At 64.1% G+C, this 110,917-nt stretch carries 108 protein-coding genes and 1 riboswitch (1 of these 109 cut by a window edge); of the genes, 43 read left to right on the top strand and 65 right to left on the bottom strand.

Annotation, left to right across the window (positions count from 1 at the left end):
- The first annotated feature begins 100 nt into the window (after positions 1-100).
- From aspA to GBJ34_RS03100, 3 genes are all read left to right on the top strand, one after another.
- Complete coding sequence (gene aspA, locus GBJ34_RS03105; protein WP_151717792.1) at positions 101-1,507, top strand: aspartate ammonia-lyase; 1,407 nt, start codon at positions 101-103, stop codon at positions 1,505-1,507.
- Positions 1,508-1,718: 211 nt separating this feature from the next.
- Entirely contained in the window at positions 1,719-1,874 is a 156-nt protein-coding gene (locus GBJ34_RS20450; protein ID WP_192931090.1) for a hypothetical protein, read from the top strand.
- Positions 1,875-2,317: 443 nt separating this feature from the next.
- On the top strand, positions 2,318-3,775 hold the full coding sequence (locus GBJ34_RS03100) for a hypothetical protein (protein WP_151717791.1): 1,458 nt from the start codon (positions 2,318-2,320) through the stop codon (positions 3,773-3,775).
- A 437-nt stretch (positions 3,776-4,212) separates the two neighbouring features.
- Here GBJ34_RS03100 and GBJ34_RS03095 read toward each other — a convergent pair whose 3' ends face one another.
- The 5 genes from GBJ34_RS03095 to GBJ34_RS03075 form a co-directional block, all read right to left on the bottom strand.
- Positions 4,213-4,488, bottom strand: coding sequence for a type II toxin-antitoxin system prevent-host-death family antitoxin (locus GBJ34_RS03095; protein WP_151717790.1), 276 nt, complete (start codon positions 4,486-4,488; stop codon positions 4,213-4,215).
- Positions 4,489-4,701: 213 nt separating this feature from the next.
- Positions 4,702-5,790 carry a hybrid-cluster NAD(P)-dependent oxidoreductase gene (locus GBJ34_RS03090; RefSeq protein WP_151717789.1) on the bottom strand — a complete coding sequence of 363 codons (1,089 nt, stop codon included), beginning with the start codon at positions 5,788-5,790 and terminating at the stop codon, positions 4,702-4,704.
- 3 nt (positions 5,791-5,793) lie between these two features.
- Complete coding sequence (locus GBJ34_RS03085; protein WP_151717788.1) at positions 5,794-7,032, bottom strand: aromatic ring-hydroxylating oxygenase subunit alpha; 1,239 nt, start codon at positions 7,030-7,032, stop codon at positions 5,794-5,796.
- Between the two features lie 99 nt (positions 7,033-7,131).
- Positions 7,132-7,347, bottom strand: a riboswitch (cobalamin riboswitch).
- A 64-nt stretch (positions 7,348-7,411) separates the two neighbouring features.
- A complete protein-coding gene (locus GBJ34_RS03080) occupies positions 7,412-8,002 on the bottom strand; it encodes a DNA-3-methyladenine glycosylase (protein WP_151717787.1) in 591 nt (196 codons plus the stop codon).
- Positions 8,003-8,360: 358 nt separating this feature from the next.
- Complete coding sequence (locus tag GBJ34_RS03075; RefSeq protein WP_151717786.1) at positions 8,361-9,623, bottom strand: AGE family epimerase/isomerase; 1,263 nt, start codon at positions 9,621-9,623, stop codon at positions 8,361-8,363.
- A 119-nt stretch (positions 9,624-9,742) separates the two neighbouring features.
- Here GBJ34_RS03075 and GBJ34_RS03070 point away from each other — a divergent pair, with 119 nt between their 5' ends.
- Positions 9,743-10,345 carry a LolA family protein gene (locus GBJ34_RS03070; protein ID WP_151717785.1) on the top strand — a complete coding sequence of 201 codons (603 nt, stop codon included), beginning with the start codon at positions 9,743-9,745 and terminating at the stop codon, positions 10,343-10,345.
- An 81-nt stretch (positions 10,346-10,426) separates the two neighbouring features.
- Here GBJ34_RS03070 and GBJ34_RS03065 read toward each other — a convergent pair whose 3' ends face one another.
- Positions 10,427-11,011 carry a transglycosylase SLT domain-containing protein gene (locus tag GBJ34_RS03065; RefSeq protein ID WP_151717784.1) on the bottom strand — a complete coding sequence of 195 codons (585 nt, stop codon included), beginning with the start codon at positions 11,009-11,011 and terminating at the stop codon, positions 10,427-10,429.
- 257 nt (positions 11,012-11,268) lie between these two features.
- Between GBJ34_RS03065 and hspQ the strand changes: the two genes are divergently transcribed.
- Positions 11,269-11,595, top strand: coding sequence for a heat shock protein HspQ (gene hspQ, locus GBJ34_RS03060; protein ID WP_151717783.1), 327 nt, complete (start codon positions 11,269-11,271; stop codon positions 11,593-11,595).
- Positions 11,596-11,601: 6 nt separating this feature from the next.
- Here hspQ and GBJ34_RS03055 read toward each other — a convergent pair whose 3' ends face one another.
- The 3 genes from GBJ34_RS03055 to GBJ34_RS03045 form a co-directional block, all read right to left on the bottom strand.
- Positions 11,602-13,173: a gamma-glutamyltransferase family protein gene (locus GBJ34_RS03055; RefSeq protein ID WP_151717782.1), complete on the bottom strand. Its 1,572-nt coding sequence runs from the start codon at positions 13,171-13,173 to the stop codon at positions 11,602-11,604.
- A gap of 213 nt (positions 13,174-13,386) precedes the next feature.
- Positions 13,387-13,809, bottom strand: a complete 423-nt coding sequence (locus GBJ34_RS03050) for an ATP-binding protein (RefSeq protein ID WP_151717781.1) — start codon at positions 13,807-13,809, stop codon at positions 13,387-13,389.
- Between the two features lie 27 nt (positions 13,810-13,836).
- Positions 13,837-14,193 (bottom strand): STAS domain-containing protein, encoded by a 357-nt coding sequence (locus GBJ34_RS03045; protein WP_151717780.1) that lies wholly within the window; start codon positions 14,191-14,193, stop codon positions 13,837-13,839.
- 98 nt (positions 14,194-14,291) lie between these two features.
- On the opposite strand from GBJ34_RS03045, the gene GBJ34_RS03040 reads away from it, so the two are divergent.
- From GBJ34_RS03040 to GBJ34_RS03025, 4 genes are all read left to right on the top strand, one after another.
- The gene (locus tag GBJ34_RS03040) at positions 14,292-14,744 is read left to right on the top strand and encodes a GAF domain-containing protein (protein ID WP_151717779.1); all 453 of its coding nucleotides are present in this window, start codon (positions 14,292-14,294) and stop codon (positions 14,742-14,744) included.
- Positions 14,734-15,357: a GFA family protein gene (locus GBJ34_RS03035; RefSeq protein WP_151717778.1), complete on the top strand. Its 624-nt coding sequence runs from the start codon at positions 14,734-14,736 to the stop codon at positions 15,355-15,357. Before GBJ34_RS03040 ends, GBJ34_RS03035 begins: the two co-directional genes overlap by 11 nt.
- 315 nt (positions 15,358-15,672) lie before the next feature.
- Positions 15,673-16,293, top strand: coding sequence for a LysE family translocator (locus tag GBJ34_RS03030; RefSeq protein WP_151717777.1), 621 nt, complete (start codon positions 15,673-15,675; stop codon positions 16,291-16,293).
- A gap of 16 nt (positions 16,294-16,309) precedes the next feature.
- Positions 16,310-16,960, top strand: a complete 651-nt coding sequence (locus tag GBJ34_RS03025; RefSeq protein WP_151717776.1) for an RluA family pseudouridine synthase — start codon at positions 16,310-16,312, stop codon at positions 16,958-16,960.
- Between the two features lie 192 nt (positions 16,961-17,152).
- On the opposite strand, the gene GBJ34_RS03020 is transcribed toward GBJ34_RS03025, so the two are convergent.
- From GBJ34_RS03020 to GBJ34_RS02995, 6 genes are all read right to left on the bottom strand, one after another.
- A complete protein-coding gene (locus tag GBJ34_RS03020; protein ID WP_151717775.1) occupies positions 17,153-17,563 on the bottom strand; it encodes a hypothetical protein in 411 nt (136 codons plus the stop codon).
- Positions 17,563-17,898: a DUF883 family protein gene (locus GBJ34_RS03015; protein ID WP_192931089.1), complete on the bottom strand. Its 336-nt coding sequence runs from the start codon at positions 17,896-17,898 to the stop codon at positions 17,563-17,565. The genes GBJ34_RS03020 and GBJ34_RS03015 overlap by 1 nt, the downstream gene beginning before the upstream one ends.
- A gap of 15 nt (positions 17,899-17,913) precedes the next feature.
- Positions 17,914-19,881, bottom strand: coding sequence for an AI-2E family transporter (locus tag GBJ34_RS03010; RefSeq protein WP_151717773.1), 1,968 nt, complete (start codon positions 19,879-19,881; stop codon positions 17,914-17,916).
- A gap of 454 nt (positions 19,882-20,335) precedes the next feature.
- The gene (locus GBJ34_RS03005; RefSeq protein ID WP_151717772.1) at positions 20,336-22,708 is read right to left on the bottom strand and encodes an aldehyde dehydrogenase family protein; all 2,373 of its coding nucleotides are present in this window, start codon (positions 22,706-22,708) and stop codon (positions 20,336-20,338) included.
- Between the two features lie 10 nt (positions 22,709-22,718).
- A complete protein-coding gene (deoC, locus tag GBJ34_RS03000; protein ID WP_226341022.1) occupies positions 22,719-23,678 on the bottom strand; it encodes a deoxyribose-phosphate aldolase in 960 nt (319 codons plus the stop codon).
- Complete coding sequence (locus tag GBJ34_RS02995) at positions 23,626-24,690, bottom strand: sugar-binding transcriptional regulator (RefSeq protein WP_226341021.1); 1,065 nt, start codon at positions 24,688-24,690, stop codon at positions 23,626-23,628. The genes deoC and GBJ34_RS02995 overlap by 53 nt, the downstream gene beginning before the upstream one ends.
- A gap of 102 nt (positions 24,691-24,792) precedes the next feature.
- On the opposite strand from GBJ34_RS02995, the gene GBJ34_RS02990 reads away from it, so the two are divergent.
- Entirely contained in the window at positions 24,793-27,375 is a 2,583-nt protein-coding gene (locus tag GBJ34_RS02990) for a cation:proton antiporter (RefSeq protein WP_151717771.1), read from the top strand.
- A 97-nt stretch (positions 27,376-27,472) separates the two neighbouring features.
- Here the strand turns inward: GBJ34_RS02990 and dnaE are convergent, their stop codons facing one another.
- Positions 27,473-30,964 carry a DNA polymerase III subunit alpha gene (gene dnaE, locus GBJ34_RS02985; RefSeq protein WP_151717770.1) on the bottom strand — a complete coding sequence of 1,164 codons (3,492 nt, stop codon included), beginning with the start codon at positions 30,962-30,964 and terminating at the stop codon, positions 27,473-27,475.
- Positions 30,965-31,189: 225 nt separating this feature from the next.
- Complete coding sequence (locus GBJ34_RS02980; RefSeq protein WP_151717769.1) at positions 31,190-31,732, bottom strand: hypothetical protein; 543 nt, start codon at positions 31,730-31,732, stop codon at positions 31,190-31,192.
- Positions 31,733-32,070: 338 nt separating this feature from the next.
- On the opposite strand from GBJ34_RS02980, the gene xdhA reads away from it, so the two are divergent.
- From xdhA to GBJ34_RS02920, 12 genes are all read left to right on the top strand, one after another.
- Entirely contained in the window at positions 32,071-33,558 is a 1,488-nt protein-coding gene (gene xdhA / locus GBJ34_RS02975; protein WP_151717768.1) for a xanthine dehydrogenase small subunit, read from the top strand.
- Positions 33,555-36,011, top strand: a complete 2,457-nt coding sequence (gene xdhB, locus GBJ34_RS02970) for a xanthine dehydrogenase molybdopterin binding subunit (RefSeq protein WP_151717767.1) — start codon at positions 33,555-33,557, stop codon at positions 36,009-36,011. The genes xdhA and xdhB overlap by 4 nt, the downstream gene beginning before the upstream one ends.
- Positions 36,004-36,957, top strand: a complete 954-nt coding sequence (gene xdhC, locus GBJ34_RS02965; protein ID WP_151717766.1) for a xanthine dehydrogenase accessory protein XdhC — start codon at positions 36,004-36,006, stop codon at positions 36,955-36,957. The genes xdhB and xdhC overlap by 8 nt, the downstream gene beginning before the upstream one ends.
- A gap of 4 nt (positions 36,958-36,961) precedes the next feature.
- The gene (locus GBJ34_RS02960) at positions 36,962-38,488 is read left to right on the top strand and encodes an ABC transporter ATP-binding protein (protein ID WP_151717765.1); all 1,527 of its coding nucleotides are present in this window, start codon (positions 36,962-36,964) and stop codon (positions 38,486-38,488) included.
- A 177-nt stretch (positions 38,489-38,665) separates the two neighbouring features.
- Complete coding sequence (locus GBJ34_RS02955) at positions 38,666-39,748, top strand: ABC transporter permease (protein ID WP_151717764.1); 1,083 nt, start codon at positions 38,666-38,668, stop codon at positions 39,746-39,748.
- Complete coding sequence (locus GBJ34_RS02950) at positions 39,748-40,677, top strand: ABC transporter permease (RefSeq protein ID WP_151717763.1); 930 nt, start codon at positions 39,748-39,750, stop codon at positions 40,675-40,677. Before GBJ34_RS02955 ends, GBJ34_RS02950 begins: the two co-directional genes overlap by 1 nt.
- Before the next feature lie 80 nt (positions 40,678-40,757).
- Positions 40,758-41,843 (top strand): BMP family ABC transporter substrate-binding protein, encoded by a 1,086-nt coding sequence (locus tag GBJ34_RS02945; RefSeq protein WP_151717762.1) that lies wholly within the window; start codon positions 40,758-40,760, stop codon positions 41,841-41,843.
- A 125-nt stretch (positions 41,844-41,968) separates the two neighbouring features.
- Positions 41,969-43,045 (top strand): NAD(P)/FAD-dependent oxidoreductase, encoded by a 1,077-nt coding sequence (locus GBJ34_RS02940; RefSeq protein WP_151717761.1) that lies wholly within the window; start codon positions 41,969-41,971, stop codon positions 43,043-43,045.
- A gap of 135 nt (positions 43,046-43,180) precedes the next feature.
- Positions 43,181-43,984, top strand: coding sequence for a glycoside hydrolase family 25 protein (locus tag GBJ34_RS02935; RefSeq protein WP_151717760.1), 804 nt, complete (start codon positions 43,181-43,183; stop codon positions 43,982-43,984).
- Between the two features lie 422 nt (positions 43,985-44,406).
- Positions 44,407-47,337, top strand: coding sequence for an isoleucine--tRNA ligase (gene ileS, locus GBJ34_RS02930; protein WP_151717759.1), 2,931 nt, complete (start codon positions 44,407-44,409; stop codon positions 47,335-47,337).
- A gap of 145 nt (positions 47,338-47,482) precedes the next feature.
- On the top strand, positions 47,483-47,938 hold the full coding sequence (locus GBJ34_RS02925) for a methylated-DNA--[protein]-cysteine S-methyltransferase (RefSeq protein ID WP_151717758.1): 456 nt from the start codon (positions 47,483-47,485) through the stop codon (positions 47,936-47,938).
- Positions 47,939-48,059: 121 nt separating this feature from the next.
- Complete coding sequence (locus GBJ34_RS02920; RefSeq protein ID WP_151717757.1) at positions 48,060-48,896, top strand: DMT family transporter; 837 nt, start codon at positions 48,060-48,062, stop codon at positions 48,894-48,896.
- 6 nt (positions 48,897-48,902) lie between these two features.
- On the opposite strand, the gene ruvB is transcribed toward GBJ34_RS02920, so the two are convergent.
- The 4 genes from ruvB to ruvC are packed head-to-tail and all read right to left on the bottom strand — an operon-like array spanning position 48,903 to position 52,148.
- Entirely contained in the window at positions 48,903-49,928 is a 1,026-nt protein-coding gene (gene ruvB, locus GBJ34_RS02915; protein WP_151717756.1) for a Holliday junction branch migration DNA helicase RuvB, read from the bottom strand.
- A 51-nt stretch (positions 49,929-49,979) separates the two neighbouring features.
- Complete coding sequence (gene htpX, locus GBJ34_RS02910; RefSeq protein ID WP_151717755.1) at positions 49,980-50,894, bottom strand: zinc metalloprotease HtpX; 915 nt, start codon at positions 50,892-50,894, stop codon at positions 49,980-49,982.
- A 58-nt stretch (positions 50,895-50,952) separates the two neighbouring features.
- Complete coding sequence (gene ruvA / locus GBJ34_RS02905) at positions 50,953-51,633, bottom strand: Holliday junction branch migration protein RuvA (protein ID WP_151717754.1); 681 nt, start codon at positions 51,631-51,633, stop codon at positions 50,953-50,955.
- Positions 51,630-52,148 carry a crossover junction endodeoxyribonuclease RuvC gene (gene ruvC / locus GBJ34_RS02900; protein ID WP_151717753.1) on the bottom strand — a complete coding sequence of 173 codons (519 nt, stop codon included), beginning with the start codon at positions 52,146-52,148 and terminating at the stop codon, positions 51,630-51,632. Before ruvC ends, ruvA begins: the two co-directional genes overlap by 4 nt.
- A 355-nt stretch (positions 52,149-52,503) precedes the next feature.
- On the opposite strand from ruvC, the gene GBJ34_RS02895 reads away from it, so the two are divergent.
- A complete protein-coding gene (locus GBJ34_RS02895) occupies positions 52,504-52,719 on the top strand; it encodes a DUF1127 domain-containing protein (RefSeq protein ID WP_151717752.1) in 216 nt (71 codons plus the stop codon).
- A gap of 200 nt (positions 52,720-52,919) precedes the next feature.
- Here GBJ34_RS02895 and GBJ34_RS02890 read toward each other — a convergent pair whose 3' ends face one another.
- The 5 genes from GBJ34_RS02890 to GBJ34_RS02870 all read right to left on the bottom strand — a co-directional run bounded on the left by GBJ34_RS02890 (position 52,920) and on the right by GBJ34_RS02870 (position 59,033).
- Complete coding sequence (locus GBJ34_RS02890; RefSeq protein ID WP_151717751.1) at positions 52,920-53,267, bottom strand: hypothetical protein; 348 nt, start codon at positions 53,265-53,267, stop codon at positions 52,920-52,922.
- Between the two features lie 81 nt (positions 53,268-53,348).
- Positions 53,349-54,221, bottom strand: coding sequence for a 50S ribosomal protein L11 methyltransferase (locus GBJ34_RS02885; RefSeq protein WP_151717750.1), 873 nt, complete (start codon positions 54,219-54,221; stop codon positions 53,349-53,351).
- A 335-nt stretch (positions 54,222-54,556) separates the two neighbouring features.
- Complete coding sequence (msrA, locus tag GBJ34_RS02880; protein ID WP_151717749.1) at positions 54,557-55,216, bottom strand: peptide-methionine (S)-S-oxide reductase MsrA; 660 nt, start codon at positions 55,214-55,216, stop codon at positions 54,557-54,559.
- Positions 55,217-55,281: 65 nt separating this feature from the next.
- Positions 55,282-56,529: an MFS transporter gene (locus GBJ34_RS02875; RefSeq protein WP_151717748.1), complete on the bottom strand. Its 1,248-nt coding sequence runs from the start codon at positions 56,527-56,529 to the stop codon at positions 55,282-55,284.
- Positions 56,530-56,831: 302 nt separating this feature from the next.
- The gene (locus tag GBJ34_RS02870; RefSeq protein ID WP_151717747.1) at positions 56,832-59,033 is read right to left on the bottom strand and encodes a primosomal protein N'; all 2,202 of its coding nucleotides are present in this window, start codon (positions 59,031-59,033) and stop codon (positions 56,832-56,834) included.
- Positions 59,034-59,116: 83 nt separating this feature from the next.
- Between GBJ34_RS02870 and fsa the strand changes: the two genes are divergently transcribed.
- The 4 genes from fsa to GBJ34_RS02850 all read left to right on the top strand — a co-directional run bounded on the left by fsa (position 59,117) and on the right by GBJ34_RS02850 (position 62,405).
- A complete protein-coding gene (gene fsa, locus GBJ34_RS02865; protein ID WP_151717746.1) occupies positions 59,117-59,770 on the top strand; it encodes a fructose-6-phosphate aldolase in 654 nt (217 codons plus the stop codon).
- Positions 59,771-59,944: 174 nt separating this feature from the next.
- Entirely contained in the window at positions 59,945-60,637 is a 693-nt protein-coding gene (locus GBJ34_RS02860; RefSeq protein WP_151717745.1) for a DUF484 family protein, read from the top strand.
- The gene (locus tag GBJ34_RS02855; RefSeq protein ID WP_151717744.1) at positions 60,634-61,617 is read left to right on the top strand and encodes a tyrosine recombinase XerC; all 984 of its coding nucleotides are present in this window, start codon (positions 60,634-60,636) and stop codon (positions 61,615-61,617) included. The genes GBJ34_RS02860 and GBJ34_RS02855 overlap by 4 nt, the downstream gene beginning before the upstream one ends.
- Positions 61,618-61,703: 86 nt before the next feature.
- Positions 61,704-62,405: a CDP-alcohol phosphatidyltransferase family protein gene (locus GBJ34_RS02850; RefSeq protein ID WP_151717743.1), complete on the top strand. Its 702-nt coding sequence runs from the start codon at positions 61,704-61,706 to the stop codon at positions 62,403-62,405.
- 100 nt (positions 62,406-62,505) lie between these two features.
- Here GBJ34_RS02850 and GBJ34_RS02845 read toward each other — a convergent pair whose 3' ends face one another.
- The 4 genes from GBJ34_RS02845 to GBJ34_RS02830 form a co-directional block, all read right to left on the bottom strand.
- Positions 62,506-62,718, bottom strand: coding sequence for a hypothetical protein (locus GBJ34_RS02845; protein ID WP_151717742.1), 213 nt, complete (start codon positions 62,716-62,718; stop codon positions 62,506-62,508).
- A gap of 63 nt (positions 62,719-62,781) precedes the next feature.
- The gene (locus GBJ34_RS02840; RefSeq protein ID WP_151717741.1) at positions 62,782-64,557 is read right to left on the bottom strand and encodes an acyl-CoA dehydrogenase C-terminal domain-containing protein; all 1,776 of its coding nucleotides are present in this window, start codon (positions 64,555-64,557) and stop codon (positions 62,782-62,784) included.
- 64 nt (positions 64,558-64,621) lie between these two features.
- A complete protein-coding gene (locus GBJ34_RS02835) occupies positions 64,622-65,026 on the bottom strand; it encodes a MerR family transcriptional regulator (RefSeq protein WP_151717970.1) in 405 nt (134 codons plus the stop codon).
- A 272-nt stretch (positions 65,027-65,298) separates the two neighbouring features.
- Positions 65,299-65,670: a MerR family transcriptional regulator gene (locus tag GBJ34_RS02830; RefSeq protein WP_151717740.1), complete on the bottom strand. Its 372-nt coding sequence runs from the start codon at positions 65,668-65,670 to the stop codon at positions 65,299-65,301.
- A 171-nt stretch (positions 65,671-65,841) separates the two neighbouring features.
- Between GBJ34_RS02830 and GBJ34_RS02825 the strand changes: the two genes are divergently transcribed.
- Genes GBJ34_RS02825 through GBJ34_RS02815 form a run of 3 tightly spaced genes read left to right on the top strand, consistent with a single transcriptional unit; the run spans position 65,842 to position 68,093 of the window.
- Positions 65,842-66,273: a PaaI family thioesterase gene (locus tag GBJ34_RS02825; protein WP_151717739.1), complete on the top strand. Its 432-nt coding sequence runs from the start codon at positions 65,842-65,844 to the stop codon at positions 66,271-66,273.
- On the top strand, positions 66,270-66,779 hold the full coding sequence (locus GBJ34_RS02820) for a PaaI family thioesterase (protein ID WP_151717738.1): 510 nt from the start codon (positions 66,270-66,272) through the stop codon (positions 66,777-66,779). The genes GBJ34_RS02825 and GBJ34_RS02820 overlap by 4 nt, the downstream gene beginning before the upstream one ends.
- A 3-nt stretch (positions 66,780-66,782) precedes the next feature.
- Positions 66,783-68,093: an MATE family efflux transporter gene (locus GBJ34_RS02815; protein ID WP_151717737.1), complete on the top strand. Its 1,311-nt coding sequence runs from the start codon at positions 66,783-66,785 to the stop codon at positions 68,091-68,093.
- Positions 68,094-68,096: 3 nt separating this feature from the next.
- Here the strand turns inward: GBJ34_RS02815 and GBJ34_RS02810 are convergent, their stop codons facing one another.
- The 14 genes from GBJ34_RS02810 to GBJ34_RS02750 all read right to left on the bottom strand — a co-directional run bounded on the left by GBJ34_RS02810 (position 68,097) and on the right by GBJ34_RS02750 (position 79,434).
- Positions 68,097-68,873, bottom strand: coding sequence for a TIGR02186 family protein (locus GBJ34_RS02810; RefSeq protein WP_404811392.1), 777 nt, complete (start codon positions 68,871-68,873; stop codon positions 68,097-68,099).
- Positions 68,870-69,793, bottom strand: a complete 924-nt coding sequence (locus tag GBJ34_RS02805) for a sulfite exporter TauE/SafE family protein (protein ID WP_151717736.1) — start codon at positions 69,791-69,793, stop codon at positions 68,870-68,872. Before GBJ34_RS02805 ends, GBJ34_RS02810 begins: the two co-directional genes overlap by 4 nt.
- A 351-nt stretch (positions 69,794-70,144) precedes the next feature.
- A complete protein-coding gene (locus tag GBJ34_RS02800) occupies positions 70,145-70,936 on the bottom strand; it encodes a purine-nucleoside phosphorylase (protein WP_151717735.1) in 792 nt (263 codons plus the stop codon).
- Between the two features lies 1 nt (position 70,937).
- Entirely contained in the window at positions 70,938-71,903 is a 966-nt protein-coding gene (locus tag GBJ34_RS02795) for an ABC transporter permease (RefSeq protein ID WP_151717734.1), read from the bottom strand.
- A 10-nt stretch (positions 71,904-71,913) separates the two neighbouring features.
- Positions 71,914-73,050 carry an ABC transporter permease gene (locus tag GBJ34_RS02790; protein WP_151717733.1) on the bottom strand — a complete coding sequence of 379 codons (1,137 nt, stop codon included), beginning with the start codon at positions 73,048-73,050 and terminating at the stop codon, positions 71,914-71,916.
- Positions 73,047-74,618, bottom strand: coding sequence for an ABC transporter ATP-binding protein (locus GBJ34_RS02785; protein ID WP_151717732.1), 1,572 nt, complete (start codon positions 74,616-74,618; stop codon positions 73,047-73,049). The genes GBJ34_RS02790 and GBJ34_RS02785 overlap by 4 nt, the downstream gene beginning before the upstream one ends.
- A 5-nt stretch (positions 74,619-74,623) precedes the next feature.
- On the bottom strand, positions 74,624-75,628 hold the full coding sequence (locus tag GBJ34_RS02780) for a BMP family lipoprotein (RefSeq protein WP_151717731.1): 1,005 nt from the start codon (positions 75,626-75,628) through the stop codon (positions 74,624-74,626).
- Positions 75,629-75,803: 175 nt separating this feature from the next.
- A complete protein-coding gene (gene rimI, locus GBJ34_RS02775) occupies positions 75,804-76,250 on the bottom strand; it encodes a ribosomal protein S18-alanine N-acetyltransferase (protein WP_151717730.1) in 447 nt (148 codons plus the stop codon).
- Positions 76,247-76,858: a tRNA (adenosine(37)-N6)-threonylcarbamoyltransferase complex dimerization subunit type 1 TsaB gene (gene tsaB, locus GBJ34_RS02770; RefSeq protein WP_404811396.1), complete on the bottom strand. Its 612-nt coding sequence runs from the start codon at positions 76,856-76,858 to the stop codon at positions 76,247-76,249. Before tsaB ends, rimI begins: the two co-directional genes overlap by 4 nt.
- Positions 76,845-77,405: a NifU family protein gene (locus tag GBJ34_RS02765; protein ID WP_151717728.1), complete on the bottom strand. Its 561-nt coding sequence runs from the start codon at positions 77,403-77,405 to the stop codon at positions 76,845-76,847. The genes tsaB and GBJ34_RS02765 overlap by 14 nt, the downstream gene beginning before the upstream one ends.
- 103 nt (positions 77,406-77,508) lie before the next feature.
- Positions 77,509-77,670 (bottom strand): hypothetical protein, encoded by a 162-nt coding sequence (locus GBJ34_RS20445; protein ID WP_192931105.1) that lies wholly within the window; start codon positions 77,668-77,670, stop codon positions 77,509-77,511.
- Positions 77,671-77,760: 90 nt separating this feature from the next.
- Positions 77,761-78,261 carry a DUF2867 domain-containing protein gene (locus GBJ34_RS02760; protein ID WP_151717727.1) on the bottom strand — a complete coding sequence of 167 codons (501 nt, stop codon included), beginning with the start codon at positions 78,259-78,261 and terminating at the stop codon, positions 77,761-77,763.
- On the bottom strand, positions 78,258-78,956 hold the full coding sequence (locus GBJ34_RS02755; protein WP_151717726.1) for an aspartate/glutamate racemase family protein: 699 nt from the start codon (positions 78,954-78,956) through the stop codon (positions 78,258-78,260). The genes GBJ34_RS02760 and GBJ34_RS02755 overlap by 4 nt, the downstream gene beginning before the upstream one ends.
- Before the next feature lie 22 nt (positions 78,957-78,978).
- The gene (locus tag GBJ34_RS02750; RefSeq protein ID WP_151717725.1) at positions 78,979-79,434 is read right to left on the bottom strand and encodes a universal stress protein; all 456 of its coding nucleotides are present in this window, start codon (positions 79,432-79,434) and stop codon (positions 78,979-78,981) included.
- Positions 79,435-79,612: 178 nt separating this feature from the next.
- Between GBJ34_RS02750 and GBJ34_RS02745 the strand changes: the two genes are divergently transcribed.
- Positions 79,613-80,113, top strand: coding sequence for a hypothetical protein (locus GBJ34_RS02745; protein WP_151717724.1), 501 nt, complete (start codon positions 79,613-79,615; stop codon positions 80,111-80,113).
- A 96-nt stretch (positions 80,114-80,209) separates the two neighbouring features.
- Here the strand turns inward: GBJ34_RS02745 and GBJ34_RS02740 are convergent, their stop codons facing one another.
- From GBJ34_RS02740 to GBJ34_RS02730, 3 genes are all read right to left on the bottom strand, one after another.
- The gene (locus GBJ34_RS02740) at positions 80,210-80,896 is read right to left on the bottom strand and encodes a site-2 protease family protein (RefSeq protein ID WP_151717723.1); all 687 of its coding nucleotides are present in this window, start codon (positions 80,894-80,896) and stop codon (positions 80,210-80,212) included.
- A gap of 17 nt (positions 80,897-80,913) precedes the next feature.
- Entirely contained in the window at positions 80,914-81,789 is an 876-nt protein-coding gene (locus GBJ34_RS02735; protein ID WP_151717722.1) for a branched-chain amino acid aminotransferase, read from the bottom strand.
- Between the two features lie 116 nt (positions 81,790-81,905).
- Entirely contained in the window at positions 81,906-82,757 is an 852-nt protein-coding gene (locus GBJ34_RS02730; RefSeq protein WP_151717721.1) for a helix-turn-helix transcriptional regulator, read from the bottom strand.
- A gap of 290 nt (positions 82,758-83,047) precedes the next feature.
- Here GBJ34_RS02730 and GBJ34_RS02725 point away from each other — a divergent pair, with 290 nt between their 5' ends.
- A complete protein-coding gene (locus tag GBJ34_RS02725) occupies positions 83,048-83,938 on the top strand; it encodes a DMT family transporter (RefSeq protein ID WP_151717720.1) in 891 nt (296 codons plus the stop codon).
- An 88-nt stretch (positions 83,939-84,026) separates the two neighbouring features.
- On the opposite strand, the gene GBJ34_RS02720 is transcribed toward GBJ34_RS02725, so the two are convergent.
- Together GBJ34_RS02720 and GBJ34_RS02715 are read right to left on the bottom strand one after the other, a co-directional pair.
- The gene (locus GBJ34_RS02720; protein WP_151717719.1) at positions 84,027-84,515 is read right to left on the bottom strand and encodes a VOC family protein; all 489 of its coding nucleotides are present in this window, start codon (positions 84,513-84,515) and stop codon (positions 84,027-84,029) included.
- Positions 84,516-84,621: 106 nt separating this feature from the next.
- Positions 84,622-85,308 carry a rhomboid family intramembrane serine protease gene (locus GBJ34_RS02715; protein ID WP_151717718.1) on the bottom strand — a complete coding sequence of 229 codons (687 nt, stop codon included), beginning with the start codon at positions 85,306-85,308 and terminating at the stop codon, positions 84,622-84,624.
- Positions 85,309-85,384: 76 nt separating this feature from the next.
- Between GBJ34_RS02715 and trpS the strand changes: the two genes are divergently transcribed.
- Positions 85,385-86,422 carry a tryptophan--tRNA ligase gene (gene trpS, locus GBJ34_RS02710; RefSeq protein ID WP_151717717.1) on the top strand — a complete coding sequence of 346 codons (1,038 nt, stop codon included), beginning with the start codon at positions 85,385-85,387 and terminating at the stop codon, positions 86,420-86,422.
- 210 nt (positions 86,423-86,632) lie between these two features.
- Here trpS and murJ read toward each other — a convergent pair whose 3' ends face one another.
- Genes murJ through GBJ34_RS02695 form a run of 3 tightly spaced genes read right to left on the bottom strand, consistent with a single transcriptional unit; the run spans position 86,633 to position 92,171 of the window.
- Positions 86,633-88,183: a murein biosynthesis integral membrane protein MurJ gene (gene murJ / locus GBJ34_RS02705; protein ID WP_151717716.1), complete on the bottom strand. Its 1,551-nt coding sequence runs from the start codon at positions 88,181-88,183 to the stop codon at positions 86,633-86,635.
- Positions 88,184-88,190: 7 nt separating this feature from the next.
- Positions 88,191-90,926 carry a [protein-PII] uridylyltransferase gene (locus GBJ34_RS02700; protein ID WP_151717968.1) on the bottom strand — a complete coding sequence of 912 codons (2,736 nt, stop codon included), beginning with the start codon at positions 90,924-90,926 and terminating at the stop codon, positions 88,191-88,193.
- A gap of 54 nt (positions 90,927-90,980) precedes the next feature.
- Positions 90,981-92,171 carry a penicillin-binding protein activator gene (locus tag GBJ34_RS02695; protein ID WP_151717715.1) on the bottom strand — a complete coding sequence of 397 codons (1,191 nt, stop codon included), beginning with the start codon at positions 92,169-92,171 and terminating at the stop codon, positions 90,981-90,983.
- 93 nt (positions 92,172-92,264) lie between these two features.
- Between GBJ34_RS02695 and rsmI the strand changes: the two genes are divergently transcribed.
- From rsmI to gshB, 3 genes are read left to right on the top strand one after another with little or no spacing between them, the layout of a single operon-like run.
- Positions 92,265-93,176 (top strand): 16S rRNA (cytidine(1402)-2'-O)-methyltransferase, encoded by a 912-nt coding sequence (rsmI, locus tag GBJ34_RS02690; protein WP_151717714.1) that lies wholly within the window; start codon positions 92,265-92,267, stop codon positions 93,174-93,176.
- Positions 93,145-93,507: a YraN family protein gene (locus GBJ34_RS02685; RefSeq protein ID WP_151717713.1), complete on the top strand. Its 363-nt coding sequence runs from the start codon at positions 93,145-93,147 to the stop codon at positions 93,505-93,507. The genes rsmI and GBJ34_RS02685 overlap by 32 nt, the downstream gene beginning before the upstream one ends.
- 54 nt (positions 93,508-93,561) lie before the next feature.
- Complete coding sequence (gene gshB, locus GBJ34_RS02680; protein WP_151717712.1) at positions 93,562-94,506, top strand: glutathione synthase; 945 nt, start codon at positions 93,562-93,564, stop codon at positions 94,504-94,506.
- Here gshB and GBJ34_RS02675 read toward each other — a convergent pair.
- The 4 genes from GBJ34_RS02675 to cobU form a co-directional block, all read right to left on the bottom strand.
- Positions 94,481-96,004 (bottom strand): YifB family Mg chelatase-like AAA ATPase, encoded by a 1,524-nt coding sequence (locus GBJ34_RS02675; RefSeq protein ID WP_151717711.1) that lies wholly within the window; start codon positions 96,002-96,004, stop codon positions 94,481-94,483. The two genes, gshB and GBJ34_RS02675, sit on opposite strands and share 26 nt — an antisense overlap.
- A 68-nt stretch (positions 96,005-96,072) precedes the next feature.
- Positions 96,073-96,945 (bottom strand): glutathione S-transferase, encoded by an 873-nt coding sequence (locus GBJ34_RS02670; RefSeq protein WP_151717710.1) that lies wholly within the window; start codon positions 96,943-96,945, stop codon positions 96,073-96,075.
- Between the two features lie 75 nt (positions 96,946-97,020).
- On the bottom strand, positions 97,021-97,593 hold the full coding sequence (locus GBJ34_RS02665) for a histidine phosphatase family protein (protein ID WP_404811391.1): 573 nt from the start codon (positions 97,591-97,593) through the stop codon (positions 97,021-97,023).
- Positions 97,587-98,162, bottom strand: a complete 576-nt coding sequence (gene cobU / locus GBJ34_RS02660; protein ID WP_151717709.1) for a bifunctional adenosylcobinamide kinase/adenosylcobinamide-phosphate guanylyltransferase — start codon at positions 98,160-98,162, stop codon at positions 97,587-97,589. Before cobU ends, GBJ34_RS02665 begins: the two co-directional genes overlap by 7 nt.
- Positions 98,163-98,296: 134 nt before the next feature.
- Here cobU and coaBC point away from each other — a divergent pair, with 134 nt between their 5' ends.
- Complete coding sequence (gene coaBC / locus GBJ34_RS02655; RefSeq protein WP_151717708.1) at positions 98,297-99,493, top strand: bifunctional phosphopantothenoylcysteine decarboxylase/phosphopantothenate--cysteine ligase CoaBC; 1,197 nt, start codon at positions 98,297-98,299, stop codon at positions 99,491-99,493.
- A gap of 24 nt (positions 99,494-99,517) precedes the next feature.
- On the opposite strand, the gene GBJ34_RS02650 is transcribed toward coaBC, so the two are convergent.
- Entirely contained in the window at positions 99,518-100,327 is an 810-nt protein-coding gene (locus GBJ34_RS02650) for a protein-disulfide reductase DsbD domain-containing protein (RefSeq protein WP_151717707.1), read from the bottom strand.
- A 189-nt stretch (positions 100,328-100,516) separates the two neighbouring features.
- On the opposite strand from GBJ34_RS02650, the gene GBJ34_RS02645 reads away from it, so the two are divergent.
- A complete protein-coding gene (locus GBJ34_RS02645; protein WP_151717706.1) occupies positions 100,517-101,071 on the top strand; it encodes a YqgE/AlgH family protein in 555 nt (184 codons plus the stop codon).
- 47 nt (positions 101,072-101,118) lie between these two features.
- Here the strand turns inward: GBJ34_RS02645 and GBJ34_RS02640 are convergent, their stop codons facing one another.
- Complete coding sequence (locus GBJ34_RS02640; RefSeq protein ID WP_151717705.1) at positions 101,119-102,180, bottom strand: quinone-dependent dihydroorotate dehydrogenase; 1,062 nt, start codon at positions 102,178-102,180, stop codon at positions 101,119-101,121.
- Positions 102,177-102,515, bottom strand: a complete 339-nt coding sequence (locus GBJ34_RS02635; protein ID WP_151717704.1) for a DUF952 domain-containing protein — start codon at positions 102,513-102,515, stop codon at positions 102,177-102,179. The genes GBJ34_RS02640 and GBJ34_RS02635 overlap by 4 nt, the downstream gene beginning before the upstream one ends.
- A gap of 172 nt (positions 102,516-102,687) precedes the next feature.
- Between GBJ34_RS02635 and GBJ34_RS02630 the strand changes: the two genes are divergently transcribed.
- A complete protein-coding gene (locus tag GBJ34_RS02630; RefSeq protein WP_151717703.1) occupies positions 102,688-104,271 on the top strand; it encodes a bifunctional metallophosphatase/5'-nucleotidase in 1,584 nt (527 codons plus the stop codon).
- A gap of 114 nt (positions 104,272-104,385) precedes the next feature.
- Here GBJ34_RS02630 and GBJ34_RS20440 read toward each other — a convergent pair whose 3' ends face one another.
- Complete coding sequence (locus tag GBJ34_RS20440; protein ID WP_192931088.1) at positions 104,386-104,553, bottom strand: hypothetical protein; 168 nt, start codon at positions 104,551-104,553, stop codon at positions 104,386-104,388.
- Positions 104,554-104,555: 2 nt separating this feature from the next.
- Positions 104,556-105,269 (bottom strand): DUF3108 domain-containing protein, encoded by a 714-nt coding sequence (locus tag GBJ34_RS02625; RefSeq protein WP_226341020.1) that lies wholly within the window; start codon positions 105,267-105,269, stop codon positions 104,556-104,558.
- Between the two features lie 154 nt (positions 105,270-105,423).
- Here GBJ34_RS02625 and meaB point away from each other — a divergent pair, with 154 nt between their 5' ends.
- From meaB to rpmB, 3 genes are all read left to right on the top strand, one after another.
- Complete coding sequence (meaB, locus tag GBJ34_RS02620) at positions 105,424-106,428, top strand: methylmalonyl Co-A mutase-associated GTPase MeaB (RefSeq protein ID WP_151717702.1); 1,005 nt, start codon at positions 105,424-105,426, stop codon at positions 106,426-106,428.
- A complete protein-coding gene (locus tag GBJ34_RS02615) occupies positions 106,428-107,054 on the top strand; it encodes a methylated-DNA--[protein]-cysteine S-methyltransferase (protein ID WP_151717701.1) in 627 nt (208 codons plus the stop codon). Before meaB ends, GBJ34_RS02615 begins: the two co-directional genes overlap by 1 nt.
- A 101-nt stretch (positions 107,055-107,155) precedes the next feature.
- Positions 107,156-107,443: a 50S ribosomal protein L28 gene (gene rpmB / locus GBJ34_RS02610; protein WP_151717700.1), complete on the top strand. Its 288-nt coding sequence runs from the start codon at positions 107,156-107,158 to the stop codon at positions 107,441-107,443.
- Positions 107,444-107,504: 61 nt separating this feature from the next.
- Here the strand turns inward: rpmB and GBJ34_RS02605 are convergent, their stop codons facing one another.
- Positions 107,505-108,203 (bottom strand): NAD-dependent deacylase, encoded by a 699-nt coding sequence (locus GBJ34_RS02605; protein ID WP_151717699.1) that lies wholly within the window; start codon positions 108,201-108,203, stop codon positions 107,505-107,507.
- A gap of 28 nt (positions 108,204-108,231) precedes the next feature.
- Here GBJ34_RS02605 and GBJ34_RS02600 point away from each other — a divergent pair, with 28 nt between their 5' ends.
- On the top strand, positions 108,232-108,690 hold the full coding sequence (locus GBJ34_RS02600; RefSeq protein WP_151717698.1) for a low molecular weight protein-tyrosine-phosphatase: 459 nt from the start codon (positions 108,232-108,234) through the stop codon (positions 108,688-108,690).
- 88 nt (positions 108,691-108,778) lie between these two features.
- Here the strand turns inward: GBJ34_RS02600 and GBJ34_RS02595 are convergent, their stop codons facing one another.
- The 3 genes from GBJ34_RS02595 to GBJ34_RS02585 all read right to left on the bottom strand — a co-directional run.
- Positions 108,779-109,087 (bottom strand): hypothetical protein, encoded by a 309-nt coding sequence (locus GBJ34_RS02595; protein ID WP_151717697.1) that lies wholly within the window; start codon positions 109,085-109,087, stop codon positions 108,779-108,781.
- A 190-nt stretch (positions 109,088-109,277) separates the two neighbouring features.
- A complete protein-coding gene (locus tag GBJ34_RS02590) occupies positions 109,278-110,258 on the bottom strand; it encodes a threonine ammonia-lyase (protein WP_151717696.1) in 981 nt (326 codons plus the stop codon).
- Positions 110,255-110,917 carry the 3' portion of an alpha/beta fold hydrolase gene (locus GBJ34_RS02585; protein WP_151717695.1) on the bottom strand. Its footprint extends 165 nt past the window's final position, so 663 of the gene's 828 nt are visible here — the last part of the coding sequence; its start codon lies beyond the right edge, outside the window; its stop codon occupies positions 110,255-110,257. The genes GBJ34_RS02590 and GBJ34_RS02585 overlap by 4 nt, the downstream gene beginning before the upstream one ends.

Here is a 110,917-nt window from a genome sequence, read left to right as displayed (position 1 = left end):
AGGGCCGTAATAGCCAAATTTCTGAAAATCCAAGTCCAATCCTGCATGACTGCCGGGCGGCCTCGCCTGCGGTCTGTGCCCTCATATGCGAAAAAGACCCATGAAAAGAACCCGCAGCGAGCATGATCTTCTTGGCGACCGCGATGTGCCGATGACCGCCTATTGGGGCGTGCATACGCTGCGCGCTGTCGAGAATTTCCCGATCTCGGGGCAAAGCATCGGGCAGGTGTCGGATCTGGTCAATGCCTTGGCCGCGATCAAACAGGCTGCCGCCATGGCGAATGCCGATCTGGGTCTGTTGGCCGCAGATCGCCGCGACGCCATTGTCACCGCCTGCGAGGAAATCCGCGCGGGCAAGCTGCATGACCAGTTCATCGTCGACCAGATCCAGGGCGGCGCGGGCACTTCGACCAATATGAATGCCAATGAGGTCATCGCCAATCGCGCGCTGGAAATCATGGGCCGCAAGAAGGGCGACTATCGCTATCTGCACCCCAATGAACATGTCAACCTCAGCCAATCCACCAATGATGTCTACCCGACCGCGCTGCGCCTTGCGGCCTGGGGCGGGATGCATCGGTTGATTGCGGCAATGGCGTCCTTGCGCGGGGCTTTTGCCTCCAAGGCGACCGAATTTGCCGATGTGCTGAAGATGGGCCGCACCCAATTGCAGGAAGCGGTGCCGATGACCTTGGGGCAGGAATTCAACACCTATGCCATCATGCTGGGCGAGGATGAGGCCCGTCTGGCCGAGGCTGCGCAGCTGATCCTTGAGATCAACCTTGGGGCCACCGCCATCGGCACCGGCATCACCGCCCATCCCGATTATGCCGAGCGCGTCCGCGCCCGTCTGGCCGAGGTGACCGGCATTCCGGTCATCACCGCCGCCGATCTGGTCGAGGCGACGCAGGATTGTGGCGCCTTCGTGCAGGTCTCGGGCGTGCTGAAGCGGGTCGCGGTGAAACTGTCGAAGACCTGCAATGACCTGCGCCTGCTGTCGTCCGGCCCGCGCGCGGGCTTCAACGAGATCAACCTGCCGGCGAAGCAGGCCGGATCTTCGATCATGCCGGGCAAGGTCAATCCGGTGATCCCCGAGGTGGTCAATCAGGTCGCCTTCGAGGTGATCGGCAATGACATGACCATCACCATGGCAGCCGAGGGCGGGCAATTGCAGCTCAATGCCTTTGAGCCGGTGATCGCCTATTCGCTGTTCCGCTCGGTCAGCCATCTGATCGCGGCCTGCACGACGCTTGAGGTCAATTGTGTGCGCGGCATCACCGCCAATCGCGAATTGCTGCGCGAGACGGTGGAACGCTCCATCGGGCTTGTGACCGCGCTGAACCCCTATATCGGCTATGCTGCCGCGACCGAAGTGGCGATGGAGGCGCATCGCAGCGGCAAGGGCGTCTATGAACTGGTGCTGGAAAAGGGCCTGATGAGCCAGTCGCGTCTTGACCGCATCCTGCGCCCTGAAGAACTGACCCGCCCGCAAAAGATTGTGGCCTGAGGGCAGGGGGCAACGGGGGCCAAGACCCGGGGCACCTGAAACCGGCCGAGAAGCCGTGGCCTAGATCTGGGGCCTGGATCTGGGGCCGGAACCCAAGGTCTGGGCCGAAGGTCTGCGCCCTGTCGCCGACCCCCGCCGATCGGGGCGGGGGATGGTTGCAAAATCACCCGGGCTGGCCCATCAAAAGGGCAGAATATCAGAGGCGGATTGAATGGAAGATATGATCTATGTGCTGGCCGGTCTGGTTCCGATGGTGACCGGAATCTCTATTGGCAAGAGGCACGGGGTTCTGCCGGGGATTGGTGCGGGCATTGCGGCATTTGTGGTCGTGGTGCTGATCATGGTGGGCTTGGGTTTCGGCTACTGATCGCAAAGTCCATTTCGGCATAAAAAAGGGGCCCTCGCGGCCCAGCCCCTACGATAAATGTTGACGGACCAAGGAGCCGCCATTAAATTGGCGGCTCTTTTCCTTTATTCACATGAATTTTCGGAGACGGGCCAGGCAATACGCTCTCGAAGAAATCTTCGACACAGAAGCGTCGGCTTCCTGTGTTGGTCGGCGGATTTTCCGTCAACTTCTGTCGAAACCCCCACTGCATCAGCTACGGAATACCGCCCAACCCACATGCCGCTGCCGGTCGATCCAGTGGTGATCCTCATCATGGGCATGTGACGGGTTCCGGTTCGGAACGAACTTTCACCTGCCCGACGTGCGGCTCGCACAACATCCTTAAATCCAACCGGGCAGTTGCGCAAGAATATGCAAGAACGATGCGGGTCAATCGTCGGCCGCGCCGCGGTGATGGGTGCATGAACCCGGGTTGCCAGAATTTCGGCATCAGCATGATCCTTATGCCATCCGCTTACCGGGCCTTCGGCCGGACGGCGAAGGGGGATCCGAGGCACCAGTGCAAGTGTTGCGGCGGGACCTTCTCGATCGGGGCAAAGACCCGGCGCCACAAGCGCACGGATCGGACCGGGGATATCCTGCTCAACCTGGTGAACAAGGTGCCGTTGAGCCGGATCTGCGAGATCAACGGCGTCACTTTTCCTCAGGTCTATGCGAAGATCGATTTCATCTACCAGCAATGCCTCGCCATGGCCGCACCGCGCGAAAAGGCTCTGCCCGAATGCCTGTCGGGCGGCCAGCCCGTCTTCGCGACTGATACCCAGACCATTCTTCTGAACTGGCCGGTCCGCGGGCGGCGTGGCACGGTTCCGCTCCTGCACATGTCCACGGTTCATAAGGGGTCGCAGTTCGTGGAGGCATCGACCGTCGACTATGATCCTGACCTATCCGTTGAGGGGAGCGACATGGCCATGGAGAGCTGTGGCGACTTTCTTCGGCCAAGATCCATGCGCCAACATGCCAGGCTGTGGTCTGAGCGCGAGTATCGCGATGCGGTCATGCGCGGGCTGCCCGGATTCTTTGGTCAGGAAGATATGGCGGCCGGCGGCCGCCTGAAGCTGCCCGGAAAGGGCGCTCGTGTGCGGGGCGATGCCTTCATGTATGCTCACATCATGCTGGTCCGAAAAATGATCGGGTCGGAATTCCGGAGCGCGCATTTTTGCGTCGATGCGGATAGCGGACTTGCCGCCGCTTTCTGTGCGCTGTCGGTCGGCATGGTAAATTCGGGCCGGGCGCATATCACCGAGGTGACCTTCGAGAAGGGCATGACCAATGACGAGCGCAGCACCATGGCCACCAGACTGGGCGGCGAGGCATTCCACGCCCTGAACCGGGAGAACCGCGCATCCGTCGATCAGATCCAGGAGCGCCATCCGGAGCTGAACCGACGCCAGGCGCTGGTTGCGCATCTGCTGGAAACCCGGTTCGCGGAGGCCAGCCTGAAGGATCGGGGTCGCATGCTCGCGACGGCAGGGATTGAATGGCCCTTTCACACCAAGGCGGAACCAAGGAAGTCGCTGCGGCTGAAAACGGATCTGGGCCACCTCGGATTCGAGGGTTTGGCAAAGTTGACCTGTGAGGCCACGATCCATCCGGTGGATGCCTGGTTCAACCTGGCCCGGCGCCGCGTGACCGGCTTCGAGCGGGGCCTTCCCACCGCATCGAACCAGCACAGGATCTGGCATGCCTACGGGCTCTACGATCCGGACATGGTCCCGAAACTGGTCACAATCCTGCGGTTCTACCACAACTGGATGCTGCGCGGTCGTGACGGCGCAACCCCGGCGATGCGGATCGGGCTGGCCAAGGGGCTCATCTACCCGAGGGATTTGTTTGCTTTTGCCGTGCCATTTACTTGAGGGTCAGGATGACCCATCATCCCGCTCAATAGTTACGACAAGACGTTTCCTCGCCAGACCTGCGAGTGTGGATTGAATTTGCAGAAGATACCCGCTCGGGAGGCGCCCGTATGAGTATGTTGGTGGGCTCTTCCCGGGGACAGCTCTTATGTCAAATCCCGGCCAAGTGAACTTGTTTAGATTGGACGCAATAACCCAGCTCTTCCGCTCATCGAGGCCGAGATGGCGTTTGATCTCCAAAGGAAGATCGATACTGGTCGATTTTTCTGGCGGTCGCCTCGTGATCGGCGCGAGGAGAAACCTTCCGTCACTAGATGACATGACAACTACACATGCACGGTCCTTCGTCCCCTCCCGAAGCCCGGCCTTGCGTTCGTGAGGCCACAGAAAACTGTAGCGGACCACCGTGCCGTCTACTGGCTTGATACGCAGATCCATCAGAACTGGGTGATCTTGTAATTTGTCTCAATGATCCCGGAAGCTCTGCTTTCCTCAATCTTGACTTCCAATTCCTGGAGCAAGTCATCGGGGAGATCTTCCGCCATAAACGCCTCGCGATCATCGAGCATCTTGAGGCGGTTGTAATCTTCGATGGAGAGCAGGGCGAGACGGTCACGCCCATGAGCGGTGATGATCAATGGCTCCTGCATGGCTTTGTCAGTATATAGCCCAACATTGCGCTGGAATTCGGTAGAGCTGATAGTCACGGTCATAGTAGGCCTCCAGCAAAGTATAGATTACATAATATACGTATTTTGCGCACTTGTCAATGAAACCATTGGGGCCGCCGTTGGCGACCCCAATCTCAACATTTACCGTAGGGGCTGGCCCTCGCGGCCCCTTTTTTCGCCCTGAAGCCGAGGCGGGTTGAGACCTCTGACCTGTAGGAGTCGCGGCCTTTCGGCCCGAGTCTTGAAGCCCGGGCCTCAGACCTCGACCGTGACTGCCCCCATCGGATGCGAGCAGCAGGCCAGGATATAGCCTTCGGCGATGTCATCATCCGAGATGCCGCCATTATGCACCATATGCACCTCGCCGCCGGTCTTGCGGATCTTGCAGGTGCCGCACAGCCCGAAGGTGCAGCCCGACGGGATATTGAGACCGGACCGTTTTGCCACCGCCAGCACCGTATCGGTTTCCGCGCAGGGCGTCGTCACACCAGATGTGGCAAAGGTGATCGAGGCCCCGGCGGTGGCATCGGGCACCACATCGTCCAGAACCGGCGCCTCGGCCTCTGTTGTGACCGGCGCGCCGAAGCTCTCCTGATGATAGCGGTTCATATCGAAGCCAAGCGCGTTCAGCATGTCGCGCACGGCCTGCATGAAGGGCTCTGGCCCGCAGCAGAACACCTCGCGATCCAGATAATCGGGTGCCATCAGCCCCAGCATGATCTGGTTCAACCGTCCCGAAAACCCGTGCCAGGCGTGATAGGGCTCGTGCTCTTCCACGGTGAAGCGCAATTGCAGGCCCGGGACGCGGGACGCCAGCTGCACCAGCCGATCGCGGAAGATGATCTCCGACGGTTTGCGCGCGGCATGGACAAAAACGATGTCGGGCATCTCGCCCGAATCCCAGGCCCAGGTCGTCATCGACATCATCGGCGTGATGCCGGACCCGGCCGAAATGAACAGGTATTTCGACGCGGGGTGCCGGTGCGAGCTGAAGATGCCGCTTGGCCCATAGGCCTTGATCCGCACCCCCGGCTTCAGATGATCCAGCATCCAGCGCGTGCCGATGCTGGTCTTCTGGGCCTTCACCGTGACCGAGATCGACAGGGGCCGCGACGGGCTGGACGAAATCGTATAGGTGCGCTGGACATTGCCGCCCGGCACATTCTTTGGGTCGACCGGCAGATCAAGCGTGATGAACTGCCCCGGCTGATAGTCGAACCACGCGCCCGAAGGCGCGCGGAAAGTGAAGGTTGCGGTATCGGGGGATTCCGGCACCACCATGGTGCATTCCAGCTGTTCGCTGTCAGCCCAGGGTTTTGCCGTCCAGTTCACCTGCTTGGCCATGGATTATTCCGCAGCCATGGCCGGGCGGGGGGCCAGGCGGTCCTGCATGGTTTCGCAATACCAGTCGACGAACTGGATCACGCCCTCTTCCTGAATGGTGGAATAGGGGCCCGGCTCATAGGCCGGCGACAGGATACCCTTCTGGTTTTCCTCCACCACCTGACGGTCCTCGTCATTGGTGTTGTACCAGACTTCGGTCAGGTTCTGCAGATCGTAATCCACCCCTTCGACCGCGTCTTCCGGCACCAGCCACTTGGTCGTCACCTCGGTTTCGGTCGGGCTGAGCGGCAGCACGCGGAAGACGATGGCGTGATCGGCAAGGAAGTGGTTCCAGGTATTGGGATAGTGGAAGAACAGCAGGCTTCCGGCATCGTTAAACGGCATGTCGCCCATGCGTTTCGACACCGCCGCCTTGGTGTTCATCGTATAGCTTTCGGCATTGTTCAGCAGCGGGATCCGCGCCAGACGCCATTGCATTTTCGGGTGATTGATGAAGCGTGAAGGCAGGCCCGCCGCCTCGCAACGCTTCCAATGTTCCAAAATGTCGGGGCTGGCGCTGTCGGGGCCTTCCATCGCGGTCATGCGCGGATTGTCGGAATAGGTCCGGCACAGCGAGGGGTGCGAGCCGCCGCAGTGATAGCATTCGCGGTTGTTCTCGATCACCAGCTTCCAGTTGCCGTTTTCGACAATGGTGGAGCTATGCGCGACCTTGGCCTTTTTCAGACCTGACGGGGCCAGATAGTTCGACATCACCTTGGCCAGATCGGCGATCGGCGGCGGCACTTCGGCCAGACAGATGAAGACCATGCCGCCCAGATCGACGCAATGCACCTTCTTCAGCCCGTGCTGCGAGGGGTCGAACCCTTCCTGCATGTCACGCGCATAAAGCAGCTTGCCGTCCAGGTCATAGGTCCATTGGTGATAGGGGCAGACCAGCTTGGGCGTGCTGCCGGTCGGCTTGGCGCATAGGCGCTGGCCCCGATGGCGGCAGACATTGTGGAAGGCGCGGATCATGCCATCGGCCCCGCGCGTGATCACCAGCGGATAGGCCCCGACCTGAAGCGTGGCGAAATTGCCGGTCTTCGGGATCTCGCAGGCCGGAATGGCAAACAGCCATTCCTTGTAAAAGATATTGTCCAGATCGTGCTGCAACACACCGGGATCGCAATACAGATCGTGGTCGAGCGAATAATTCGGGCGGCGCGCATTCAGGCGCGCCAACATGTCCTGCTGGCTGAGCATCGCATCCTCGCTTCCCGCGCCTCCCCGCGCGGGTGTTCCTGTTGAGGCGGTGGCTTTGGTCGGTGCCGCCTCCTTTCGGATCGTCCCCGGCCACGGCTTCCCGCGGGGCTTGGCAAGGCTGGCGCCCGGGCTATCGGATCGGCTTTTGCAGCCGGATCGTTTCGTCCTGTCAGCCGGATCGGTTCTCGACCCGTTTCACAGAACAACCCGATCCTCCGTCACCGGTGCGGGGGGCAGCGCCGGGGTTGCACCGGCTTGCCAGTTTTCCGGTGTCGCTTTTGATCGCGGCCTCGGACCTCACATCAATGAAGTTATGGCAGAATCGCGTCTTCGCATATGCGGTTTGCGACATTGTGCCGCGCAAATGCGGTGTGGCCCATTATTGCGGAAACGGGCGTGACAGAAAGGCCGATCCCGCCCAGCCAAAGCGCCATGGCAGATCGATGGCCCGGCGGATGCCGATGCGCGGGCCGGTGATGATTTCGGGGCTGAAAGCCGGGGAAAGCGACATATGGGCGGTGCCGAAGGGCTGGCCGTCATGGCTGCGATCCACCGCCAATGCCTGCGCCAGCCGCCCCGGCCCGGTGGCCAGCAGTCCAGGGCTTGTCAGTCCGCGTCGCGCGGCCATCAGATCCATCCCGTCCACGGGTTCCATGGCGCGCAGCAGGACCGCCTCACCGGGCAGGCAGACCACGTTCAGGCACCAATGTATGCCGTAGCAGAGATAGACATAGGCCCGCCCGGCCGGGCCGAACATCGCGCCATTGCGCGGGGTCGGGCCACGAAAGCTGTGGGAGGCGGGATCGTCGCGGCGATAGGCTTCGGTCTCGGTGATCAGGCCAGCGCTTTGCCGCCCGTCAGCCTTGGCAATCGCCAGTCGCGCCCCAACCAGATCGCGGGCCACATCGGGGGCAGGGCGGGCGAAGAAATCGACCGGGAAATCAGGTTGGATCGGGAAACTGTCGGCCATGATCGGGGAAGGCCCATGTTGCTGTCTGGCGCATATCGCCACTGGCCCATATCGCCACTGGCCTGTGACGCTTTCTGGCAGGAGTTCAGATCAGGGCGATGCCGATCAGGGCCCAGATACCGGAACCGAGCGAGACCGAGGGCAACAGCCACCAGCCCGAGGCCATCTGTCGCTTGTGTGCCACCTGCTTTGACTGGATCACGATGAACTGCCCCACTATCTGCCCGCCGGGTGTTGCCACCAATCACGGGCATTGTTTCCAGAATGTGAACGCAACTCGGGCGTTGCGTCAACATCGACTCTGGTCGCAAACCGTTGCGAAAGGGTTAAACAAAGCAGTTTTTCGGATTTCTGCCGCCTATCCGGCCAGATTGGGCACAAGATCGCTTGCCAGCCCATCTGCCGCGCGCGACAGGCCCGGTGCCAGCGGGAACAGCACGGCCTGCACGGAATGGTAGATATCGGGCTTGCCGTGGAATTGCCGCGCGGTCGGGCGATCCTCGGCATCGAGTTCGGGGAACCACCCGCCGCGCGCATGGTCGATCAGATGCGCATCGGCAAAGGCCCAAAAACGGCGATACCAGACTTCATCCTCGGGGCGGCGATCCAGCTTGATCAGCGCAGCCAACGCGCCAATCGCCTCGGTCACCGGCCACCAATAGCGGTCGGGCACATCGACCGTGCCGTCAAAATGCAGCGTATAGGCCAGACCGCCGCGCGGCTGCCAGGCCGCCAGCGCGGTCTCGATCAGGGCGCGGGCCCGCGCGGGCGTGCCATCTGCCGGGCGCCCGGCCAGATCCCACCATTGCAGGGCCAGCCTGCCGAACTCAAACGAATGGCCCGGCGTGGTGCCGCGCGGGCGGAACATCGGATCGCCCGCATAGGCGCGGTCGGGCTGCCAGTCGGCATGGTAATGTTCGGGGATGCGCCAGCCTTCGGCTGCGGCCATCCGGGTCAGGAAGAAATCAAGAATGCGCCCTGCGCGGTCGAGATACACCCGATCGCCCGTCGCCTCATAGGCGGTCAACAGCGCTTCGGTCGCGTGCATATTTGCATTCATGCCGCGATAGTCGGAAAACGGGGTCCAGTCGCGGTTGAACTCATCGGCGAACAGGCCGGGGCCGTCCTCCCAGAAATGCCGGTCCAATTGCTGCCAGACATCGGCAATCAGACGGTCGGCATCCGGGTGCCCGGCGATTTTGGCCGAGGCCCCGGCCAGAAGCACGAAGACGTGGCCATAAGCCAGCTTGCGGCCATCGGCCACCTGATCGCCCGCCATGCCCCAGACATAGCCGCCATGATCGGGGTCGCGGTGATGCGACCACAGGTAGTCCATGCCCTGATCGACGATCTCGCCCGCGCCGGGCAGGCCTGCGGCGATGCCAAGCGCGTAAGAATGCACCAGCCGCGTGGTGGTGTGCAGCTCTTGCAGGTCGGATGCCAGTGGCGCGCCCGTATAATCCAGCACATGAAAACCGGGGGCTGCATCGGGATAGCGCCTGGGGCTTGCCGCAAAGAACGCGAACTGCCGCGCCGCATCTGCCCGTAGAAAGGCGCGATGCGCGGGGTGGTCAATCCAGAATCCGTCGGCATCCATCGGGCCAGGGTAAAGTCGGGTCATATGCGGCACCTCCGGCGCGGAGAATGGCGCAGCTTCAAGGCGCTCACAAGCGGCAAGCCGCCGCTCACATTTTGCGGAACGGGGCTGCACAAAGCCTTGTGTGCGATTATATTGCGGGCATGAACCGTCGCACCGCGCTCCTTGCCCCGTTCGCCCTTCTGGCCTTCGCCCTTCCCGCGCAGGCCGAGAAGATCTCGCTTGCCGCGATTTCCAAATATCTCAACGGGCTGAAGACAGCCGAGGCGGATTTCACCCAGATCAATGCCGATGGCACCATTGGCACCGGGCGCATCTTCATCAAGCGCCCGAACCGGGTCCGCTTTGAATATGCGCCGCCCGACCGCAATCTGGTTCTGGCCTCGGGCGGACAGGTCGCGGTATTCGATGGCAAATCGAACCAGCCGCCCGAACAGTATCCGCTGAAACGCACACCGCTGAACCTGATCCTGGGGGCCAATATCGACCTTGGCCGCGCCAAGATGGTGGTGTCGCACAAGGAAGACGGCAACAAGACGCTGGTGCGGGCGCAAGATCCCGAACATCCCGAATATGGCTCCATCGATCTGGTCTTCACCGCCAATCCGGTGGCGCTTCGGCAATGGGTCATCAATGACAATGGCGGATCGCAGACCACGGTGATCCTGGGTGATATGCAGATGGGCAAGGATTACCCGCCCTCGACCTTCACCTTTGAGGCCGAGATGCGCCGCCGCGAGAAATAGGCCAGCCCTCCGCGCGCCAAAAACGCCGCCCCCTGGGGCGGCGTTTTGATTGATGGGCAGGTCTGACAGGCGGGGGAGGGCTTACCGCCCGCAGGCCGCCAGTTGCACGGCATAGCGCTCGGACCGCTGTTGCACGCGGTTTGACACATCCACCAGCCAGGACTTCGCATTGTAGCTGCCCTTGGCAAAGCCGGTGCGGCCCTCGTGATAGGCCAGATACTGGCTGCGGGCATCGAGCTTGGAAATGCCGAGGCGTTGTTCGGAGCCGTGCATATACCAACCCATGAAATCCGTCGCATCCTGGATGCTGTCGCGCTTGGCGCGGCGATTGCCGGTTTCCTGCTGATATTCATCCCAGGTGCCATCCAGCGCCTGACTATAGCCATAGGCCGTGCTTTGCCGCCCCATCGGGATGATGCCCAGCACGAAACGGTGCGGGGTCTTGGCATTGCCCACGAATTTGCTTTCCTGGTGGATGGTTGCCATCTGCACATGCACCGGCACGCCCCAGCGACGTTCGGTCGCCTTCATGGCGCGGTAATATTCCGGCCGCTCGCGCAGCAGCGCACATGCGTCATCCAGATTGCGCGGCGCCGAAAAATTGCTGCCCCCCCCGCAGGAGGCCAATAGCAACAGAAGTATCGACGCACGGAGAAACCTGCTCATCTGCCCCTCGCGTGTCTTGTTATTAGCGGTGAGGATAGGGCAAATTTCCGACCGTGGAAATGGGGGGCGACCGCCGCCCGCATCAGAATTGCGCGAGGTGCCGCCGCCTGTGGCCCGGTGCCTTTGGCATGTCCGTCAGCTTGACCAGCAGGGCGCATTTGTCGGGCTTCGCCGCACAGACTGTTTCCCGCGAATCACCCTCGCGCCGATAGACGGCAGGCCCGGAAGGGAATATTAGGATTGCGGGGGACTGATCGATGATGAAAACGCAAGCCAAATACCATCTCGGACAGGTGCTCCGGCATCGCAAGCACACGTTTCGCGGCGTGGTCTTTGACGTGGACGCCATGTTCTCCAATACCGAGGAATGGTATGCCGCCATCCCCGAGGATAGCCGCCCCGATCGCGATCAGCCATTCTATCACCTGCTGGCCGAGAATGACCAAAGTTTCTATGTGGCTTATGTCTCGGAGCAGAACCTGATCCCCGACGAGACCGGCGAGCCGGTCGATCACCCGGATCTGGGCGATCTGTTCGGGGATTTTGAGGATGGCCGCTACCCGTTGCAGTTTAATCTGAACTGATCTGCCTCAATAGCCAAGCGCGCAGCCATCCTTGCGCGGGTCGGATGCCGCTTCCAGCACGCCGGAGGGATGCAGGACAATGGCCTGTGCGCCCCCGATAGGTTCATCCGACGGGACCGGCCTATGGCCAAGGGCACGCAATTCCTCAAGGATTTGCGGCTTGTATCCATGTTCCACCTTGAAGCCGTCTGCGCCGGCAAAGCAGCGCGGCGCGTCGATGGCGCTTTGCAGATCCATGCCGTAATCGCGCAGATTGCTGACCAGCCGTGCATGTCCGCAGGGCTGATAAGCCCCGCCCATCACGCCAAAGGGCATCGTCACGCGGCCACCTTCGGCCAAGATGCCGGGAATGATCGTATGCATCGGGCGCTTGCCGCCTGCGGCCTCATTCGGGTGGCCCGGTGCCAGGCTGAACCCCGCCCCCCGGTTCTGGAAATTGATCCCGAACCGGCTGGAGGCCAACCCCGCGCCAAAGGCCCAGAAGATCGAATAGATCAGCGACACCGCCATGCGGTCGCGGTCGACCACGGTGATATAGACAGTATCCTTGTGCACCGCCTCGGCCAGCGGGGTCGGGTCGGGCAGGGCGCGGCGCGGGTCGATCAGGGCCGCCAACCGCGCGGCGGTTTCGGGCGCGAGCAAGTGGTCGATCCGCGCAGTCGGGTCGGCAATGAAGCGGTTGCGCGCGTCATAGGCCAGTTTCGCCGCCTCTGCCTCCAGATGGGCGCGGGGCGCGCCGAAGGGATCAAGGCGTTTCAGGTCGAAATGGCTGAGGATATTCAGCATCAAAAGTGCTGTTGCGCCCTGGCCATTCGGCGGGTGTTCGATCAGGTCAACGCCCTGATAAGACGCAGAAATCGGCGTGGTCCAGTCCGATTTCACTGCCGCCAGATCGTCAAGGCTGTGGCCGCCGCCAAGGGCACGCAGCGAGGCGATCATATCCTCGGCCACCTCGCCCTCATAGAAGCCCGCGCGCCCCTCGCGGGCGACGCGGCGCAGCACCTCGGCCTGGCCGGGGGCCCGGAAGATCTGGCCGGTTTGAGGTGCGGCCCCATCCAGCAGGTAAAACTTGCGGGCATCACCTTGCAGCACGGCGGCATCGCCCGCCCAGTCAAAGGCCACGCGCGGCGCAACCGGCACGCCTTCCTCGGCATAATGGATGGCAGGGGCAAGGATCTCGGCCATCGATTTTTGGCCAAAGCGATTGTTCAGGGCCAGAAAGGCATCCATCGCGCCGGGCAGGGTAACGGTGTCGATGCCATGGATCGGCATCCGGTCCAGCCCCTTGGCACGCAGATTGTCGGCAGTCAGCGCGGCGGGCGCGCGGCCTGATCCGTTCAGCCCGATCACCTCTTCCGATCCGGCGGGTTTCAGCAGCACGAAGCAATCGCCACCGATCCCGGTCATTTGCGGCTCGCAGATCCCCAGCAGCACCGCCCCCGCAATCGCCGCATCAGCGGCATTGCCCCCGGCCTGCAGCACATCCAGCGCAACCTTTGCCGCCAGCGGATGCGAGGTGGCACAGGCACCATTGTTGGCAAAGACGGCCGAACGGCCCGGGCTTTGGAAATCGCGCATCATATCCCCCCTGATCTTGGAGAGGTTATGCAGGCCGAGCGGGCTTGGGAAGGGTCAGAGCCTCGGCACCGCGATCTGGGTGGGGGCATTGCTCGCGGTGCCGAGGGAAGCCTTATGCAGCTACATCCCCTTCTTGACGCGGATCCGGGGCCGATTTGCGGGCGAATTCAGGTCTTTTCGTGGCAGCGTATCGATTTGCTGGAAAATTCGGCATCAATCCGGCGGATTGCCGGGAACGAGGAAACAAAGCTCATTCTGGCCCTCATCGCGGCGATAGCACAAATCTGCGGTCAGGGTGCGAATCAGGAACCAGCCGAAGCCGCCCTCGGGCAAGTCGCAATCGTCAAAGGCGGCCAGTTGTCCGGGGGGCAGTTGCAGATCGGGCAGCGGGCAGCCGCTGTCGCGCAACTGGCATAGCAGCCCTTCGGGGCGCAAGGACAGTTCCAGCCGGATCTGGCCCGTCGTTCCGGCATAGGCATGTTCAACGATGTTGTTCAGCGCCTCTGCCAGAACGATCTCGATCCGGCCTCGCTGATCGGGGGCGAAGCCCTGCATCAGCGCCGCTTCCTGCAGGCAGACCAGCGCGTGACGCACCGCCAGCGGGTCGCTTTCGACAAGAATGGTCAGGTCGGCCATGGGCATGATCCCTGAAATGAACAGCATTCAACCCACATGCCGAAGCGGTTCGGGCAGGTCGGGATGAATGGTGAAGACCGAATCCATCCGGGTCAGGCGAAACACCTTTTCGACAGTCGGGGTCAGGGCCGCGAGTTCCAACCTGCGGGGGGCCAGCAATTTCATCACCGCGACCACCGCCCCAAGGCCGGAGCTGTCCAGGAAACCGACACGCGACATATCCAGCAAGACCGGGATGCGGGCTGCGTTGCCATCCACGCCGCCCGGAGGGGCGGAAAGCTCACGCATCCTGTCCTTGAACTGGATCGCGCCTGCCGCATCGATTCGTTCTGACAGCACCCGCACCAGCAGCAGGTCGGGGGTTGGGATCGCTTCAAGGTCCATATGCGCTTCCTTCTGCCGGTCAGGCTTGCAGGCTAGGCTCCGTTCGTTAGCATTCGGTAACCGTCGATGCTTTCGGTGGCAGAAAAAGGACGATCACGATGGATTATGCCGATCTCGCGGCGCGTATTGAGGCGCTGTGCCATGGCGAGACCGATACTGTGGCACTGATGGCGACCGTGGTATGCGAATTGCATCACAGCCATCCGTTTTGCGATTGGACCGGGTTCTACCGGGTGACCGCGCCAGAGGTTTTGAAGATCGGGCCCTATCAGGGCGGCCATGGCTGCCTGGTGATCCCGTTCGCGCGTGGGGTTTGCGGGGCGGCAGCGCGCAGCGGCAGGGCGCAGCTTGTCCCGGATGTGGAGGCCTTCCCCGGCCACATCGCCTGTTCCTCTTCGACCAGATCGGAGCTGGTGATCCCGGTGCGCAACGGTGCAGGACAGTTGCTGGGTGTGCTTGATCTGGACAGCGACACCGAGGCGGCCTTTACCGAGACCGATCTGGCCGAGCTATCCGCGATCCTGGACCGGGTCTTCCGCGATGCCGTCTGAACATCTTGGCAGCTGTCTCTGCGGGTCGGTGCGCTTTGCGATCATGGCACCAATGCGCGATGTGGTGATCTGCCATTGCCGCGAATGCCGGAAGCAATCCGGGCATCTCTGGGCCTCGACCGGGGTGCCGCTCGATCAGTTTCGCCTGACCGATGGCAAGGGATTGGTCCGGTATCAGGCGACCGCACAGGCAAGGCGCGGCTTTTGCGGGCAATGCGGGTCGTTCCTGTTCTGGGAGCCTGCGGGGCAGGGGCGCATCGCCATCGCCATGGGCGCGCTGGATGGCCCGAGCGGGCTCGGGATCGAGGAACATTTCCTGACCGAAGACGGCAGCGATTATGATCCGGGCAGCACCGCGCGCCATGATCCACCGGGCGCGACCTTGCAGGTGGCTTGCCTGTGCGGCGGCTGTGCCTTTGACGCGCCGGCACCGGCCGGCCCGATCACCGCCTGTCATTGCATCCAATGCCGCAAGCTTTCTGGCCATTTTGCGGCCAGCTTTGAAGCAGATGAGGCTGCCCTTCACTGGCACGCAGACAGCACGCTGCGGGTGTTTCACGGGCCGAAGGGATCGGCGCGCGGATTTTGCGGCACCTGTGGTGGCAAGCTGTGATTCCGGACGGCCGATGGTGCCTTTGCCATCGAGGCAGGCGCGGTCGACGGCGCGACGGGCGGCCGCATCACCGCGCATATCCATCTGGCCAGCCGGGGCGATTACGATCCGCTGCCCAAGGGGGGTGCGCTGTTTGAGGGCGACCTTCCTGCGGGCCACGGGGCTTGATCTTCTACGCCGCGCGGAGGCCCTGCCCCCGGAGGGCTTGATCTTTCGTGCCGCGCACAGGCCCCGCCCCCCGGGGCTTGATCTTTCGCGCCGCGCACAGGATTGTCGCGCCAAACCCAAATCCAAGTTCCCCAGCCCGAGACGCATATGATCGACCTTCTTGCCCTTGTACCTCCTGCCGAACTGGTGGCCTTTCTGGCCGCGGGGATCGTCTTGAACCTGACGCCGGGGGCGGATGTGATGTTTGCCACCGCCTCGGGGCTTGCAGGCGGGCCGAAGGCGGGTGCTGTGGCGGGCCTTGGGGTGGGGCTTGGGGGGCTGTTCCATGTCTCGCTCGCGGCCATCGGGGTCAGCGCGCTGCTGGCCGCGCATCCGGCGGCGTTGACTGGGCTGAAATGGGCGGGCGCGGGCTATCTGCTTTTCCTGGCCTTCAAAAGCTGGAATGCGGGGGCATCCGCGCCGGGCAAGGGGGTCGCCCATCCGGCACGGGCGCTGTGGCGCGGCTTTGTCACCAATGCGCTGAACCCCAAGGTCGCGCTGTTCGTGCTGGCCTTCCTGCCACAGTTCACCGACCCGGTGCGCGGCCCGGTCTGGCAGCAGATCCTTGTTCTGGGGGCAGTCTTCACCGCAACCGGCATGGTCATCACCAGCGGCTATGGGCTGGTCGCCGGGTTGGCGGGGCAGGCGCTGGGCCGCCGCATGGGCGCGCTGAACAAGATCGCGGCGGTGCTGTTCGGCGGTCTGGCCGCGCGGATGGTCTGGGAATGACCGGGGCCGACCGCTGATGCCACCTTATGCCTATAACCCACCCGATGTGCCGCTGCAGATCCTGCATCATGACGGCGCGATCTTGATCGTCGACAAGCCTGCGGGCCTTCTGTCGGTGCCTGGCAAGGATCCGGGCAAGGAAGACTGCCTGATCGAACGGCTGCGCGGCCCGTTCCCCGAGGTGCTGCTGGTGCATCGTCTGGATTGCGACACATCCGGGGTGATGGTCTTCGCGCTGACCAAAGCGGCGCAGGCCCATCTGGGACAGCAATTCGAGAAGCGTCAGACCAAGAAGATTTACCTCGCGCGCCTCTGGGGCCTGCTGGAGCCGAAAGAGGGCCAAGTGGATCTGCCGCTTTGCGTCGATTGGCCGAACCGCCCGCGCCAGCATGTGAACCATGAAAACGGCAAGCCCGCGATCACCGATTGGCGGGTGCAGCGCCATGATGGCAAGACGACGCGCGTGCGCCTGATGCCGCTGACCGGGCGCAGCCATCAGTTGCGGGTGCATATGCTGTCGCTGGGGCATCCGATCCTGGGCGATCCGATCTATGCGACAGGTGAGGCATTGGATTATCCGCGCATGATGCTTCATGCCGAAAGCCTGCGACTGCGCCACCCGGAAACCGGCAAAAGCCAGACCTTCAATGCGCCGGTGCCGTTCTGACGGCAGGCGCGCGAAGGTCAGGACGGCGAGTATTCTTGCCGCCCAGAATCCGGGGGACGCAAGATTCCCTGGCACAACCATCAGCGCCACATCTATCCGCACCGCAGCCGAACGCGCCGGGAGGCATGGCCCCCGGCGCGTGTGATGCTTGCGCAATCTGACTTGAGCGGATGAAAACCCTGCCTGCGCGCCCTATTTGCGCAGACGTAGCGCAAGGATCAGCCCGCCCGCAAAGGCCGCCATCATCGCGGTGCCGGGCGCTTTCGCGATGGCATTGGGCACGGCCCCAAGGGCGGCTGCGGCCTCGGCCTCTACATTCATGCCGGGATTCAAACCATAGCCAAGCCCGCCAGGGCGGCGGCGCGGCGGGCGCGCGATCAACAGCACGATCAGCGCCAGCACAAGGAAGCCGCCGCCAAAGGCCAGCGCGGTGCCGGCAGGCCCCAGATGTGGCAGCGTGACGATAAAGCCCGCCGCCACCACAAATCCCATGGCAATCAGGCCAAGAAAGCCCGCAACCGCGATCAGCGCCGCGCGCTTTGCGGCATCCGCCGCCGATTTCGCTGCCTGACCGGCGGCGACCGCCATCAACAGTTTCAGCATCACCGGCGTCCAAGCAGCAGACCAAAGATCAGACCGGCCCCGGCGGCGATGCCAAGGGCGGTAAACGGATTGTCACGCACATAAAGGCGGGCGTCTTCCATGCATTGTTCCGCGCTGTCCTGGAGACCCTCCATCGCGGCCTCGCCACGCGCACGCAGTCGTTCGGCGCCGGCTTCGATATTCTCGACAAAGGCCGCCTTGTTGGAGCTGGCGGCATCGCCCATCGTGCGGGCAAGCTGGGCGAGTTCCTCGCGAAGTGTGGCAATTTCGGCCTCAAGCCGGGCATTGTCTTGGGCTGCGGTCTCTTCGGCGCTGCTGCGCGGGGTGCGGGCCATGGTCATCATCCTTCGTCAAATGGCGGCAGCGGCGGCGCGATTTCGCGCCCGGCTGCGGGCGGGTTTTGCGCGCGGGGCCTCTGGCAGAGGCCGCGGCTCTGTAAGGGAAAGCATTTCGGCGATGGCCGGTTCCATGGCGGTCACAACAAAATCCGCGCCGATCGCCTCGGCCTCGGCGATCTTGTCCGGGGCCACGCGGTCCACCATCAGGGTCTCGGCGCTATCGGCCAACGCATCGGGCATGTCCCATAGCACGACACCAACCCGCAGATGCGGCATGGCGCGCTTGAGCCGCCGCAGATGGAGCAGCGTCAGCCGCGACGGTGCGGGATCGAGGAAGTTCAGCACGACCGCATCGACCGATCCGGCGTCAAGGGCTGCCAGCCTGGCCGGTGCCAGATCCTGATGGCCAAGCGCGCGGGCCTCTGCCCCTTCGGCGATCAGGGCCTGCGCCAGCATGGCGGCGGCCACGTCATCCAGCGCGGAACGCCCGCCAAAGCTCAGCACCCGGCGCGGTGTCGTCGGGGCATTCTCGGGGGTGTTGGATGCGGGGCCCAACTCTGCGGCTTCTTCCATCGCGACGGTCTGCAAATCCTCGACCATCGCCATGGCGGTGGTGGCCAGCCGGTCTTCCTGCTGTGCATTCAGCACGCCGCGCGACCAATCGGCTTGCGCGAGGATCAAGGCCGGCAGGGCGGTGTCGCGATAGTAATCCGACAGCCAGTCCTCCTCCAGCGCCTCGGCGGCGCGGAAAGTGCTTTCGACCGTGTCACCGGCAAGCCAGCGTTGGTAAAGCCGTGCATGTGGGGCCAGAACCGGCTCGTCGCCGAACAGGATGTCGAACAGCGCGAATTGCGGGATGTGGCGGCCCAGAACCACAAGGCAGACCGTCAGCGGCGTGGACAGCACAAGGCCAAGCGGCCCCCAGATCCATGTCCAGAAGATTGCCGAAACGATGATGGCCAGCGGCGACACGCCGGTGCGCGATCCGTAAAGCCATGGCTCGATGATGTTCGATGTGGCCAGTTCCACCACGATGAACAGCGCGGCAGTCCATAAGAGCGTGTTCCATTCCGGGCTGACCGCAAAGGCCAGAAACAGCGGAAACGCCGCCGACAGGACCGAGCCGATATAGGGCACAAAGCGCAGGACCAGCGTCAGAAGGCCCCAGAGCAACGCATTGGGCACCCCGATCAGCCATAAGCCGAGTCCGATGGGGATGGCATAGATCACATTCACCAAAAGCTGGATCAGCAGGTAATTGGTCACCCGGCTGCCCGCATCTTCCAGCACCTGTGTCGTGCGGTGCAGGTCGTTCGATCCGGTCAGGCGGATGAAGCGGTCGCGCAGGTCTTCGCGTTCCAGCAGCATGAAGATCACCACCACGACGACAAGGCCGGTGGTGGCCAGCGGACTGACAATAGGCATCACCAGATTGACCAGCATGTCCAGCGGGCTTTGCCGCTCGATCACCTCGACCTGCATCGGACCATCGGGGCGCGGTGCGGAATCGCCATTGGCTCCGGTTGCGTCATCGGCTGGCAGCGCATCTCCGATCTGATGGTTGATTGCGGCGGCCATATCGGTCAGCCGCGCCACCAGCCCGCTATCACCGCCCTGTTGCTTCAGCCCGTCCAGCTTGACGAGAATATTGTCCTGAAACGTCGGCAGATCGCGCGCCAGTGTGGAAAGCTGGCTGGCCACCAGCAACGAAAATGCTGCGATGATCGAAAAGGCCAGAAAGGCGACCACCAGAACCGACGCTGTCAGCGGCACGCCGCGCTTGCGAAACCATGTGACCGCTGGGGACAGCGCGAAAGTCAGCAGCATCGCAATGGCCAGCGGCAGAAACACCTCTTGCCCCAGATGCAGCACCGCCGCCACGACGGCGATGGTGGCCAGGCGGGGCAGGGTGATGCGCCGGGTCTGTGGAACCAGATCATCGTCAACAGGACTTGGGCGGGACGGTGCGGCATCAACCATGGCAAAGACTCGTCATCAAAGGTGGGACCGGCGTCATGAAGGGCGGGACCGCTGAATGGCCGGTTTGAACCAAGACCTGGGTCGTGATGCCGGGGCCAGACGACGGGGACGGCTGTGAGGGAAATGGCTGTGGGGGCGGCTGTGACGGGGAAACCCGTTCAGCCTGCGCCGAAATCCGGGGCCTGTCCAGATCATCGGCCTGGCCCGCAAAGTTGAACCGGAAAGCGGCACCTGATCCGCGTCTTGCGCCTTCGCTTTGCATGGGACGGGTATGTGCCACCGAGGTCCGTGACCCAGGTCCGTAAGCCTCTGACCATCTGGCAAATCCGATCCGCGCCACCGCCGTCATCATCCACCATCATCATCCGACCAGCGGGAACGCGGCTGCGATGCATCCGGTTCCGCACCCGTTCTGGGCCCAAAGCCGAACACACCGCTGGTCCGATGTCACAGCTCAGCTGCCATAGGGCAGCCAGACGGTTTTCACCTGCACGGCGCGGCGCAGGAAGTCGTCGCCTTGCCCCTGCGCGGGGTTGGTCCAGTCGCGCAGGGTTCCACCATCGCTCCAGATCGGTTTCAGGTTTCCGGCGGATGCCGCCTCGACCATGGCTGTGCCCTCTGTGCTGCCGCAATACCACATCGCCGCCACATCATCATGTTCGGCCAGACTCTTGGCCAGCACATCGCGATCCCCGGTCAGCAGGTTCACCACGCCCGCGGGCAGGTCCGAGGTTTCCAGCACCTGATACAGACGCGTGGCGATCAGCGGCTGGCTTTGCGAGGCGACGGCGACCACCCGGTTGCCCATGGCAATCGCGGGCAGAACCAGCGACATCAGGCCCAGCAGGGGGGCCTCATCCGGCGCGATCAGGCCCATGGTGCCGAAGGGCTCGTTCAGGGTCAGGGTAATGTGCTGCGATTTGGTCGCGGTCACGCCGCCATCGAACTTGTCGGCCTGTGCCGCATACCAGAAGGCGCGGCGGATCGTGGCCTCCACCTCGTCATCGGGTTTGCTGCTGCCGGTTGCGGCCAGGGCCTGCGCAAATTCGTCGGCACGCTGCGCAAGGTTTTCCGCAAGAAAATACAGCACTTGCGCGCGGTTATGGGCGGTGACGCCGCCCCAGCCCGTGGCCTTGCCTGCAGCCTCGACCGCGTTGCGCACGTCCTTGCGCCCTGCAAGCGCGGCCTGACCCAGCACCGCGCCGGCCTTGCCGGTGACGGTATAACTTTGCCCGCCATCCGCGCGGGCCTGCTTGCCGCCGATGTAAAGCTTCGCCGTCACATCAATGCCCGGCCCTTGCGCCTTGGCACCGGGGGCCACGTCGGCCAAAGGTGCGGGCGCCGGGCGCGGCTTGACCGTGCCGCTGGATTTCGGGGCCAGATATTCCAGCATCCCCGCGCGCCCGCCTTCGCGCCCGAAGCCGCTTTCGCGCATCCCGCCAAAGGGCGCGCCTGCGTCAAACAGATTGGTCGCATTGATCCAGACCACGCCTGCCTTCACCTTGGCGGCCATCTCGATCGCGCGGTTGATGTTCTCGCTCCAGATGCTGGCGGCCAGACCATAGCGGGAGTCATTGGCCAGCACCGCCGCCTCATCCGGGGTGCGGAAAGTCAGCGTGGTGGCCACGGGTCCGAAGATCTCGGTCTGGCTGACGGTATGGGCAGGGGCGGTTCCCGTAAAGAAGCCCGGCGCGCAAAACGCCCCCTTTTCCGGCAGGGTTACATCAGCCCGGTGCAGGACCGCGCCTTCTGCGGAGCCCTTTTCCAGCAGCGCCTCCACCCGCGCGCGCTGTTTGTGCGAGACCAGCGCGCCAATATCCATCGTCTTGTCCAGCGGATCGCCCACACGCAGCGTGCTGAGCCTTGCGCGCAGCTTGTCGAAAAACGGCGACGCGACGCCTTCCTGCACCAGAATGCGTGACCCGGCGCAGCAGACCTCGCCCTGATTGAACCAGATCGCATCGACCACGCCTTCGACGGCCGCATCCAGATCGGCATCTTCAAAGACGATGAAGGGCGATTTGCCGCCCAGTTCCAGCGACAGTTTCTTTCCCGATCCAGCGGTCTGGCGGCGCAACACCCGCCCGACCTCGGTCGAGCCGGTGAAGGCCAGCTTGTCGATGCCGGGATGGCCCGCGATCAGCGCGCCGGTTTCGCCCCCGCCATTCACGATGTTCACCACGCCCGGCGGCAAGCCGATCTCGATGCAGATCTCGGCGAAGGCCATCGCGGTCAGAGGCGTCAGATCGGCGGGTTTCAGCACCACCGTATTGCCCGCAGCCAGGGCAGGTGCGATCTTCCAGGCCAGCATCAGCAGCGGAAAGTTCCACGGGATGATCTGGCCGCAGACGCCAAGCGCCTGATGGGCGGGAAACTCGGTCTCCAGCAATTCTGCCCATCCGGCATGGTGGTAGAAATGCCGTGCAACCAGCGGGATATCGATATCGCGGGCCTCGCGGATGGTCTTGCCATTGTCCATCACCTCCAGCACCGAGAGGAAGCGTTCGCGCTTTTGCACATGGCGGGCCAGCGCATAAAGATGGCGGGCCCGGACATGGCCGGGCAGGGCGGCCCATTTGGCTTGGGCGGCACGGGCGGCTTTTACCGCCGTCTCCACCTCGGTCTCGGTGCCAAGGCCGACATGGCACAGCACGGCATCGGTTGCGGGATTGACCACCGCGACGCTTTCGCCTTGGGGCGCGACGATCCGGCCATTGATGAAATGGCCCAGCAGGGGCCGGGCGGCAATCCATGCGGCGGCCTCGGCATTGGCTTCGGGGGCGGGGCCATAGTCCATGGTCTGCATCAGATCCTTGATTGCGGGCATATCCGTCTCCTCAGGCCAGCGCGTGGCGGTTGGCGGCCGAGTAGCGGCCCGTCACATGATGTTCCAACTGGCGCTCGATATCGCCCAGCATGGACGAGGCCCCGATGCGGAACAGATCCGGCAACATCCATCGCGTGCCGACCTCCTCTTTCATCAGGATCAGCCAGTTCATTGCATCCTTTGCGGTCTTCAACCCGCCCGCCGGCTTGAAGCCGACCATCTGTCCGGTGCGCGCGCCAAAGTCGCGCAGCGCCCGCACCATGGTCAGCGAGACGGGCAGGGTTGCGTTCACATCCTCCTTGCCGGTGGAGGTCTTGATGAAATCGGCGCCCGCCTGCATTGCCACCATCGAGGCGCGATAGACATTGGTCAGGGTTTTCAGATCGCCGGTGGCCAGGATCGCCTTCATATGCGCCGCGCCGCAGGCCGCGCGCATCTGGGCGATCTCGTCATAAAGTGCGGACCAGTTGCCGGTCAGCGCGTGTTCGCGGGTGATGACGATGTCGATTTCGGCGGCACCCTGATCCACCGCGTAGCGGATTTCGGCCAGCCGCAAGGGCAGCGGCGTCAGCCCGGCGGGAAAGCCCGTCGCGACCGAGGCCACGGGTATGCCCGATCCTTCCAGCGCCTTGACGGCATGGGGCACCATGGTCGGATAGACACAAACCGCGCCCACCGTGATGCCTTCCAGCCCAAGCGCCTGCGCCAGATCGGCGCGCAGCGGGGCGCGGGCCTTGGCGCAAAGCCGTTGCACCCTTCCGGGCGTGTCATCGCCTGCAAGGGTGGTCAGGTCGATGCAGGTGATGGCGCGGGCAAGCCAGGCGGCCTGATAATCCTTCTTCACCGTGCGCCGTGTGGGCAGGCTGGCCGCCCGCCGCTCTGCCGCAGGGGTGTTGATCTGGACGGTGTCGAACCAGTCAGGGGTGAAGGGGGTTCCCGTCATGCGCGGGAAGGCGCCTTGATCCATCATGCAAATCCTCCAGCAAGACCTTTGCGGTCGCATCATCGGTGACCAGCACGGTCACATATCCGGCGCGGAGCGCAGCCCGCGCCACCGGATGTTTCTCTGTCCCCGCGACAAGCGCGAGAGCATGGGGTTTGGCGCGCAGACGGTCGAGTTGCAGCCCGAGCGTGCGCGCATCCAGCGCCGTATCGGCAAGAGCGCCATCGGCGGTAACGAAACGCCCCAGAATGTCGCCGACCGCACCGCGGGCCCGCAGATCCGCGATGTCTTGCGGCGTCAGATAACCCTGACGGCACAGCACCGAATCTTCGGATACACCGCCCATCGAAAAGGCCACCAGCGGCGCGGCCTCGGCCCGCGACAGGGCACGGGCAATCACCGGGTCGGCATTCAGCGCGTCGCGGGTGCTGGCCTGCCCCAGAATGGCGGGCACCGGCAACAAGGTGGCAAAGCCCCCGGCAGCTTGTGCCACCGCCTCGGCCACCGCCGATGTCGCGGTGTCGGATGCCGTCAGGGCCGCCGCGCCATTGACCAGCGCGACCTCCAGCCCGGGGGCCCAATGGGGCGGCAGGGCACGGGCAAGGGCGGCCATGGTGCGGCCCCAGCTGACGCCCATCAGCGTGGGGCGCGGCTGCAACGCGGCCAGCCAATGCGCCGCCGCCTGCGCGATGGCATCATTGAGCAAACCGGGATCGTCGACCCCGCCCATCGGCACCACGATGGCCGCGCGCAGGCCAAAGCGGGCTTGCAGCGCCACTTCCAGATCGGTGGCACGATTGGCGCGGGGCTGGATCTCGATCCGCACCACGCCCGTCGCCCGGGCTTCGGTCAACAGCCGCCCGACCTGCCAGCGCGTCAACCCCAGATCGCCCGCGATCTCGGCCTGGGTGCGGTGCTGATCGTAATAGGCCTTGGCCACCTGAACCATCAGATGATCGCGGCTGGCATCGCCGGGCAGGCGTGCGGCATAGGGGGCGGGACGGGCATTCATCTTCACATATGTAACATTAAGCTGCATATGCTGCAATCTCTGTGCCAGGCCATGGACCCGCGCACAAAAGGGTGATCGCCTCCGCGAAGCCCCGTTACAGCGCATCAGCCTTGGCGTAATGCTGCGCGGATGGAAGTCGTTCTGATTGTCTCGGCTTTGGCCGTTCTGTTTGTTGTCATCGCCCTGGCCGAGCCGGTGGCAGAGCGGATGCGGCTGCCCTATTCGGTCGTGCTGGCGGTGTTTGGCGCGGCCCTTGGCGCGGCCTCGGTCGGGCTTTCCACCACCTTGGGCGACCGTCTGCCCGAAGAGGTTGCGGCATTGCTGGCGCTGCCGATCAAATCCTCGGTCTTTCTTTACGTCTTCCTGCCGACGCTGCTGTTTCAGGTGGCGCTGGGCCTCGATCTGCGCCGGATGCTGGAGGATTGGGTGCCGATCCTTGTAATGGCAGTGCTGGCGGTTCTGGTCGCAACCGCCTTTGTCGGGCTTGCGCTGATCCCGTTCAGTGGAATGCCGGTTCTGGCCTGCTTCCTGCTGGGGGCGGTGGTGTCGACCACAGATCCCTCGGCCGTGGTCAGCATCTTCCGCAGCCTTGCCACCCCGCAGCGCCTGGCCCGGATCGTCGAGGGGGAAAGCCTGCTGAATGACGCCGCAGCCATTGCCCTGTTCGGCTTCTTCCTGTCTTTCGTGATGGCGGGGGTGCCCAACCCGACCTTGCGAGATGCGCTGGTCGGGATGCCCACGATCATCCTTGCCGGGGTGCTGGCGGGCTGGATCATCGGGCGGCTGGCGCTGCGGCTGATGCGGATGCTGGCGGCATGGCCTTTGGCGCAGCTGTCGCTTTCCGTCGCCGTGCCCTATGCGACCTATGTCGTGGCGGATGAACTGCTTCATGCCTCGGGCGTGGTGGCGGTGGTGGTCGCGGGCATGACGCTGAACTGGTTGGGGCCGGGGCGACTGGCCCCGGCGATCTGGGCGCAGCTACGCGATGTCTGGGACCTGCTGGCGCATTGGGCGGGGGCCTTGATCTTCGTCATGGCATCCCTGCTGATCCCGCGTCTGCTGGGCGATGCGCATCCTTGGGATTTCCTGCTGATCCTGGTGGTCGTTCTGGCGGCGACCCTGGCGCGGGTGGTGGTGCTCTGGGGGGTGCTGCCGCTGCTGGCGCATTGGAACCTGTCGCCCAGGGTTGAACGGCCATACCGCATCGCCCTGCTTTGGGGCGGGTTGCGCGGGGCGGTGACGCTGGCGCTGGCGCTGGCGGTCACCGAGAACTGGCGCGTGCCTGCCGATATCCGGCGCGAGCTGGGGATCGTGGCGACCGGCTATACACTTTACACACTGTTCGTGCAGGGCTCGACCCTGCGCCGGGTGATCCGGGCGCTTGGCCTGACGCGGCTTGCGCCGCTGGATCTGGCGCTGTCACGGCAGGCGGTGGCGGTGGCGCTGCAAACCGTGCGCGAAGAGGTTGCCGGTAGCGTCAAGGATCACGACCTGACCCGCGAGATCGTGCGCGCCGAGGCCAAGGGATTTGCCGCCCGGCTGGATCAGGCGGTGGCACTGGCCGATGATGACGCGGCGATCCGCCAGAAGGACCGGGTGCCTTTGGGCCTTTTGGCCATGACCGGGCGCGAGCGCGACATGGTGCTGGAGGCGTTTCGCGAGCAGGAACTGGCACCGACCGAGGCCGAGCGGATGCTGGCCGAGACCGACCGCTTGCAGGAGGCCACGCGCACGGGCGGCCGGGCGGGCTATTTGCGGGCGGCGCGACGGATGCTGAAAGTGGCCCGCGGCGAGCGGATGGCGATCCTGCTGCATAACCGGCTGCGCGTGTCGCGACCGCTGGCCACGCTGGTTGCCAGCCGCTTCGAGATGCTGCTGAGCCAGCGCCGCATCCTGGACGATCTGCACCTTTACATCGACAGCCGCATCCGTCGCATCCATGGTCGTCGCGTGGCCGAACTGCTGCACCACGTTCTCAGCACCCGGCAGGAGGCCAATTCGCTGGCGCTGGATGCCTTGCGCCTGCAATATCCCGGTTATGCCGAGGAGTTGGAGCGCCGCTTTATTCGCCGCCTGGCCCTGCGGCTGGAGGAGCGCGAATATGATCTGCTGTTGCAGGATGGCTTGATCGGGCGCGAGATCCATACCGCGCTGCACCAATCCCTGTCCGATCAGCGTCGCCGGGTGAACCTGCGCCCGCCGCTGGATCTGGCGATGCAGAAGACCGAGATGCTGCGCCAGCTTCCGGCGCTGGCGGGGCTGGATGCGGGCCAGCTGCGTATGGTGCAGCGCCGGATTGCCACCGTTTATACGCAGCCCGGCGATCTGTTGATCCGCAAGGGCGATCCGGCGCGGCATGTCTTCTTCATTGCCTCGGGTGCGGTCGAGGTGGAATTTGCGGGTCAGGTGCAGCGGCTGGGCCGGGGCGAGATGTTCGGCCATATCGGTATTCTGACCCATCGCCCGCGCCGCGCGGCGGCGGTGGCGATCACCCATTGCACGCTGCTGCGTCTGGATGAGGTGCGTTTCCTTGACCTGATGGCCAAGGACGAGACGCTGCGCCTTGCGGTCGAGGAGAGCACCCGCCGTCGCAAGCTGATGGCGCATGGCGCGGTCGCCGCAGCCGAACCCGCCGCAGGATCGGCGGATCGCGCAGATCATCCGGCGGTGAAGAATGCCGAGGTCAAGGCTGAAGAGCAGGGCACGGCCTGATCCGCCGCGGTGCCATCAGCCCGGTTTGCGGCACGCGCGGCCCCTTCAGCACCGGGATGATCCATCCCACCTGCTGCGGCAAAGCCTGCGCCGGGTGTCAGACCTCTTCGACCATGACCACACCCTGCATCGCCTTGATCGCGCCCTTGATCTGCGGCGTGACGGGGTAGGGGTCCGGCAGGGTCAGGTCGATCTCGCGGCCCTGATCATCGGCCACGGTGAAAGTGATCTGGCCGCGCTGGCGTCCGGCCTCCACCCGCGCGAACAGTGCGGCGACCGAGGCCACCGCTTCGGCCCGGTCCAGATGAATACGCAGGTTCGATCCGCCCGCCTCGGCCGCCACGGTATCGATGGCCGAGGCCCCGCGCGCCAGCAGCTTCAGCGTCTCGCCCTCAAGGTTGGCCTCGACGGTCAGGACCACATTCTTGCCCGGCTCCAGCTGATCGCGGCATTGTTCCAAAGTGTCAGAGAATACCGTGACTTCATAAAGGCCGGTCGGGTCAGAAAGTTGCACAAAGGCAAAACGGTTGCCCTTGGCCGATTTGCGCTCCTGCCGGGAACTGACCGATCCGGCGAGCTTTGCGACCTGCGGGCCGCGCTCGCAGGCCAGCGTCAACTCGGCCAGAGTCATCACCTTCTTGCGCTTCAGGGGCACCATGTAATCATCCAGCGGATGACCGGACAGATAGAAACCGATCGCCTGATGCTCCTGCGACAGCCGTTCCACCGGCAGCCAGTCATCGCGCCCCCGCAGCCGAGGCTCGGGGATATCCGATCCGGCCTCGCCAAACAGCGACACCTGATTGGAGGCCTTGGCCTCATGCACCGCCGCCGAATAGGCGACCAGCCCGTCCAGCCCCTCGAAGACGCGGGCGCGGTTGCCGTCCAGCATGTCAAAGGCCCCGGCCCGCGCCAGCATCTCCAATGGGCGCTTGCCGACGCGTTTCAGGTCGACCCGGCGCGCCATGTCGAACAGGGTGGCAAAGGGCTTGGCCCCACGCGCCTCGACGATCATCCGCATTGCCTCGACGCCGACATTCTTCAATGCCCCAAGCGCATAGACGACCTTGCCATCCTTCACGCTGAAGGTGGCAAGGCTGCGGTTCACGCAGGGCGGCACAACCGGGATCTCCAGCTTGTCCAGCTCGCGTTTATAGACCGCGAGCTTGTCGGTCAGATGGATATCGCAATTCATCACGCCCGCCATGAATTCGACGGGGTGATTGGCCTTCAACCATGCGGTTTGATAGCTGACCACCGCATAGGCGGCGGCGTGGGATTTGTTGAAGCCGTAATTGGCGAATTTCTCCAGCAGGTCGAAGACCTCACCGGCTTTCTTGGCATCGATATTGTGGGTGGCCTTGGCACCGTCGATGAACTTCGGGCGTTCCTTCGCCATTTCCTCGGCGATCTTCTTGCCCATGGCGCGGCGCAAGAGGTCGGCACCGCCAAGGCTGTAACCCGCCATGACCTGCGCGATCTGCATCACCTGTTCCTGATAGACGATGATGCCTTGGGTCTCGGCCAGAATGGGGTCAATCGTGGGATGCAGGCTTTCCAGCGGCCGCAGCCCGTGCTTCACCTCGCAATAGACCGGGATATTCTCCATCGGGCCGGGACGATACAGCGCCACCAGCGCCACGATATCCTCGATGCAGGTGGGTTTCATGCGCCGCAGCGCATCCATCATGCCGGAGCTTTCCACCTGGAACACCGCGACCGTCTTGGCCTGCGAATAAAGGTCATAGCTGGCCTTGTCGTCCAGCGGGATATGGCCGATGTCATTCTCGGCCCCCGGCTTTGGCTCATAGAGCGTGCGGCCATCGGCGCTTTCATGCAATTGCCGTCCCGTGCCCCGGATCAGATCAATCGCGTTCTGGATCACCGTCAGCGTTTTCAGACCCAGAAAGTCGAACTTCACCAGCCCCGCCGCCTCGACCCATTTCATGTTGAACTGGGTCGCAGGCATGTCAGAGCGCGGGTCTTGATACAGCGGCACCAGCCGGTCCAGCGGCCGATCGCCGATCACCACGCCTGCGGCATGGGTGGAGGCGTTGCGCAAGAGCCCCTCGATCTGCATCCCGTATTTCAGCAGGCGGTCGACCACCTCTTCGGCCTTGGCGGCGTCGCGCAGGCGCGGCTCGTCGATCAGCGCCTTCTGGATCGAGACCGGCTTGACCCCTTCGACCGGGATCATCTTCGACAGGCGGTCCACCTGGCCATAGGGCATCTGCAAGACGCGCCCCACGTCCCGCACCGCGGCCTTGGACAGCAGCGCACCGAAGGTGATGATCTGCCCCACCTTGTCGCGGCCGTAGCGGTCTTGCACATAGCGGATCACCTCTTCGCGGCGATCCATGCAAAAGTCGATGTCGAAGTCAGGCATCGACACCCGTTCGGGGTTGAGGAATCGCTCAAACAGCAAGGCATAGCGCAGCGGATCCAGATCGGTGATGGTCAGCGCATAGGCGACAAGGCTGCCTGCACCCGAGCCGCGCCCCGGTCCCACCGGAATGTCATGCGCCTTGGCCCATTTGATGAAATCGGCCACGATCAGGAAGTAGCCGGGGAATTTCATCCGCTCGATGATATCCAGCTCGAAGGTCAGCCGGGCCTCGTATTCCTCGACCGGGGCCGCGTGGGGGATCACCGCAAGCCGGGCGCGCAATCCGTCCCAGCTTTGCTGGCGCAGCGCCTCGACCTCGTTATCGGCGAATTTTGGCAGCAGCGGCGCGATCTTCGGCACCTTGTAGGCGCAGCGTTTCGCGATCTCGACGGTATTTTCCAGCGCCTCGGGCAGATCGGCGAACAGGGCGCACATTTCCGCTTCGGATTTGAAATAGTGCTGCGGCGTCAGCCGCCGGCGCGGTTCGGCCTGATCGACATAGGCCCCCTCGGAGATGCAGATGAGGGCATCATGCGCCTCATACATATCGGCTTTCGGGAAGTAGACGTCATTGGTCGCAACGAGCGGCAGGCCGCGATCATAGGCGATCTCGATAAAGCCGCGCTCCGACAGGGCCTCGGCCTCCATCAACCGGCCGCCCTCGCCGGGATGGCGCTGCAGCTCGATGTAAAGCCGGTCGGGGAAGATCGCGGCCAGCGCATCCACCAGCGCCTCGGCGCGGGCGCGGTTGCCGGTTTGCAGGAACTTGCCCACCGGGCCTTCTGCACCGCCGGTCAGGCAGATCAGCCCCTCTGAATGCGCCGCCAGATCCTCCAGCGTCAGATGCGGGATCTGGCCGGATTTTTCGATGTAAAGACAGGTCGAAAGCGCCATCAGGTTCAGATAGCCCGCCTCTGATTGCGCTAGCAGCACAAGCGGGGCGGGGCTTCGCGGCTTTTCGCCCGGCCGCGCCGGATCATGCATCAGCGCCATCTGGCAGCCGACAATCGGCTGCACCCCGGCCCCTGCGGCGATGGAGGAAAATTCAAGCGCTGCAAACATCGCGTTGCTGTCGGTCAAGGCGACTGCCGGCATGTTCTGGGCGGCGCAGAGCCCGACCAGCTTTTTCACCGGCACCGCGCCTTCCAGCAGCGAATATTCGGTATGGACGCGCAGGTGGATGAATCGAACGGGTTCTGACATGGGGGCAGAGTATCAATCGCCCGGAGGCGGGGAAAGCCCAGGGAACAGGCACCTATCCCGAATCGAAACCGTATCCATCGCATGGGGCAGCGAAAGCTCCCGATGCTGGCGGAAGCGATCCAGCACGATCATATCTATTCCACCTCGCGCGCGATGAAAGCGGTTGTGGTGACCCAATGATGGAGCGCGCGCCGCGATTCTATCGCGCGCGCGGGGAACGCTGCATCACGGCTGTTGCAGCATTCGCACGCCGTCAATGAACATCCCCATGCTGGTGCCTCTGCCTGTGAATTCCACCCGCTGCCCGGGTTTGAGCTGGCGGTTGATCTCAATCGGCATACGGCATGTGTCGTAGCCTTGAGCCCTGCCTTCAACGCTGAGAAAGCGAGGGCATTTGCCCTTTGTGCGGAGGCTCGCGCTGACCACGGTATGTTCTTGCCACATCCGGTTGCCAAAGGAAAATCCGAGGGCTGCGGGGCCTGCAAAATTCACAACCTGTAGCCTGATAAAGTTGGCCATGACAGGACCGAAGAACAGATAGACCGCATACTGAAACCAATCAGGTCGCTTGTGGGGCGGGAGATGGCGATCAAGGTCGACCATGATAGGTATGTGCCAGACCCACGCGACCGAGAACAGGGTGGCAAGGCCATGTGCGTACGGTCGCACCTTTTCGACCCAGTCTGGTGAGGGAAGGTAGGCATCGGCGAAGACAAGCATCCAGAAACTGGAGATCGATCCCGCGAAAAGCCACAAAGTTACGATCATAAGCGGGATGCGTTTCCAGCACGGCAATGCAAGATAGGCCAGATACCAAGGATCAGGGGGGTGCGCCAAATGTGGTTTGCTCAAAGGGCCAGGGCATCAAAATATGCAAGGCGCGCGACTCAAACCGGCCACCGGCCCATGCAGCGCCTGAGCAGTTTCTGCACATCTGCCATATTATGCGGCAATTCGGACAGGTCTTTTCGGGTTTTCCAGAAAGGTAATGCTTGCATGACGGCCCTTGCGCGCGTCTGCTGCACGAACAGGGATCAAGGCCGCTTCCTCCTACGCCGCATCGGGGGGGGCCACCAAGGCCAGTAGGTAACGCGGCAGGACGATTTATGACAGACCTCGCGTTTCTGCTGAATGGAACGCCCGTGCGCCTGACCGGGGTGGATCCCACGCGCACGCTTTTGCAATATCTGCGCGAAGACCGCCATCTGACCGGCACCAAGGAAGGCTGCAACGAGGGCGATTGTGGTGCCTGCACGGTGATTGTCAGTGACGAGACCGGATCGCGGGCGCTGAATTCCTGCATCCTGTTCCTGCCGCAACTGCATGGCAAATCGGTGCGCAGCATTGAGGGCATTTCTGGCCCGGAAGGCCAGATGCATCCGGTGCAGCAGGCCATGGTCGATTGCCATGGCAGCCAATGCGGTTTCTGCACGCCGGGCTTTATCGCCTCGATGGCGGTCGGCCATCTGCAAGGGCGCCACGATCATGACGTGGTGCTGGCCGGCAACCTGTGCCGCTGCACCGGCTATGCCCCGATCATCCGCGCGGCCGAGGCCGCCGCCCTCCAGCCCGTGCCGGACTGGATGCGGGACGATCCCGATTTCATCTGTTCAAAAATATCCTCGGGGGACATCTCCGCAGGAGATGGGGGGCAGACAGCCCCCGGCGACGCTGGCCCGCAATCCATCGCTTCCCCGGCCATCGCTTCCCCGGCCATCGCCCCCAATGCCTACCGCCCCGAAACCGCTGACCAGCTGGCCGCATGGTATGCGGCCAATCCCGATGCCACGCTGGTCGCGGGGGCGACCGATGTGGGGCTTTGGGTCACCAAACAGCTGCGACCCCTGCCAAAACTGGCCTTCCTGAATGGTATTCGTGATCTGCAACGGATCGAGACCACAGGCGATGTGATCCGCATCGGCGCGGGTGTCACCCTGACCGATCTGCGCGCCGCCATGACGGGTCCGCATCCGGCACTCGCAGAGATGCTGACCCGCTATGCCTCGGAACAGGTGCGCAATGCCGCGACCATCGGCGGCAATATCGCCAATGGCTCGCCCATTGGCGATGGACCGCCCGCGCTGATCGCGCTGGGCGCGCGGTTGCATCTGCGCAGGGGCGATGCCCGGCGCGAGATCGCGCTGGAGGATTTCTTTATCGAATACCGCAAGCAGGACCGTCTGCCCGGCGAGTTCGTGGAAGCTGTGACCATTCCGGCCAGCGCCCCCGGCCTGCGGGTCTGGAAACTGTCGAAACGCTTCGATCAGGATATTTCGGCCGTGCTCGGTGCCTTCAATATCGAAGTTGCGGGCGACCGGATCGCAGGGGGGCGGATCACGCGCGCCCGCATCGCCTTTGGTGGCATGGCGGGCATCCCGAAACGGGCAAGCGCGATGGAGGCTGCGCTGGAAGGCCAGCCCTTCACCGAAGCCAGCTTCCGCGCCGCCAAGGCCGCCGCCGCGCAGGATTTCCAGCCGATGAGTGATATGCGCGCCTCTGCCGCCTACCGGCTGGAGGCTGCGGGCAATCTGGCGCTGCGCTATTTCCATGAGGCATCCGGCGATGTGGTCTCGGTTCTGGGGATGCGGGCATGAGCATTGGCAAATCCATCCCGCATGACGCGGCCCCCCTGCATGTGACAGGGCAGGCGCGCTATACCGATGATATACCGCTGCCGGGCGATGCGCTGCATCTGGCCTTTGGTCTCTCGACCTGCGCCCATGGCGCGATCACCGCCATGGATCTGTCTGCGGTGCGGGCCGCCCCCGGCGTGGTTGCGGTCTATGCCCATGGTGACTGGCACGAGATGCCGGATTGCTCGCCCTCGCTGGGGGACGAGCCGCTGCTGGCAACCGGCGAAGTGCATTTTCTGGGCCAGCCGGTGTTTCTGGTCGTGGCTGACAGCCATCTGGCCGCGCGCAAGGCCGCGCGTCTGGGCAAGATCAGCTACGACGAACGTCCGGCGCTGCTGACGGTGGAGGCCGCACTGGCCGCCAATAGCCGGTTTGAACAGGGCCCGGTGATCTGGTCGCGTGGCGATGCGGCGGCGGCGATTGCGGCCGCACCGCATGTGATCGAGGCCGATTTCGACGTGGGCGGGCAGGAACATTTCTATCTGGAAGGCCAGATTGCTGCCGCATTGCCGCAGGAAGGCGGCGACATGGTCATCTATGCCTCGACCCAGCATCCGACCGAGATCCAGCACAAGGTGGCCCATGCCCTGCATCTGCCGATGAGCGCGGTGCGGGTGGAGACCCGGCGCATGGGCGGCGGCTTTGGCGGCAAGGAAAGTCAGGGCAACCATCTGGCCATCGCCTGCGCCATGGCGGCGCATGATCTGGGGCGCCCCTGCAAGATGCGCTATGACCGGGATGATGACATGGTCATCACCGGCAAGCGCCATGACCTGAAGATCCGCTACCGCGCGGGCTTTGATACCACCGGCCGCATTCTGGGGGTGGAGTTCCAGCACCTGTTGCGCTGCGGCTGGGCGCAGGATCTGAGCCTGCCGGTGGCCGACCGTGCCATGCTTCATGCCGACAATGCCTATTTCCTTGAAAATGTGCGGATCGAGAGCCATCGCCTGCGCACCCATACCCAGTCGAACACCGCTTATCGTGGCTTCGGCGGCCCGCAGGGCGTGGTGGGGATCGAGCGGGTGGTCGATCATGTGGCCCATGTGCTGAAGCTGGATCCGGTCACCGTGCGGCGGCGCAATTTCTATGCGGAAATGGCGGAGGGCGTTGCGGGGGCAAGCACGGCAGAAGGGAGGCTGTCTGCCCCCCATGGTGCCCCCGGCACCCCCCCCGAGGATATTTTCAAACAGGTGAGAATGGGCGGGATCCGGGCGGAGAACCCCGGCACCGGGCATCGCTATGGCGGGCCGCATTCGCCGAAGGCATTGGTGCAGACCACGCATTACGGTATGCCGGTCGAGGATTTCATTCTGCGCGCGCTGCTGGATGATCTGGAGGCCAGTTCCGATTACACGGCGCGGCGGGCAGAGATCGCACGCTGGAATGCGGGGTCGCCCATCCTCAAGCGCGGAATTGCCCTGACGCCGGTGAAGTTCGGGATTTCCTTCACGCTGACATGGCTCAATCAGGCGGGTGCTCTGGTGCATGTCTATCAGGATGGCTCCATCCGGTTGAACCATGGCGGCACCGAGATGGGGCAGGGGCTGTTCCTGAAAGTGGCGCAGGTGGCGGCCAGCGTGTTTGGTGTCGATGTTTCGGCGGTGAAGATCACCGCGACCGATACGGCCAAGGTGCCGAATACTTCCGCCACCGCCGCCTCGTCGGGCTCGGACCTGAACGGGATGGCGGCGCAAGCCGCCTGCCTGACAATCCGGGGGCGGATCGCCGATTTTCTGGCCGAAAAGCATGGGGTTGCGGCTGAAAGTGTCCGCTTTGAAGACGGTGTGGTGAAGGTCGCGGGCGAGGCCTTTGCCTTTGCCCAGGTCGCGGCCTGGGCCTATCAGGCGCGGATCTCGCTTTCTGCGACCGGCTTCTATGCCACGCCCAAGATCCGCTGGGACCGGGTGAAGGGGCAGGGTCGGCCCTTCCTTTACTTCGCTTACGGCGCGGCGGTGACCGAAGTGGTGATCGACACCCTGACCGGCGAGAACCGCATCCTGCGCACCGATATCCTGCATGATACCGGCAGCAGCCTGAACCCGGCCATCGATATCGGTCAGGTCGAGGGGGCCTATGTGCAGGGCGCGGGCTGGCTGACCACCGAGGAGCTGGTCTGGGATGGCAAGGGCCGGCTGATGACCCATGCGCCCTCGACCTACAAGATCCCGGCCTGTTCCGACCGGCCCGAGGTGTTCAATGTGGCGCTGTGGAACCGCGCCAATCGTGAAGACAGCGTTGGCAAATCCAAGGCCGTGGGCGAGCCACCTTTCATGCTGGGGATCTCGGCGCTGATGGCCTTGTCGGATGCGGTGGCGGCTTGCGGCGACGGGTCGGTCTATCCGGCGCTGGATGCGCCCGCGACCGCCGAGCGCGTGCTTTGGGCGGTGCAAAGGCAGCGCGGCCATGTTTGATCGCGCAGGACTGCTGGCGCAATTGGCCGAGGGTGCCCCGGTCATCCGGGTTGTGATTGCCGAGGTGAAGGGGTCTTCGCCGCGCGAGGTCGGGGCGGCGATGCTGGTCTGGCGCGATGCGCAAGGGGCCTTGCGCCAAAGCGGCACCATCGGCGGCGGCGCGCTGGAACATCTGGCGACGCAGGCTGCGCAGGACATGCTGACCACTGGCGCCATGCGGCGCTTTGACCGCTATCCGCTGGGGCCAGCGATTGGCCAATGCTGTGGTGGGGCGGTGGCGTTGCTGTCGGAACGCTATGCTGATGGCGTGACGCTTCCAGAGACGGTGATGGCCCGCCCGGCCACAGGCGATGCGCCGATGCCGCTGGCGGTGAAGCGCTTGCTGGTCGCGCAGCGCGGGCAGGGGGTGATGCCACAGGCGCAGCTGCTGCAAGGCTGGTTCATCGAGCCGGTCGCGCGGCCCTCGCGCCAGCTTTGGGTCTGGGGCGCGGGCCATGTCGGGCGGGCGCTGGTTTCGGTGCTGGCCCCCTTGCCCGAGGTCGCGATCACCTGGGTCGATACCGGGATCGAGCGTTTCCCGGAGACCATTCCGGCAGGTGTCACGATGCTGCCCGCCGCTGACCCGGCGCTGGTCGTGGCCTATGCACCGCAGGGTGCGGAACATATCGTCCTGACCTATTCCCATGCGCTGGATCTGGAACTGTGCCACCGGATCATGACGCATGGATTTGCCGCGCTTGGCGTGATCGGATCGGCGACCAAAGCGGCGCGATTCCGGGCACGTCTGCACGATCTGGGGCATTTGCCCGTTGAAATTCAGCGAATTGCCTGTCCGATAGGCGATCGGAGCCTTGGCAAACACCCGCAAGCCATTGCACTAGGGGTTGCAACGGCCTTTTTGAAACGGGCCGATGCGCCAGAAAACCGCCAGGAGAAAGCGGGATGAAGGGATGACAGCTGTGGAGCTGCTGCGAATCGAGGGCGTAACCAAGGCCTATCCGGGCGTGGTGGCCAATAGCGACGTGTCTTTCACCATTCATGAGGGCGAGGTTCACGCCCTGCTGGGCGAGAATGGCGCCGGGAAATCCACGCTGGTGAAGATGATCTACGGGCTGGTGAAGCCCGATCAGGGCCGCATGACCTGGCAAGGTGCGCCCTATGCGCCGGCAAAACCCTCGGCCGCGCGGGCCTCGGGCGTCGCGATGGTGTTCCAGCATTTCAGCCTGTTTGAAGCCCTGAATGTGGCCGAGAACGTGGCGCTTGGCATGGAAACCCCGCCGCCGATGCGCGAACTGGCAGCGAAGATCCGGGCGGTCAGCGAACATTATGGTCTGCCACTCGATCCGGCGCGGATGGTGGGGGATCTGTCGGCAGGCGAGCGTCAGCGGGTGGAAATCATCCGCTGTCTGCTGCAATCGCCAAAACTTCTGATCATGGACGAGCCGACCTCGGTCCTTACCCCGCAAGAGGTGGATATCCTGTTCCGCACCCTGCGGCAGTTGAAAGAGGCGGGAACCTCGATCCTCTATATCAGCCACAAGCTGGAAGAGATCCGCGCGCTGTGCGACGAGGCGACGATCCTGCGGCGCGGCAAGGTGGTGGGCAGTTGCACGCCGCGGGATGCCACCGCGCGCGAAATGGCCGAGATGATGGTGGGTGCCACCATCACCCCGCCAGAGCGGCGCGTCGGCGAAAAGGGCCCAGTCGCGCTTGGCGTGTCCGATCTGTCGGTGGCCTCGCCCATCCCCTTTGGCACCAGTCTGAAATCGGTGAGTTTCACCGTCGCCAAGGGCGAGGTGCTGGGCATTGCCGGGGTGGCGGGCAATGGGCAGGACGAGCTGCTGCTGGCGCTATCGGGTGAGATCCGCACCGAAGGCGACCGCGTGCGCATCCATTCGCAACCCGTGGGCGATCTGGGGCCGGTGGAGCGGCGGCGCGCCGGGCTGGTGGCCGCCCCCGAGGAACGGTTGGGCCATGCGGCAGCACCGAATATGTCGCTGACCGAAAACGCGTTTCTAAGTGGCGTGGTGCGGCAGGGGCTAGCAAGCAGCGGCTTTATCGACTGGGGCAAGACCGAGAATTTTGCCAAATCGATCATCGAGACATTCGATGTGCGCACCCCCGGCACCCATGTTGCGGCGCGGGCGCTGTCGGGTGGCAATCTGCAAAAATTCGTGGTCGGGCGGGAGTTGCTGCAAGACCCCGAGGTGATCGTCATCAACCAGCCCACATGGGGCGTGGATGCGGCGGCGGCGGCCTCGATCCGGCAGGCCATTCTGGATCGGGCGGCGGCCGGGGCGGCGGTGGTGGTGATAAGTCAGGATCTGGATGAATTGCTGGAAATTTCCGACAGCTTTGCCGCGCTGAACGAGGGGCGCTTGACCCGCCCGCGTCCGGTTGAGGGGCTGACGATAGACGAGATCGGGCTGATGATGGGCGGCGCCCATGGCATGGAGGTGGCGCATCATGTCGGGTGACGTCGAGATGACGACGATCGGAGGGCGGTCTGGCCGCAAGCCCGCAAGGGGCAGCGGGGGACAGTCTGTCTCCAGATTTGCCAAGAACAGCGGGGGGCTGTCTGCCCCCCGCGCCCCCCGAGGATATTTGGGAACAGATGAGGGGCAAGCCGCCCGTGAGCGGGGGGATCTGCGCGTATGTTGAAACTGGAACGACGCCCGACCCCCTCGCAATTCTGGAGCAGGGCCACCCCGGTTCTGGCTGTCGCGCTGACCGTGGTGGCCGGGGGCATCATGTTTGCCTTGCTGGGCAAGAACCCGTTCGAGGCCATTCGCACGATCTTTTGGGATCCGCTGTTTGGCGAGTTTGCCTGGTATCTGCGCGGGCAACTGATGGTGAAGGCGGGGCCATTGATCCTGATCGCGGTCGGGCTGAGCCTTGGGTTTCGCGCGGGCATCTGGAATATCGGGGCCGAGGGGCAATATATCATGGGGGCCATTGCCGGCGCGGCCCTTGGCCTTGCGGTGTTTCCGACCGAGAACCGGCTGATCTTTCCGGCCATGGTCATGGCGGGCGCGCTTGGCGGCTGGGCCTGGGCGATGATCCCGGCGATCCTGAAGACGCGCTTCAATACCAACGAGATCCTGGTCTCGCTGATGCTGGTCTATGTGGCGCAAACGGTGCTGGCCATGGCCTCCACCGGGTTTTTGCGCAACCCAGAAGGCGCGGGCTTTCCGGGCAGCCGCAACTTTTCGGGCTATGAGGCGGCACGCAACGGCTTTCTGTGGGAAGGGGCGGGGCTGCATTGGGGCGGCGTGATGGCGCTGGCCACGGTGGTTGCGGCCTATGTGCTGTTGCAGCGCCATATCCTTGGCTTTCAGATCAAGCTGTCGGGGCAGGCGCCGCGCGCCGCGCGCTATGCAGGCGTGAAGCCTGACCGTCTGGTCGTGCTGTGCTTGGGGGTGGCAGGGGCGCTTGCGGGCATGGCCGGTCTGTTCGAGGTCAGCGGGCCTGCGGGGCAGATCAGCATCGACTTCAATTCGGGTTACGGCTTCACCGCGATCATCGTGGCCTTCCTCGGACGGCTCAACCCGGTGGGCATCCTGTTCGCGGGGCTGTTGATGGCGCTGACCTATATCGGCGGCGAGATGGCGGCGACCAATCTGGGTCTGCCTTCGGCGGCGATTCAGGCCTTTCAGGGGATGCTGCTCTTCTTCCTGCTGGCCTGTGACCTGTTGACGAACTTCCGGATCCGTCTGGCCAAGCGGGAGGCGCATTGATGTTTGGTGGTATTGACCCAAGCCTGCTGATTGCATCGCTGATGATGGCCTCGGTGCCGATCCTGCTGGCCGCCCTGGGGGAGCTGGTGGTGGAGAAGGCGGGCGTGCTGAACCTCGGGGTCGAGGGGATGATGATCATGGGCGCGATCTGCGGCTTCATCACGGCGGTGGAAACTGGCAGCCCCATGTTGGGCTTTCTGGGGGGCGCGGTGGGCGGTGCGGCGCTGAGCCTGCTATTTGCGGTGCTGACCCAGGTGATGCAGGCCAATCAGGTGGCGTCGGGCCTTGCATTGACGCTGTTCGGCATCGGGTTTTCATCGCTGCTGGGACAAAGCTATGTCGGCATCAAGCCACCGCATCTGGGGGCTGTGCCCTTCGGGCCGCTGGCCGATATTCCCTTTTTCGGCAAGGTATTGTTCGGGCATGACCTGTTTGTCTACCTGTCCATCGCCGCCGTGGCCGCGATCTGGGCCTTTTTGAAATATGCGCGTGGCGGGCTGATCCTGCGCGCCGTCGGTGAAAGCCATGACGCGGCCCATGCGCTTGGCTACAAGGTGGTGCGTATCCGCGTTCTGGCCATTGCGTTTGGCGGTGCCATGGCGGGTCTGGGTGGGGCCTATCTCAGCCTGATCCGGGTGCCGCAATGGGTGGACGGAATCACCGCAGGCGCGGGCTGGATTGCGTTGGCCATCGTGGTCTTTGCCAGCTGGCGGCCCTGGCGGGCGCTGCTGGGGGCCTGGCTGTTTGGCGGCATCACCGTGCTGCAGTTGAACCTGCAGGCCGCCCAGGCCGGGATCCCGGTCGAATATCTGTCGATGTCGCCCTATGTCATCACCATCCTTGTGCTGGTGCTCATGTCTTCGGGACGCGGCAAGACGGCCTTGAATGCCCCGGCCTGTCTGGGCCAGAATTTCCACGCGGCCCGCTGAGGCGGCGCGGATCCATCTGCGGCAGGGCACCCTGCCGCCACATCCAACCGGGGCAAAAGGCCCCTTCAGGGAGACGTAACATGAAACGCAGAACGCTTCTGGCGACCGCCGCTTTGGGCCTGTCGCTGGCCTTTGGCGGTGCCGCCCACGCGCAGGACAAGACCAAGGCCTGCTTCATCTATGTCGGCCCGATCGGCGATCTGGGCTGGTCCTACCAGCATCATCAGGGCGCGCTGGCGGTGCAGAAGGAATTTGGCGACAAGGTCGAGCTTGCCTGGCAGGAAAGCGTGCCGGAAGGGGCCGATGCAGAGCGCGTCATGACCCAGATGGCCCTTGGCGGCTGCGATATCATCTTCGCAACCTCGTTTGGCTATATGGATCAGGTGAACGCCGTCGCGAAGAAATTCCCGAATGTGAAGTTCGAACACGCGACGGGCTTCAAACGCGAATCGCCGAACGTCTCCACCTATAATGCCCGCTTCTATGAGGGGCGCGCGGTGCAGGGCCTGATCGCGGGCAAGATGACCAAGACCAACAAGATCGGCTATATTGGCTCGTTCCCGATCCCCGAGGTCGTCATGGGCATCAACGCCTATTACCTCCAAGCGAAGAAGGTGAACCCGAATGTCGAGCTTTCGGTGGTTTGGGCCTTCACTTGGTTCGACCCTGCCAAAGAGGCGGATGCTGCCAAGGCGATGATCGAACAGGGCGTCGACGTGATCGCGGCCCACACCGATTCGACCGCACCGCTGGCCGAGGCCGCAAAATCGGGCGGCAAGGTGATCGGCTTTGGCCAGGCCTCCGATATGGCCGATTACAAGCCGAGCCCGCGCGTCTCGTCGATCATCGACAACTGGGCCCCCTATTATGTGAAGCGCGTGGGCCAGGTCATGGACGGCACCTGGGATCAGGTCGATGTCTGGGCCGGTATCAAGGAGGGCGAAGTGGAGATCGGTGAAATCACCGATGCGATTCCGGCCGAATTGAAAGCCGAGGCCGAGGCCATGCGCGATGCCATCGCGGCGGGCACCTATCATCCCTTCACCGGCCCGATCAAAAAGCAGGATGGCTCCGACTGGTTGGCCGAAGGCGCAACCGCACCCGATGGCGATCTGCTGGGCATGAACTTCTTTGTCGAAGGCATCAAGGGCGATATCCCGAAATAAGACCATCCCTTGGTCGTAACGAAAGGCCCGCATCTTGCGGGCCTTTTGCATCTGCGGTGGGGCCTGCGTCATGCGGCGTCGCAAACAGGCGTGACGGTGCGGAATTCGCGGCGTAATCTGCCGATATGACACATGATTTCCTGATTATCGGCGGCGGTATCGCCGGCCTTTCGGCAGCGGCGGAACTGGCACCGCTTGGCGCAACCCTGGTCCTGGAGGCGGAGGCGCATCCGGCGCATCACGCCTCGGGCCGATCTGCCGCGCTTTATGAGCCGCGCTATGGCCTGCCCCCGGTGGTGGAGCTGTCGCTGGCCTCTCGGAATGGCTTCGACGCCCTGCGGGGGATGCTTCTGCCGCGCGGATTGATGGTCGTGGCGCGTGCCGATCAGCGGGCGGAGTTTGACCGCGACCTGACCGGCTTCATGCTGAAGGAAATTGCCCCCGAGGCCGCGCGCAGCATTGTGCCAATCCTCAACCCTGGGACGGTGGCCTTTGCCGCCATCGCCGATCACGCCTGGGATATCGACACCGATCTGCTGATCCAGACCCATATCAAGCGGCTGCGGGCGGCGGGGGGCACGCTGCGTTGCAACGCCCGCGTCAGTGCCATCACACGGCAGGGCGGTGTCTGGCAGATCACGACCCCCGCTGGCGTGGAAAGCGCGCGCATCTTGATCAATGCCGCCGGGGCATGGGCAGATCAGATTGCCGGCATGGCCGGGGTGGTGCCAAAGGGCATCACGCCCTATCGCCGATCCATGGCGCGGATCCCGGCACCCGGCGGTCAGGATGTGTCGGGCTGGCCGATGATCTTTGGCTGCGGCGAAAGCTGGTATGCCAAGCCCGATGCCGGGGCGCTGATCGTCTCGCCCGCTGAGGAGGATCGCGCCGCGCCGCATGACGCCTGGGCCGATGATATGGTGCTGGCCGAGGGGCTGGCGCGATACGAGGAGATGGTGACCGAGCCGGTGACCCGCATGATCGCCAATTGGGCCGGTCTGCGCAGCTTTTCCCCGGACCGTGTGCCGGTGATCGGCCGTGACCCCGGGCAGCCCGATTTCTTCTGGCTGGCAGGGCAGGGCGGCTATGGCTTCCAGACCTCGCCCGCCATCGCGGGGCTGGTGGCGGATCTGCTGGCCGACCGGCCAACCGCCTTTTCCGCAGCTTTGCTGGCGCAGCTTGCCCCGGATCGTTTCCGATAAGCCAGCCGATTTCGGCACGGCGATATTGGGCATTTCAGCGCGGTAGCGGGTGCCATCGCGCCGGCCCGGATTTCGCCGTGACATTCCTGCCCGCTTCGGCAACGATGCTGGCGGATTGTTCATGTCGAGGTTCCAATGCGCCTTTCTACCTATGCCTTTCTCGCCAGCCTGTCTGTTCTTGCAGCTTGTGGCGGGGGCGGCGCGCAGCGCCACGATGTGCCGGCCTCCATCGCGCCTGAGGTGATCACCGCGCCGGATTTCGCCGATGCCAGCCCCCATCCCGCCACCGCCACAGCAGCGCGCCGCTATGCGGTGCATGGCATTGACGTAGCACGCTTTCAGCAATCGGTGCATTGGCCAAGTGCGCGTGCGAGCGGGGTGAATTTTGCCTTCATCAAGGCGACCGAGGGCGGGGATATGGTGGATCCGATGTTCGCAAGCCACTGGCGCGGTGCCCACGCGGCCGGGGTGCGGCGCGGGGCCTATCACTTCTTCTACCATTGCCGCGCCCCCGAGGAGCAGGCCCGTTGGTTCTTCAAACATGTGCCGCGCCGCAGCGGCGATCTGCCGCCCGTGATCGATATGGAATGGACGCCGACCAGCCCGACCTGCACCATCCGGCGCAGCCCCGAGGTGATCCGCGCCGATGCCGAGGTGCTGATCCGCATGTTCACCCAGCATTACGGCACGGCCCCCGTCCTCTATACCACGGTTGATTTCTATGAGGACAACCAGATGTGGAAGCTGGGCGGCACCGATTTCTGGCTGCGCTCGGTCGCGGCGCATCCGTCAGATCGGTATCCGGGGCAGCATTGGGCATTCTGGCAATATACCTCCACCGGGTTGATCCCGGGGATCGAGGGCAAGGTCGATATCAACGCCTTTGCCGGCAATGCCACGGCCTGGGCTGACTGGCTGGCCCGGCGCGCGCAGCCGTGATCGGCCCAGGGCGGAGGAGGAGGGGGGCTGTCTGCCCCCCATGGAGCCTGCGGCTCCTCCCCCCGAGGATATTTTTTGAACAGATGAATGTGTGGGCGTCTCTCATTGGTTCAAAGATGTCCTCGGATTGGACGCGCGTCCGCAGGGGTGCTGCTTTGGTGAATTGCGCCTTTGGCCCAAGGGGGGGGCGCGATCGCCCCTTTGAGGCCATTCGTCGAATGGTTTGCCCGGCGGCTGGACCAAGTCCGCGCCCTTGCGTATAAGGCCGCCCATGATGTTCCGATCCGCGCAATCTGTGGCGCCCCTGCGGGCGTTCCGAATTACCGTCCCGGCGTGCTGACGAGCCGCCGGGTAAAGCCAGATTGCCTATGGCCCCGACCTGCGGGCCGCCCCCACCTGACATCTTCAAGGACGCCTTACCGATGTGCGCCGACACGCCCGATCTGAAATATCCCGTCTTCCTGCCCGAAACCGATTTCCCGATGCGTGCGGGCCTGCCCGCGCGGGAGCCGGGCTGGCTTGCCCGCTGGAACGAGATCGGCATCTATGACCGCCTGCGCGACAAGGCCAAGGCCAGCCCGCGCCCGCCCTTTACGCTGCATGACGGCCCGCCCTATGCCAATGGCCATCTTCATATCGGGCACGCGCTGAACAAGATCCTCAAGGATTTCATCGTGCGCAGCCAGCAGATGCTGGGCCATGATGCGCGCTATGTGCCGGGCTGGGACTGCCATGGCCTGCCGATCGAATGGAAGATCGAGGAACAGTATCGCGCCAAGGGGCTGGACAAGGACGCGGTGGATATCGTGACCTTCCGTCAGGAATGCCGCAAATTCGCCGAAGGCTGGATCGATATCCAGCGCGAGGAGTTCAAGCGTCTGGGTGTGACCGGCAATTGGGCCGATCCCTATCTGACGATGAACTTCCACGCCGAGGCGGTGATCGCCGAAGAGTTCATGAAATTCCTGATGAATGGCGCGCTCTATCAGGGGTCCAAACCCGTCATGTGGTCGCCGGTCGAGAAGACTGCGCTGGCCGAGGCGGAGGTGGAGTATCACGACCATACCAGCCATATGGTCTGGGTGCGGTTCCCGGTCATCCATGCCGCGCATTTCCCGGAACTGGATGGCTGCATCGACAGCCAACTGCTACAGGCCCGGGTGGTGATCTGGACCACCACGCCCTGGACCATCCCGCAAAACCGCGCGGTGTCTTTCGGGCCCGAGATCGCCTATGGGCTTTACCGCGTGACGGCGGTGGCCGAAGGCGCGACGTCGCAGGTCGGTGAAACCGTGCTGCTGGCTGACAAGCTGGCGGAAGAGGTGATGAAATCCGGCAAGGTGACCGGGTTCGAGAAGGTCCGTGTGGTCTCGGCTGAGGAGCTGCGCGGGCTGACCCTTGCCCATCCCTATCGCGGTCTGGCCGAGAACAAGGAATGGGATTACGACGTGCCCATGCTGCCGGGCGATCACGTCACCGATGATGCGGGCACGGGCTTTGTGCATACCGCGCCCTCGCACGGCGATGACGACTATCAGATGGGTCTGAAATTCGGCCTGCCGATGACCTACAATGTCGAGGCGGACGGGTCTTACCGCGCCGATCTGCCGGTCTTTGGCGGCCAGCACATCATCCTGCCCGATGGCAAGGAAGGCCCCGCCAATGTCAGCAATATCAAGGCGCTGCACGGCGCGGGCGCGTTGTTTGCCAAGGGCAAGCTGAAGCACAGCTATCCGCATAGCTGGCGCTCCAAGGCCCCGCTGATCTATCGCAACACGCCGCAATGGTTTGCCGCCATCGACCGCCCGCTTGAAGACGGCATGGGCACCTATGGCGACACGATCCGCAAGCGGGCGCTGAATTCGATCAACCAGCTTGTGCAGTTCACCCCGGTTTCGGGCCGCAACCGCCTGCATTCGATGATCGAGGCGCGGCCTGACTGGGTGCTGTCGCGCCAGCGCGCCTGGGGCGTGCCGCTGACCTGCTTTACCAAACGGGGCGCGAAACCGACCGATGCCGACTTCCTGCTGCGCAATGCAGAGGTGAATGCCCGGATCGCCGCCGCCTTCGAGGCCGAAGGCGCGGATGTCTGGTATGTGCAAGGCTTCAAGGAAAAGGTGCTGTCCGGCATCGTCGATCCGTCCGATTATGAACAGGTCTTCGACGTGCTGGATGTGTGGTTCGACTCTGGGTCGACCCATGCCTTCGTGTTGCGTGACCGCCCCGATGGCACCGGAGACGGCCTGGCCGATCTTTATCTTGAGGGCACCGACCAGCATCGCGGCTGGTTCCATTCCTCGCTGTTGCAGGGCTGTGGCACCAAGGGCCGCGCGCCGTATCGCGGCGTGCTGACCCATGGCTTCACGCTGGACGAGAAGGGCATGAAGATGTCCAAATCGCTTGGCAATACGGTCGCACCGCAGCAGGTGATCGACGAATATGGCGCCGATATCCTGCGGCTTTGGGTGGCGCTGTCCGATTACACAGTCGATCTGCGTATCGGGAAAGAGATCCTGAAAGGTGTCGCCGACAGCTATCGCCGGCTGCGCAACACCATGCGCTATGTGCTTGGCAATCTTGCCGGTTTCACCGAGGCCGAGCGTCTGCCGGTGGATCAGATGCCGGAGCTGGAGCAATGGGTGCTGCACCGTCTGGCGGAGCTGGATACCGAGGTGCGCAAGGGCTATGCCGCCTATGACTTCCAGGGCGTGTTCCAGAAGCTGTTTACCTTCTGCACCATCGACCTTTCCTCGGTCTATTTCGACATTCGCAAGGATGTGCTCTATTGCGACAGGCCCGACAGTATCCGCCGTCGCGCCGCGCGCACGGTGCTGGATATCCTGTTCCACCGCCTGACCTCGTGGCTGGCACCGATCCTTGTCTTCACCTGCGAAGAGGTCTGGCTGGAACGCTTCCCGGCCGATGGGTCTTCGATCCATTTGCAGGACATGCCCGATACGCCGAAGGACTGGCTGAATGAGCCGCTGGCGGCGAAATGGGCGCTGGTGCGGCAAGCGCGGCGCGTGGTGACGGCGGCACTGGAGGTGCAGCGCACCGCCAAGGTGATCGGGGCCAGCCTTGAGGCCGCGCCTGTGGTGCATATCGAGGATCCGACGATGCTGGCTGCGTTGAAATCGGTCGATTTCGCGCAGGTCTGCATCACCTCCGGCATATCGGTCAGCGCGGATCCTGCCCCGGCCGAGGCGTTCCGCCTGCCGGAAAGCCCCGGCATCGCGGTGGTTTTCGAGACAGCCGAGGGCGAGAAATGCGCGCGCTGCTGGCAGATCCTGCCCGATGTGAACACCCATGCACACCCGCATACCTGCGCCCGTTGCAATGGCGCGCTTGGCTGAGCGATCGCATTAGCAAGATAAGGGGCGGGCCTGTGGGTCCGCCCTTTTTCATGGCGCGTACTCTCAGGCTGAATGCGCAGGCTTCGGGTTTGCGGCGTGCCCTGTGCATGGCTAGATTGGCGAACAGAAAGTAGGAGAGTTGGTGATGCGGGATCAGGGTGCGAACCGACTGGAAACACCCTTTGGACCCGTCTCGCTGCGGGCAGAGGGCGGGGTTCTGGTCGCGCTCGATTGGCAGGCAGGCGATCAGGCCGATGCGCTGGAGGCCGAGGGGCTGCGCCAATTGGCCGAATATTTCGCGGGCACACGGCAGGTATTCGATCTGCCCTTTGACTGGGGGCAGGGGCTGCAGGCGGTTGTGCGCCGCGCCATGGCGGCCATCCCCTTCGGCGAGACCCGCACCTATGGGGAGATCGCCCGCGATGTCGGCGCGCCTGCACAGGCCGTAGGGCAGGCCTGCGGTGCCAATCCTTTGCCTTTGCTGATCCCGTGTCACCGGGTTCTGGGCCGCGCCACACTGGGCGGCTTTTCCGCCCCCGGCGGGGTGGAGACCAAGGTGGCGTTGCTGCGGCATGAAGGTGCGGCGGGTCTGTTGATCTGAGCCAGCGGGGGATCGGGGGGCACAGATGATCCGGGGGGACAGGTCGCTTTCGGCATAGCGCCAGCCCGCGTGGCATCGTATCGCTGGACGTGAGGCACTAAAGGCGCAGAGGAGCCACCGCGTGACGATCTGGGTTCTTCTGGCGGTGCTGGCGGCAGCCTTCCTTCATGCGTTGTGGAATGCGCTGATCCGCATCGGCACGTCGCGCGCGGGCGCGATGCTGGTGCTGTCGCTGGTGCAGATCCCCATCGGGCTGGCCATCGCCCTGCCGCGCGATGCCATGGTATCGGAGGCCTGGCCCTGGGTGATCGGATCCGGCGTCGTGCAATGCATCTACAAGGTATTTCTGGTGCTGGCGCATGAGCGGGGCGATCTGTCCCGTGTCTATCCGCTGTCACGCGGATCGGCACCGTTGATCGTGGCCCTGGTCGGGCTGTTCCTGCTATCGGACCAGATCAGCGCCGGGCAATATGGTGGCATGATCCTGCTGACCTTCGGCATCGCGCTGATGGCACGCGGCGTCTTTACCGATGGCGAAAGCCGCCAGATGATCCCTTTCGCGCTTGGCTCGGCGATGGCAACCGCCAGCTATACGTTGATTGACGGCATGGGCGCGCGGGTGGCGGCGGATGCGGCAACCTATGTGGCCTGGGTCTATGTGGCGGACGGCTTGATTTCCTCGGCCGTGCTGCTGGCCTGGCGCGGCGGTGCGGCGCTACCGCGTGTGGCTCGGGCCTGGGCGGTGGGGGCCTTTGCCTCGCTGGCCTCCTACGGGGCTTACGGCATTTCCATCTGGGCGATGACCAAGGCACCGATTGCGGTGGTGGCGGCTTTGCGCGAAACCTCGATCCTGTTCGCGGTGCTGATCGGCTGGCTGGTCTTTGGCGAGAAGATGACGCGCGACAAGGCGGCTGCCGCCATCCTGATCGTCATTGGCGTGATCGTCACCCGGCTTTAGCGGAGCTCAGTCGAACAGCCCGGCTTGCGTGGGGGCCTTTGGCGGCTCGATCCCGATATGACGCCAGGCTTTCATTGCCAGCATCCGCCCACGCGGTGTGCGCTGGATCAGGCCCTGTTGCAGCAGATAAGGCTCGATCACCTCTTCAATCGCATCCCGACTTTCCGACAAGGCTGCGGCGATGGTTTCCACCCCCACAGGGCCGCCGCCGTAATTTTCGGCCAGAAGCAGCATGTAACGCCGGTCTGCGCCATCAAGCCCAAGATTGTCGACCCCCATCCGGGTCAGCGCCTTGTCGGCAATGGCCCGGGTCAGGCGGCCATCGCCCTCGACCGTCACGAAATCCACCACGCGGCGCAGCAACCGTCCCGCGATGCGCGGGGTGCCGCGCGCCCGGCGGGCAATCTCGCGCGTGCCTTCGGGCAAGGGTGTAATGCCCAGAAGGCGGGCACCGCGCGTCACGATATGATCCAGCTCTTCCTCGGTATAGAATTGCAGGCGTGTCGGGATGCCGAAACGGTCGCGCAGCGGTGTGGTCAGCAGTCCAAGGCGCGTGGTTGCACCGACCAGCGTGAAGGGTTGCAGATCAATGCGCACCGTGCGCGCCGCAGGCCCCTCGCCAATCACCAGATCCAGCGCGAAATCCTCCATCGCGGGATAAAGCACCTCTTCCACCACGGGGGACAGGCGGTGGATCTCGTCGATGAACAGCACGTCTCGCGGTTCCAGATTGGTCAGGATCGCCGCCAGATCACCGGGCTTGGCCAGCACCGGGCCAGAGGTCATGCGGAAACCCACCCCCAATTCCCGCGCCATGATCTGGGCCAGCGTGGTCTTGCCAAGCCCGGGAGGGCCATGGAACAGCGTGTGATCCATCGCCTCGCCGCGCATTTTTGCGCTTTCGATGAAGATCGCCAGATTGGCCCGCGCCTCGGCCTGGCCCACGAAATCCGCCAGCACCTGCGGACGCAGCGCCCGATCATGATCTTCGGGCAAAGGCTCGGGGCGGAGGGCGGGATCGGATTGCATCATGCCGGAACAATCCCCGAACGCGGCGCGTTTGGCAAGGGTGCCCGGAACCTGTCAGCGCCGCACGCGGGGGATGTTGGTCCGGCCCGGCGGATCGGCAAAGGGCGAGGGCGGCTGTTGCGGGCGCGCTTGCGGCCCGGCCATCGCCATCAGCGCCCGGATGCGGTTTTCGGTGCTGGGATGGGTCGAGAACAGCGCATCCCGTGCATGGGCGTGCAGCGGGTTGATGATGAACATATGCGCCAGTGCGGGATTGGCCTCGGCCTGCCGGTTGTCGATGCCTTTGGCGAAGTGGTCGATCTTGCGCAGGGCCGAGGCCAGCCACATCGGCTGGCCGCAAATCTCGGCCCCGATCCGGTCGGCCTCGTATTCGCGACTGCGCGAGATCGCCATTTGCACGATGGCGGCGGCCATCGGCGCAAAGATCATCACCAGAAGCGAGGTCAGAACCCCGCCCGGGCGATCGCGATTGCCACCGAAGAAAAAGGCGAAATTGCCCAGCATCCCGATGGCCCCGGCCATGGTTGCGGTGATCGTCATGATCAGCGTGTCGCGGTTCTTGATATGGGCCAGTTCATGCGCCATCACCGCCGCCACCTCTTCGGCGCTCAGGCGTTGCAGCAACCCGGTCGAGGCGGCGACAGCAGCATTTGCCGGATCACGCCCGGTGGCAAAGGCATTGGGCTGGTCGCTGTCGATGATATAGACGGCCGGGCGCGGCAGGCCCGCGCCATCGGCCAGACGATTGACCATGCGCACAAAATCGGGTGCTGATTGTTCCGTAACCAGACGCGCGCCGGTCATCGACAGCACGGCGCGGTCGCTGCCCCACCAGGTCATCACGTTCATGACCGCAGCAATGACCAATGCGATCACCGCCCCGGTCGCCCCGCCGATCAGCTCGCCCGCCGTCATGAACAGCGCGGTCATGACCGCCATCAGCAGCGCCGTCTTGAAATATCCGCTCATCGCCGCTCCCTCGCTCTCTGTCCCCGATATGGGCAGAAGGCGGGCGCGGCTCAAGCCCTCAGCTCTTCGGCATCAACAGCTTCAACGCGCGGCGGATCAGCTCGGCGGTATCGGCCTCCGGGGCTTCACCCGAAACCTGTGCCACCGCCTGCGCCGCATCGGACTGGCCATAGCCAAGGTTCAGCAGCGCTGACAGTGCATCGGCGCTATAGGCCGCACGCGCGACGACCGGGGCTGCCGGAGCCTTGCGCGCAGGTCGGGCTGGTGCTGGGGCAGGGGCCTCGATCACCTCGTCCAACGTGGCCTCGCTGTGCAGGGCCGCGCCCTGTGCCATCACCATCGGGGCCTTGGCCTTCAGTTCCAGCACGACACGTTGCGCGATCTTCGGGCCAATGCCGGGCGCCGCCTGGATGGCGCGCGCATCGCCCAGGGTGATCGCCCGCGCCGCCCCTTCCGCCCCCAGCGTGCCAAGGATCGCCATCGCAGCTTTGGCCCCCACGCCTTGCACGGTGGTCAGCAGGCGGTGCCATTCCTTTTCCAGCATGGTCGGAAAGCCGAAGAGTTGCAGAAGGTCTTCGCGCACCACCAGTTCGGTGTAAAGCGCGCAGGCCTCGCCCACCCCCGGCAGCGCCGCCAGCGTGCGGTCCGAGACGAAGACGATATAGCCCACGCCCCGCACATCGATCAGAACATGATCCGGCCCGCGCCAGTCGATCCGCCCCGAGATCTTGCCGATCATCCTGCCGCCCTCTTCAATGCGGCTTCCAGCCGGCCGCTCGATTGACTGTGATGGGCATGACAGATCGCAATCGCCAATGCGTCCGCCGCGTCTGGCCCGACGATCTTCACGCCCGGCAGGTGCAGGCGCACCATGTGATCGACCTGCACCTTGGCGGCGTGGCCCACGCCCACCACCGTTTTTTTCACCGCGTTTGGGGCATATTCGCCGACCGTCAGCCCGAATTGTGCGGGCACCAGCAAGGCGATGCCGCGCGCCTGCCCCAGCTTCAGCGTGGCCACCGCATCCTTGTTGACAAAGGTATGTTCCACCGCCGCCGTGTCGGGCATGTAGATCCGCATCACTTCGGTCAATTGGCTGTGCAGGCTGCGCAGACGTTGCGCCAGATCGCCCTCCCCTTCACCGGGGGCAGAGTGGCAGATGCCGTTTGCCACATGGGTCAGGCGCGGGCCGCTCACGTCGATCACACCCCAGCCGAGGTTGCGCAACCCCGGATCGATCCCCAATACCCGCATAGCTGCCCCTTGTTTGTGCTTTTGGCGCAGGCTAGCACAAAGCGCGAACATCGGCCAAGGCGAATTTCCCGCTTGCAATCGGGAGAGGTGCAATTAAGACATTGCTTCTGGAAACGACCTTTCCCACCCCGATCCCGACGCGCTGCAATGCAGCAAGGGCTCGGATCGCCAAGAAAGCCGCGCAAAACGCGGAACAGGCACAAAATCATGTCAATCAGATGGCGATGAGCCATGCACTTTCTGCATGTGCGACATGCTTTGCTGTGCGTTGTCGTTTGTGCGCTGCCCGTATATCTGTCTCGGCGAAGGCAAGAACGCCTTCGGACTAAGCAGTTTTTGAACGAGGAACACCGCAATGGCCGCCTATGAGACGACCCGTACGGCGCCCTTTGGCGCTATCACCACTTACCGCTTCATCCAGTTCGTGGGCAAACTGTTCACCGCCGCTTCCGATTGGAACGACGCGCGCGTGACCCGCTCTGCTCTGGAAAAGCTGTCCGATCGCGAGCTGGACGATATCGGTCTGTGCCGCGGCGACATCGCTGACATCGGCGCCAAAGGCCGCTTCTGACTGACTCTTTCGGGGAGGTGAAAATCCTTCCACCCGATGCCTGAGGCCGCACCCGAAAGGGCCGCGGCCTTTATGCATTTTAGGATGCCTCTGCCCCGGGGATTTGGTTGGCAGGGCTGGTCAAGCGCGATGACGCCTCGACATGAATAAGGGCACCCTCAGGTGCCCCAAATCAGAGATCTTCAGATCGTTTTCCAGAATCAGGGCCGAAGCGCCTGTTCGATCCTTGCGGCAATCCAGATCGTCACTGGATCGGCCTGCATGATGGATCCTGCAACACGTTCCATCCCGCTTTCGGCGGCGCGCATCTGGGTGACGCGTTCGCCGTAAACGTGCTGCCCGATCTGATACATCAATGTGCCCTTCAGACAGAAGAACACCCCAAGCGTAACCAGAAGCGGAGCCAGAAAACGCTTACGCCGCCGGGCAGGGCGTTGATAATGCGACCGTCCGAGCGTGCCATCGGCCTCAAACCCGTAACCTTTTGCGCGCGCCTTTTCGACCCGCGCAACTCGGGCATAAAATTCATTAAAATCTTGATCGGCCATACCAATACTCCACGATACGGCCCCCACCTTAAGACCCTTCTAGGGCCTAATTGTGGCGCGATTGAGGCGCGGTGCCCGAGTTCAGTCTTTTTTCATGACCAAGGCAGACCATTCGCCCAGATCCTCGCGGGCTTGCAGCGTGAAACCTGCGGCAAGATAGGCCGCCGTCACCGCCTCGGCCTGCACCACCAGCAGGCCAGACAGGATGACGATCCCGCCCTGGGCGGCATGGCGCGCCATATCCGGGGCCAGCTCGATCAGCGGGCCTTTCAGGATATTGGCAAAGATCAGATCGTAAGGCGCGGCCTCGGCCAGACGCGGATGGGCAAAACCCGCAGCTTCCAGACATTCCAGCCGCCCGTCCAACCCGTTGATCGCCACGTTGGCCTCGGCGACATCCACCGCGACGCGGTCGATATCCGAGGCAATGATCAGCGCATCCGGCAGCACAGCGGCTGCCGCCAGTGCCAGAACGGCGGTGCCGCAGCCGATATCGGCGACCTTCGCCGGAGCAAAGCCCGCCTCGATCAGCCGGTCAAAGGCGCGCAGGCACCCCAGTGTCGTGCCATGATGGCCGGTGCCGAAGGCCACCGTGGCCTCGATCTGCAGAGCAATCCTGTCCGCAGGCACCTTGTCGGCATCGTGGCTGCCATAGACGAAGAAGCGCCCCGCCTCGACCGGCGCCAGTTCGCGGCGGACATGGGCGACCCAATCAATCTCTGGCAGTTCCGACATCGCGAAGGGCTTGGCCTCGAAGGCAAGCGCCAGCACTTCCAGCATCACCGTATTGGGCTTCTCGGTGAAATAGGCACCAACCTCCCAAAGACCGCTGTCATCCTCGATCTCGAAGACGCCCACGCCAACCGGGGCGGGGTCGAGCTTCTCGATCGCCTCGCCGAGTGCTTCGGCGGCATCCTCGCCCATCAGGGTCGTCAGGGCGGAATAGGTCGGCATGGCGCGGCTCCTCGGGGACATGGCACAGGGTCGCGATAGACCCGCCGCGCGCAGCGGTCAAGTCACGCCTGATATCGCCAACCGGGGGCCAGCCCCCGGACCCCCGGAGTATTTGGGCAATCAGCAAAAGCCGGGGCGGGGTCTGCAGCATTGGCTTGGGCGGCGGATGGCGGCGGGGTTGGGGAGCCTGGCGCGCCGGCCTGATCCTTGCTGCTTGTCCAAATACTCAGAAGGCAGCGCCAATGGGAGCCATGCGGCACGGATGCTGAGCACCCGTTGCGGGCCAGGCCTTGCCATGGGGCGGGGGCGGGATGCGCCGCCTTGTCTGCCTGGGATCAGGCCTTCACGCCCAGGCCGATCGGGCAGGTCACGCCCGTGCCGCCGATGCCGCAATAGCCGTCGGGGTTCTTGGCCAGATATTGCTGGTGATAGTCTTCGGCATAGTAGAACACCGGGGCGGGAAGGATCTCGGTGGTGATCGTGCCGCGCCCGGCGGCGGTCAGCGCCTGTTGATAGGCCGCTTTCGAGGCGCGGGCGGCGGCCTCCTGTTCGGCGCTATAGGTATAGATGCCGGAGCGATAGGTGGAACCCACATCATTGCCCTGCCGCATCCCTTGGGTCGGGTCATGATTTTCCCAGAATAGCCGCAACAGATCATCATAGCTGACCTGCGCCGGATCATAGATCACCCGCACGACCTCGTTATGGCCGGTCAGTTGGGTGCAGGTCTCTTTATAGGTCGGGTTTGGCGTATAGCCCGCCGCATAGCCGACCATGGTCAGCCAGACGCCATCACGTTGCCAGAACTTGCGCTCCACCCCCCAGAAGCAGCCCATCCCGAACATGGCCTGTTCCATGCCCGCAGGGATCGGCGATTTCAGGTCTAGGCCGGACAGGAAATGCGGCTCGGCCAGGGGCAGGGGATCGGGGCGACCCGGCAGGGCATTGGCCGGATCGACCATTTTCATCTTGTCGGCAGAGAACAGGGTGAACATGCGTGTCTCCATCTGCTGCTGTCTTCTCCGCTGGATATATAGGAGCGCGGGCGCGGTTTTGCCAATCACGCCGCCGGGACAAGCGCAGCACCGGGGCTGTGCAGTCCGGGCAGGCGGGTCTCGTTGCCGGCAGAGGGGTTGCGCGGCACAAGCAACGACAGCAGGATCTGCAAGAAGGCGATCCCGGCGGCCAGGATGAACACATAATCCGGCGAGGTTGCCCAGATATAGCCAAGGCCCGCTGGCAGGAACACCGCCGCAATATGGTTGATGGTGAAGGAAAGTGCGGCCGATGTTGCCATATCGCCGGGATCGGCGATCTTCTGGAAATAGGTCTTGTGCGAGAAGCTGATGGCGAAAAAGATATTGTTCGCCACATAGAGGCAGGCGGCGATCCAGCCCGGCAGGTCATACCAATAGAGGCAGCCATAGCCGATGAAGACGCAAAACAGCCCGCTGAATTCGATCAGCATCGCCTTCTGCTCGCCAAAGCGCGACACAAACCGCCCGATGGCGGGCGCGGTCACCATATTGGCCACAAAGGTCACCAGCATCAGCGCGGTCACCGCCTCGACGCCATAGCCGAAGCGTTCCACCATCATGAAGGCGGCAAAGACCACAAAGATCTGTCGCCGCGCGCCGTTCAGCATCTCGAACAGGTAGTAAAGCCAATAGCGCCGCCGCAGCACGATGGATTTGCGCTGCTTGTGTTCGGCCTCGAAGCGCGGGAAAGCGGCCAGGGCATAGATCGCGATCAGCGCGCAGAGCCCGCCAGAGGCCAGAAAGACGAAGTTGTAACTTAGGTCAAAGGTTTTCCAGCACAGCACGATCAAGCCATATGCGATCAGCGAGGCGGTGGATCCGGCGGCGACCAGCTTGCCCAGGACCCGCGGCGCCTCGGCGCGGGTCAGCCACTGAAGCTGCAAGGATTGGTTGCAGCTTTCGTAATAGTGGAAGCCGATGGAGGAGATCAGGGTGATCCAGAGGATCCCGCTGAACGACGGAAACCATGCGGTCATCGCCGTGGCGCTGCCCAGAAGGATCAGCATCAGCCCCGCCATCACCTGTTCGCGCAAGACCAGCAGGAACAACAGCACGCCGACCGCCAGCAGGCCGGGGATCTCGCGCACCGTATGCAGCCAGCCGATTTCGACGCCGGTGAAACCTGCCTTCTCGATGACAAAATTGTTGAGCAGCGCGTTCCATGTCGCGAAGGCCAGGGGCATGGCCACCGCCATCATGAACAAAAGCGTGGTGGGGCGCTGCCAAAGTGGCAGGCGGGCGGCGTCGGAAAGGCGGATGCTGCGGGTCATGCGGAAGGGCCAGTCAGATGGGGAAGGCTTGGACGACTGGCCTGATCTCTACGCCCGGTTCTGGCAGGGTGCGAGGGGGGAATTGTCGGGGGGACAATTTCCCTGCCCCATGTCCCGAGGGTCATGGCGGGGCGAGGGCACGAGGATTGGTGCCTCGGCGACCGGGGTGACAAAGACGGGAGGCCACGAAGACGGGGGGGTGAAGACTTGGGGGGCGTGAAGACTGGACGGCGCGAAGACTGGGGGCACGGGGACCGGGAGCACGAGGGCTCATGTCGCGAGGACGAGGGCGGTGAGATGGGTCAGTAAAAACTTTGGGGGTCAATATCGACGCTGACGCGCAGATCACCCGGTGGTTTCAACTGCGCAAGCCAGGCGGCAATGGCGGGCTGGATCGGTGCGGTCTTTTCGGCCTTGATCAAGAGGCGCACACGGTGGCGTCCGCGCACGCGTGCAATCGGGGCAGGGGCCGGGCCGAAGAGTTGCGCGCCGATCCTGCGCAACGGGCCATCGCGGCGGGCAAGTTCGGCACCAAAATCGAAGACCTGGGCCACATCGCTGCCCGACAGCACGATGCCTGCCATGCGGCCATAGGGCGGCACGCCGGAGGCGCGGCGCTCGGCGGCCTCGGCGCGCCAGAACGCCTCTTCATCGCCGCCAAGGATGGCGCGGATCACCGGATGGTCGGGCTGATGGGTCTGCATCAGCGCCAGCCCCTTGCGGTCGCCGCTGCGGCCCGCGCGCCCCGCCACCTGCCGCATCAGCTGAAACGTGCGTTCCGCCGCGCGCAGGTCCGACCCTTGCAACCCGAGATCGGCGTCGATCACCCCCACCAGCGTCAGCAGCGGGAAGTTGTGGCCCTTGGCCACGATCTGGGTGCCGATGACGATCTCGGCCTCGCCTGCCGCGATCTCTTCGATCTTGGCCTTCAAGGCGCGGGCCGAGCCGAAAAGGTCAGAGCTGAGGATGGCGAGTTTGGCGTCCGGGAACCGTTCCGCCACCTCTTCTGCCAGCCGCTCCACCCCCGGGCCGACAGCGGCCATGCGGCCTTCGACCCCGCAGGACGGGCAGGCCTCGGGCACCGGCTTGGTCGCGCCGCATTGATGGCAGACCAGCCGCTTGAGGAAGCGGTGCTCCACCATCCGCGCATCGCAATGATCGCAGGCGACCTGTTGGCCGCAGGCCCGGCAGAGTGTGACCGGCGCATAGCCGCGGCGGTTCAGGAACAATAGCGACTGCTCACCCGCCGCGCGACGGGCATTGACCGCCTGCGCCAGCGCCTCGGAAATCCAGCGATTGGCGGGCAGGCGCTCGTCGCGCATGTCGATGGCGCGCATCTCGGGCAGTTCTGCCGCCCCGAAGCGCGACCCAAGATCAAGGCGCAGATATTTGCCCTGATCGGCATTGGCCCAGCTTTCCAGCGAGGGAGTGGCCGAGGCCAGCACCACTTGCGCGCCACAGATCGCCGCGCGCAGCACCGCCATATCGCGGGCATTGTAGTGCACACCCTCATCCTGCTTGTAGGATGTATCATGTTCCTCATCGACGACGATCAGGCCAAGCTGCTGGAAGGGCAGGAAAAGCGCGGAGCGCGCGCCGACCACCATCTGGGCCTGGCCTTCCGAGACCATCTTCCAGACCCGGCGGCGTTCGGTCTGGGTGACGCCGGAATGCCATTCGGCGGGGCGTGCCCCAAAACGCGCCTCGACCCGGGTCAGGAATTCAGCCGTCAGGGCGATCTCGGGCAGCAGCACCAGCGATTGCCGCCCTTGCCGCAGGCATTCCGCTACCGCCTCAAGATAGACCTCGGTCTTGCCGGAGCCCGTCACGCCCTTCAGCAGCGTGGTGCCATACCCACCCTGTGCCATGGCCGCGACCAGCGCATCTGCCGCGGCGACCTGATCGCCCTGCAGGCGCACCCCGCCGGAGGGATCCAGATCGGGGAAGGGCAGATCGCGCGGTGCCTCGGCCTCGACCAGAACGCCCGCCGTGACCAGCCCCTTGACCACGGATGACGAACAGGCGGCGGCCTCGCAAAGCTCGCCCAAGGTGACGCCCGCCCCGCCAAAATCGCGCAGCGCCTCGATCACCCGAAGGCGCGCATCGGTCAGCTTGTTGGGCACCGGCCCGCCCAGCCGATAGAGCTTGCGCATCCCCGGGGCCTCGCCCAGACCGGGCGCGCGGGTGGCAAGCCGCAGCATTGCGGGCAGGGGGGTCAGCGTGTAATCGGCGGCGCGGGTCAGGAACTGGCGCAGCTCCGCCCGCATCGGGCGGGCCTCCAGCACCCTCGAGATCGCGCGCAGTTTGGCCGCATCAAACGTGCCGTCGCCGTTCCCCCAGACCACGCCGAGCATCTTGCGGGGGCCCAGCGGCACCTCGACATAGTCGCCCACGCCGCAGCCACCTTCGGGCGCGCGATAGTCCAGACTGCCCGAGAGCGCCCGCCCGAGCGGCTCGGTCAGCATCACGCCGACCCTTTCGCCCTGCGCAAACACCCGCTCCACGGCCAATCCTTTCTTTCCCCGGTCGCCTCCATGGGCTAATACGGCGCCGAGAGCGCCTGCAACCCCCTGGGAGGACATGCCCCATGAAATTCTTCGTTGATAGTGCCGATGTCGATGCCATTCGTGAACTGCACGATTTCGGCATGGTGGATGGCGTTACCACCAACCCCTCGATCATCCTGAAATCTGGCCGTGACATCATGGAAGTCACGCGCGAGATCTGCTCGATCACCGATGGCCCGGTTTCGGCAGAGGTCGTCTCGCTGAAAGCGGACGAGATGATCGCCGAGGGCCGCAAACTGGCCGAGATCGCGCCGAACATCACTGTGAAAGTGCCGCTGACCTGGGATGGTCTGAAAGCCTGCAAGGTGCTTTCTGGTGAAGGCAAGATGGTGAACGTGACGCTGTGCTTCAGTGTCAATCAGGCCCTGATCGCGGCCAAGGCCGGTGCCACCTTCATCAGCCCCTTCATCGGCCGTCTGGACGATATCAACCTCGACGGGATGGAGCTGATCTCCGATATCCGTCAGGTCTATGACAATTATGGTTTCGAGACCCAGATCCTTGCGGCCTCGGTCCGTTCTGCCAACCACGTCACGCAATGTGCGCTGGTGGGTGCCGATGTGATGACCGCGCCGCCGTCGGTCATCAAGGGTCTGGCCAGCCATGTCCTGACCGACAAGGGGCTGGACCAGTTCGTCAAAGACTGGGCCAAGACCGGCCAGAAGATCCTGTAATCCGGGACAGGGCGGGGGCCTTTTGGGCCCCCGCCAGCCCTTCGGCTGCGGCCGCAAGCGGGCTTGATCGAGGTTCGGCCTGATCGCCCAGATTCCTCCATCGAACATTTCTTCCGCGACAACCGCGTCTGCTATTTGGTAGACTTGTCGCAAATCAACAAACAGGCAAAGCCGATGATCGAGCCGGACCTTCGCGATCGGATTCTGGAAAAGCCGGAAGTCATTCTGGAAGATCGTGATCTGATGCGGGCGCTGATCGCGGCCAATGAACGCGCCATGGGCGGCAATGTCGTCGATCTGCGCGGCATTGCGATGGAGCGGCTGGAAGGTCGGCTGGAGCGGCTGGAGGACACCCATCGCGGGGTCATCGCAGCAGCTTACGAAAACCTCGCGGGAACCAATCAGGTGCATCGCGCCATCCTGCAGATGCTCGATCCGCTGAGTTTCGAGGATTTTCTGAAAAGCCTTGCCGGTGACGTGGCGCAGACCCTGCGCGTCGATTGCATCCGCCTTGTGCTGGAATCGGTGCAAGAGGCCGAAGACCCCGCGCTGCGCCGTCTGGGCGATGTGCTGTTCGTGGCCGGGCCGGGCTTCATCGCCGAATATGTCTCGGGCGGGCGCAATGTCAGCCTGCGCCCCGTGACCCTGCGCCAGACCATCCCGTCCTCCAACCAGATTTACGGCGAAACCGCCGGTTGGATCCGGTCCGAGGCGCTGATGCGGCTGGATTTCGGCAAGGGGCGTCTGCCGGGGCTGCTGGTGATGGGGGCGGAAGACCCGCATCACTTCAAGCCGACCCATGGCACCGATCTGCTGGCCTTCTTTGCGGGCGTGTTCGAGCGGACGATGCGCCGCTGGCTGTCATGAACACGCTGGCCATCTCTCCTGCCGCGCGGGCGGCACTGGAGGAATGGCTGACCCATCTGCGCGCGTTGGACGGGCGGGCCGACAAGACGATCACGGCCTATGCGGCGGATGTGCGGGGTTGGCTGGCTTTTCTGGCGCAGCATCGTGGTGGCACGGAGGGGCTGGCGCCCCTGGTCAATCTGCCGGTCGCCGATCTTCGGGCCTGGATGGCGCATGAGCGCGGGCGGGGCGTTGCCCCGCGTTCGGTCGCGCGGGCGCTGTCGGCCGTTAAAGGGTTCAGCGCCTGGCTGGCCGACCGGCAGGGCGGGGACGCGACCGCGATCCTGTCCGCCCGCGCGCCGCGCTTTCAAAAGAAACTGCCCCGCCCGCTATCGGTGGAGGCGGCGGCCGATGTGCTGGACACGGTCGGCGATGATGCGCGCCAGCCCTGGATCGCGGCCCGCGATGCGGCGGTGGTCACGCTGCTTTATGGTTGTGGCCTGCGGATTTCCGAGGCGCTTGGCCTGACCGGGGCGGATCTTCCCTTGCCCCAGACGCTGCGCATTCGCGGCAAGGGCGGCAAGGAACGCATCGTGCCGGTGCTGCCTGCGGCACAGGATGCCGTCACGCGCTATGCGGGTCTCTGCCCCTATGACCTGACACCCGATCAGCCGCTGTTTCGTGGCACGCGCGGTGGCGCGCTGAACCCGCGCCTGATCGCTGCGGCAATGGAGCGGACGAGGAACCGCCTTGGCCTGCCGGCCACCGCCACGCCGCACGCGCTGCGCCACAGCTTTGCCACCCATCTTCTGTCGGCGGGCGGCGATCTGCGCAGCATTCAGGAGCTTCTGGGCCATGCCTCGCTGTCGACGACCCAGGCCTATACCGGCGTCGATGCTGCGCGTTTGATGGAGGTCTATGAGGCCAGCCATCCGCGTGCGGGCCATGGCGCGGGCCCCGGGGGCAGATCTAGCCTTGGGGGCAGACGCGCTGCCGACTAAAGGGTATACGGAGCCATCCGGCCAAGAAGCGCCGGATCCGCCAATTTACAGTTGCGATTCACAGGAAGTTGAAGGAAAGGGTGACCATGTCCCTGCGTATCAAAGCCCTTCTCGTTCACCTTTTCACCGCCACCGGGGCCGTTCTGGCCATGCTTGCCATGCTGGCCGCGGTGGAAGAGCGATGGGACATGATGTTCCTCTGGCTGGTGGTGGCGCTGTTCGTTGACGGGCTCGATGGCCCGCTGGCGCGGCGCTATGACGTGAAACACAACTGGCCGACCTATGACGGGCAGTTGCTGGACCTGATCATCGACTATCTGACCTATGTCTTCATCCCGGCCTTTGCGCTGTTCAAATCCGACCTTCTGCCGGGCTGGACGGGGTGGACCGCGATCATAGTCATCACCTATGGCTCGGTGGTCTATTTCGTCGATACCCGGATGAAGACCAAGGACTGGTCCTTTGCCGGTTTCCCGGCCTGCTGGAACATGTTCGTGCTGGTGATGTTCGCAATCCGCCCGGATGAGAGCATCATTCTGGGCTCTGTCATCGCGCTGACCGTGACGATGTTCACCAATCTGAAATTCGTGCACCCGACCCGGACCCAGCGGTGGCACAACCTGACGCTGCCAATGGCGATCGCCTGGACCTTCTTTGCCGGCTGGGCCGCCTGGGTCGATTTCCATGCGCAAAGCTGGGCGCATTGGGGGCTGGTGATTACTTCGCTTTACCTGACCTTTGCCGGCATCGTGCAGCAGATCGTGCCGGAGCGTAAGGCGAAGGCCTGAGGCGCTTCGGGGCTGTGGTTTTGGGGGCCTGAAGCGCCCATCTGAAGCGCCGCATCCAAAGCGCTACAGTCTGACATTCATTGCGCCAGGGCAGTGGCGATCAACGCTTGCGCGCGTCGATCTCGGCGTTGAACAGCCGCAGGCGGTGCGTCAGGTTGTCATGGTCAATGACACTGGACCAGTTTTCAAACAGGAAAGACAGCGCCTCGCCCTCGTCCAGACCCGCCTCCTGCGCGAAGGACCTTAGGCGACGATAGCCGTCTTCCGTCATTGCAACGGGAAAGCGGCGGGTCAGGCGAAAGCGGCGGGGCATTGGTGTCTCCGGTTGGGCCGGGCCCGATTTTTCGACGAAAAATCGGACCCCTTTGACCGCAGTCTAGAACGCCTCGGGGGGCAGCGCCATCACCGGATCGGCCCCGGTTTCAATACGCGCCAGATGCATCGCGCAGGCAGGCAATTGCCGCGCCATGTAATAGCGTCCCGTCGCCAGCTTGGCCTCGTAGAATGCCGCGTCCGTCGTTCCGCCATCCAGCGCGACCAGGGCCGCCTTTGCCATCCTTGTCCACATCAGGCCAAGGCAGACATGACCCATCAGATGCATGAAGTCATTGCTGCCCGACAGCGCCGCATTGGGGTTTTTCATGCCGTTTTGCATGAAGAACATCCCCGCGGCCTGCATCTGTTTTGAGGCCAGTTTCAGCGCATCGGTAAAGGGAGCCATGCGGGCGTCCCCGTCATGCGCCTTGCATTCAGCCTTGACCAGATCGAAAAATGCCATGACATGCCTGCCGCCATCGGCGGCCAGCTTGCGCCCGACCAGATCAAGGGCCTGCACGCCATTTGCGCCTTCATAGATCATGGCGATCCGGGCATCGCGCACGAATTGCGACATGCCCTGTTCCTCGATATAGCCATGCCCGCCAAAGATCTGCTGGGCCTGCACCGCCATCTCGAATCCCTTGTCGGTCTGGAACCCCTTGATGACCGGGGTCAGCAACCCGATCAGCCCGTCCGCCGCCGCATCCTGCAGCCGGTGATGCCGGTCGATCAGCGAGGCACCCCAGAAGGTCAGCGCCCGCGCGCCCTCCAGAAAACTCTTTTGATCCATCAGGCTGCGCCGGATATCGGGATGCACGATCAGCGGATCCGCGGGGCCTGAAGGGTTCTCAGACCCGGTCACCGCACGGCCCTGCAGCCGGTCCTTGGCGTAATCGACGGCATTCTGATAGGCACCCTCGGCCACGGCATAGCCTTGCAGACCCACACCGATCCGCGCCTCGTTCATCATCGTGAACATGGCGCGCATTCCCTTGTGCAGATCGCCCAGCAGCCAGCCCTTCGCGCCATCATAGTTCAGCACGCAGGTGGCATTGCCATGGATGCCCATCTTGTCTTCGATCTTGCCGACGCTGACCGGGTTGCGCGCGCCAAGGCTTCCATCGGCTTTGACCAGAAACTTCGGCACGATGAACAGCGAAATGCCCTTGGTGCCTTCGCCACCGCCGGGGGCCTTGGCCAGCACCAGATGGATGATGTTTTCCGCCAGATCGTGATCGCCGGCCGAGATGAAGATCTTTTGCCCGGTAATCAGATAGCTGCCATCCGCCTGCGGCTCGGCCCTGGTGCGGAGCAACCCCAGATCGGTGCCGCAATGCGGCTCGGTCAGGTTCATCGTGCCGGTCCAGTCGCAACTGACCATCTTCGGCAGATAGGTTGCCTTCTGCTCTGCCGTGCCATGGGCATGGATCGCCGAATAGGCCCCGTGGGTCAGGCCCTGATACATGTTGAAGGCCATATTGGCCGAAACGAAAATTTCGCCCACCGCCGATTGCATCAGATAGGGCAGACCCTGACCCCCATATTCGGGGTCGCAATCCAGCGCGGTCCAACCGCCCTCTTTCATCGCTGCAAAGGCCGCCTTGAAGCCTTCGGGCGTGCGCACTGTGCCGTTTTCCAGCACGCAGCCTTCGCGATCACCCACGGCATTCAGCGGCTCCAGCACCTCTGACGCGACCTTGCCCGCTTCCTCCAGCACGGCGGCGGTGAAGCCCGCATCCAGATCGCTATAGCCCGGCACATCGGATTGGGTGACCTTCAGCACCTCCTGCAGCAAGAATTGCATGTCCTTCAAGGGGGCGGTGTAGCGGGTCATCAGTCTCTCCCTCTGATGTCAGCGGCGGGGGCCAGGCGTCACGGCTGGCGGACCGCACATGGGTTCAAGGCCGGTTGCTGCGGCGCAGGGCGGTCAGCATGTCCTGGCCCCAGGCCATCTGGGCCTTGAGGTCGGTGATCGCCTCGTTCAGTTCGTCGCGTTGCGCCTCCATGGCGGCCAGACGTTCCTGGGCCAGCGCATAGGTGCGGCTCAGCTGTGCTTCCTGCTGACCGGGATCGCGGTCATACATGTCCAGCAGCTGGCGAATATCCTCAAGGCTGAAGCCAAAGCGCTTGCCGCGCAGGATCAGCTTCAGGCGCGCGCGGTCGCGGCGGGTGAACAGGCGGCGTGTGCCCTGACGGATCGGGAACAGAAGTTCCTTCTGCTCGTAAAACCGCAGGGTGCGGGGTGTGACCTCGAAGGCTTCGCACATCTCGCGGATCGTCATGACCTCGGCGCGGGGCGGCATTGCCGCCCGGGATACGCTGGTCCGTTCGATTGGCTTGTGGTTCGGCATGGCTCTTCTCTTGCAGATTACCCTGCGTCAAAGATGTGAGGTCACGGCCATGGATACCAGAGTCTTTGACGTTGACGTAAATGGAACGTCACGTCAGTTTTCGGATGACGTAATGTCACGAAATCGGCCATAGGAAATGCGCAATATTCTGACCCAGGGTCAGGCGCGATCCGGCCGGGGAAGGGCAAGAATCAGGGCAATGGCAGCCTTTGAGGATCGCCCCCTCAGCCATCGAGCTGCGCCTGTGCGGTGTCGCGCAGCGCCCGCAGATCCTCGATGGCGGTCAGCAATTCTGCCTGCTGCTGCGCCAATGCGCCCAACTGGCGGTCGGCCATCGCGATCCAGGCTTCAAGCTGCGGCTTGGTGCCCTTTTGCTGGTAGATCAGCAGCCATTGCCGGATCTCTTCCAACCCGAAGCCAAAGCGCCGCCCGCGCAGGATCAAGGTCATGCGGGCGATCTCGCGGGGGCCATAAAAGCGCGATCGGCCTTCCTTTTCCGGCGCGAGCAGTTCGATATATTCGTAATAGCGCAGCGTGCGGGGCGTGACCTCGAAACGGGCGCACATCTCCTTGAAGCTCAACCTGACGTCGTTCATACCCTCGCCCCTTCTGCTTGTGGCGCAGACTAGCGGCGAAGGCGCGACCTGTGCAATGGCGGGATGCAAAGGGACGAAGGGGGGCGCATTTCGACGGGCCTTTCCTGCGCCTTCGCGCTTGCGGGCAGGTGCCCGGCGGTGTCAGATGGTAGTAAACAGGGGGCAGGCATCATGGCGGATTTGCTGGATCAGGCACGGATCTTCATTCAGGCTTTGCCACATGCCCGCGCGCTTGGCATGGAGATGGAAGCCTTTGGCGAGGGCAGGGCCACGCTGTCCATGGCCTATGACACGCGGTTCATCGGCGATCCGGCGACCGGGGTGATCCATGGCGGGGCAGTCTCTGCCTTGATGGATACCGCCTCGGGGGCGGCGGTGATGGGACATCCGGCTGCACCGGCGACAACAGCCACCATCGATCTGCGCATTGATTACATGCGCCCGGCAACGCCGGGGCAGCGCATCCGCGCAAGGGCGGAATGCTATCATGTCACCCGCAGCGTGGCCTTCGTGCGGGTGGTCGCCACCGATGAGGATGAGGCCCGGCCCGTGGCCTCGGCCACAGGAGCCTTCACCTTTGACCGCCGGGGGGCTTCCGCATGAGCGACCGTCGCAGGCCCGAACCCGTGCAGGTGGTCAAGGGGCGTCGCGATGCGATGCTGCGCCGTCTGGTCGATGGCGTGCCCTATATCGGCTTTCTTGGCATAGAGTTTGACCGCCGCGGTGATGAGCTGACGGCGGTGATGCCCTATAAGGAAGACCTTATCGGCAATCCGATGTTGCCCGCCCTGCACGGCGGTGCAATCGCGGCCTTCCTTGAGGTGACTGCGATTATCGAGCTGAGCTGGTCCATGCTCTGGGAAGAGATGGAGGCCGGGCGCATTGATCCGCTGGCCGAGGGGCAGCCCTTTCCGCGCCTGCCAAAGACCATTGATTTCACGGTGGATTATCTGAGATCCGGCCTGCCGCGCGATGCCTATGCGCGGGCGCGGGTCAATCGCTCGGGGCGGCGTTATGCCTCGGTTCATGTCGAGGCCTGGCAGGACAATCGGGCGCGGCTTTTTGCGCAGGCGACCGGGCATTTCCTGATGCCGGATCGCGAGGGCTAAGCCTTGGAACAGGCGGCGCGCGCCCCGATCACCCATCGCCGGGTGTTCCGCATTGCGGTGCCCATCGTGTTGTCCAATGCCACGGTGCCGCTGCTTGGCGCGGTGAACACGGGCGTCATCGGGCAGATGGGGCAGGCCGCCCCCATCGGGGCCGTTGGCGTCGGGGCAGTCATTCTTGCCAGCTTTTACTGGATTTTCAGCTTTCTGCGCATGGGCACCACGGGGCTAGCCGCGCAGGCGCAGGGGCGCGGGGCGCTGGATGAACGCAACGCCGTGCTGATCCGCGCGCTGTTGATCGGCATCGCGGCGGGGCTGGTTCTGGTTCTGACGCAAGGCGCCCTGTTCTGGGGGGCCTTCCGCCTTGCACCGGCCTCCGCCGAAGTCGAGACAATGGCCCGGCAATATCTGGCGATCCGCATCTGGGGGGCACCGGCCACCATCGCGCTTTATGCGGTCACCGGATGGTTGCTAGCATTGGAACGCACCCGCGGCGTGCTGCTGTTGCAACTCTGGATGAACGGGCTGAACATCTGCCTCGATCTTTGGTTCGTCCTTGGCCTTGGTTGGGGCATTCCGGGCGTGGCCTCTGCGACGCTGATCGCGGAATGGTCAGGGCTGGCACTTGGTCTCTGGCTGTGCCGCGACGGGCTGCGGGCCGGTGGCGCACGCCTGCTTGACCGGCTGGCGCTGCGCCGCATGGCCGGGGTGAATGGCGATATCATGATCCGCTCGGTGCTGTTGCAGGGCAGCTTTACTGCCTTCCTGTTCTTTGGCGCGGGTCTGGGGGATGTGACGCTGGCGGCCAATCAGGTGCTGTTGCAGTTCGTGGAGGTGACGGCCTATGCGCTGGACGGTTTCGCCTTCGCGGCCGAAACTTTGGTGGGGCAGGCCGTCGGCGCACGCTGGCGCGAGGGGGTGCGGCAATCGGTGCGGATATCCTTCCAATGGGGAATTGGCGGGGCTTTGGCATTATCCACGGTTTTCGCGCTGGCCGGGCCTGCGATGATCGATCTGATGACCACCGCCCCGGATGTGCGCGAGACCGCGCGGCATTTCCTGTGGTGGCTGGTTGCCGCACCGCTGATCGGCATCGTCAGCTGGATCTATGATGGCATCTTTATCGGGGCCACCGCCACGCGTGAGATGCGCAATGCGATGGTCCTTTGCGTGGCGATCTATGCGGCAGCCCTGGCGCTGCTGCTGCCGGCCTTTGGCAATCACGGACTTTGGGCGGCGCTGATGCTGCTGAATGTCTTGCGTGGCGCGACACTGGCCCGGCGTTGGCCTGCCATCGAGGCGCGGCTGAGCGCCTGATGTCTACCAGCGAAGGCGCGAGAACAGCGCCGACGCCCCCCAACCGGCAAGCGCCGCCATCAAGAGCGAGGCCAGCCCATAAAGCAGGGGCTGGTCATGCGCGGCATTGTAGATGAACCGCTCCAGCCCTGCCTTGCGCACCCAGATCGTGCGCTTCACGCTGTCCACGACCTTTCCATCGCGGGTCAGAAAGACGCGCACGGTGTAATTGCCCTCGACCAGCGCGGTTGGCAGCAGCACATCGGTGCGAAACAGCGTCTCCTCGGTCAGCGCGATGGTGTTCTCTTTGACCGAATAGAACCCCTCGGCCGTGCGAATGCGGCGGATCGCATCCAGAAAGGGCTGGCTGCGGGCATCGCCATCGCGCAGAATCCGGGGCAGGGTGATGCCCTGCATCAGATCCTCCTCGGGGCTGATCGCATCTTCCAGCGGGGCAGAGGTGGCCACGGCATAAAAGCTGGGCACCGCGCCGGGGCGGATACGGTCGGTGTTGATCCAGATGCCGCCAACGCGATCCTTGCGGCGCACCACCACCGGCAGATCCGGACCCGAAACCGTGATGATGACGCGCAGCGATCGCCCCGGCAGGATCGGCTCCTCACGCTTCACGGCACCATAGATCAGGATTTCGGACCCGGCATAATCGGCGGTGATCGAGACCGACGATTGCGACAGGCCCGCGACGATGGTTTCCGCCGCAAGCGGCAGGGGCATCACGGGCAGCGCCGTGACGGCCAGGGTTGCAAGCAAGGCGGCCCGAAGGGCGAATAGGCGCATCATGGCAGCCGCCCCGGCATGATCGAATAGAACTCGGCCGGTGTCAGGACCAGATCCATCGCCACCTTGAAGCAGACCAGCAGCACCAGCGCGGCCAATAGGATGCGCAATTGCTCGGCCTTCAGGCGCACCCCGAACCGGGCCCCGAACTGCGCCCCGATCACCCCGCCGACAATCAGCAGGAGCGCCAGCATGATATCAACGGTCTGGCTTGCCACGGCGTGCATGACGGTGGTGAAAGCGGTGGTGAAGATGATCTGGAACAGCGAGGTGCCGATGACGACCTTGGTCGGCATCCCCAGCAGGTAGATCATCGCGGGCACCATGATGAAGCCACCACCGACCCCCATCACCGCCGACAAAAAGCCGACAAAGGCCCCGATCGCCAGGGGCGGCAACACGCTGATGTAAAGCCCCGAGGCGCGGAACTTCATCTTGAACGGCATCCCATGCACCCAGGTATGGACATGGGCCCGCCGGATCACCACGCCACCGGCGCGACGTGCCCGCAACATGGAGCGCAGGCTTTCCTGCATCATCATGGCACCGACGACGCCGAGAAACATCACATAGGCCAATTGCACGAAGAGATCGACCTGACCCAGTGCGGTCAGCCGGGCAAAGACCCAGATGCCGATGCCGGAACCGAACAGCCCCCCGATCAGCAGCACCGCACCCATGCGGAAATCCACCGCCTTGCGCTTCAATTGCGCCATCACGCCAGAGATCGAGGAGGCCACGACCTGATTGGCCCCGGTCGCCACCGCCACGCCCGGTGGCACACCGATGAAGAACAGCAGCGGCGTGATCAGGAAGCCGCCACCCACACCGAACAGGCCGGACAGGAAGCCCACCAGCCCGCCAATGCCGATCAGGGCATAGGCATTGACCGAAACCTCGGCAATCGGGAGGTAGAGTTGCATGGCGCGGCTCGCATCGGTCTTTCGATGCCAGAGTCGCGGCATGGGCCGGGAAAGTCAAACCCGCAGACGTCACTTATCGGTGCTTTTGCGGCATTTCCGGCGCAATCTTGGGGGGCGAAAAAGACAGGGGGGCTGTCTGCGCTCAAGGCACTTGGGCACCTTCCCGCGGGGATAGTTGATGACTGAAAATGACGAGCCAGCCGTTGTCTTTTGCCCCTGAATGTCCTGATGGCGGATGGGACTGCCTTTTCGCGGCCTTGATGGAGGCATCGAAATGGCAGAGACCTATGTCGCAGACAGTTGCTTGGCGGGCAGCGTATGGGCGGGAAGCGGCGGCACCCGCCCGTGCGTTCAGAGGTTGCGCAGGAAGCGGCGCAGCACGCGTTCCAGCTTGGCCGCCCCCAAGGGGGCCATGGCCTTGGTGTGCTCGTGGCTGATCTTCTCGTCCGACATGCCCTGCGCCATATTGGTAATGGTCGAGATGGCGGCGACCCGCAGCCCGAGGAAGCGGGCCAGGATCACCTCGGGCACGGTGGACATGCCGACCGCATCCCCGCCCAGGATCTTGATGGCGCGAATCTCCGCCGGGGTTTCGAAACTTGGGCCGGAATACCAAGTGTAGACGCCCTCGGGCAGCGCCACACCCTCGGCCTCGGCTGCCGCGCGCAGATCCGCGCGCAGGGCCGGGTCATGGGCATCGCCCATCGGCACGAAACGCGCGTCCGTCCGTTCGCCGATCAGCGGGTTCAAGCCCGAGAAGTTGATGTGATCCGACAGCAGCATCAGATCGCCCGGCGGAATATCCGGGCGCAGCGATCCGGCGGCATTGGTCGCAATCAAAGCCTGGGCCCCAAGCGCCTTCAAGAGCTCCAGCGCCGGGCGCATCGCAGCCGGATTGCCGTTCTCATAGTAATGCTCACGCGCGCCGAAGACTGCGACGCGCACGCCTTCCAGATCGCCGATCACCAGATTGGGATTGTGGCCAGATACGCCCGCATGTGGAAAGCCGGGCAGATCACCATAGGGGATCGCCACGCCCTGCACGGCCTGCGCCAGATGGCCAAGGCCGGAGCCAAGGATCAGGCCAAGCCGCACGGGGGCCGCCCCGGCGCGGGCCTGGACCAAAGACAGCAGATCGGACATCTCAGCGTTCCTTCACATAGGGCTCGCCACCGGCGCGCGGCGGTATGGCCTTGCCAACCAGACCTGCCAGCACGATCACCGTCAGCACATAGGGCAGCGCGTCGAGCGCGGGCACCGGGATCTTCATCCCGAGATTCTCCAGCACGTCGGGGCGCAGCGCCAGCGACTGGAAGAAGCCGAACAGCAGACAGGCCCAAAGTGCGTGCCAAGGCCGCCATTTGGCAAAGATCAGGGCGGCCAGTGCGATATAGCCGCGCCCGGCGGTCATCTCGCGGCCAAAGCCTGCCTGCAAGCCAGTGGCCATATAGGCCCCCGCAAGACCACAAAGGACACCGGCGATCAGCACGGCGGCAAAGCGCATCCGGGCGACCGAGACACCGGCGGTATCGACCGAGGCCGGGTTTTCGCCCACTGCGCGCAGGCGCAGGCCAAAGCGCGTGCGATAGAGCAGCCACCATGTCGCGGGCACCAGCAAGAGGCCGACATAGACCAGCAGCGGGTGGCCCGAGATCACATCGGCATAGAACGGCCCCAGAAGCGGCACGCCGCGCAGGGTATCGGCCAATGGCAGGGTGATTTCCTGCATCCTTGCGCCGCCTTCCAGCGGGGGGGTGCGCCCGCCCTGATTGAACAGCGCCAGCGTGACCAGAATGGTGATGCCCGAGGCCACGAAGTTCAGCGCGACGCCGGAAATCAGCTGATTGCCGCGGAAGGTGATCGAGGCCAGGCCATGCACCAGCGCGAAGACCAGCGAGCCGCCGATCGCCGCCAGCACACCCAGCCAGACCGAGCCGGTCAGGAAGGCCACCGACCCCGCGCACATCGCGGCCATCAGCATCTTGCCCTCAAGCCCGATGTCGAAAATGCCCGCGCGTTCGGAGTAAAGCCCGGCCAAACAGGCAAACAGCAGCGGTGTCGCCAGACGCAGCGTGGTGTCGAGGATCTGGAGGAAGGTTGCGTAATCCATCGCCGTCTCCTCAAGCCTGACGCGGGCGGAAGACAAGGCCCAGCATCATCCGCACCATATGGTCCAGCGCGCCGGTGAACAGGATCACAAGGCCCTGCACGACGATGCGCAGCTCCATCGGGATCGTGGTCTCCAGCCCGAGCGCCGCACCACCTTGATAGAGAAAGCCGAACAGGATCGCGGCCATCACCACGCCCAGCGGGTGATTGCGCCCCATCAGCGCCACGGCGATGCCGATGAAGCCCGCCCCTTCGGCCGAGTTCTGCAACAGGCGACCGGCCTGACCCATCACATTGTTGATGGCCATTAGGCCCGCAAGCCCCCCGGAAATCAGCATGGTGATCATGGTGATCTTCACCGCCGAGATCCCGGCATAGCGCGCGGCCTTGTCGGATTTGCCAAAGGCCCGGATCATATAGCCCAACCGCGTATGCCAGAGCAGCACCCAGACCGCGACGCAGGCCAGAAGGGCAAGGAAGAAGCTGATATTGGCGGGCACCTTCTGATACATCGGGTTGCCCTGCGGATCGAGGCGCACCGCGCCCTCGGCGGTGTAGCGCAGGAACAGATCGCTGATCAGCGGCAATTCGTGGAATTTCGGCAGGGCGGTGGTGGCAGCAAAGCGCGCCGAGGCCGGGTCCATGCTGCCGGTCGGGCGCAGGAAATCCACCAAAATGTAGATCATCAGTGCAGCAGCAATATAGTTGAACATGATCGTGGTGATCACGATATGGCTGCCGCGTTTGGCCTGCAGATAGGCCGGGATCGCCGCCCAGGCCGCGCCGAACGCACTGGCCGCCAGCATGGCACCAACAAGGGCCAGCGTCCAATGCGGCCAGGGCAGGAAAAGGCAGCACAGCGCCACGCCAAGCCCGCCGATCTGTGCCTGACCTTCCGAGCCGATATTGAACAGGCCCGCATGATAGGCCACCGTCACCGACAGGCCGGTGAAAATAAAGGATGTGGCATAGTAAAGCGTGTATCCCCAGCCATAGGGGGTCATGATCGCGCCATTGACCATGACGCTGAGCGCCTGCATCGGGTCTTGCCCGATGGCCAGCAGCACCACGGCCGAGACCAGGGCGGCAAGGATCAGCGAAATCACGGGCACAAGAACCACATCGGCCCAGGTCGGCAATTTGGTCATTGGGCGCTCTCCCCGGCGATGCCGGCCATCATCAATCCCAGCTCGCGCTCATCGGTGGTCGCGGGATCGCGTTCCCCCATGATGCGGCCGTCAAACATCACGGCGACGCGGTCGGACAGGCTCATGATTTCGTCCAGCTCGACCGAGACCAGCAGAACGGCCTTGCCGGCATCGCGCAGCGCCACGATCTGCTTGTGGATGAATTCGATGGCGCCGATATCGACGCCGCGTGTCGGCTGCCCGATCAGCAGCAGGTCAGGATTGCGCTCGATCTCGCGCGCGACCACGATCTTTTGCTGGTTGCCACCGGAGAAGTTCTTGGCGGCAAGCGAAGGGATCGGCGGGCGCACGTCAAAGCGCGCCATCTTGGCCTCGCAATCGGCGCGCAGGGCGGCATTGTCCATCAGCAGCGCGTTCTTCTGGAATTCCGGCGCGTGGTGATAGCCGAAAGCCACATTCTCCCAGGCCGCGAAATCCATGATCAGGCCAAGCACCTGTCGGTCTTCGGGCACATGGGCGATGCCATCAGCGCGGCGGCTTTGGCCATCGGAATGACGCCCCGAGAGATCCAGCTCCACCCCGTTCATGCGGATCGTGCCGGTGCCGCGTTCGATGCCGCCCAGAACTTCCAGCAATTCGGATTGGCCGTTGCCCGCCACCCCGGCAATGCCAAGGATCTCGCCCGCACGGATTTGCAGGTTAACGCCACGCAGCCGCTCCACCCCCTGTTCGTCGGTGACGCGCAGGTTCTCGACCTCCAGAATGGTGCGGCCGGGCTGCGCCGGGGTCTTGTCGACGCGCAGCAATACCTTGCGGCCCACCATCAGCTCGGCCAGTTGTTCGGGGTTGGTTTCGGCGGTTTTCACCGTGGCCGTCATCTGGCCGCGCCGCATCACGCTGACGGTATCGGTGATTTCCATGATCTCGCGCAGCTTGTGGGTGATCAGGATGATGGTCTTGCCCTGATCCTTCAGCCCGCGCAGGATGCGGAACAGGTGATCGGCCTCGGCCGGGGTCAGCACGCCGGTCGGCTCATCCAGAATCAGGATATTGGCCTGACGATACAGCGCCTTCAGGATCTCGACGCGCTGCTGGTGGCCGACACTCAGATCCTCGATCACCGCATCGGGATCGACATCCAGCTCGTATTCGCGGGCAAGCTCCGCAAGGGTTTTGCGCGCCTTGGAGATCGAGGGCGCAAGCAAGGCCCCGTCTTCCGCGCCGAGAATGATGTTCTCAAGCACGGTGAAATTCTGCACCAGCTTGAAATGCTGGAAAACCATGCCGATGCCGGCGCGGATGGCGCTCTGGCTGTCGGGGATGGATGTGGCCTGACCATCGATCAGGATCTCGCCGCTATCGGCCTTGTAAAAGCCGTAGAGGATCGACATCAGCGTCGATTTCCCGGCGCCATTCTCGCCGATGATGCCATGGATCGAGCCCTTGGCGACCTGGATCGAGATGTCCTTGTTGGCCTGAACCGGACCGAAGGCCTTGGAGATGCCTTTCAGTTCGATGGCGAAGGGGGCGGCAGATACCTGCCGCCCCGGTTCAATTGCGCCTGCCATGGCGATCAGAACGATCCTGCCGGGCAGGTGTTGTCTGCCATGTAGTCATGCACCTTCAGCGCGCCCGACTTGATCTGTTCGGCAGCGGCATCGACCGTTGCTTTCATCTCGGGGGTGATGAGGGCGGCATTGTTGTCGTCCAGCGCGTAGCCCACGCCTTCGGTCGACAGATCCAGCGCCTGCGGGGTCATGTCCAGGGCCTCACCCGCCTTGAACGAGTTGTAGACCGCGACATCAACGCGTTTCAGCATCGAGGTCAGAACCTTGCCCGGATGCAGGTGGTTCTGGTTGCTGTCGACGCCGATGGACAGGATGCCTTCGTCAGCGGCGGCTTGCAGCACGCCGATGCCGGTGCCGCCGGCAGCCGCAAAGACCACGTCTGCGCCCTGGCCCTTCTGGGCCTTGGTCAGCTCGGCTCCCTTGACCGGATCATTCCAGGCGGCGGGGGTGGTGCCAGTCATGCTCAGGATGACCTTGGCATCCGGTTTCACCGCCTTCACGCCCTGGGCATAGCCACAGCCGAACTTGCGAATCAGCGGGATATCCATGCCGCCGATGAAACCAACTGTATCGGTTTTGGAGGCAAGGCCCGCCAGCATCCCGACCAGATACGACCCCTCATGCTCGGCAAAGCCGATCGACAGGACGTTCGGATGCGTCGCCGGGTCAACCCAGCCGTCGATGGTCACGAATTTGGTGTCGGGATAGTCGGGGGCCACGATGGCGATGGGGTCGGACATGCCGAAGCCAGTGGTCACAACCGGGTTGGCACCGGATTCGGCCAGCTGGCGCAGGGCCTGTTCGCGCTGCGCCTCGGACTGCATCTCCAGTTCCTTATAGGTGCCGCCGGTCTCTTCAGCCCATTTCTGCGCGCCGTTATAGGCGGCCTCGTTGAAGGATTTGTCGAATTTGCCGCCAAGATCGAAGATCACCGCCGGTTCGGCCGTTGCCATCGCCGAAGACAGCGCCAGCGTTGCCGCCGCGCCGAGCAGGGTTTTCGTCAGGGTCATGGAAATCTCCCGGTTTTCATTAAGTCTTTTACCGCCCGGCTTTATCCAGATCGGCGGGGCTCATGCAGGGATTAGGGCGGGATTGCCGCGGTCGGTCAAGATGGAATCGCGGCGGCGAGAGCAGCTGCTTGATCTTTCGATCAAATTTTCAACATCGCTTGGCCGGGCCGTTGCGTCAGCTTGCCGGGTGAAGCGGGCGCGCCATCACCAGCGCATCCACGCTCCGCCCGTCGGGATGGTGGTAATAGGCTTTACGCAAGCCGGTTTGCGCGAATCCCCGGGTCGCATAAAGCGCCTGAGCCGGGGCATTGTCAGCGGCGACCTCCAGAAAGGCGGTGGCCGCACCGCGCGCCCGTGCCGCATCCTCGAACCGCAGCAGCAGCTTGCGACCCAGCCCTTCGCGCCGCGCCTCGGGGGCGACAGCGACGGTCAGCAATTCGGCCTCATCTGCAATCGTGCGACCGATCAGAAAGCCGGTTGGTAACGCGGCCTCGCCCTCGATCAGCGTGAAATTCAGCGGGTCCTGCATCAGCCCCGCAATCTCTGCCGCGCTCCAGGGCCGGGGCGTGGTGAAGCAGCGGGCGTGCAGGTCGGCCAAGGCCGTGGCCAGACTGGTGGTCACGGCAGGATGACCGGCGGGGGATCGGCGGGCGGGGCGGCATCGGCGCTGCGCAGATAGAAGGGCGCGGGCGCAGCCCCCGGCGCGCGTGCGGCGGCAATGCGGGCAATCGCCTCGGCGATGGGATAGGCGGGGGCAAGCCCATCGGCAAAGCCCGATCCGCTGCGATGGGGGGCGGGGGGCAGATCGGCCAGAGCCATCAACCGCGCGGCCTCATAGCCATTCAGATCGAAACCCTGCACATAGACCTCACCCCGCCTTGCATCCTCGGCCAGCAACAGCGGGCGGGGCAGGCCATGGGCCAGCGCTTCCAGCCGGGTGACCCCGATGGCAGGGATGTTCAGCCCAAGCGCCAATCCGCGCGCGGCGGCGACCGAAAGCCGCACCCCGGTAAAGTTGCCCGGGCCGGTGCCGACGCCGATCCGGGTCAGGTCGCGCCAGTGAAGCCCCGCATCGGCCAGCAGGTCTTCCAGCAGCGGCAAAAGGCGTTCTGCCTGGCCCTTTTCCATTGCCTCCAGCCGGTTCAGCACTGACCCGTCCGGCAAAAGCAAAGCGGCCGCGCAATGCGCGGCCGATGTGTCAAAGCCGAGAACCGTTTCAGGCGGCAACAGGGCGCACCTCAAGCACTTCGGGGATATAGTGGCGCAGCAGGTTCTCGATCCCCATTTTCAACGTCAGGGTCGAGGAGGGGCAGCCCGCGCAGGCCCCTTGCATATGCAGATAGACCACGCCGCGGTCAAAGCCGTGGAAGGTGATGTCGCCACCATCCTGCGCCACGGCAGGACGCACGCGGGTATCGAGCAATTCCTTGATCTGACGCACGATATCGGTGTCTTCCACCGCGTGGTTGTCAGCATGGCCGGAACCTGCCTCGCCCTGCATCACAGGCGCGCCGGATTGGTAATGTTCCATGATCGCGCCCAGAATACCGGGCTTCACATGGTCCCACAGGGTCGCCTCTGCTTTGGTCACCGTCACGAAGTCAGAGCCGAAGAACACGCCCTGAATACCGGGAACCGCGAAGATGCGGCTGGCAAGCGGGCTGGTCTTTGCGGCCTCGGCGCTCGGGAAATCGGCGGTGCCGATGGCCAGAACATCCCGTCCGGGCAGGAATTTCAGCGTGGCCGGGTTCGGCGTGGATTCGGTCTGGATGAACATGGCTTTTCTCCGACAGCTCCCGTCGGATATGCGCTTCGGGGGGCCTCAAGTCAAGGTTGCGGGGCAAATCCTGCCCCGCATCGGCGTGGGGCCGGATCGGGCGTCAGTCGCGCGCCCAATAGCCAAACATCTGTTCGATCGCATCCAGATCGCGCAGGTTGCGGGTCAGCGTTTCGGGCGTGAAATAGGCCAGCGTCTCGTCCACAATCGGTTGCGGGGCGGGGATGGCCTCGGATCTGCGGGGTTTCACGGCGCGCAGGAACATCGGATCTGCCTTTCGATAGGGTCATTTCCTCTCCACGCAAAAGTATATGCTGCATTGCAGCGTGGGGCCAGCCTTGATGGCGCAAGTCGCCTATGCGCCCGGCGCAAGCCCGGCCCCGGCTTGCAATCGGCGCTGCAGGCGTTTCAGCATCAGCCGGACGATCAGGCGGTGTGCCGGGGCAACCGGGATCATATAGGCCCGCCCGAAGGTATTATGGGTGATGACAGAGGCGGTGATCGAGAGCTGCCGCCCCAGGGTTTCGCCCATGGTCTCGATAGAGATCATCACATCCAGATGGCGGTCGCGGGCGGTCAGGACCAGTTCATGCTCGGTGCTGCCCTCGACCAGAAAGAAATCCAGCCGGTCGCCCGGCGCGACCTGCGTGACACGCTGCCCGGAAAATCCGCCGATCCGGGCCACGCCAAAGCGCGCGGAAATCGCATCGCGGATGCGGAAGGCCAGCGCCATGCCGGGCAGGGGATCGGCCATGATCGCATTCCATGCCGCGAGGGGCGACATCGGGCAGGGCAGGGGGACCGCCTGCCGGTCGAAATAGGCGAGGCCCTCGCGCGGCGCGACCAGCGTTGTCATGTGGCGGGCAAACCGGCGGCATCCAGGGCTGCGGCGCAATGCAGCGCCACGGTGTCAAACACCGGCAGCGGGCAGTTGCCGGTATCCAGCAACATGCCGACCTCTGTGCAGCCAAGGATCAGGCAATCGGCCCCGGCGTCGCGCAGCCGCTCTACGATCGCGATATAGGCCGCGCGCGAGGGATCAAGCACCAGATCACGGCACAACTCCTCATAGATGATGCGATGGGTCTGCGCGCGGTCCTCGGGGCCCGGGATCACCGGATCAAGCCCCGCCGCGCGCAGCCGGTCGGTGTAGAAGGCCTGTTCCATCGTGAAGGCGGTGGCCATCAAAGCCGGGCGGCGATGGCCCGCGCGATGGATCGCCGCCGCCGTCGCATCGGCGATATGAACCAGCGCCAGGTCGGTCCCCGCCGTCATCGGTTCAGCCAGCTTGTGCATGGTGTTGGTGGCCAGCAGCAGGATCTCGGCCCCGCCCGCCTGCAAGGCGCGCGCCTCGTAGTTCAGGATGCGGCCCAGACCATCCCAATCACCTTGCGCCTGCGCGGCGGCAATGGGCGCAAAATCCAGGCTGCGGATCAGCAGTTGCGGCCCATGTAACCCGCCCAGCCGGTCACGCACCATATCGCATAGCAGCCGGTAATAGATCTGGGTGGAGGCCGCAGACATGCCGCCCAGGATGCCGATGGTCTTCATGCGTGCCATCCCGAATGATCGATCAGGTGATCGCCTCCAGCCGTTCCTTCGACATGTCGCCCGGCACAATCGTGATCGGGATCGGCAGGGTGCCGGAATTGCGGCTGAGCGTGGTAACCAGCGGGCCGGGGCCGGATTTTTCGGTGCCAGCCCCCAGCACCAGCACGCCGATCTCGTGATCTTCGCGCACCTGTGCCAGAATCTCGGTGGCGGGATCGCCTTCGCGGATCACCAGTTCCGGGTTCACACCCTGTTTGTCGCGCATCCATTTCGCGAAAACCTCGAAATGCGCCTCGATCCGTTCGCGGGCCTCGGCGCGCATCAGATCGGCCACGCCCAGCCAATGACGGAATTCCTCGGGCGGGATGATCGACAGGATCTGCACCCCGGCACCAGTATGGGCCGCACGCAAGGCGGCGTAGCGCATCGCATTGAGGCATTCGCGGCTGTCATCCAGCACCACCAGAAACTTGCGCATGTCGATCACTCCTGTCGGGATTGATGATGGACCGGCGCGGGGCGGCTTGTCCAGCGCCCAAGTGGCCGCAGGTCAGGCGTGCTGCGCAGCGGGCTTGCAATATTCTGACTTAAATTGTAAGAAATGCCGCAAGTCGAGCCGTCGCCAGACCTTTACGCAGCCTTCAGGGGGACGTGTTATGGGACGGATGCAATCGGTGGCGGCCAGCGTGGACAGCCTTGGCCTTGATGCGACCGAAGAGGCGATGCTGACGGTGCTGCGGCATTTTCTGACCAGCTTTGCCAAGCCGGAGTCGCAGGCCTGGATCATGGCATTTGGCCTTGCCGGGGAACGCTGGGGGCTCAGCGATGGGGCGCGGATGGCGCAGGGGATGCTGGGCGTCTTGCAGGCGGTGATGGCCTGTCGCCGGATGCCGATCCGGTTTTCCGATCCGATGTGCCCGCGCTGCCGCGAAAAGGTGACGGCGGATGAAGCGGCGTTTCTGCTGATGCTGCATTCCATGCGCCGCGACAAAACGCAGGCCGCGCGTCTGGCGCTGGCCGATCTGACCGACGGGCAAATGGACGCGGCGGTGATGCGTGCCGGGTTGTCATTGGCCGGGCGCTTCCCGGTGACCGAAGGGCTGACACGCGATGATGCGCCTTTTGGCGGTGCCATCAATGTGGTGCGTCTGCACTAGCCCCCGGGTAGGTTCCGTTCATTTGACGAGAATGGGCCTTTGGGCGGAAAGCCTGCACCGCGCGTCGCCCGACCGGGACGCGCGGTTTTTTTGTCTCTAGCGGATCTCGCCGCGCATCATCGCCCGGTGTAGCGCAAGCGAGGGCACGAAGAACAACAGCCAGCCGGTGGTCAGGAAGACCAGCAGAAGCCCTGGAAACCACAACACGCAGAACACCACGCCAATCGTGCCGGCCACGCGCGAGGCCTTGGCGGCAGGCATCAGACGGCGCAGCCAGATGCGGATCAGCTTGCCACCATCCAGCGGTTGTACCGGCACCATGTTGTAGCAGAACAGAAACAGGTTCAGCATGGCGAAGAAGCCAAGCCATGGGATCAGGGACATCGCGGTCGGCACCCATTCAGGATCGCCCAACCCCTTGTGATACAGCCATTTCACCGCAATTGCGCAAATCGCCCAAAGCGCCAGATTGACGATGGGGCCCATGGCGACCACCAATTCTTCGCTGGCTTCCGGCCCACGTTCATGTTCGCACCAGCCGCCCCCGGCATGGATCACGATCCCCTTCACGCGCAGGCCCTGCACACGCGCGCCCCAGGCGTGACCCAACTCGTGCAGATAGACCGCGATGAACAGGGCGCTGAAGATGATCGCGGTATTGAGCAGCCCGCCGCCCTGGATCACCGAGAAGGTGACCATCATCAGGAACAGCAGGCCCGCCGACTGGCGCACCTCGACCGGCACGCCAAAGATGCCGCGGAACGTGAAAAGATTGGCTTCCAAACGGTATCCGCCCCGGATCAGAGCATCCGGGCCGGCGCGCTATGCGCCCAGTCCAGATACAGGCTGCGGATATGGTCGGTCATCTTGCGGCTGGGGTAGCTCACATCGTCAAAGCGCGACACCGACGTCACCTTGGAGAAGTTGCCCGAAAGGAACACCTCATCCGCCGCCTCGAAATCGGCGAAGGTCAGCACCGCCTCGCGCACTTCGATGCCATCGGCGCGCAGATTGGCGATATGGCGCGCCCGCGTCAGGCCCGACAGGAAGGTGCCATTGGCGATGGGGGTGAAGACCACGCCATCCTTCACCAGAAAGACATTGGCGGTGGCGCTTTCGGCGACATTGCCCATGGCATCCGCCACCAGCGCATTGCCAAAGCCCTTGGCCTTGGCCTCGACCAGCATCCGGGCATTATTGGGGTAAAGGCAGCCAGCCTTGGCATTGCAGACCGCATCCTCCAGCACGGGGCGGCGGAACCGGGTGCGGGTCAGCGTGGTGCTGGCCTCGGCGGGGGCCATCGGGACCGCCTCAAGGCACAGCGCGAACTGGCTGGAGCCTTCCAACGGCGCGATGCCCAGATCGGAGCCGTCAATCGCCCAATACATCGGGCGGATATAGACGGCCTTGGTCTTGCCATAAGGTTTCAAGCCCTCGCGCGCGATGTCCAGCATGGCCTCGGGCGTCATGGTCGGCGTGATCATCAGCGCCTCGGCCGAGCGGTTGACCCGCGCAAGGTGCTGATCCAGATCCGGTGCCACGCCGTCGAAAAGGCGCGCGCCATCGAACACCGAAGACCCCTGCCAGATGCCATGATCGGCGGCGCGCATCACCGGGATATCGCCGTCGTGCCAAGCGCCATTGAACCATGTGCGGATATCGCTGCCGAATGCCATGCAAGTCGCCTTTGTCCTGAGCCGCAGGCCGCCCTGCGGCCTTTGCGGCGACTAAATCATCCGGCGCGGCGAAGGTCCAGCCATCGCCCGGACCCCAGGCCGATTTCCAGCGCGCGTCAGGCGCAGGCGGCGCGCCAAGCGGCTGGTGTCATGCCGCGCGCCTTGCGGAAGGCCCGCGTCAGGTGTGACTGATGGGCAAAGCCGCAATCCAGCGCCACCTGTGCCAAGGGCTGACCGGCCAGGATCAGTGCCTCGGCCCGGCTGATGCGCAGCCGCTCGACCCAGACCTGTGGCGTCAGGCCGGTCGCGCGGCGGAAGGCGCGGTGAAAGTGAAACTCTGACAGGCCCGCAAGGGCGGCCAGATCCGACAGGCGATGGGGCGCGTCCGGGGCCGTCATCACCGCCTTGCGCAACCGCCGCAGCGTGGCAGGGGGCAAGCCGCCCTGATGCGGCACGCCCGCCTTCAGCCCGTTCCAGCCTGGGCCGGTCAGCAGGTGGTGCAGCAGATCCTGCAAGCCGATCCGTGCCGATTGCGGATCGTTTTGCCCGGCAAGCCCCGCCAGCCGTGCCTGCAAGCCCGCATCCGCGGCATAGGTCACTTCGGGCAGCGCGACACGATCAGGGTTGATCTCCAGCGCCTCGGCGGCGAAGGCGCGCAGGGCGGCGTCGGGAATGTATAGGTGCAGGAAGGCAAATTCGCCCTCGATCTGCCAATCCGAATGCGCGCCTTGCGGCATCAGGGTCAGCGCACCGGGAAAGCCCGCGCCCGAGGCCGGGCGGTCAGCCCGGCGCGAGGCGGTGCCGTTCTCGGTGTAAAGGCTCAGAACATGGCACTGGCTGTTTTCATAGCGCACCCGGTCGCGCAGGTTCGACCATCGCGCAAGGCCGAACCCCTCGCCCAGATCGCGGCAGGCGATCAGGCGGGCATTGGACTGGCTGAGACGGTCAAAGACAGAGGCACGGAACATGGCCCGATCCTAGCAGGCACCCGTGCCGCCGCAATCGGGTGATGTGATGAAATGGCTAGGGTCGCGGGACGGCATCGACGCAAAAGGGCAAGATCCTGCAAGGCGGAGCCTTGCTGCGATGACCCCAATGCCGGAATAGCCTTTCATTGTTGCGATCTGCAAGGAAGGGGGGCGTCAGGGCGCTCAACCATGGAGGCCCGCCATCGGGTTAGGCTGCCCGAAATGAGGGATCAAGAGAACCGCAAGATCGTGCAAGCCGGTCTGCCCGCCGCGTGCAAGAATGGGACATCATGCTGAACCTTGCCCTTTTCCTTGTCACCGTCCTGATCTGGGGCACCACCTGGATCGCCATCGCCTTTCAGCTTGGCCCCGTGCCAGTGCTGGTGGCCGTCTTTCACCGCTTCGCGCTGGCCGCATTGCTGATGCTGCCGGGGCTCTGGCTGTTGCGCAAGCTGACGCCGGTGCGGCTGGTGGAGCATCGCTTCATCATCCTGCAGGGCCTGTGCCTGTTCTCGATGAACTTCATCTGCTTTTACAATGCGACGCGGTTCATCCCTTCGGGCCTGGTTTCGGTGATCTTTTCGCTGGCCACGATCTATAACGCGGTGAATGCGCGGATCATCTTTGGTGATGGTATCCGGCCCCGCGCGCTGCTGGCCACCGCGCTTGGGGCGGCCGGGCTGATCTGCCTGTTTGCGCCGGAACTGACCGGGCATGAGGTGAATGCCGATGTGCTGAAAGGGATCGGTCTTGCGGCCCTTGGCACGCTGTTTTTCTCCTTCGGCAATATGGTGTCGCGGCGCAATTCGGCGGCAGGCATTCCGCCGCTGACCGCGAATGCCTGGGGCATGGGCTATGGCGCGCTGATCCTGCTGGCGATCATCTGGGCGACGGGCACGCAATTCATGTGGCCGCCGGTCACCGAAGGGGGCGGGCGCTACCTCTGGGCGCTGATCTATCTGTCCGTCATCGGCTCCATCATCGGTTTCACTACCTATCTGATGCTGGTGCAGCGCATGGGAACCGGACGCGCGGCCTATGCGACAGTGATGTTTCCGGTGATCGCGTTGATGGCCTCGGCCATCTGGGAAGGGTTCGTTTGGACGCCGCTTGCCATCTTCGGCCTTGCCCTGACCCTGCTGGGCAATGCGGTGATGTTCGCGCCGTCCCGCCGCACATGACCGCGCCGGATGTAAAAATGGGGGCCGGATGCAGAAAAAGGGGGCAGATCCTGCCCCCTTTGCCGTCATCGCGTTTGCCTGTGAAACCTTAGTCTGCCTCGGCCATCAGAGCGTGCAGATCCAGCCGGTCAGAGGTCATCTTCAGATTGCCTGACGCATCGCGTGGCCAATCGGCCGGATCGCGGTCGCGGTAAAGCTCTACCCCGTTGCCATCGGGATCGCGCAAATAGATCGCCTCGCTGACCCCGTGATCGGAGGCACCCTCCAGCGGATACCCGGCATTGACGATGCGTTTCAGTGCAGAACCCAGGCTTTTGCGGTCGGGGAACAGGATCGCGGTGTGATAAAGCCCTGTCGTGCCCGGGGCCGGGGGCTTGCCGCCCTTCGATTCCCAGGTGTTCAGTGCGATATGGTGGTGATAGCCGCCCGCGGACAGGAATACGGCCTGCGATCCATATCGCTGGGTGATCTCAAACCCGAGAATCCCCTGATAGAAGGCAAGGCCGCGATCGATATCGGCGACCTTGAGATGGACATGGCCGATGCGGGTTTCGGCGGGAAGGACCGGCGTGCTCATGATAACGGTTCCTGACAGATGCGTTGCAATGAGATTTAGCAGCGCCGGGGCCTGCCGATAAGGCAAAGCCGCGCACAGAACATGCGCGGCCATGCGTGGGGTGGTGTCAGCGGCTGCGCATCTGCGCGATCAGGTGGCGCAGGCCGCCGGGGCTGACCAGAAAGCTGAGCGCGAAGCCGGTCAGAAACCCGATCAGTTCCGCGATCCACCACGGGCCGGTGCCGAACAGCAGCCCGAACAGCAGCTGCACCCCCATCAGGAAGGCGATCATGGTGAAGGCGCGATATTGCATCGACCCCGATCCGCGCAGCCGTGTCCACATCAGCCAGGTAAAGGCCCCGATCAGCCCGTAATTGCCCGGGTAGCCACCAAACAGCGGCACCTCGATGAAGGGCAGGGCGGAAAAGCCCACCGCCGCCACGATGGAGGACAGGAAGAACACCGCCAGCACCGCCCACCAGCGGAAGACCTCGCCCACGATCTTGCCAAGGGCCAGCAGGATCACCACGACGAAAATCGCCTGCGTGGTCGATCCCTGCACGAAGGGATAGGTCACGAACCGCATCAGCCCCTCCAGCGGCCAGACCCGGTTCTCAAACATCCAGCGGGTCAGTTCGGGGGCCACCGCGAAACGCTGCACCGCATCCAGCCGCCAGCCGACCGCGCTTGGATCGCCAACCAGCCCGGCCGCGCCCAAGGCCAGCACCGCCTCCATCGCGATGATGGGCAGCGCCAGCAGCCAGACCACAGGCGGCAGCGGATTGAGCGGAGAGACGTTCTGGTCAGGGTGCATCGGGGGCTCGTTTCATTGACGGTGCTTCGGGCGGAAGGTAAGCCGAAGCTCCACCCTTTTCCAGACGGAGACATCCATGTCCGAGCCGGTCCAAACGCCTCAGACCTTTCCCACCCGCATCTTCTCGGGGATCCAACCCTCGGGGGGGATGACGCTGGGGAATTACCTTGGCGCGCTGAAACGCTTTGCCGAGATCCAGAACAAGGGCGCAGAGACGATCTATTGCGTCGTCGACCTGCACGCCATCACCGTCTGGCAAGACCCCGAGGCGCTGCGGCGCCAGACCCGCGAGATCGCGGCGGCCTTCATTGCATCGGGCGTCGATCCGTCGCGCTCCATCCTGTTCAATCAGAGCCAGGTGACGGCACATGCAGAGCTTGCATGGCTGTTCAACTGCGTGGCGCGCATCGGCTGGATGTATCGCATGACGCAGTTCAAGGACAAATCCGGCAAGAATGCCGAAAATTCCAGCCTTGGCCTGCTGGCATATCCGTCGCTGATGGCTGCCGATATTCTGGCCTATAAGGCCACGCATGTGCCGGTGGGCGAGGATCAGAAGCAGCATCTTGAACTGACCCGCGATATCGCGATCAAGTTCAACCATGATTACAAGGTGCCGTTCTTCCCGGTGACCGAGCCGCTGATCGAAGGGGCCGCGACCAAGGTGATGAGCCTGCGGGACGGATCGAAGAAGATGTCGAAATCCGACCCTTCAGATCAAAGCCGCATCAATCTGACCGATGATGCCGACACCATCGCCGCCAAGATTCGCAAGGCCAAGACCGATGCCGAGCCGCTGCCCGAAAGCCTGGACGGGCTGAAGGACCGCCCCGAGGCGCGCAATCTGGTGAACATCTTCGCAGCCCTGTCCGGCCAGACGCCCGAGGCCGTGGTGACCGAGTTCGCCGGTGCCCAGTTCGGCAGCTTCAAGCCGCGTCTGGCAGAGCTGGCGGTGGAAAAGCTCGCACCGATCACCGCCGAGATGAACCGTCTGATGGCGGACCCGGGCGAGATCGACCGCATTCTGGGTGACGGTGCCAATCGCGCCGCCGCCATCGCGCAGCCGATCCTTGCGGAAGCGCAGCAGATCATGGGTCTGATCCGGTCGCGGTGACGAAAGAAGGGCAGGGGCCGCATCATTGGCCCCGCCTGTCTTGGGGCGACAAGAGCAGGATGTCACCGAATCTTCGCATTTATCGGTTAGCTGATAGCTGTCGCCGCTGACGCAATCCTGTCCCCAAGACTTCTTCGTGCAGTGGCGAAAGAGCGATACCCCGGTCCGGAGCCCCTCCCGGATCGGGTTTTTTCTTTGCCAGAGACGGCCTCAGGCGGCAGGTGGCCCACGGCGCATGGCAGATTTGAACTCTGACAGGCGGAAGGCGCCGATCAGTGTGCCGCTAGAGAAATAGGCAAAGATCCCGCCGAAGACGAGCCCGGTCAGGGCCAGCCAGCGCCAGCGCGCGGCGTCAAGTGCGGGGCCAAGCGCCACGGTCAGGGCCCAAAGCACCGCAGACATGGCCAGACAGGCGACAAGGATGCGCCAGAAACGCGATTTCAGCCGCGTGTCGAAATGCGCGGCCTCATCCATCTTGCGTGCGCCGCGCCACAACTGCCAGACCATGATCCAGGCGGAGACGGTGGTGGCGAGTGCTGCGGCGGCAAAGCCGATCACCGGCATCATGCCGATGGCAAAGCCTGCATTGATCACCATCGACCAGACGGCAAAGCGGAACGGGCTGCGCGTATCCTCACGCGCGTAGTAAAGCGGTTGCAGCACCTTGTGCAGCACGAATGCGGGCAGGCCCATGCCATAGATCGCCAATGCCAGCGCGGTATTGGCGGTGTCATCGGGGCCGAAGGCACCGCGCTGGAACAGCACCTGCACCAGTGGCATCGCGATGACCACCAGCGCAAAGGCGGCGGGCAGGGTCAGCGCCAGGGCAAATTCGGTGCCGCGGTTCAGTGCCTCGCGCCCGCCCAGGCTGTCGCCCGCGCGCAGGCGCCGGGACAGTTCGGGCAGCAGCGCGGTGCCGATGGCGATGCCCACCACGCCCAGCGGCAGTTGATACAGCCGGTCGGCATAGGACAGCCATGAAATCGCGCCGGTGGTGCCCGATGCGACCTGCCGCGAGACGATCAGGTTGATCTGCACCACGCCCCCGGCCAGAAGCGCGGGGCCTGCGATGACCATCAGCCGCCGCAGATCGGGGGTGAAACGCGGCAGGCGCAGGCGGGGCGCAAAGCCCGCATGGCTTGCTGCCCACCATGTCCAGGCCAGTTGCGCCACGCCGGTGACCGGCACGGTCCAGGCCAGCGTCAACCCCATATCCCAGCCCCGCCAGCCCGCCAGTGCCATGGCGGCGATGAAGATCAGGTTCAAGAGCACCGGCACAAAGCCCGCCTCGGCAAAGCGGCCATGCGCGTTCAACACGCCCGACAGCAGCGCAAAGAGCGAGATGAAGAAGATATAGACAAAGGTGATGCGGCCATATTCCACCGCCAGATCAAAGCGGGCATCGCCCACAAAGCCCGAGGCCATGGCCCAGACCAGCCATGGCATGGCAATGGTGCCGATCAGGGTGAAGACGATCAGCACGCTGGCCAGACCCGAAAACGCATCCTGCGCAAAATCACGGGCATCCTCGCCCGCTTCCAGCTTCTTGGCGTAAAGCGGCACGAAGGCCTGATTGAACGCGCCCTCGGCAAAGAAGCGGCGGAACATATTGGGCAGAGAAAACGCCACGTTGAAGGCATCCGCCACGGGGCCTGCGCCCAGATAGGAAGCCATCATCATGTCGCGCGCGAAGCCCGCCCCGCGCGACAGCAGGGTCCAGCCGCCCAGGGTGACGACATTGCGGATCAGGTTTCTGCTCATCTCGCCCTCAGGACTGCGCGCGTTCCGTGCCTTCGGTGATCGCCTGACGCAGCTTTTTCTCCAGCGCGTCCTGCCGCGATTTGGTGTGCAGTTTCAAGCCGAACATGTCCTTCACATAGAAGGCATCGACCACCTGCGCGCCATAGGTCGCGATCACCGCACTGGCGATGTAAATATTATTCGCCGCCAGCGTCCGGGTCAGATCGTAAAGCAGGCCGGGCCGGTCGCGGGTATCGACCTCGACAATGGTGTAGATCTCGGACCCTTCATTGTCGAAGGCGATATGGGTGGGAAAGCGGAACTCGCGCTCGCGCTTTTTCACCTTGTCGCGGTCGGCCAGGGCCTGACGCGGTTTCACCTCGCCGCGCAGCGTCTTGTCGATCATCTGCTGCAGGCGCGGCAGTTTCGACACTTCATAGGGGTGGCCATCCGCATCCTGCACCCAGAATACCGCCGTGGCATACCCATCCTTGGAGGTATAGGTGCGGGCATCGACCACATTGGCACCGACCAGTGCCAGGGCCCCGGCAAGCCGCGAGAAGATGCCGGGGTGATCGGCCAGCGCGAAACAGGCCCGCGTCGCATCGCGCGCCGGATCGGGATGCAGGTCGATGCGGATCTCGTCATCGCGCAGATCGCGCAGCAGGCGCGCGAAGGTCGCCTGCGTTTCGGTCATCAACCCTTGCCAATAGGGCGCGTAGTGACGGGAAAGTTCGGTGCGCAGATCCTTCGGATCCCAATCGGCCAAGGTCTCGCGCAGCATCCGCTTGGCTTCATTCTCGCGCCGCTCGCGGTTGACGTTTTCCAGCCCGTTTTCCAGCGCCTCGGCGGTGAAATGGTAAAGCTGGCGGATCAGCTGTGCCTTCCAGTTGTTCCAGGTGCCCGGGCCCACACCACGAATGTCGCAGACCGTCAGGGCCGTCAGCAGATCAAGCCGCTTCTTGGTCTTCACCGCCTTGGCAAAGTCGCGCACGGTGCGTGGATCGCCGATATCGCGCTTTTGCGCCATGTCGGACATCAGAAGATGATAGCGGATCAGCCATTCGACCGTCTCGCTTTCGTCGTCATTCAGGCCAAGGCGGGGGGCCACCCGGCGAGAGATCTGCGCGCCAAGGATCGAATGGTCCTCGGGCCGCCCCTTGCCGATATCATGCAGCAGCAGCGCCACATAAAGCACCCGGCGGTTTACACCCGCCTCAAGGATGCCGGAGGTCAGCGGCAATTCCTCGATCAACTCGCCCCGTTCGATCTGGGCGAGGGTGGAGACGCATTGGATGATATGTTCGTCCACCGTGTAATGGTGATAGACGTTGAACTGCATCATCGCGACGATGGGCTCAAATTCCGGGATGAAGCTGCCCAACATTCCCAACTCGTTCATCCGCCGCAGCGAGCGTTCCGGGTTGCCGTGTTTCAGCAGCAGATCAAGGAAGATGCGTTGCGCCTCGGGGTCTTCGCGCATGTCGTCATCGATCAGATGCAGATTGGCCGCGACCAGCCGCATCACATTGGGGTGCAGCAGATAGCCGGTGCGCAGCGCCTCTTCAAAGACCCGCAGCAGGTTCAGCTTGTCGGACAGGAACTTGCGGGGATCTGCGACGTCGATCCGGCCCTGCACCACCTTGAAGCCGGGCAGCACCTTCTTCTTGCGGCGGAACATGCCGATCAGGCTGGCCTCGGGCTTGGCATGGCGGGCCTCGAGCTGGGTCAAGAAGACCCGTGTCAGCTCTCCCACGCGGGTGGCGTGGCGGAAATAATCCTGCATGAAGACCTCGACCGCGCGGCGACCGCCGCTGTCGTGATAGCCCATGCGCGCCGCCACCTCGACCTGAAGGTCGAAGGTCAGCTGGTCCATGGCACGTTTGCAGATGTAGTGCAGATGGCAGCGCACCGCCCAAAGAAAGTTCTCGGCCCGGTTGAAGGTCGCGAATTCCTCCTGCGTGAACAGGCCCGCCGTGACCAGCCCCGCCGGATCATTCACCCGGTGCAGGTATTTGCCGATCCAATAGAGCGTCTGCAGATCGCGCAGGCCGCCTTTGCCTTCCTTCACATTGGGTTCCAGCACATAGCGTTGGCCGCCCTGTCGTTTGTGCCGGTCGGCGCGTTCCTTCAGCTTGGCCTCGATAAATTCCGATCCGCTGCCGCGGAACAGTTCGGTCCAGAGCGTGTCATCCATATCGCGGGCAATCGCGACCTCACCGGCGATGAAGCGGCTTTCCAGCAGGGCGGTGCGGATGGTGATGTCCTCGCGCGCCAGGCGGACGCAATCGGGGATGGTGCGCGAGCTGTGCCCGACCTTCAGCTTCAGATCCCACAGCATATAAAGCATGGTCTCGATCACGCTTTCGGCCCAGGGCGTGATCTTCCATGGTGTCAGGAACAGCAGATCCACATCGGAAAATGGTGCCATCTCGGCCCGGCCATAACCACCCACCGCCAGCACCGACAGGCGCTCGGCCTCGGTCGGATTGGCCAGCGGGTGAAAATGCTGGCGCGCAAGGTCGAAGGTGACGGTGACCAGCCCATCGGTCAGATAACTTTGCGCGCGGGTCAGCGCACGCGCCTCCAGCGGGCGCTCGGAAAAGGCCTCGGTCAGCGCCGCCGTGGCCTCCGACCGGGCGCGGGCCAGCTCGCGCACCGCGATGGCGCGGCCATTGCGCGCATCCGGTTCGGAGGCGATGGCGGCAAGGATGGTGGCATAAACGGCACGGGGGTCGATGATCTCGACCCCCGGCAGCAACATGTCCTGTGAAGAGATCGCAGCGCGATGCAGCACGCCTTGCTCCTGTTATCCGGCTCAGAACCCGGCGCCGCTGAAGCTGCGCGGCGCGGGATCGAGGATGGAAAGCTGGTTGTTCTGGATGGTGGCCACGGCCAGACCGCGCTCATTGGTGCCATCGGGCCGCAGGCGGAAGATACCGTTCACGCCGACAAAGCCCGAGCCTTGCGTCAGCGAGGCGGTGGACAGCGGCGCATTGCCGCGCTTCATCAGCGCGCCGATGGCGGCGATCCCGTCATAGGCAAGGCCGGAAATCGGATGCGGCGGTTCGCCATAGGCGGCCTGATAGCGCGACTGGAACTGCTGGAACAGGGCAGGGTCAGGCATGGCGAACCAGCCGCCCTGCACACCGGGCAGGGCCAGCGTGGCCGATGGAATATCCCAGCGGGTCAGGCCGATGAAGGCGGTGGAAGGCGGCGTCAGGCCGTTGTCGCGCAGCAACTGGGTGATCAGCGGCAGGGCGGCGTCGGTGGTTGCCGTCAACAACACGGCCTGCGCATTGGCGTTGCGGGCTGCGGCCGCAATACCAGGCGCGGCAGCGATAATGCCGTTTTGCGAAACCTCATAGCTTTGCACCCCGGCAACCTGACCGCCATTGGCGGTCAAGGCGCGCTGCATGGCATTGCTGCCCAACTGGCCTGCAAGATTCTGGTCATGCACGATCATGACACGGCCCTTGCCCTGACGCACCGCATAACGTGCCAGACGGTCTGCGGTGTTCTGGAAGGTCGGCCCGAGCACGAAGACATTGCCGCCCGCGATCTCGGTATTGTTCGAGAAGGACAGGACATTGATGCCCTGACCTGCCAGCGCCACGCCAACGGCGTTAGCCTCATGCGCGTAAACCGGGCCCAGCACGATCTTTGCCCCCTCGGACACGGCCTTGACCGCCTGCGACTGCGCCTGTGCCGGGTTGCCCGCCGTCGGATAGACCCGCAGATCGATGCGGCTGCCGCCCAGATCGGAGATGGCAAGGCGGGCCGCGTTTTGCAGGCCGCGTGCCAAAAGTTCGTCACTGGCCTGGCCCGAGCCCGAGGGCACGAGCAGCGCAACCTGAACGGCCTCGCCCGCGCCCAGCTTGGTGCCTCCCCCGGAGGGGCCGGCGGCCGGAACACAGGCAGACAGAGCAAGGGCACCAAAGGCGGCGGCGACGCGCCCGAAGCGCAAATTGGCCAGCGACTTGCGGGCCTTGGCGAAAACGGCGAACATTAGGGGTTCCTCACTCAAGGTCGGCGGGCAATCCGTCGGAGAATACGCGGCAAGGGGAGCGAAGTAAACGCGACAGGCAGGGGGAAAAACACCATGGGCGGAACCGGACATATGGTGGTGCGGCTGGAACCCGGGCTGCACCTGATCGCAACGCCCATCGGGGCTGCCCGGGATATCACCTTGCGGGCGCTGGATATCCTGGCCTCCGCCGATGTGCTGGCGGCGGAAGACACCCGCACCCTGCGCCATCTGATGGAGATCCACGGCATTCCCTTGGGCAATCGGCCGCTTGTCGCCTATCACGACCATAATGGCGCTCAGGCCGGACCGCGCCTGCTGGCCGCGCTGGCGGAGGGCAAATCGGTGGCCTATGCTTCCGAGGCGGGCACGCCGCTGGTCTCCGACCCGGGCTATCAGCTTGCGCGCGATGCCATCGCCCATGGGCTGACCGTGCGTGCAGCGCCCGGCCCCTCGGCGGCCTTGGCCGCGCTGATGGTGTCTGGTCTGCCCTCGGACCGCTTCCTGTTCGTGGGCTTTCCCCCATCTTCAGGTGGCGCAAGGCAGAGCTTCCTGGAGGGCATCGCCCGCGCGGATGCCACGGTGATTCTTTATGAAAGCCCGAAACGCATTCACCGTTTGTTAGATGAATTGGGGCAATTTGTGGAAGGGACGCGGAAGATGACGCTCTGCCGCGAACTGACCAAACGATTCGAGGAAAACCTGCATGGCACCCTGCAGGATTTGATCGGGATGCTGGCGGATCGTGAGGTGAAGGGGGAACTGGTTCTGTTGGTCGACCGTGCGCCCGCGCAGGTTGCAGGGGAGGACGAGATTGATCTTGCGCTGCGGCAGGCGCTGAAGGCGCATCGTGTGAAGGAGGCGGCGGCAATGATCGCCGGGGCATTTGGTGTGCCGAAGCGGGATGTATATCAACGCGCTCTGACGCTGTCAGAGCACATGGCGGGAGAGGCGGATGCGGCAGGAGACGGGAAGGCTGGCCTATGAGGCGGGCCGGGCGGCGGAAGGCGCCGTAGAACGTATCTATGCGCGGGCGGGGCGGCAGATCATTGCTCGGCGCTGGCGTGGGCCGGCGGGCGAGATTGATCTGGTTGCACGCGACGGGGCCGAAATCATCTTCATCGAGGTGAAGGCCAGCCGGACCCATGCCGAGGCCGCGCAACATCTGTCTGCACAACAGATGGGGCGTATCTATCGCTCCGCCAGCGCCTTTCTGGCGGGTGAACCGCTGGGACAGCTGACGCCTGTCCGATTTGACGTGGCGCTGGTCAACGGTGCCGGAGAGATCGAGATTCTCGAAAACGCCTTCGCCGCCTGATTGCATCCCCGCGCCTGGTCGGGCAGGAAGGGGAGGACAGCAGGAGGATATCCCATGCGCCTCAAGGTGGCCTTGCAGATGGACCCGATCGGGTCGGTCAATATCAATGCAGACAGCACGTTCCGGATCGCGCTCGAGGCGCAACTGCGCGGGCATGAGCTGTTTTTCTACACGCCGGACAAGCTCGCCTTTGTCGAAGGCCGGGTGACGGCGCGGGGCTTTCCCATTACGCTGCGGCACGAGACTGGCAATCATGTGAGCTATGGGCCGGAGGCCGAGGTTGATCTCGCCGATTTCGACGTGGTCTGGCTGCGCCAGGACCCGCCTTTCGACATGGGCTATATCACCACGACGCATCTGCTCGATATGATCCACCCGAAGACCTTGGTGGTGAATGATCCGTTCTGGGTGCGCAACAGCCCGGAAAAGCTGCTGGTGCTGGGTTTCCCCGATCTGACGCCACCGACCGCCATCGCCCGGGATCTGGACACCATCCGCGCGTTCAAGGCCCGCCATGGCGATATCATCCTCAAGCCGCTTTACGGCAATGGCGGGGCGGGGGTGTTCCGCCTCGACGAGAATGATCGCAACCTGTCCTCGCTTTACGAGTTGTTCACCTCGATGAGCCGCGAACCGATGATTGTGCAGAAGTTCCTGCCCGCCGTGGCCAAAGGCGACAAGCGGGTGATTCTGGTCGATGGTGAGCCGGTCGGGGCCATCAACCGTGTGCCGCAGGCCGGAGAGACCCGTTCGAATATGCATGTCGGTGGCCGTCCGGAAAAGATCGGGCTGACCGAACGCGATCTGGAAATCTGTCGCATCATCGGCCCGGTCCTCAAAGAGAAAGGGCAGATCTTCGTTGGCATCGACGTGATTGGTGATTGGCTGACCGAGATCAACGTGACCTCACCCACCGGCATTCAGGAGTTGGAGCGTTTTGACGGGACCAACACCGCTGCCCGGATATGGGAAGTCATCGAGGCGAAGCGGGCGCGGTAAGCGCCAGGCGATAGCTGACTGCCTCGGCAATATGTGGGCTGCGCAGGATCTCGGATTCCGCCAGATCCGCGATGGTGCGCGCAACGCGCAGGACCCGGTGATAGGCGCGGGCAGAGAGGCCGAAGCGTTCGGCAACCCGCAACAGCAGCGCTCGCCCCTCCCTGTCGGGGCTGGCGATTTCCTCCAGCACCTGGCCTTCCATATCGGCATTGACCCGCATTTCAGGATGCGCCGCAAATCTTCGGTCCTGAATGGCCCGGGCTCTGGCAACACGCCGTGCGATGTCGGCGCTGCTATCGCCAGAGGCAGGAAGGTCCAGGTCGGTGAAGGCCACAGGCGGCACGTCGATGCGCAGATCGAAGCGGTCCATCAGCGGGCCGGAAACGCGGCCTAGATAGTCGTCGCCGCATCCCGGCACCCGGGCGCAAGCGCGAGCCGGGTCCGTCATATAGCCACAGCGACAGGGATTCGCGGCAGCGACCAACAAGAAACGGCTCGGATAGCGGATATGCGCGTTGGCCCGCGCAACAGAGATACTGCCGGTTTCAATGGGCTGCCGCAGGGTCTCGAGAACGGATTGGGAAAACTCCGGCAATTCATCCAGGAACAGCACACCATTATGCGCAAGGCTGATCTCGCCGGGTTTTGCACCCTTGCCGCCGCCGACCATCGCCGCCCGCGAGGCGGTATGATGGGGCTCGCGAAACGGGCGGTCGCGTGAAATCCCCCCTTCGGACAAAAGCCCGGCGAGCGAATGCACCATGGACGTTTCCAGGGCTTCCGCCGCGGAGAGCGGCGGCAAGATGCCGGGGAGGCGCGCGGCAAGCATCGACTTGCCAGAGCCCGGCGTGCCGACCAGCAGCAGGTGATGTCGCCCGGCTGCGGCAATTTCCATGGCGCGCTTTGCACGCTCTTGCCCTTTGACGTCGCGCAGGTCCTTGTCGTGCCTTGCGGGCAAGACCTCGCCGGCTTGCGCGGGCGCGATCACGGTTTGCCCGGTGAAATGCCGCACCGCCTGAGAAAGAGACGAGATGCCAATCACTTGCGTGGCGCCAACCCATGCAGCTTCAGCGCCACAGGTTTCGGGGCAGACAAGGGCCCTGTTCTCTTCGGCGGCGGCGACCGCCGCGGGTAGCGCGCCGATCACCTGAACCAGTCGTCCGTCCAGCGAAAGTTCGCCAAGCGATACAATCGCCTCGATTTCGTCCTGCGGAACGATATCCAATGCGGCCAGCAGCGCCAGCGCGATGGGCAAGTCGAAATGTGAGCCTTCCTTCGGCAGATCGGCGGGCGAAAGGTTGACGGTGATGCGGCGCGAAGGCAGCGCAATCGACATGGCGGCGAGGGCTGCGCGCACCCGTTCCTTCGCCTCGGTCACCGCCTTGTCGGGCAGGCCCACCACCGAGAATGATGGCAGGCCCGCAGAGAGCGCACATTGCACCTCCACCATGCGGGCCTCGACCCCTTCAAATGCGACGGTGAAAGTTCTGCCGATCATGCCAGCCCCGTTCATCTTCAGGAAAGGGCTAGGGTGGATTGGTTTAAGATTGGTTAACTGGCCCTGGCTCAGCCCGCGATCATCGCCATGAAGCGCGGCCAGGCTTCCGGGTCTGCCACCGTCTTGTCGCGACAGAACGTGTTGCAAAAGCCCCAGCGGCGGCCCTCCAACGCCAGGACATGGGTCACCGGCTTGCCGGAGTAGGGGCACGCGGCGTTGATCGAATCGCTGCCGGTCACCGCCTGAGCCGCCCGTGGTTTCGGCCCGGGCCATTCGCGTTGTTGCCAGTCACGGCGGTAGAAATCCTGATCCGCACCATCAACTTGCGCCATCGCGCGCCAGCGGCGAAACGATGGATGGGCCAGATGCGCGGCAACATAGGCGGCAGCATCGGGGCCGACGGGCAGATTGTAGCCCGCGATTCGGGCGGCAACGGGTGCAAAGAACACATCCGCCACCGAATAGTCGCCACAAAGCCAAGGGCCTGTGCTGCCGCTGGCGTCGCGCGCCCATGCCCAGATCGTCTCCAGCCGGGCGAGATCAGCCCGCACCTCGGGCGGCGGCGCACAGTCAACATAGCTGACCCGCAGATTCATCGGACAATACCCGCGCAATGCGGTGAAGCCCGCATGCATTTCGGAGGTCAACATGCGCGCTGTTGCGCGCGCGCGTGGCGCCGCGGGCCAGAGGCCGGAATCGGGGTGCCGGCTCGCCAGTTCCTCGGCAATCGCCAGACTTTCGCCGATGGCGAGACCATCGGGCAGCAAAAGTGCCGGCACGGTCTTTGCCGGAAAGAAATCCTTAAGGAGTTCGGGCAATGCTTCGGTATAGAGCCGGGCCGTGCGCAGGGTGACCGGGATCTGGAAGGCATCGAACAGCAACCAGCCACGGAGGGACCAGCTGGAATAGGCACGATCGCCGGTGGCAAGGATATAGGACATGCGGGGCTCCTGAGATTTGTCACAGGCTAGCAATCCCCGGAAAGGAGCGGAAACACTGATTTGTGCGGAAAAACATCAGGGTCTGTGATTGATCCAGCGTGGCGCTATGCTGGTGTCACGCGTCAGGCAAGTGACCGAAAGCGGATCGATCTTTTGCGCCAGAACGGTTTTGGCGTCGGTGGCAAGGCTTTGTTGCAGCCGTGTCAGAATGACGCCGAAATGGGCCACTACGATGATGTCGGGCAGCCTGAGTGCGTCAAGACGGCTGATCGCCCGATCCACGCGGGCGGCGGCGGCATTCCAGCTTTCTCCCCCGGGCGGCGCAATATCGCCCGGTTCCTCCCAGTATCGGCGGGAGAGCTCGGGATCGGTGGCGGCAATTTGCTGGTGGGGCTGGCCATCCCAGAGGCCAAAATTGAACTCCCGCAGGTCTGCATCCGGTGATCGGCGCGGACGAGCCCCGGCGATGGCATCAGCGGTTTGGCGCGCGCGCAGCAGATCGGAGGAAATGACGGGTGCCATGGGCAGGAAGGCGCGCAGCCGCGCAAGTGCTGCGTGGTCAGACAGATCGGCGGGCACATCGCGCCAACCGCAAATCGTGCTCTGATGGGTGGGGCCATGGCGCAGCCACCAATATCGGGTCAGCATGGCATCTGCCCCTTCAGGACAAGGGGCAGTCCGGCCATCACGGCCAGCACCAAACCGGCCTCGACTGCCAGATGTTGATTCAGGCGGCCCTGTTCATCGCGAAAGCGGCGGGCGAGCGCGTTGTCGGGCACGATGCTCCAGCCAACCTCGTTGCTGACAAGGATGACCGGGGCCGGGCAGGCGGCAAGGGCCCTGGTCAGCGCCGCAATCTCCGCAGGCAAATCCGCCTCGGCCAGCATGAGATTGCTGAGCCAGAGCGTGGCGCAATCGATCAGAACCACCTCATCGGCGGTGACGGAGGCCAAAGCGACGGGCAGATCGCGGGGGGCTTCCAGATTGCGCCAGTCAGTGCCGCGATCCCGTTGGTGTTGCGCAATGCGGGCGCGCATTTCGTCATCCCAGGGCGCGGCAGTGGCGATATAGACCTTCGGGCGCTGGCTGGCGCGGGCCAATGCCTCGGCATGTCGCGACTTGCCGGATCGCGCGCCGCCCAGGACGAGAGACAGTTTCGGCAGCCGAACGTTGTTTGCGTCAAGCTTGACGAAAGGGGGGGACGGGGTTTGCGGCATCAGGGCCTCGCGTCATTCGGGGTGCGGTGGTGATATCGGGTGCGGTCAGGCGCGCCAAGCCCATCCTGGCCCGGCACCGAGGTTGAGTTTCTCCGCGTCGCCGCCTACAGCTAGCACAACGGCTGGAGGTTTCGATGCTGTCAGGCAAGCGCGTTCTTCTGATGATCGGCGGCGGCATCGCGGCCTATAAATCGCTGGAACTGATCCGGCGACTGCGCGACCGGGGTGCTGCGGTGACCCCGGTGCTGACCCGCGCAGGCGCTGAATTTGTCACTCCGCTCTCGGTCTCCGCCCTTGCGGGGGAGCGGGTGCATCAGGATCTGTTCGATCTGACGACCGAGGCCGAGATCGGCCATATCCAGTTGAGCCGCAGCGCCGATCTGATCGTCGTGGCCCCGGCCACTGCCGATTTCATCGCCAAGGCGGCGCAAGGGCGGGCGGATGACCTGGCCTCGACGCTGCTGGTGGCAACCGATACGCCGGTGCTGCTGGCACCTGCGATGAATGTGAGGATGTGGACGCATCCCGCGACGCAACGCAATCTGACACAGTTGCAGGCCGACGGGCTGCGTCTTGTCGGCCCGAATGACGGCTCCATGGCATGTGGCGAGTTTGGGCCCGGCCGTATGGCGGAACCTGCGGAGATTCTGGCCGCGATCGAGGCGGCCCTTGCGGTGGGGCCGCTGCAGGGGCGGCATGTTCTGGTGACCTCTGGCCCGACGCATGAGCCGATCGATCCGGTGCGCTATATCGCCAACCGTTCCTCGGGCGCGCAGGGCACAGCGATTGCGGCGGCGCTGCGGGATCTTGGCGCGCGGGTCAGCTTTGTCAGCGGTCCGGCTACGGTGCCGCCGCCGGAAGGCGTGACCGTGATCCGGGTGGAGACGGCGCAGCAGATGGCGGCAGCGGTGCAAGCCGCATTGCCCGCCGATGCGGCGGTCTTTGCTGCGGCCGTTGCCGATTGGCGTATTGCCAATGCGGCGGGGCAAAAGATGAAGAAAGACGGATCCGGCCGGGCCCCTGCGCTGGAATTTGCGGAGAACCCCGACATTCTGGCGACGGTGTCGCGCATGAAGGCGGGGCGGCCAAGGCTGGTGGTGGGCTTTGCCGCCGAGACCGAGACGGTGGTGGAGCACGCGACTGCCAAGCGTGCGCGCAAGGGCTGCGACTGGATCCTGGCCAATGATGTGAGCCCCGCGACCGGGGTCATGGGCGGTTCCGAGAATGCCGTGGTGCTGATTACGCAAGCAGGTGCCGAGGCTTGGCCGCGCATGGGCAAGGATGCGGTGGCGCGTCGTCTGGCCGCGCGGATTGCAGCCGAGATCGGCTGAACCTGCCTATTCCACCGGGTAGCCCTATTCCACCGGGCAGCCGATGACCTCGATCGCGCGGCCCTGGCCGAGCACGGTCAGGCGCAGCGCGTCTGCGCGCAGGGCATAGGTCTTGCCGGGGCCGGGCACCAGATCGGCGCTGGCCTCCAGCTGGTCCCCCACGCGCGCGATGATTGCATCCGACACCCAGACCGGGTCGGCGGGCTCCATCACCACGGTTTCGGGGCCGGGACCCGCCGGCAGCGTCATCGTCGCGCTGACGCGCAACCCGTCGCTGATCGGGGTGATGCTGCAGCGCAGCCCGCTCAATCCCGCGCTTGCGGCGTCCATCGGCCCGGCCGCAAGGGCCGCGGCAATGGCGGGGTCGGGGGCTTCGGCCCGCGGCAGCGCGGCGGCCAGAGCCAGATGGGCCGGCATACAGATATCGTTGCACACACCCAAGGCAATATCGGCCTCAAGCGTAACCTGTGCCGCCGGATCAAGCGGTGTGACCTCGACCGGCAGCACCACCTCATGGCGATAGCCGATGGTTTGCATCCCTTGAAAATCAAACACTTCCGGGCGCGGCCAATGCACCTTGACCGAAGCCGCATTGCGCGATCGCGACCAGTCAAACTCTGGCGGAAGGCCCGCATCCCCGGGGTTGCGCCAATAGGTCTTCCAGTCGGGGGCAAGTTGCAGATGAAGCGCGGCCATCTGCCGTCCATCCGCCATCCGCCAGCCCGGGCGCAACTCTGCGCGCAGGATATCTTCCTGATGCAAGACCTGTGCCGAGGCGGCGCAAACCGTAGCGGCCAGCATGAGGCAGGAAAGGGCGGGGGCGGTATGTGTCATGGGGCCACCATATTCAGGCCCGTGCCTGAGGGAAATCACATTCCGGCGAAGCCGCCGCGAGCGGGCCTTGCTGTGCCCTCTGGGGCGCAACGACCGGTCTCGCGCGGCATCGCATATGCGTGAGCAGCCATGACAAGGGTTGAGGCTGCGCGGCGCAAGGGCCATATTTTGCGGGAAAGAGAGGGTTTGATGGATCTCAATGGTTCGATCCTGATTGCGATGCCGGGGCTTGGCGATCCGCGCTTTGAGAAAAGCGTGATCCTGATCTGCGCCCATGGCGCGGATGGGGCGATGGGGTTGATTCTGAACAAACCCTCGCAGGATCTGGATTTTCCAGAACTTCTGGATCATCTGTCGATCCCGCTTGCGCCGCAGGGCCGCGATATCCGGGTGCATTTTGGCGGCCCGGTAGAGCGCGGGCGCGGCTTCGTTCTGCATTCCAACGATTATCATGCCGAGGTGGGCACGATGGCGGTCGCGGGCGGGCTTGCGATGACCGCAACGCTCGACATTCTGCAAGAGCTGGCGCAGGGCGGCGGCCCGCGCGAGGCGCTGCTGGCGCTTGGATATGCCGGATGGGGACCCGGGCAGCTTGAGGACGAGATTGCCCGCAATGATTGGCTGACTGCGGTGCCGCCGGTGGGATTGGTGTTCAGTCCTGACGATGGTGGCAAATGGGCGATGGCCCTGCGCGGGATGGGAATTGATCCGTTGCTGCTGTCATCTGCGGCCGGTCGGGCCTGAAGGCCGAAAGCTGAACGGGGCAATGGCCTGTCACGGCTTGGCGGGGCTCAAAGCCAGCGGTCGCGCCCTGTGCCCACCGCATCGCTGATCCGGGCAAATCCCTCGCGCGCGGCAATGGCATCCACGCCGCGGGCCAGGCGTGCGGCCAGCGACAGGCCCTCATAGACCATGGCAGTATAAACCTGCACGGCTGTGGCACCGGCGCGGATCTTTTCCCAGGCCTGTTCAGGGCTGGAGACCCCGCCAACCCCCACAAGCGGCAGCTTGCCCTCGGTCAGCTTGGACAGTTGTGCCAACACGCGGGTAGATTTTTCGAACAATGGCGCGCCCGAAAGCCCGCCCGCCTGCGCCTTATGTGCAGATTTCAAACCTTCGCGCGAAAGCGTCGTGTTGGTTGCAATGATCCCGTCAATGCCCGAGGTCAGCGCCACCTCGGCAACATCGGCGATTTCCTCCGGGGCCAGATCCGGGGCGATCTTCAGGAAAATCGGGATCGGACGTTCCAATTGCGCCCGCGTTTCCATCACGCCCGACAGCAGGGCTGACAGCGCCGCACGTCCCTGCAGATCGCGCAGCTTCTCGGTATTGGGCGAGCTGACATTGACCGTGGCGAAATCGATATGCGGTCCGCAGGTTGCCAGAACCTCGACGAAATCGGCGGCGCGGTCGCTGCTGTCCTTGTTGGCACCAAGATTCAGCCCCACCGGCACCGGCGATTTCGGGCGCAGCGCCAGGCGCGGCGACAGGGCGCAGGCCCCTTCATTGTTGAAGCCGAAACGGTTGATCGCGGCGCGATCTTCGGTCAGGCGAAACAGCCGCGGCTTGGCATTGCCGGGTTGCGGGCGCGGGGTGGCGGCACCGACCTCCAGAAACCCGAAGCCCGAGCGCAGCAGCGGTGCCAGCGCCACGGCATTCTTGTCATAGCCCGCCGCCAGCCCGACCGGGTTGGGCAGCACCATCCCGGCAAGCCGGGTCTCCAGCCGGGGCGAAGTGATGACGCCCGGCAGCGGCACAAGCCCCGCGCGCAGCGCGGTCAGCGACAGGGCATGGGCGCGCTCCGGGTCGCAGCGGTGCAGGGCGCGCAGGCCGATGGTCTCAAGCAGGCTCAAATGACACCTTCGGGAAAGATATGGCCGGATATGCCCAGAGGCAGCGATTTGTCCCAAAGCACGTCCCGCAGATCCAGCGCCCGGTAAAGATGCGGAAACAGCGCCCCCCCGCGCGAGGGTTCCCATTTCAGATCGGGGCCAAGCCCTTCGGTTCGCACCGCCAGAAGCACCAGATCGCTTTCCGTGCTGAACCATTTGGCGGCAGTTTCGGCCACCTGCGCTGCGGTCGAGAAATGGATATAGCCGTCTGCAAGATCGATCGGCGCACCAAGGGTTCTGCCCGCGGCGCGAAATTCATCCCATTCGGGGCGGCGGAGGATCTTGTAAATCAGCATGTGGCCTTCCTGCCGCACTCAAGCGCAAAGGTCAATCCTTGGGCGCAGGCGGCGGAAAGGTGCCGATTGTCACGCCCGTGTGACCAGAAGCCGCCAATCTGCGGGTCTCGGGCTTTGACTGGCCGCGCGAACACCGCCAGTCTGAGCCAGTCAGTCTAGAATGGAGACGTTTATGTCAGCGAAATTTCTTCTTTCCGCAGCGGTGCTTGCGCTTGGCGCGGGCAGCGCGCAGGCCGATTACACCCTGCATGTGCTGCATATCAACGATTTTCACAGCCGGATCGAGCCGGTGAACAAATTCGACAGCACCTGCACCGAAAAGGACGCGGCCGAGGATGGCTGCTTCGGTGGCGTGGCGCGGGTCAAGGCCAAGATTGACGAATTGCGCGACGGGATCAAGGCCGCGGGCGGCAATGTCATCGTGCTGGATGCGGGCGACCAGTCGCAAGGCAGCCTGATGTTCACCACCTATCGCGGCGTGGCCGAGGCGGAGTTCATGTCGGCGATTGCGTTTGACGCGATGGCGCTTGGCAATCATGAGTTTGACAATGGCCCCGAAGGCGTGTTGCCGTTCTTGGACAAGGCCAAGACGCAGATCCTGTCGGGCAATCTGGATGTCAGCCAGAACAACCTTCTGGCGGGCCGGGTGAAGAAACACACGATCCTTGAGGTGGGCGGCGAAAAGATCGGCATCGTCTCGGCTTTGGCGACTGATACGCCGGAAACCTCTTCCCCCGGTGCAAGCGTGATCTTTCATGACGATATCGACAGCCTGAAGGGTGATGTTGCGGAACTGGAGGCGGCGGGCGTCACCAAGATCATCGCGCTGACCCATGTGGGCTATAATCGTGACCAGCAGATCGCGGCAGAGGTGCCGGGGATTGATGCGATTGTCGGGGGCCATTCCCACACGTTGTTGTCCAATACCGATGAAAAGGCGGTTGGCCCTTATCCGACCATGGTCGGTGCGGTGCCGGTGGTGACGGCCTATGCCTATTCCAAATATCTCGGCCATCTGGAACTGACCTTCGATGATGCGGGCGTCTTGAAAGAGGCCAAGGGCGCGCCGGTCCTGCTGGATCAATCCGTTACCCCCGATCCGGTGCTTGAGGCCAAGGTCAAGGAACTGGCCGGTCCTATCGAGGAGCTGAAGACCAAGGTTGTGGCAGAGACCACCGCGGCCATCGACGGCACGCGCGAGACCTGCCGCGCCGGGGAATGTGCCATGGGCAATCTCGTGGCTGAGGCGATGCTGGATCGGGTGAAGGCGCAGGGCGCGCAGATCGCGATCACCAATGGCGGCGGTTTGCGGGCCGGGATCGATGCGGGGCCGGTGACCATGGGCGAGGTGCTGACGGTGCTGCCGTTCCAGAACACGCTGTCCACTTTCACCGTGACCGGCGAGATGGTCCAACAGGCGCTGGAAAACGGGGTGAGCCAGCTTGAGGATGGCGGTGGCCGCTTCCCGCAGGTTGCCGGCATGAAATACAGCTTTGATCCGGCGGCGCCGGTGGGCAGCCGCATCTCTGATGTGCTGGTGCAAGAAGGCGATGCCTTCGTGCCGCTGGACCCGGCAAAGTCCTATCTGGCGGTGTCGAACAATTATGTCCGGGGCGGTGGCGATGGCTACAAGATGTTCATCAATGCCGCAAATCCCTATGATTTCGGGCCTGATCTGGCCGATGTGACGGCGGAGTATCTGATGCAGAACGCGCCCTATACGCCCTTCACCGATGGGCGCATCACCCGCAAGTAAGGGCGATCCCAGAAGCGAAAAGGCCCGGTGCGGATGCGCCGGGCCTTGTTCATTGGGGCCTTGTTCATTCGGGGCTGTGATCCGGCCCGGGCCCGGCCTGCGCCGGGGCGCAGATCAGCCCTGCTTCTTGGCCTCGGAGGCGGCTTTCAGCCGGGCCAGCAGTGTGGCCTTGTCATCCTTTGAGCCGAAAGGGTTTGCCTTGTTGCCCTTTTGATTGTGTTCGCGATGCTTGGTGGGGGCCTTCTTGGCACCGCCGGTGCCGCCCGATTTGCTGTAATCCATGTTCAATCCCGTACCAGTCTTGCCTTGCCATAGATGGTGTCCATGGCGACCTCAACCACCCGCATCATGCCGCCCGCCGGTTCATAGCTCACCGTGAAGGGGAAACGGGTCTTTTCTGACATATCCTTGGGCGAAAAGCCGGCGACCCGGCGATATTCGCCGTTGCAGGTAACCTTGCCCGCCTTTTCAGCCCGGCCCGACAGGATCAGCTTGCTGGCGCGCCGCCCGTCAAACATGTTCAGGTTGACCTTGCATTCCTGCCCCGGTGCCACATCGCGCAGCGTGGCAAACATCGCGGTCAGCGGATCCACCGTGCCCTTTTGCCCCGCCGGGTCGATATCCCAGGGTTTCGGCTCGCGCTCAGACGATTCCTGCACGCTCGGCACGCCTTTTTGCCAGGTCATCGAGGATTTCGACTGCCGCTTGCCGGTATTGGCATCCTCGGCATAGCTCGATGCCACATAGGTGCCCTTCGCGGTGATGCTGCCTTTGGCGGTGGCATCATAGCGCACCTTTTTCAGCAGCGCGGCAAGGCCCGAGGTTTTCAGCACGCCGCGCACCGCATAGGCCCCACCGGGCGCGCCGTCGCCGCTCCAGCTCAGCGTGCCGGCCGATATCCCCTTGAGAACCAGCGTGAAACGCCCATCCTCGGCCTGCGCGGCCCCCGCTGTCAGGGCTGCCAGCATCCCTGCCATGATCCAACGTCTTGCCCGCATCACCCGCACTCCAAGATCAGACCTGCGACCATGCGTCGCCTTTGCCCACTGGAATATAATGTTCGTCTCGGGCATTACAGCCTGCATATGCCCGGATCGGCTGCACGATGCCGAACCCGTGATGCCAGATGCCCCGAACCGCCGGAGGAGCCGCATGGATGTTACACCCCCCGCACAATCCGTGATCGACACGGACACGCTTGCCGGGGCCGTGCGCGCGGGCGAACGCCGGGCGCTGGCCCGCGCCATCACGCTGGTCGAAAGCGCGCGCGACGATCATCGTGCGGCGGCGCGCGCACTGGTGGCCGAGCTGTCGAAATCCGGGCGGCAGGCCCTGCGCATCGGGCTTTCCGGAACGCCGGGGGTGGGGAAATCCACCTTCATCGAATCCTTTGGCTGTTTTCTGACCGCGCAAGGGCTGCGGGTGGCGGTGCTGGCGGTCGATCCGTCCTCGGCGCGTTCGGGTGGCTCCATCCTTGGCGACAAGACCCGGATGGAACGGCTCAGCCGAGATCCGCTGGCCTTCATCCGTCCCTCGCCCTCACGCACACATCTGGGGGGCGTGGCACGCCGCACGCGTGAGGCGGTGGCGCTGTGCGAGGCGGCAGGCTTTGACATTGTGCTGATCGAGACCGTGGGCGTCGGCCAGTCCGAGACCATGGTGGCCGAAATGTGCGATCTGTTTCTGCTGCTGCTGGCACCTGCGGGTGGGGATGAATTGCAGGGCGTCAAACGCGGCATCATGGAAATGGCCGACCTCATTCTGGTGAACAAGGCCGATGGCGATCTGAAACCTGCCGCGATGCGCACCCGCGCCGATTATGCCGGTGCATTGCGTCTGCTGCGCCGCCGCCCGCAAGACCCGGATGGCTTCCCCAAGGCGCTGTCGGTCTCGGCGCTGGAGGAAGACGGGTTGGCCACCGCCTGGGAGGAGATGCAGTTTCTGGCGCAATGGCGGCGCGATCATGGCCATTGGCAATCGCGCCGGGCGATGCAGGCCCGCCACTGGTTCGAGGAAGAGGTGCGCCACAGCCTGCTGGCCCGCCTGACAAGGGAACCCTTGAAGGGTGTGATGGAACATCTGGGCACGCTGGTCGGGCAGGGGGCCCGCACCCCGGACGAGGCTGCGGCGGAACTTCTGGCCCATATGGGGCGCTGATGCCCGCCCGCATCACCGATGCGGCAAGTCTGGCGGCGGTGCTGCCGAAGCTGCTGGGCCACGATCTGGTGCCGCGCGATCAGGCGCGACTTATGGCCGATTGCTTGGCTACGCCGCTTGGCCCGATGATCGCGGTCTCGGATGGTGCGGGTCTGCTGCTGCTGGAATTCACCGAACGCGACCGGCTGCTGCGCGAGTTGCGCCAACTCTCCCTCCACGCCAAGGCGCGGATCGCCGTCGGGCCCGATGCGGTGACCGCGCGGCTGGAGGGCGCGCTCAACGGCTATTTCGCGGGGCAGGGCCTGCCAGACCTGCCACTTGTCCCGCTTGGCACGCCGTTTCAGCAGGCGGTGTGGCGGGCCTTGCAGGCAATCCCGGCAGGTCGCACCACCACCTATGGTGCGCTGGCCGCCAGCCTTGGCCGCTCTGATGCCGTTCGGGCGGTGGCTGCGGCCAACGGGGCCAATCCGTTGGCGATCCTGGTGCCCTGTCATCGTGTGGTGGCGGCGGATGGCAAGCTGACCGGCTATGGGGCCGGGCTTTGGCGCAAGGCCGCATTGCTGGGCCTTGAATCCGGCGCAGGCATTTCGCGTGAATCGCTTGACGGCGGGGGGGAATCCGCCTAAACGGCGTCGATGGAATTCGGAACCTGCCACCGGGCGGGCTCCATGGTGTTACTCCGGGCCGCCGCCTTTCAGCAAGGGTCCGAAAGACAAGGAACAAGACGATGTCGCGCGTCTGCGAACTGAGCGGAAAAGGCCCGATGGTTGGCAACACCATCAGCCATGCCAACAACAAATCCAAGCGGCGCTTCCTGCCGAACCTGAACGACGTGACCCTGATGTCCGACATCCTGGGCCAATCGTTCAAGCTGCGCGTCTCGGCTCATGCCCTGCGCACTGTCGATCACCGTGGCGGTCTGGACGCGTTCCTCGCCAAGTCGAAAGACGAAGAGCTGTCGGACAAGGCGCTGAAAATCAAGAAAGACATCGCCAAGGCCCAGGCTGCTGCCTGATCGCCCGACGCGGTACTGATGCATGGCCCCGCCTTTGGCGGGGTTTTTGCTTTTGGGTGGCTTACCCTAGCGCTGCGCGCAGTTCCGCCACCCATTCCGGCACGATCCGGCTGGCGGGGCCAAGGCGCACCTCGTCGAAATCGGGGGCCACAGCACTGGCCTCTGCGTTCAGTTCCAGACAGTCCGCCCCGGTCCGCGCCGCGATCTCGGCAAAGCCCGCCGCCGGATAGACCGTGCCGGAGGTGCCGATGGCCACGAACAGGTCGGCGCGCAGCAAGGCGGCCTCAATCTGCTGCATGTGATAGGGATATTCGCCGAACCAGACGATATCAGGCCGTGCCGGGGCATGGCCGCAGGCCGGGCAGGCATCCGCCAGCCGCATCTCGGCGGGGGCGGGCCAGCGATGGTCGCAGGCCGCACATAGCGCGCCCTCCAGCCCGCCATGGATATGCAGGATGGATTGCGACCCCGCGCGTTCATGCAGGTCATCGACATTCTGGGTCACGATCAGCATCTCGCCGGGCCAGAACGCCTCCAGCTCTGCCAGCGCCACATGCGCGGCATTGGGGCATGCCGCGCGGGCATTGGCGCGGCGGGCATTGTAGAAATCCAGCACAAGGCCGGGATTGCGGGCAAAGCCCCGTGGCGTCGCCACATCGTTCAGGTCATAGCGCGTCCACAGCCCATCCTTCTCACGAAAGGTGCCAAGCCCGCTTTCCGCGCTGATCCCCGCGCCGGTCAGGATCACCAGTCTTTTCATCGCGCGCGCTCCGTGCCAGATCAGGGGGATGACCCATCGTATCCTCTTTGTCTGTCTGGGCAATATCTGCCGTTCCCCCACCGCGGAGGCGGTGTTCCGTGCCCGTGCCGCCACGGCCGGGCTGGTCACACAGGTCGATAGCGCAGGAACCGGCGGCTGGCATGCGGGCGAGGCACCGCATCCACCGATGATCGCGGCCGCCCATGCGCGCGGCTATGACCTGACCTCGCTGCGCGCTCGGCAGTTGCGGGCGGATGATTTCAGCCGCTTCGACCATGTGTTGGTGATGGATCGCCAGAACCTGCGCGATGCGCAAGCCTTGCGGCGCAAGACGGGGCAGGGGGTGGAGCCCCGGCTGTTCCTCGACCTTGCACCCGGCTGTGGCCATGTCGAGATGCCCGACCCCTGGTATACGGGCACCTTCGATCTGACGATTGATCTCTGCGAGGCGGCCAGTGACGGGCTGATTGCGGCCTTGCATAAATGAACACCCCGCCCGGTGTTGACCGGACGGGGATTCTCAAAACAGAACGGATGTCGGGCATCCGCGTTTGAAGCTGTTCCGGCTTATTGCGTTATTGCGCGCAATAGGCCTCGGCCATCTGGCCGAAATTCTTGTAGCGATCCCAGAAAGCGTCATCGGCCTCGCGCTTGGAAATCCAGACCTCATGCGCCAGATCGGGATCCTTCATCAGCTTGGCGGCGCGGCGCTGATCGCCCCCGCGCAGCGTCATATCCGCAACCTGCTGGATGCAGCCGCAGACGGCGCGATTGCCATTGTCGCTGCTGCGGCAGGCCCGCTCGATCGGACCGGCCATGGCGGCGGAGGCTGCAAGGGAAAGTCCAAGCGCCGCAAAGGCACCTGCCAGATGGGTTTTCTTCATGTCTCTGCCTCTTGCCTGTGGGCGGGGTTTCCCTCCGCCACGGGTCATTTTCTGTCAGCAATTATGCCGATTCGTCGCGAATTGTTCAATGATCTGCCGCAAATGCGCGGGATTTGGCCGATCCGTCCCGCCTGCCCACCAGCGGCAGGGGCGGCGGGGCGGATCGACACCAAACCTAGGCCCTGCACCCTCATGCCGAGGCAAAGCGATCCATCGCCATGCGGAAGATCGCGGTGTCCAGATTGCCGCCGCTGCCGATGCAGATCACGTCGTCCCCGGCAAGGGATTCGCGGCGGAACAGGGCGGCGGCCAGCGCCACCGCGCCGCCCGGCTCCAGCACGATCTTCAGCCGCAGCCAGGCCAATGCCACCGCCTGCAGTGCCTCGTCTTCAGACACCACGAGGCCGGGGCCGCACAGCCTTTTGTTGATCGGAAAGGTGATCGCCCCCGGCGACGGCGTGGCAATCGCATCGCAAAGTGTGCCGGACAGCCGGGCGTTGCGCTCGATCTGGCCGCTGGCAAGGCTGCGGGCGGTATCGTCAAAGCCTTCCGGCTCGCAGGGGCGCACGCGCAGGCCAGGGGCGCGGCTTTCCAGCGCCAGCGCGACGCCCGCCGTCAACCCGCCACCGCCGCAGCAGACCAGCACATCAGCCTCGCGGATGCCGTGTTCAGCAGCCTGTTCGGCGATCTCCAACCCGCAGGTGCCTTGGCCCGCGATCACCTCCGGCTCGTCATAGGGTTTGATCAGCGTCAGCCCGCGTTCGGATGCGATGGCATTGCCGATGGCGTCACGGTCATCGCGGTCGCGGTCAAACAGCACCACTTCGGCCCCATAGGCGCGGGTATTGTCGATCTTCAGGCGCGGCGCGTCCGAGGGCATGATGATGACGCAAGGCACACCGTGGCGCTGTGCGGCCAGCGCCACCCCCTGCGCGTGATTGCCCGAGGAATAGGCGATCACGCCGCGCGCCCGCACCTCGGGCTCCAGCGCCGAGACCGCCGACCAGCCGCCGCGGAACTTGAAGGATCCGGTCAGTTGCAGGCATTCCGCCTTAAGCCAAAGCCTGCGCCCGGCGATCTGGTTCAGGAAATCCGAACCCAGCAGCGGGGTGCGCAGGGCATGGCCCTGCAAGCGGAAGGCTGCGGCCTCGATCCGGGTGATATCGGTCATTTCAGGGTCTCGATCCATTGGCGAAGGGCGGAAAGGCTTTCGGCCTCGTCCAGAAAGGGAATATGGGCGCGGTCGGGCACATCGGCAAAGATCATGTCGGGGCGGCGGCGGCGCATCTCGGCGGCAGTTGCCTCAGACAGCAGATCCGAATTCGCGCCCCGGATCAGCGCCAGCGGCAGGCCGGCCAACGCATCGAACAGCGGCCAGGCGTCCGGCAGATCGGCCTTGAAAGCGGCGATGAAGGCATCACGCAAGGCTGGGTCATAGGTGATCTGCAGCCCGCGCGGGCCGGTCACATAGTGCTTTTCGGCCTCTTCCTGCCAGCGGCTGGTGGGCACATTGGCAAAGCCCGGCATGACACCCGGAAGGGCCGCGGCCAGCGCCGCATGGCTCTTGGCGGACGGATTGCGCCCCAGATAGTCAAAGATCCGCTCCAGCCCGCCGCGTTCGATCACCGGGCCGATATCGTTCAGCGCCACCCCCAGCAGCCGGTCCTTGGCGACAGCGCCCAGCCACATCGCGATCAACCCGCCGCGTGAGGTGCCCAGAACGGCAGCCTTCGCCACCCCCAGATGATCCAGCAATTCCAGCGCATCCTGCCCTTCGCGCAACACGGAATAGCTGTCGGCGCCGGTCCACTGGCTTGCGCCGCGCCCGCG

The sequence above is a fragment of the Gemmobacter serpentinus genome (genome assembly GCF_008973825.1).
GTDB classification, from domain to species: domain Bacteria; phylum Pseudomonadota; class Alphaproteobacteria; order Rhodobacterales; family Rhodobacteraceae; genus Gemmobacter; species Gemmobacter serpentinus.
This window is presented reverse-complemented; position numbering and strand designations above follow the sequence as displayed.

Bases quoted from the DNA above. Each gene is read 5' to 3' on its own strand.
- GBJ34_RS02855 (WP_151717744.1), top strand. From the start codon at position 60,634: ATGAACACGCTGGCCATCTCTCCTGCCGCGCGGGCGGCACTGGAGGAA.
- GBJ34_RS02630 (WP_151717703.1), top strand. From the start codon at position 102,688: ATGTCAGCGAAATTTCTTCTTTCCGCAGCGGTGCTTGCGCTTGGCGCG.
- GBJ34_RS02950 (WP_151717763.1), top strand. From the start codon at position 39,748: ATGTTTGGTGGTATTGACCCAAGCCTGCTGATTGCATCGCTGATGATG.
- GBJ34_RS02785 (WP_151717732.1), bottom strand. From the start codon at position 74,618: ATGGCAGGCGCAATTGAACCGGGGCGGCAGGTATCTGCCGCCCCCTTC.
- fsa (WP_151717746.1), top strand. From the start codon at position 59,117: ATGAAATTCTTCGTTGATAGTGCCGATGTCGATGCCATTCGTGAACTG.
- GBJ34_RS03090 (WP_151717789.1), bottom strand. From the start codon at position 5,790: ATGGCCAAGCAGGTGAACTGGACGGCAAAACCCTGGGCTGACAGCGAA.
- GBJ34_RS02935 (WP_151717760.1), top strand. From the start codon at position 43,181: ATGCGCCTTTCTACCTATGCCTTTCTCGCCAGCCTGTCTGTTCTTGCA.
- GBJ34_RS02835 (WP_151717970.1), bottom strand. From the start codon at position 65,026: ATGCCGCCCCGCGCCGAGGTCATGACGATCCGCGAGATGTGCGAAGCC.
- GBJ34_RS02715 (WP_151717718.1), bottom strand. From the start codon at position 85,308: ATGCACCCTGACCAGAACGTCTCTCCGCTCAATCCGCTGCCGCCTGTG.
- GBJ34_RS02590 (WP_151717696.1), bottom strand. From the start codon at position 110,258: ATGACCGATATCACCCGGATCGAGGCCGCAGCCTTCCGCTTGCAGGGC.
- hspQ (WP_151717783.1), top strand. From the start codon at position 11,269: ATGATGAAAACGCAAGCCAAATACCATCTCGGACAGGTGCTCCGGCAT.
- GBJ34_RS02830 (WP_151717740.1), bottom strand. From the start codon at position 65,670: ATGAACGACGTCAGGTTGAGCTTCAAGGAGATGTGCGCCCGTTTCGAG.
- GBJ34_RS03035 (WP_151717778.1), top strand. From the start codon at position 14,734: ATGCCGTCTGAACATCTTGGCAGCTGTCTCTGCGGGTCGGTGCGCTTT.
- GBJ34_RS02615 (WP_151717701.1), top strand. From the start codon at position 106,428: ATGCCCGCCCGCATCACCGATGCGGCAAGTCTGGCGGCGGTGCTGCCG.
- GBJ34_RS02720 (WP_151717719.1), bottom strand. From the start codon at position 84,515: ATGAGCACGCCGGTCCTTCCCGCCGAAACCCGCATCGGCCATGTCCAT.
- GBJ34_RS20440 (WP_192931088.1), bottom strand. From the start codon at position 104,553: ATGGATTACAGCAAATCGGGCGGCACCGGCGGTGCCAAGAAGGCCCCC.
- GBJ34_RS03095 (WP_151717790.1), bottom strand. From the start codon at position 4,488: ATGACCGTGACTATCAGCTCTACCGAATTCCAGCGCAATGTTGGGCTA.
- gshB (WP_151717712.1), top strand. From the start codon at position 93,562: ATGCGCCTCAAGGTGGCCTTGCAGATGGACCCGATCGGGTCGGTCAAT.
- GBJ34_RS03030 (WP_151717777.1), top strand. From the start codon at position 15,673: ATGATCGACCTTCTTGCCCTTGTACCTCCTGCCGAACTGGTGGCCTTT.
- ileS (WP_151717759.1), top strand. From the start codon at position 44,407: ATGTGCGCCGACACGCCCGATCTGAAATATCCCGTCTTCCTGCCCGAA.
- GBJ34_RS02995 (WP_226341021.1), bottom strand. From the start codon at position 24,690: ATGCAGCTTAATGTTACATATGTGAAGATGAATGCCCGTCCCGCCCCC.
- GBJ34_RS02730 (WP_151717721.1), bottom strand. From the start codon at position 82,757: ATGTTCCGTGCCTCTGTCTTTGACCGTCTCAGCCAGTCCAATGCCCGC.
- GBJ34_RS20450 (WP_192931090.1), top strand. From the start codon at position 1,719: ATGGAAGATATGATCTATGTGCTGGCCGGTCTGGTTCCGATGGTGACC.
- GBJ34_RS03055 (WP_151717782.1), bottom strand. From the start codon at position 13,173: ATGCGCGATTTCCAAAGCCCGGGCCGTTCGGCCGTCTTTGCCAACAAT.
- GBJ34_RS02765 (WP_151717728.1), bottom strand. From the start codon at position 77,405: ATGTTCATCCAGACCGAATCCACGCCGAACCCGGCCACGCTGAAATTC.
- GBJ34_RS02805 (WP_151717736.1), bottom strand. From the start codon at position 69,793: ATGCAACTCTACCTCCCGATTGCCGAGGTTTCGGTCAATGCCTATGCC.
- GBJ34_RS03070 (WP_151717785.1), top strand. From the start codon at position 9,743: ATGAACCGTCGCACCGCGCTCCTTGCCCCGTTCGCCCTTCTGGCCTTC.
- GBJ34_RS02760 (WP_151717727.1), bottom strand. From the start codon at position 78,261: ATGACAACGCTGGTCGCGCCGCGCGAGGGCCTCGCCTATTTCGACCGG.
- deoC (WP_226341022.1), bottom strand. From the start codon at position 23,678: ATGATGGATCAAGGCGCCTTCCCGCGCATGACGGGAACCCCCTTCACC.
- GBJ34_RS02955 (WP_151717764.1), top strand. From the start codon at position 38,666: ATGTTGAAACTGGAACGACGCCCGACCCCCTCGCAATTCTGGAGCAGG.
- trpS (WP_151717717.1), top strand. From the start codon at position 85,385: ATGTCCGAGCCGGTCCAAACGCCTCAGACCTTTCCCACCCGCATCTTC.
- GBJ34_RS03085 (WP_151717788.1), bottom strand. From the start codon at position 7,032: ATGCTCAGCCAGCAGGACATGTTGGCGCGCCTGAATGCGCGCCGCCCG.
- GBJ34_RS03025 (WP_151717776.1), top strand. From the start codon at position 16,310: ATGCCACCTTATGCCTATAACCCACCCGATGTGCCGCTGCAGATCCTG.
- xdhB (WP_151717767.1), top strand. From the start codon at position 33,555: ATGAGCATTGGCAAATCCATCCCGCATGACGCGGCCCCCCTGCATGTG.
- GBJ34_RS02600 (WP_151717698.1), top strand. From the start codon at position 108,232: ATGACCCATCGTATCCTCTTTGTCTGTCTGGGCAATATCTGCCGTTCC.
- GBJ34_RS02700 (WP_151717968.1), bottom strand. From the start codon at position 90,926: ATGTTGCTGCCGGGGGTCGAGATCATCGACCCCCGTGCCGTTTATGCC.
- GBJ34_RS02670 (WP_151717710.1), bottom strand. From the start codon at position 96,945: ATGTCCTATATCCTTGCCACCGGCGATCGTGCCTATTCCAGCTGGTCC.
- meaB (WP_151717702.1), top strand. From the start codon at position 105,424: ATGGATGTTACACCCCCCGCACAATCCGTGATCGACACGGACACGCTT.
- GBJ34_RS02840 (WP_151717741.1), bottom strand. From the start codon at position 64,557: ATGACCCGCTACACCGCCCCCTTGAAGGACATGCAATTCTTGCTGCAG.
- rpmB (WP_151717700.1), top strand. From the start codon at position 107,156: ATGTCGCGCGTCTGCGAACTGAGCGGAAAAGGCCCGATGGTTGGCAAC.
- GBJ34_RS03045 (WP_151717780.1), bottom strand. From the start codon at position 14,193: ATGGACCTTGAAGCGATCCCAACCCCCGACCTGCTGCTGGTGCGGGTG.
- aspA (WP_151717792.1), top strand. From the start codon at position 101: ATGAAAAGAACCCGCAGCGAGCATGATCTTCTTGGCGACCGCGATGTG.
- GBJ34_RS03075 (WP_151717786.1), bottom strand. From the start codon at position 9,623: ATGACCCGACTTTACCCTGGCCCGATGGATGCCGACGGATTCTGGATT.
- GBJ34_RS02755 (WP_151717726.1), bottom strand. From the start codon at position 78,956: ATGAAGACCATCGGCATCCTGGGCGGCATGTCTGCGGCCTCCACCCAG.
- GBJ34_RS02960 (WP_151717765.1), top strand. From the start codon at position 36,962: ATGACAGCTGTGGAGCTGCTGCGAATCGAGGGCGTAACCAAGGCCTAT.
- GBJ34_RS02745 (WP_151717724.1), top strand. From the start codon at position 79,613: ATGGGACGGATGCAATCGGTGGCGGCCAGCGTGGACAGCCTTGGCCTT.
- GBJ34_RS02675 (WP_151717711.1), bottom strand. From the start codon at position 96,004: ATGATCGGCAGAACTTTCACCGTCGCATTTGAAGGGGTCGAGGCCCGC.
- ruvB (WP_151717756.1), bottom strand. From the start codon at position 49,928: ATGATGCAATCCGATCCCGCCCTCCGCCCCGAGCCTTTGCCCGAAGAT.
- GBJ34_RS02825 (WP_151717739.1), top strand. From the start codon at position 65,842: ATGGCGGATTTGCTGGATCAGGCACGGATCTTCATTCAGGCTTTGCCA.
- GBJ34_RS02650 (WP_151717707.1), bottom strand. From the start codon at position 100,327: ATGACACATACCGCCCCCGCCCTTTCCTGCCTCATGCTGGCCGCTACG.
- GBJ34_RS03080 (WP_151717787.1), bottom strand. From the start codon at position 8,002: ATGGCCGACAGTTTCCCGATCCAACCTGATTTCCCGGTCGATTTCTTC.
- xdhA (WP_151717768.1), top strand. From the start codon at position 32,071: ATGACAGACCTCGCGTTTCTGCTGAATGGAACGCCCGTGCGCCTGACC.
- ruvA (WP_151717754.1), bottom strand. From the start codon at position 51,633: ATGATCGGCAAGATCTCGGGGCGGATCGACTGGCGCGGGCCGGATCAT.
- cobU (WP_151717709.1), bottom strand. From the start codon at position 98,162: ATGCCGCAAACCCCGTCCCCCCCTTTCGTCAAGCTTGACGCAAACAAC.
- GBJ34_RS02725 (WP_151717720.1), top strand. From the start codon at position 83,048: ATGCTGAACCTTGCCCTTTTCCTTGTCACCGTCCTGATCTGGGGCACC.
- GBJ34_RS03065 (WP_151717784.1), bottom strand. From the start codon at position 11,011: ATGAGCAGGTTTCTCCGTGCGTCGATACTTCTGTTGCTATTGGCCTCC.
- GBJ34_RS02635 (WP_151717704.1), bottom strand. From the start codon at position 102,515: ATGCTGATTTACAAGATCCTCCGCCGCCCCGAATGGGATGAATTTCGC.
- coaBC (WP_151717708.1), top strand. From the start codon at position 98,297: ATGCTGTCAGGCAAGCGCGTTCTTCTGATGATCGGCGGCGGCATCGCG.
- GBJ34_RS02885 (WP_151717750.1), bottom strand. From the start codon at position 54,221: ATGCCGACCTATTCCGCCCTGACGACCCTGATGGGCGAGGATGCCGCC.
- GBJ34_RS02890 (WP_151717751.1), bottom strand. From the start codon at position 53,267: ATGGCCGATCAAGATTTTAATGAATTTTATGCCCGAGTTGCGCGGGTC.
- GBJ34_RS02695 (WP_151717715.1), bottom strand. From the start codon at position 92,171: ATGTTCGCCGTTTTCGCCAAGGCCCGCAAGTCGCTGGCCAATTTGCGC.
- GBJ34_RS02800 (WP_151717735.1), bottom strand. From the start codon at position 70,936: ATGTCCGATCTGCTGTCTTTGGTCCAGGCCCGCGCCGGGGCGGCCCCC.
- htpX (WP_151717755.1), bottom strand. From the start codon at position 50,894: ATGAGCGGATATTTCAAGACGGCGCTGCTGATGGCGGTCATGACCGCG.
- GBJ34_RS03040 (WP_151717779.1), top strand. From the start codon at position 14,292: ATGGATTATGCCGATCTCGCGGCGCGTATTGAGGCGCTGTGCCATGGC.
- GBJ34_RS02940 (WP_151717761.1), top strand. From the start codon at position 41,969: ATGACACATGATTTCCTGATTATCGGCGGCGGTATCGCCGGCCTTTCG.
- GBJ34_RS02790 (WP_151717733.1), bottom strand. From the start codon at position 73,050: ATGACCAAATTGCCGACCTGGGCCGATGTGGTTCTTGTGCCCGTGATT.
- GBJ34_RS02625 (WP_226341020.1), bottom strand. From the start codon at position 105,269: ATGCGGGCAAGACGTTGGATCATGGCAGGGATGCTGGCAGCCCTGACA.
- GBJ34_RS02875 (WP_151717748.1), bottom strand. From the start codon at position 56,529: ATGACCCGCAGCATCCGCCTTTCCGACGCCGCCCGCCTGCCACTTTGG.
- GBJ34_RS03005 (WP_151717772.1), bottom strand. From the start codon at position 22,708: ATGCCCGCAATCAAGGATCTGATGCAGACCATGGACTATGGCCCCGCC.
- GBJ34_RS02845 (WP_151717742.1), bottom strand. From the start codon at position 62,718: ATGCCCCGCCGCTTTCGCCTGACCCGCCGCTTTCCCGTTGCAATGACG.
- rsmI (WP_151717714.1), top strand. From the start codon at position 92,265: ATGGGCGGAACCGGACATATGGTGGTGCGGCTGGAACCCGGGCTGCAC.
- GBJ34_RS02990 (WP_151717771.1), top strand. From the start codon at position 24,793: ATGGAAGTCGTTCTGATTGTCTCGGCTTTGGCCGTTCTGTTTGTTGTC.
- GBJ34_RS02810 (WP_404811392.1), bottom strand. From the start codon at position 68,873: ATGATGCGCCTATTCGCCCTTCGGGCCGCCTTGCTTGCAACCCTGGCC.
- GBJ34_RS02750 (WP_151717725.1), bottom strand. From the start codon at position 79,434: ATGCGCAAGTTTCTGGTGGTGCTGGATGACAGCCGCGAATGCCTCAAT.
- GBJ34_RS03050 (WP_151717781.1), bottom strand. From the start codon at position 13,809: ATGGCCGACCTGACCATTCTTGTCGAAAGCGACCCGCTGGCGGTGCGT.
- GBJ34_RS02945 (WP_151717762.1), top strand. From the start codon at position 40,758: ATGAAACGCAGAACGCTTCTGGCGACCGCCGCTTTGGGCCTGTCGCTG.
- GBJ34_RS03100 (WP_151717791.1), top strand. From the start codon at position 2,318: ATGAACCCGGGTTGCCAGAATTTCGGCATCAGCATGATCCTTATGCCA.
- GBJ34_RS02665 (WP_404811391.1), bottom strand. From the start codon at position 97,593: ATGCTGACCCGATATTGGTGGCTGCGCCATGGCCCCACCCATCAGAGC.
- murJ (WP_151717716.1), bottom strand. From the start codon at position 88,183: ATGAGCAGAAACCTGATCCGCAATGTCGTCACCCTGGGCGGCTGGACC.
- GBJ34_RS02605 (WP_151717699.1), bottom strand. From the start codon at position 108,203: ATGAAAAGACTGGTGATCCTGACCGGCGCGGGGATCAGCGCGGAAAGC.
- GBJ34_RS02850 (WP_151717743.1), top strand. From the start codon at position 61,704: ATGTCCCTGCGTATCAAAGCCCTTCTCGTTCACCTTTTCACCGCCACC.
- msrA (WP_151717749.1), bottom strand. From the start codon at position 55,216: ATGTTCACCCTGTTCTCTGCCGACAAGATGAAAATGGTCGATCCGGCC.
- GBJ34_RS02685 (WP_151717713.1), top strand. From the start codon at position 93,145: ATGCGGCAGGAGACGGGAAGGCTGGCCTATGAGGCGGGCCGGGCGGCG.
- GBJ34_RS03020 (WP_151717775.1), bottom strand. From the start codon at position 17,563: ATGCTGAAACTGTTGATGGCGGTCGCCGCCGGTCAGGCAGCGAAATCG.
- GBJ34_RS02980 (WP_151717769.1), bottom strand. From the start codon at position 31,732: ATGATCGTAACTTTGTGGCTTTTCGCGGGATCGATCTCCAGTTTCTGG.
- GBJ34_RS02595 (WP_151717697.1), bottom strand. From the start codon at position 109,087: ATGAAGAAAACCCATCTGGCAGGTGCCTTTGCGGCGCTTGGACTTTCC.
- dnaE (WP_151717770.1), bottom strand. From the start codon at position 30,964: ATGTCAGAACCCGTTCGATTCATCCACCTGCGCGTCCATACCGAATAT.
- GBJ34_RS02860 (WP_151717745.1), top strand. From the start codon at position 59,945: ATGATCGAGCCGGACCTTCGCGATCGGATTCTGGAAAAGCCGGAAGTC.
- GBJ34_RS02895 (WP_151717752.1), top strand. From the start codon at position 52,504: ATGGCCGCCTATGAGACGACCCGTACGGCGCCCTTTGGCGCTATCACC.
- GBJ34_RS02820 (WP_151717738.1), top strand. From the start codon at position 66,270: ATGAGCGACCGTCGCAGGCCCGAACCCGTGCAGGTGGTCAAGGGGCGT.
- GBJ34_RS03015 (WP_192931089.1), bottom strand. From the start codon at position 17,898: ATGGCCCGCACCCCGCGCAGCAGCGCCGAAGAGACCGCAGCCCAAGAC.
- GBJ34_RS02780 (WP_151717731.1), bottom strand. From the start codon at position 75,628: ATGACCCTGACGAAAACCCTGCTCGGCGCGGCGGCAACGCTGGCGCTG.
- GBJ34_RS20445 (WP_192931105.1), bottom strand. From the start codon at position 77,670: ATGTTCCTGCGCGCCGTGAAACCCCGCAGATCCGAGGCCATCCCCGCC.
- GBJ34_RS02925 (WP_151717758.1), top strand. From the start codon at position 47,483: ATGCGGGATCAGGGTGCGAACCGACTGGAAACACCCTTTGGACCCGTC.
- GBJ34_RS02795 (WP_151717734.1), bottom strand. From the start codon at position 71,903: ATGGATTACGCAACCTTCCTCCAGATCCTCGACACCACGCTGCGTCTG.
- GBJ34_RS02645 (WP_151717706.1), top strand. From the start codon at position 100,517: ATGGATCTCAATGGTTCGATCCTGATTGCGATGCCGGGGCTTGGCGAT.
- GBJ34_RS03010 (WP_151717773.1), bottom strand. From the start codon at position 19,881: ATGGTTGATGCCGCACCGTCCCGCCCAAGTCCTGTTGACGATGATCTG.
- ruvC (WP_151717753.1), bottom strand. From the start codon at position 52,148: ATGCGGGTATTGGGGATCGATCCGGGGTTGCGCAACCTCGGCTGGGGT.
- GBJ34_RS02735 (WP_151717722.1), bottom strand. From the start codon at position 81,789: ATGGCATTCGGCAGCGATATCCGCACATGGTTCAATGGCGCTTGGCAC.
- xdhC (WP_151717766.1), top strand. From the start codon at position 36,004: ATGTTTGATCGCGCAGGACTGCTGGCGCAATTGGCCGAGGGTGCCCCG.